A 109,026-nucleotide genomic window follows, 5' to 3' on the forward strand; every position below is an offset into this window, starting at 1 on the left:
GCAGCAGGACCCCGAGTCGCCATGGCCCACAATAACAAACGAGACCGAATTAACGACTCGGGACACTAGAACATGTTCGGCACGCCGGTGTCGAGCCACCCGGGTAGCGTCAGCCTCGTGACGGATCCCGCCCAGACCGAACCGTATTACCGGCTCGGGACCTATCACCGGCCGACGGACACCCCTTCGCCACCGGCCCAGGTCTGGTTCGACCGCGGCATGGTCTGGTCGTACGCCTTCAACCACGAAGAGGCGATCCGGTGCTTCGAGCGTGCCCTGCAACTCGACCCCGAGTTCGCCCTCGCCCGGTGGGGTATCGCCTACGCCGTCGGCCCCAACTACAACAAGGCCTGGGACGCATTCGACCCCGCCGATCTGAGCACATCGCTGACCCGGGCCCGGGCCGAACTCGAGCGCGCTGCGACCGGCCGGGCATCGACGCTGGAACGCGACCTGATCTCCGCGCTGCAGAAGCGATTTCCGACCGCCGACCCCGATGACGATGAAGCCCTGGCGGCCGGGCACGCCGACTACGCCGATGCGATGGCAGCCATGGCCGTGGCCCATCCCGACGACATCGATGTGCAGACCCTGGCCGCCGATGCCCTACTGAACGTGACCGCATGGGCATTGTGGGACGGCCGCACCGGTGAGCCCGCCCCGGGATCTCGTGTGGTGGAGGCCAAACGGATCCTCGACGTCGCGCTGGCGACCGCGGCCGGGCGGCAACACCCAGGGGTGCTGCACCTCTACATCCACGCGATGGAGATGTCGACGACACCACAGGCCGCGCTGCCGGCCGCCGATCTGTTGCGTGGATTGGTGCCCGATGCCGGACACCTGCAACACATGGCCAGCCACATCGACGTGCTGTGCGGCGACTACCGCAGTTCGGTGACGGCCAACCTCGCCGCGGTACACGCCGACCGCAAGTTCGTCGAACGCGAAGGTGCACTCAACTTCTATTCGCTCTACCGTGCCCACGACCTGCATTTCGTGGTGTATTCGGCCATGTTCGAGGGCAGTTCGCAGATCGCGCTGGACGCGGCGGAGGAACTGGCCGCCCAACTGACCCCCGCGGTGCTCTCGGTCGCCTCACCTCCGATGGCCGACTGGCTGGAGGCGTTCGTCCCCTTGCGGGTGCACGTGCTGGTGCGGTTCGGCCGCTGGAACGATCTGATCGCCGAACCTCTTCCCGCCGATCCCGAGCTGTACTGCACCACCACCGCGACGATCCACTACGGCCGGGGCGTCGCCTACGCAGCGACCGGGCAGGTGGAGCAGGCCCGCGCGGAACGGGACAGCTTCGTGGCGGCTTACGCGCGCATTCCCGACTCGCGCTACCTGTTCAACAACACCAGCCTGGACATCCTCGCCATCGCCGAACAGATGCTCAACGGCGAAATCGCCTATCGCGACGGCGATTACGACACTGCCTTCGGCTATCTGCGCCGGGCCATCGAACTCGACGACGCGCTGCCCTACGACGAACCGTGGGGCTGGATGCAACCGACAAGGCACGCCTACGGCGCACTGCTGCTCGAGCAGGGCCACGTCGAGGAGGCCGCCGGAGTCTATGCCGCCGACCTGGGCCTCGATCCGACGCTCAGCCGGTCCAGCCACCATCCGAACAACGTGTGGAGCCTGCACGGCTACCACGAGTGTCTCCGTCGGCTCGGCCGCGACGCCGAGGCCGCCATCATCGGCCAACAACTGGAGTTGGCGCGGGCACGGGCCGACGTTGCCGTGCGCGCCTCCTGCGCCTGCCGCCTCGACGTGGCAGATCCCTGCTGTGGCGGCGCGTGAGCTGCCCGAGGTCGGCACCGGCGTAAACTCGCCTCGTGGCCATCAGCGAGAACGACCTCGGTCAGCTGCGCAAATGTGTCGATTTGGCCCGTGAAGCACTCGAGGACGGCGACGAGCCCTTCGGCTCGATCCTGGTCGACGAGGCGGGGACGACGGTGTTCGCCGACCGCAACCGGGTCAAGGACGGGGATGCCACCCAGCACCCTGAGTTCGCCATCGCCCGCTGGGCCGTCGAGCATCTGAAACCCGAGGACCGGGCCCGCGCCACGGTGTACACCTCCGGCGAACACTGCCCGATGTGCTCGGCGGCGCACGCCTGGGTCGGTCTCGGCCGCATCGTCTACGCCACGTCCTCGGCCCAGCTGAGCGGCTGGCTCGCCGAATGGGGCGTCCCGGCCGGACCGGTGGCACCACTGCCCATCACCACCGTGGCTCCTGGTGTAGACGTGGACGGGCCGGCCACCGAACTGGCCGAGACCATGAAAGACCTGTACGCGGCGAAGTTTCGTGACTGAGCCCGCGTGGATCGCACATGCCATCTGGTGGCAGATCTATCCCCTGGGTTTCGTCGGTGCGTTCCCCGCGGACCCGCCGCCGTCGGCCGACGAGCACCGGTTACGCCGGATCGTCGGCTGGCTGGATCACGCCGTGCAACTCGGCGCCTCGGGCGTCGCGCTCGGACCGATCTTCTCCTCGCGCACCCACGGCTACGACACCACCGATCATTTCCGCATCGATCCGCGCCTGGGTGACGACGAGGACTTCGATCACCTGGTTGCCGAGGCCCGAGGGCGCGGGCTGCGCATCCTGCTCGACGGGGTGTTCAACCATGTCGGCACCGAATTCGCCCAGTACCGGCAGGCGCTCGACGGCGGACCCGACCACCCCGCGTCCCGTTGGTTTCGCCGCCGTGGCAACGGTTTTGACACGTTCGAAGGACACGGCGAGCTGATCGCGCTCAACCACGACGAGCCCGCGGTGGTCGACCACACCGCCTCGGTGTTGCGGCACTGGCTGAGCCGAGGCGCCGACGGTTGGCGCCTCGACGCGGCGTACGCGGTACCCGACCGGTTCTGGGCGCAGGTGCTGCCGTCGGTGCGCCGCGAGTTCCCCGACGCCTGGTTCGTCGGTGAGGTGATCCACGGTGACTATGCCGCGACCGTCGACGCCTCCACCTTCGACTCGGTGACCCAGTACGAACTGTGGAAGGCGATCTGGAGCAGCCTGAACGACGGCAACTTCCACGAACTGGACTGGGGACTCAAGCGGCACAACGACTTTCTCGGCACGTTCGTACCGCTGACCTTCGTGGGCAATCATGACGTGACCCGGATCGCCAGCCAGTTGCAGAATGCCACGCACCTAGAACATGCCCTGGTGTTGCTGCTGACGGTCGGAGGAACCCCGAGCATCTATGCCGGCGACGAGTCGGCCTACCGCGGCGTCAAGGAGGAGCGGCGCGGCGGCGACGATGCCGTGCGGCCGGAATTCACCACGGCACCAGAGGATTCCGATGCGCTGCGACTGCATCAGTATCTGATCGGGCTGCGGCGACGGCATCCGTGGCTGCACACCGCGACCACGTCACCGTTGCTACTGACCAACACGCAGTACGTCTACCGGACCGCCGCCGGTCCCGAATCGCTGATCGTCGCGCTCAACATCGGCGATGCACCGCTGCTCTTGTCGCTGCCCGACCTCGGAGTGGCATCGGGTCGGGTGATCGCGGGGTCGGGTGCACCACCCCAGGACGACCTGAGCCAGACGGAAGTTCCTCCGCACGGTTGGCTGATCATTCAGCCGCACTGAGCATTTCGAGAGTCCTCGGATCACCGAGTCCGTCGTAGAACTTGTCGAGCACGGCCTGGAAATCTGCGCGGTCGGCCGGATCGGCAACAGCGGCGAACAGCGTCATGGAGGAGCGGACCTTCAGGCAGTCCGGCCGGCCGAAGATCTGCTCGGCTGTGCGCCCCTCGACCTGCGCCACCAGCCGAGCGCATTCCCGAAGCCTCGAACCCAGAGTCGAGTGGGCCAGGTACGCACGTGCCTCCTCGGCCGACGCGATGCCGTAGTGGGCAGCCGTCGAGCTCCGGCCGAGCCCGCGCAGCTGGGGGAAGACGAACCAGATCCAGTGACTGCGCTTGCGGCCGTCCCGCAACTCGGCGCAAACGTCGGCATAGACGCCGGCCTGGGCGTCGACGAATCTCTGCAAGTCCAACTGATCAGTCATGACCAAGTTTGTCGCGCAGCCTCACGCAATACATCGTGACAAGCTAATCTTCGGGATTCAATGACTACAACAGCCCCCGCCGAGCGCGTCGCTCCCACCAGGACTGTGCGTCGACGCGTCATGTCCCGGATCAGCATTCAGTCAAAGCTGCTGGTGATGCTGCTGGCGACCAGCATCCTGTCCGCCGCCGTCGTCGGCGCCATCGGCTACCAGTCCGGTAGGTCATCGCTTCGTCAGTCGGTGTTCGACCGGTTGACCGAGGTCCGGGAATCGCAAACACGTCAGCTGGAGTCGAAGTTCGCCGACCTCGAGGATTCCCTGATCGTCTACACCCGGGGAACGACGACGGTCGAGGCCGTCGAGGCATTCTCCAGCGCATTCGGTCAGCTCGGCAACTCGACGATCAACCCACAGCAATGGCAGTCGATCGTCGACTACTACAACGACCAGTTCAAGCCGGTGGAACAGAAGCAGACCGGTGACACCGTGGATGTGGCCCGGCTACTGCCCACCTCCAACGCACAGAAATATCTGCAGGCGAACTACACGGCACCGGTCGCCGACCCGGAGAAGTCGATCAGGGTCGACGACGCCCGTGACGGCAGTGCCTGGTCCGCGGCGAACGCCCGGTTCAACGACTACTTCCGCGAGATCGTCGAACGCTTCCAGTTCGAGGATGCTCTGCTGCTCGACACCGCCGGCAACGTGGTCTACACCGCGTACAAGGGCATCGACCTGGGCACCAACATCGTCACCGGGCCGTACCGGCAGAGCCTGCTGCGCGACGCCTACGAGAAGACCCTGGCGTCCAACACCGTCGACTATGTCGGGGTGACCGATTTCGGTGACTACCAACCGGCCGATGAGCCCACGGCCTGGATGATGGCGCCGGTGGGCCCACCCGGTCGGGTCGAGGGAGTGCTGGCCCTGCAATTCCCGATTTCCAAGATCAACCGGCTCATGACGGCCGACAAGCAGTGGGAAACCGCCGGGATGGGCACCACCGGCGAGACCTTCGTGGTTGGTCCCGATGGTCTCATGAGGTCGGATTCACGTCTGTTCCTGGAGAATCCGCAAAAGTTCGAACGCGACGTCATCGACGCCGGAACACCGCCGGCGGTGGCGCAGAAATCGCTCAGTCAGCACGGAACCACGCTGGTGCAGCCGGTCGAGACGGAGGCCACGCGATCCGCCCTGCGCGGTCAGACCGGGACCGTGATCGAGGACGACTACCTGGGCAACGAGACGCTGCAGGCCTACGCACCGGTGACGCTGCACGGATTGAACTGGTCGATCATCGCCAAGATCGACACGGCGGAGGCCTTCGCGCCCGTGGCGACGTTCACCCGCACCCTGGTGTTGTCGACCGTCGTCATCACCTTCATCGTGTGCCTGGCGGCGATGATGCTGGCCCGGTTGTTCGTCCGGCCACTGCGCAGGCTGGAGGCCGGCGCCCAACAGATCGGCGCAGGCGACTACGACGTGTCGCTTCCCGTGCAATCCAGGGACGAGTTCGGTGATCTGACAACAGCATTCAACGACATGAGCCGCAACCTGGCGATCAAGGAAGATCTGCTCGCCGAGCAGCGCCGGGAGAACGACCGGCTGCTGCGCACGCTCATGCCGGAGTCGGTCGTGCAGCGCTACCGCGACGGCGAGGAGACCATCGCGCAGGACCACCACAACGTGACGGTCCTGTTCGCCGACACGATCGGGTTGGATGAGCTGACCTCCGAGATGCCATCGGAGGAAGCGCTGGCCATCGTCAACCGCCTGGTGCACCAATTCGATGCCGCCGCAGATGATCTCGGCGTAGAACGGGTGCGCACCCTACGCAACGGCTATTGGGCCAGCTCCGGGTTGAGCGTGCCGCGGCTCGACAATGTGCGGCGGACGGTCGACTTCGCCCTCGAAATGCAGCGCATCATCGAACGGTTCAACACCGAGGCCGGGACCGAGCTGGAGCTGCGTGCGGGCATCGATACCGGCGCGGTGAGCAGCGGCCTGGTCGGACGCTCCAACCTGGCTTACGACATGTGGGGTTCGGCGGTCAACCTCGCCTACCGGGTTCAACGCGGCTCACCGCAGCCGGGCGTGTACGTGACCGAGCGGGTGTTCGAGGTGATGGGCGATACCCGCGATCTCGAGCCGGCGGGCACTGTTCAGGTCGACGGGGCAGACGAGCCGATCTGGCAGCTGCGGGACCGACGATGAGCGGCGTGCTCGACGCTCCGTGGTTCTACTGGGCCGTCGGTGTGGCGGTCGGCTTTCCGGTCTGCCTGGTTCTGCTCACCGAACTGCAAAACGCACTGCGCCGGCGCGGCAGCTTCCTGGCCGGTCCGGTTCACCTGGTCCGCACCTACATCCTGCCGCTGGGTGCGCTGCTGATCCTGCTGATCCAGGCGATGCAGATCTCCGGAGAAGCCACGCCGGTGCGGATCGTCTCGACGGTGTTCGGGTTCGTCGTGCTGGTGCTGTTGCTGTCCGGACTCAACGCGACGCTGTTCCAGAGTGCACCGGAAGGCAGCTGGCGCAAACGAATTCCGTCGATCTTCCTCGACGTCGCCCGGTTCGCACTGATCGCCATCGGTATCGGCTTGATCTTCGCCTACATCTGGGGCGCCAACATCGGTGGGCTTTTCACCGCCCTCGGTGTTTCCTCTATCGTGCTGGGCCTGGCCCTGCAGAACTCGGTCGGCCAGATCATCTCCGGGCTTCTCGTGCTGTTCGAGCAGCCGTTCCAACTCGGCGACTGGGTCGATGCGCCGTCGGCGCGCGGACGCGTCGTCGAGGTCAACTGGCGCGCAACACATATCGACACCGGCAGCGGCCTGCAGGTGATCCCGAACTCCGTGCTGGCCGGAGCATCATTCACCAACCTGAGCCGCCCGCTCGGTGCGCACACCATCACGGTGATCACGGTGTTCGCCGTCGATGACGCCCCCGACGAAGTCTGCCGCGTGCTCAACGAGGTGGCCCGCCGACTGCCCCAGCTACGTACCGACGGCACGGTGTCCACGGTCCCGGCCGGCGCATTGCAGTACAAGACCCAGATCCCGCTGCATTCCCCCGCCGACGATTTCTCCGCCAGATCCACCTTCCTTCGCTGGACCTGGTACGCCTCGCGGCGGGCCGGTCTGCACCTGGACGAGGCCGAGGACGAGTTCGCGACCACCGAACGCGTCGAACAAACGCTGCGTCTCATCGCACCGACGCTGCGCCTGAGCCCGGAGGACCAGGGCGAGTTGCTCCCGCACGCCCGGCTCACCCGTTACGGCAGGGACGAGGTCATCCAGGTCGTCGGGCAGGTTCCCAAGCGCATGACTTTCATCGTCGCAGGCACGGTGCAGTTGGCCGTGGCCGGTGCGGACGACCTGTTCGTCCCGGTGCTGTCCCTGGAACAGGGCGACTTTCTCGGGCAGACCGCTCTGACCAGAGAACCGGTCACCACCACGGCATACGCGCTGACCGAGGTCACCGTTGCGCAATTCGACCGCGACTGCATCGAGGATCTGGTGGCGCGAAAGCCGGTGCTGCTTCAGGACATCGGCCGGGCGATCGAGGAGCGCCGGGCCACCGTCAAGCAGGCGCTCACCACGGCCGGACGCTGAGCCTCCAGGCAAAGGGTCTCGGCGCCGAGTTCCAACCGTTAGTAAACCGCGATCTGCGCGACCGGTGTTGTTACGCGTGTGACTGATGTGGCACATGTTTCACTACCGGAGACAAGCGGCAAACTGCTTGAGATACGTGCAGAAAGGACGGTTGGTTGCCGTTATGAAGTTCCTCAACAAGATTCGCGGAGCGTGGACGCGTCGACTGGCGGCCGGGGCAATGGCCGCAGCCACACTTCCCGCGCTGATCGGTATCGCAGGAGGTTCGGCGACCGCTGGCGCATTCTCCCGTCCGGGGCTGCCGGTCGAGTACCTCGATGTGTTCTCGGCGTCGATGAACCGCAACATCCGGGTGCAGTTCCAGGGCGGCGGACCGCATGCGGTCTATCTGCTCGACGGCCTGCGCGCCCAGGACGACTTCAACGGCTGGGACATCAACACCCCGGCGTTCGAGTGGTACAACGACTCGGGCCTGTCGGTGATCATGCCGGTCGGCGGGCAATCCAGCTTCTACACCGACTGGTACCAGCCCTCGAAGGGCAACGGTCAGGACTACACCTACAAGTGGGAGACCTTCCTGACGCAGGAACTCCCCACCTGGCTGGCCGCCAACCGCGGCGTGTCGCAGACCGGCAACGCTGTCGTCGGCATCTCGATGGCGGGCAGCGCGGCGCTGACCTACGCGATCCATCACCCGCAGCAGTTCATCTATGCCGGAACGCTTTCGGGCTTCCTGAACCCGTCCGAGGGCTGGTGGCCGATGCTGATCGGTCTGGCGATGAACGACGCCGGCGGCTACAACGCCGAGAGCATGTGGGGCCCGTCGACCGACGCGGCCTGGAAGCGCAATGACCCGATGGTCAACATCAACCAGCTGGTCGCCAACAACACCCGCCTCTGGATCTACTGCGGCACCGGCACCCCGTCGGACCTCGACGCCGGGACCAACGGCGGCAACCTGATGGCGGCCCAGTTCCTCGAAGGGCTGACACTGCGGACCAACGTCACCTTCCGGGACAACTACATCGCGGCCGGCGGCACCAACGGGGTGTTCAACTTCCCGGCCAACGGAACCCATGCCTGGGGCTACTGGGGACAGCAGCTGCAGCAGATGAAGCCCGACATCCAGCGGGTGCTCGGCGCACAGTCCGCCACCTAGAGATCCACCCACCCGGGGAGCCTGTCGTCACCACTAACGGCAGGCTCCCTGCCTGGTGTCCGGAGTAGGTTGGGTGACGATGACTCAGTCCTCGTCGTCCTCGTCGGGCCCCTCGTCCGAGCCCTCGCCGAACGCGCGCATGCTCGGCGGAGTTGCCGCCGCCGCGGTCGCGCTCGGCGTCGCCACGCTGGCGGGCATTCCGTTTGGGGCACCGGCCGATCCACGCAACGCGGTCGGCTCGGCGGTCGTGGACCTGACCCCGGGTCCGGTCAAGGAATGGGTGATTCAAACCCTGGGCAGCCTGGACAAGCTGTTTCTCGCCGTCGTCGTGCTGGCGGTCATCGCCACCGTCGCCGCCCTCGCCGCGACGTACGAGACCAGGCACCGTCCGATCGGCAGCGCGATCTTCGTCGTCGCCGGACTGATCGCCTGCGCGGCCGTCCTCTCCCGGCCCGGCGCAGCAGTGCTCGACATCGTGCCCACGGTGGTGGGCACCGCATGTGGGGTGGCGGCGCTGCGACTGCTCGTGCAGCGGGTCTGGACCACCCCCGACGCCGATGCCGCTGCCGCTGCCGCTGCCGCTGCCGACGCCGACGCCGACGCCGATACTGAAGCCGAGCACGTCGACACCTCCAGAAGGACATGGTTGGCCACCGCCGGTCTACTCGGATTCGCCGCGGCGACCGGGCTTCTCGGTTTCGTCGTCACCCGGGTGACGAGTTCGGTCGCGGCAGAACGCGAAATCTCGGTACTGCCCCGGCCCCGCGTGCCGGCTCCCCCGGTTCCGCCTGACGTCCAACCGAAAAACGTTGCCCTGCCGAGTTTCATCACGGACAGCGCCGACTTCTACCGTGTCGACACCGCGCTCAGCGTTCCCCAGCTGAGCCGCGACGCGTGGCGGCTACGCATTCACGGCATGGTCGCCCAAGAGATCACCTACAGCTTCGACGATCTTGCCCGGTTCGAAGCCGTCGAGAAGGCCGTCACACTCACGTGCGTGTCCAATCAAGTTGGTGGCGACCTGATCTCGAACGGGATGTGGACCGGCTACCGACTCGCCGACCTGCTGCGGGCGGCGGGTGTGGACCCGGGCGCGGACATGTTGCTGTCGACCTCGGTCGACGGATTCACCGTGGGCACACCGGTCGAAGCCCTGAACGATGGCCGCGACGCGCTGTTGGCCGTCGGCCTCAACGGACAGCCGCTACCCGTCGAGCACGGCTACCCGGCTCGGCTGGTGATCGCCGGACTCTACGGCTACGTGTCGGCCACCAAATGGGTCACCGATCTGGAATTGACCCGCTTCGACCGGGCCGAGGCCTATTGGACCAGACAGGGCTGGGCGCCGCGCGCCCCGATCAAGACCGAGTCACGCATCGACGTCCCGAAGCGGGGCCAGCAGGTGCCGGCGGGGCCGACGATATTCGGCGGTGTGGCCTGGGCGCAGAACCGGGGCGTCCGCGGCGTCGAGGTCCGAATCGACGACGGCCCATGGCAACCCGCCCAACTGGGGGCCGCCTATTCCGACCAGACCTGGCGGTTGTGGAGCCTGCCCTGGGAGGCGAGCGGCCCAGGCGACCACACCATCACGGTGCGGGCCACCGACAACACCGGGGCGGTTCAGACGTCAGACCAAGCCTCGACCGTGCCCGACGGCGCCACCGGCTGGCATACGGTGTACTTCACCGTGGCGTGACGCTATTTCGACGAGAGCTTGCGCCAGCTGAAAGCCGCGATCACGATGCCGATCACCGCGGTGATCGGACCGATGACCGACCAGGTGACGGTGTTGCTCATCGGGCTGCCCTGCAGCACCCCGAATCCCTGTAGCGCCCAGATGAGACCGAACAGCGCCACGAGCACACCGACCGCGAACGCCACGACATATCCCCTGTTCATGATTGGGATGCTACGTCGCGCAGGCACCGTCGGTCACGGCTGCAGCACCAATTTCCCTCTGGTATGGCGCTTTTCCAGCTCGGTGTAAGCAGCCCGGACATCGTCGAGGGCGAACACTCCGGCAATCGGCACGTCGAGTTCCCCGTCGGCTGCGAGATTCGCCAACTCCGCGATGATCGCGATGTCAGCGCCCTCGGCATTTCCGGCACTCTGGACACCGAACTCCTCGATGGCCGGGAAATCAATGATGGTGTCGACGCGTTCGGGAGTCACGCCCAGCTCGTCGATGGCCAGCTTCACGTATCCGCCGCCGAAGAAATCGAGGAAAGCGTCGATGCGCCCCGACGGGGACGCGGCGCGGATCCGGGCGGCCAGAGCGTCGCCGTAGTTGACCGGGATGGCGCCGTGCGCCCGCAGCCAGTCATCGTTCGCGGACCCGGCGATGCCGAGCACTGTGGCGCCGGCGCGCTTGGCGAGCTGCACCGCGATGGTGCCGACACCGCCGGCGGCACCCGCGATCGCCACCGTGTCCCCGGGCTGCAGTCGCACGGCGCGTACCGCGGCGTAGGCCGTGGCCCCCACGACATACAGCGATCCGGCTACCTCCCACGGCAGGGCGGGCGGCTTGGGAGCCAACTGGGTGACGGGCACGGCCACGTATTCGGCGTGGCTGGCGCGCGCGTCGGTGAACCCGAGAACCTCGTCCCCGACCTCGAACCCGGTCACCTCCGGCCCGAGCTCCGCCACCACACCCGCGAGGTCGCTGCCCTGCCCCGAGGGAAAAGTGGCCGGAAACCGGTCGTGCAGCGCACCACGACGGATCATGGCCTCACCGGGATTGATCCCGGCGGCGCGGACCTTCACGAGCACCTCGCCGACAGCCGGCACGGGCCGCGGCACATCACGGACCTGCAGGACGTCGATCCCGCCGTATTCATCGAACTGAACTGCCTTGCTCATACGGCCTACGACGAATCGGCAGCCGAAAACATTCCGGACTGCCCGCATCTGTCCGACCCCGGGCGTAATATCGCACACATGTTCGAATCGATCGCGAAGGTTGATCCCACCGCCGACGAGGCGGCGCTGCAGGACCGAATCGCCGAACTCGAACGCCTCAAATGCGCCGCCGCAGCCGGACAAGCCCGCGCCACCGTCGCCCTGGAGTCCGCCCGACACGCCGCCGAAGCCGCCACCAGGGTCCCCGTCACACGACGTGGCCGCGGGCTGGGTTCAGAGATCGGACTGGCCCGCATGGATTCACCGGCCAACGGCCGCCAACACCTCTCCGAGGCCCGCATCCTCGTCCACGACCTGCCCCACACCCTCGCTGCCCTGGAATGCGGGGTACTCACCGAAGCCCGCGCCCGTCTGATCGTCCGCGAAGCTGCCTGCCTGTCCCCCGCCGACCGGAACCGCCTCGACCATCAACTCTGCGCCGACCACACCAGCCTGATCGGCCTCGGCGACACCCGCATCCGCAACGACGCCAAAACCATTGCCTACCAACTCGACCCGATAGCCGTCATCGACCGCGCCGCCCGCGCACCCGAAGACCGCAATGTCACCTTCCGCCCCGCTCCCGACGCCATGGCCTTTGTCACCGCACTGCTGCCCGCCACCGACGCGGCATCCGTGCGCTCCGCACTCACCGATGCAGCCGACCGCTGTGCCGACGGCCGCAACCGCGGCCAAGCCATGGCCGACACCCTGGTAGCCCGCGTCACCGGCCGCGACGTCACCACACCGGTCCCGGTCGCGGTCGACCTCGTGCTCTCCGACGACACCCTGTTCGCCGGCGGGACCCAACCCGCATACCTGCAGGGCCACGGGCCCATCCCCGCCGCAACGGCACGACACATGATCGGCAACGCACTCGCCCATGACGACTCCTGGGCCACCCTGCGACGGCTCTATGCAGCCCCCGACACCGGTGCCCTCGTCGCCATGGAGTCCCGATCGCGACGCTTCCCGAAAGGCCTCGCCCGGTTCATCACGCTCCGCGATCAAACCTGCCGCACCCCGTACTGCGATGCCCGGATCCGCCACATCGACCACATCGACCCCCACCACAACCACGGGCCGACCTCCGCGGCCAATGGCCAAGGGCTCTGCGAACACTGCAACTACGCCAAAGAAGCACCCGGGTGGCAGGTCGTGGCCGGAGTCGACGAGTGCGGCCGCCACACCACCGACCACATCACCCCCACCGGCGCCACCTACCGATCCACCGCGCCGCCACTGGCCGGCGGCCTGCGGATACTCACCCGCGAAATCCACGTCGTGATCAACAAACGCGCCGCTTAGCTTCCGTTCACTCACGGCGAACTCGGACACCCGGACGCGCAGGGAACAAACCTGGCCCCACCAAGGTTGAGCGCATCAGACTGAACTTTGGAGGTATTGATGCCTGAACAAATCGCAGTGCCCGTCCTGTTCTTGAGTGAGCCGATCGTGCTGCCCGGAATGGTGGTGCCCGTCGAACTCGACGACGCCGCCCGCGCGGCCGTCGACGCCGCTCAGGCCAGCGAATCGGGCAAGCTGCTGATCGCGCCCCGCCTGGACGACCGCTACCCCACACACGGGGTGATCGCGTCGATCGTGCAGGTCGGGCGCATGCCCGGCGGGGCAGAAGCCGCCGTCGTGCGCGGTGAACGCCGTGCGCACATCGGCTCCGGAACCACCGGGCCGGGCGCGGCCCTGTGGGTCGAGGTGGAAGAAGCCGCCGAACCCGAATCGGTGACCGACGACACCAAGGCGCTGGCCGCCGAGTACAAGAAGCTGCTGCTGGCCATGCTGCAGCGGCGCGAGGCCTGGCAGATCGTCGACGTGGTCAACAAGATCACCGACCCGTCGGCCCTGGCCGACACGGCCGGCTACGCCTCGTACCTGACCGATGTGCAGAAGCGTCAGCTCCTGGAGACCGAGGACGCGGCCGAGCGGCTGCGTGTGCTCATCGACTGGACCGGCGAGCACCTGGCCGAGGTCGAGGTCAACGACAAGATCGCCGAGGACGTCCGGTCCGGGATGGACAAGCAGCAGAAGGAATTCCTGCTGCGCCAGCAGCTGGCGGCCATCCGTAAGGAGCTGGGCGAAGGCGAACCCGAGGGCTCAGACGACTACCGGGCCCGCGTCGAGGCCGCCGACCTTCCGGAAAAGGTGCGGGAGGCGGCGCTGCGCGAGGTCGGCAAGCTGGAACGCTCCAGCGACCAGAGCCCCGAGGGCGGCTGGATCCGAACCTGGCTGGACACCGTGCTGGATCTGCCGTGGAACGAGCGCACCGAGGATTCGACCGACCTCAAGGGTGCCCGCGAGATCCTGGACGCCGACCACCACGGACTGGACGACGTCAAAGACCGCATCGTCGAATACCTGGCCGTCCGGGCCCGTCGGGCCCAGCGCGGCATGGCCGTCGTCGGCGGACGTGGTTCGGGTGCCGTGATGGTGCTGGCCGGTCCGCCCGGGGTCGGCAAGACCTCGCTGGGAGAGTCCGTGGCCCGCGCGCTGGGTCGCAAGTTCGTGCGCGTCGCCCTGGGCGGCGTCCGTGACGAGGCCGAGATCCGTGGCCACCGGCGCACCTACGTCGGGGCGCTACCCGGCCGCGTCGTTCGGGCCATCGGCGAAGCGGGCTCGATGAATCCTGTTGTGCTGCTGGACGAGATCGACAAGGTGGGCTCCGACTACCGAGGCGATCCGTCGGCCGCGCTGCTGGAGGTGCTCGACCCGGCGCAGAACCACACGTTCCGCGACCACTACCTGGAGCTGGATCTGGATCTGTCCGACGTGGTGTTCCTGGCGACAGCCAACGTCATCGAGAACATCCCGTCCGCGCTGCTGGACCGCATGGAGCTGATCCAGCTCGACGGCTACACCGAGGACGACAAGGTCGCCATCGCCCGTGACTACCTGCTCCCCCGGCAGGCCGAGCGGGCGGCGCTGACCGATGCCGAGGTGACGGTGACGGACGCGGCACTGCGCAAGATCGCCGCGGACTACACCCGCGAGCCGGGCGTCCGGCAGTTCGAGCGGTTGCTGGCCAAGGCGCTGCGCAAGGTGACCACGAAGTTGGACTCGACAGAATCCCCCATCACGATTGATGAGCCGAATCTGGTTGAGTACCTGGGCCGTCCGCGGTTCACGCCGGAATCCACCGAACGCACCGCGGTGCCGGGTGTGGCGACCGGTCTGGCCGTGACCGGCCTGGGCGGCGACGTGCTCTACATCGAGGCCAACTCGAACGAGGGCGAGTCCGGGTTGAAGCTGACCGGTCAGCTGGGCGACGTCATGAAGGAGTCGGCGCAGATCGCGCTGTCCTACGTGCGGGCCCACGCCGAACAGCTGGGCGTCGATCCCAAGGCACTGGACCGCCAGATCCACGTTCACGTGCCCGCGGGCGCGGTGCCCAAGGACGGGCCGTCGGCCGGCGTCACCATGGTGACCGCGCTGGTGTCGATGGCCACCGGGCGGCAGGTGCGCGGCGATGTCGGCATGACCGGTGAGGTCACGCTGAACGGCCGGGTGCTGCCCATCGGTGGCGTTAAGCAGAAGCTGCTGGCGGCGCAGCGGGCCGGGTTGAAGACCGTGTTCATCCCGGCGCGCAACGAGCCCGATCTGGATGAGGTTCCGGCCGAGGTGCTGGAGGCTTTGGAGGTCAAGCCGATGACCGACGTGGCCGACATCATCGCCCTGGCGCTGGAACCCGTCCGCGAGTCGACGTCGGCCGCCGCGTAAAGCAGCCGACGGCTTCCCGTCAAAACCGCCGTCCGCCGTTGTGACCGAAAGTCGCAACGGCGGACGGTTTATTTATTCGGTATTTGGGTCAATCTGGCGGCGATGGACGAAAGCGAGCTCGACCAGTGGGACCCCGCCGTCACCCGACAGATGAGGTCGTTGGCGGGACCAATCGCGAAGTGGTGGTTCCGCTCCGAGGTCCGCGGTCTGGAGAACATCCCGGGACACGGCGGTGCGCTCGTGGTCGCGAATCACTCCGGCGGCATGCTGACGCCCGACGTCCTGGTCTTCGCGCCGGAGTTCTACCGCCACTTCGGATACGACCGTCCGCTGTACACGCTCGCCCATTACGGCGTACTGCTCGGTCCGACCGGGGATCTGTTCCGGCGGCTCGGGGTGATCCACGCCAGCCGGGAGAACGCTGCGGCTGCCCTGCAGTCCCGCGCGGTGGTGCTGGTGTTTCCCGGCGGCGACTACGACGCCTACCGGCCCACCTCCGAGTCGAACACCATCGACTTCAACGGGCGAACCGGATACGTCCGCACCGCGCTCGCCGCCGGTGTCCCGATCGTGCCGACCGTCTCGATCGGCGCCCAGGAAAGCCAGCTGTTCCTGACCCGGGGCAACTGGCTGGCCAAGCGCCTCGGGCTGCCCCGCATCCGCCTGGACATCCTGCCGGTGAGCATCGGGCTTCCGTTCGGCCTCAGCGTCCTCGTGCCACCCAACCTGCCCCTGCCGACCAAGATCGTCACCGAGGTCGTGCCCCCGATCGACATCACAGCCCGCTTCGGCGCCGACCCTGATGTCGACGCCGTCGACGCGCACATCCGGGAAGTCATGCAGACGGCACTGAACCGGCTCGCCTCACAGCGCCGGTTCCCGATACTGGGCTAGCCGCCGAGGAAATGCCGGGCTGGCTGCAGCCGTCATCTCCTCGCCTGCAATCCTTCACGGTGTGACGTCAGATACATCCACGGACGAACGGCACCTTTCCCGTCAGCTGTCGAACCGGCACATCCAGCTGATCGCCATCGGTGGCGCGATCGGAACGGGCCTGTTCATGGGCTCCGGAAAAACCATCTCGCTGGCCGGCCCGTCGGTGCTCTTCGTCTACATGATCATCGGCTTCATGCTGTTCTTCGTCATGCGGGCCATGGGCGAACTGCTGCTGTCCAACCTGCATTACAAGTCGTTCGCCGATTTCGCCGCGGACCTGCTCGGCCCGTGGGCGGGGTTCTTCACCGGCTGGACGTACTGGTTCTGCTGGATCGTCACGGGCGTGGCCGACGTGGTGGTGATCGCCGGCTACGTGGCCTTCTGGTGGCCGGACCTGCCGCTGTGGATACCAGCGCTCGCCACGGTCGTGGTGCTCATCGGACTGAACCTTCCGACCGTGCGGGCGTTCGGTGAGACCGAGTTCTGGTTCGCCTTGATCAAGATCATCGCGATCGTGACGTTGATCGTGATCGGCCTGGTCATGATCTTCACTAGCTTCACCGCCCCCACCGGCGCCCAGGCGTCCTTCGCGAATCTGTGGAACGACGGCGGCTTCTTCCCCACCGGTCCAATGGGATTCGTGGCCGGATTCCAGATCGCGACCTTCGCGTTCGTCGGGATCGAACTGGTGGGCACCACCGCCGCCGAGGCCAAGGACCCCGAGCGCAACCTGCCCAAGGCGATCAACTCGATCCCGGTGCGCGTCATGCTCTTCTATGTCGCCGCGCTGACCATCATCATCGCGGTCACGCCGTGGCGCGAGATCGATCCCAAGCTCAGCCCTTTCGTCGCCATGTTCAGCCTCGCGGGCCTGGGGATCGCGGCGTCGGTGGTCAACTTCGTGGTGCTCACCTCGGCGACGTCGTCGGCCAACTCCGGTATCTACTCGACGTCCCGAATGGTCTACGGCCTGGCCGCCGAAGGTGACGCACCCGGACTGTTCGGTCGGCTGACCTCGCGACGCGTGCCCGCCAATGCGTTGTTCCTGTCCGGCGTGTTCCTGCTGTCGGGTGTGGTGATGGTGGCCGCCGGCGACTCGATCGTCGCCGCGTTCACGTTGGTCACGACGATCTCGTCGCTGTGCTTCATCTTCGTCTGGACGATCATCCTGGTGAGCTACCTCGTCTACCGGAAGCGTCGGCCGGAACTGCACGAGGCATCGAAGTTCAAGATGCCCGGCGGCGTCGTGATGTGTTACGTCGTCCTGGCCTTCTTCGCGTTCCTGCTGTGGGCGTTCACTCAGAAGGAAGACACCCTGCAGGCCGAACTGGTGACACCCGCGTGGTTCCTGGTTCTGGGTATCGCCTGGATGGTGTTGCGGCGTCGCCCAGGACATCTGGCCCGCGAAGCCAAGTTCCACGCCGACCTCGAGTCCGCCGAGTCGAAGGATTCCGACTGATCCTCGGTAGGGTTGCGCCATGGTGGACCTTCGTGATCTGAAGCGACGCGTCATCCACGGCGCCCAACGCCGCATCGTCAACCCGGTCGGGCGCCAACTCCCCCTGACCATGCTCGAGACCGTCGGCCGCAAAACCGGCCAACCGCGGCACACCGCCGTGGGCGGCCGGGTCATCGGAAAGTCCTTCTGGATGGTGTCCGAGCACGGCGACCGATCGCACTATGTGCTGAACATCAAGGCCGATCCTGCGGTACGCGTCCGGATCAACGGGACCTGGCGGACCGGAACGGCGCATCTGCTGCCCGACGACGACCCGGTGGCCCGGCTCAAAGAGCTACCGACGCTCAACAGCGCGGTGGTCCGCACCGTGGGCAGCGACCTGCTCACCGTTCGCATCGATCTCGACTGACATGGCCTTCGACCCCGACCTGGCCAACCGCATCCGCGAGCTGACCGCCTCCGAGGGCGGTCTCGACGAGAAGCGCATGTTCGGGGGGTTGGCGTTCCTGGTCAACGGCAACATGGCGGTGGCCGCGACCCGGGAAGGCGGCCTGATGGTGCGGGTCGCGCGGGACGACGGCGAGAAACTGCTGCAACGCGAGCACGTCGAGCCCATGGTGATGGGTGGCCGGGAGATGCGCGGCTGGCTGCGGGTCGCCGGCCCCGGCGTGAAGACCAAGCGGCAGCTCCAATCGTGGGTCGCCCGGGGTATCGACTACGCCAAGAGCCTGCCGCCCAAGTAGTTTTCGGGACGCCGACCAGAATCGCCATTAACATAGAGCCCGCCTGACAACGACGGGGGCGCACTTCTCATGTTGACCGCAGTACGCAAGATTCTCGGCTTTCAAATGACCATCGCCGAGTGGATCGGGACCGCCATCATCCTCGCGGTCCCCTATCTGCTCATCGGCCTGATCTGGTCGCTCACCCACACCAGCCACCTGGCCGGCATGCACGGGGCCGACGCCGTGGTGTCCTTTCTGGGCTCCATCGTGTCCTGGCCGGTGCTGCTGTTCACCAACGTGTGCATGGCCTGACGGGGAGAGTGCGCATGACCTCCACCTCTGCGAACCGGATCTCGATCACCCGGCGAACGTCGCGCTGGTCCGACGACGACGTCACCATCGCCGATGCGATGGACCTCTGGGGCTTCGCCGCAGGCGCGGCCAACGTGATCATGCAACTGTCCGCGCCCGGCGTCGGCTACGGCGTCGTGGAGAGCACCGTGGATTCGGGCAATCTGCTCAAACATCCGTGGAAACGGGCCCGCACCACCCTGAGCTATCTGGCGGTGGCCATCCTGGGCAACGCCGAGGACCGGGCGGCGTTCCGCGATGCCGTCGACACCGCGCACCGGCAGGTCCGTTCCGGGCCGGCAAGCCCAGTGCAGTACAACGCCTTCGACCGTGACCTGCAGATGTGGGTGGCAGCCTGCCTGTTCGTCGGGCTCGAGGATGTCTACCAACTGCTGCGTGGCGAGATGACCGAAGCGCAGGCCGAGCAGTTCTACCACTCCGCCGCCACACTGGGCACCACCCTGCAGGTCGACGAGCAGCAGTGGCCGCCGACACGGGCCGATTTCGACACCTACTGGGATACCGCCTGCGCGCAGGTGCAGATGGACGATATGGTCCGGCAATACCTGCATGACCTCGTGGATCTGCGGATGATAAACCCGTTGCTGCGCATACCGTTCCGGCCGCTGCTGAAGTTCCTGACCGCCGGATTTCTCGCGCCGGTGTTCCGGGACGCCGTCGGCTTCGGTTGGGGCCGCGGACGGCAACGGTTGTTCGAATGGCTGTTTCTGGCCGTGGCGTTCGGCAATCGGTTCCTGCCCGTGTTCATCCGGCAGGGCGGCAGCTATCTGCTGCTCGCCGATGTGCGCCGGCGGGTGGCGGCCGACAAGGCGCTGATCTGATGCACCGGATTCACCGGATCCTGGGCCACAAGCTCAGCGTCGAACAGGTGCTGGAGACCTTGATGTGGCTGGCCCTGCCCTACCTGGTGATCGGGCTGGTCTGGACGTTCTTCCATCCAGAACAGGTGCAGCTGATCGAGTCGAGTCTGCTGACCAGATTCCCGGCCGGGGCCGACCTGGTGGCCTTCGGCCAGGTGACACTGCTCTGGCCGGTGCTGTTATTGGGCGCCGACGTGTGCGTCGCGATGTGAGCGCAGCAGTCGCGCGCCCACGGCAGCGATGAACAGCCACAGCATTGCTCCGACAACCCAGACCGGCACGTAGTTGAACGTCTCGGGGTGCGCGGCGGCGCCGGCGCCCATGTAGGCGAGGACCGCCAGGATCGCGACCCCGGTCGCCGCCGACACCACCGCCCACACCCGATCGCCGATGCTCGCGAAATACCTTGCCAACACGAAACATCCGCACGTCATGGCCAGGAAGCCCAGCCCGCCGGCCACGCCGTGGATCTTTGCCGAGGTGCTCATCACATCGACCCCGGGATAGCCTTGCGGCGCGTCCGGCGGAAACCCGAACGCCGGATCAGTGGGGTTCAACCCCGCCACTACACCGGCAAAAAGTCCGTAGAGCATCACGCATACCGCCGCGACCCGGCCAGACAGCACACCCGGGGAGGCGCGCCAGATCCCCGCTCCGAAGGCCATCAGCAGCAGGCCGGAGACGATGAAGTTCGTCGTTTGAACCCAACCCCAATCACCCAGGGCCAGAGTAGAATTGGCGTGCCGCGTCAGATCGAAGCCGGGACGGGTGAACGCCACGATGAGCGACACCGTCGAGATCAGCAATCCAGCGGCCACTCCGGCGGCGAGCAACGACGTGGTGAATCGGGGCGCCGCCGGGCGCGCGTCGGGAGTCACGGAAAGTCGACGCTACCGTTCCGGCCTCGACGACAGTTGGCTAGGGTCTTGCGTCGTGAAGGCTTGCCTCGTCCGCTGTGCAATCTTTGGAGTCGCCGCCGCCGCGCTCACCGGATGCACGTCGGGAACCGTCGTAAACACCGACGATGCCGCCGCGCCCCCACCGGCCAGCACCACCGCATCACCGCCACAGTTCGGCACCGCAAACCTGGTCAACGCCGCCGAGTACGCCATCGAGGTCGACGGCCGCAAGGGCTATTACTTCAGCACCCCGAGCGGGCGCTGGCAGTGCGCGATCCTGCCCCGCGACCGCGCCGGGTGCCAACCGGCCGGTGGCACCTCGACGATGAGCGTGACGGGTGCCCCCGACACGGTGCCCGATGCCACGGGCGCTACCGCGGCACCGAATGCCCTTGTCCTCGACCGGGACACCGACGCGCATTTCGCCAACCTCGCGCAGCCCGATTTCGCGCAGTCGGCCGCGGTCGTACTGCCGTTCGGCAAGGTGCTCGCGGTGGCGGGATTTCGCTGCAACGTCCAGGAGCAGTCCGGGGTGTCCTGCGTGCGGGAAGTGACAGGCCGAGGTTTCACGTTCTCTGCCGAGGGCTACACCCTGCACTACACAGACGTCCCCTAGAGATGACAGATGATCAGGATCGGCACCTCTGGCTGGTCGTACGACCACTGGAACGGGGTGCTCTATCCACGCGGCACCCCGGCCAAGTCCCGGCTCGCCCACTACGTTGACGAGTTCGACACCGTCGAACTCAACGGCAGCTTCTACCGCTGGCCCGCGGATGCGACGTTCACCGGGTGGCGCGACCAGATGCCCGAAGGTTTCACCATGTCGGTCAAGGCGCAGCGCGGCCTGACGCATTACCGGAGACTGCGGTCGCCCGAGAGCTGGACGCCGCGGTTCGAGAAGTACTGGCAGCTGCTCGAACCGCACAACGAAGCACTGCTGGTCCAGCTTCATCCGGCGATCGAGCGGGACGACGAGCTACTCAGCGGTTTCCTTGCCCAACTCCCGCGCCCGATCCGGGTGGCGATGGAGTTGCGGCATCCCTCCTGGCACGAGCCTGCGGTGTATGGGCTGTTGGAGAAATACGGCGCCGCGTATGTCGTGATGAGCGGTCCCGGCTTGACCTGCCGGGCCGTGACCACCAGCGACCTGGTGTACGTCCGCATGCACGGCCCGGCAGACGACGGCCTGTACGCCGGCTGCTACTCCGACGACCAGCTGTCGGAGTGGGCCCAACAGATCCAGCAATGGGACCGCGACGACCACCGCGTCGTCGTGTATTTCAACAACGATCTCGGTGGCCACGCGGTGCGCAACGCCCGAAAGCTGAGGCTGCTGGTCGCCGGCGAGTAGGCTGGACCGATATGACAACGTCGTCCACAATTGCGATCGTCGGCGGTGGCCTGGCCGGAGCCAAGGCCGCTGAAGCACTGCGGGACAACGACTTTGATGGTCATGTTGTGCTGTTCGCCGCTGAGGACCACCTGCCCTACGAGCGTCCGCCGCTGTCCAAGGAGTACCTGGCCGGCAAGAAGACGCTCGACGATTTCACCGCCGATCCGGCGGCGTGGTACCGCGACCACAACGTCGAACTACGGCTGGGAACCGAGGTCGCCGCCGTCAACGCGGCCGAGCACACGCTTGCACTACCTGACGGCACCACCGTCGGCTACGACAAGCTGCTGCTGGCCACCGGGTCCGCCTCACGGCGACCACCGATCCCCGGAGCCGACGCCGCGGGCGTGCACTATCTGCGCACCATCGACGACGCCGCAGCCCTGAGCGCGGCCCTGACCCCGGGTTCGTCCCTGGCCATCGTGGGGGCCGGATGGATCGGACTGGAGGTCGCCGCCAGTGCGCGCGGCCGCGACGTGAAGGTCACCGTGGTCGAGGCCGCACACCTGCCGCTGCTGGCGGCGCTGGGCGCCGAGGCCGGTGAGGTGTTCGCGAAACTGCACCGTGAACACGGAGTCGACCTACGCCTGGACCAATCGGTGCAGGAGATCACCACGGACAACGGCACCGCCACGGGACTGCGGCTCGGGGACGGCTCGACCGTCGCCGCGGACGCGGTCCTGATCGCCGTCGGCGCGGCACCCAACATCGCACTGGCCGAACAAGCGGGGCTGGCCATCGCCGACGGCGGGGTGCTCGTCGACGCGTCGCTGCGCAGCAGCGATCCCGACATCTACGCCGTCGGCGACATCGCGGCCGCGCAACATCCGTTCTTCGGGGTGCGAATCCGTACCGAGCACTGGGCAAACGCGCTCAAGCAACCCGCGGTGGCTGCCGCGGGGATGCTGGGCAAAAGCGCCGAATACGACGAACTGCCCTATTTCTTCACCGATCAGTACGACCTCGGCATGGAATATGTCGGCCATGCACCCGAATATCAGCGCGTCGTTTTCCGCGGCGACGTTGCTGGGCGCGAATTCGTGGCTTTCTGGCTCGACGCCGACAACCATGTTCTGGCGGGGATGAACGTCAACGTGTGGGATGTCCTTGACGACGTCAAGGCGCTGATCCGATCGGCCGAGCCGGTCGATCCCGACCGCATCGCCGACCCGGCGCAGCCGCTGTCGATCCGGTAGCTGCGGGCACTTCGCCCACTGGGTGGGCGAAAGCCCTGCGGCGCAACAAGTTTCTCGCGCGGTCAGGGGTACGCGCTAACGTGCATGGAACACGTGCCCGGCATCAACCCGTCCGCGTGCAAAAAGCGACGACGGCAGGAAGGTGAGCAACCGGTGAATGTCACGCCCGACGACCTGACCGGCACCGAGCAGGCGGTCCTGCTGGTACTGATGGCCGAGTCCCGTCCGGTGGCCAACGCCGAGCTGGAGCGGCTCGGGCCCAAACTCGACAAACCGAAACGCGACCGGCTCAACCGGTTGGGCCTGATCGAGTCCACCGGAGCCCGGCCGCTCGTCCATGAGCTGACCGACACCGGATGGGCGCTGTGCCGATCCCTGTTCGGCACCGACGCGCCGGCCAGGTCCACCGGACAGGGCAAGGCCCTGTACACGCTTCTTGGTGCGCTGCACCGCTACTTCGAACACGCCGACCTCGTTCCCGCCGACGTGTTCCTGCCTGCCGAGGTGCCCGCCACGGCAGCCGCGCCTGCGCCCGCGGCCGGTCCCGAAATCCAGCTGCGTACCGCCTATGCCGGGCTGACCACCCGGCCCGGCGGCTGGGTGAGTCTGCTGCGGCTCCGTCAGGCCGTGCCCGGGCTGCCCCGACCCACCGTCGACGCCGCGCTGATCAGCCTCTACCAGCAGCCTGGCGTCAGCCTGATCCCCGAGGAGAACCAGAAGGTGCTCACCCCCGCCGACCGCGAAGCCGCGGTGGAGATAGGCAACCAGGACAAACACCTGATCGCGATCGAGTCCTGATGGAGTTACAGCATCGCGAAGCGCTCAGCGCGCTTCGCCTGACCTGGGCACCGACCGCCGACGATCTGTGGCATTCGCAGGGCGCGCTCCACGTGCGCGGGCTGCACGACCGGCCGATGGCCGACGTGATGGCCGCCTTCGGCGATGCCGAACGCGAAACCGACTCCAGCCCGCTGGGTGTGGTGGTGCGGGGCCCGGCCGGATCCGGCAAGACCCATCTTCTCGGCCAGGTGCGCGAACAGGTGCAAACCGGCGGCGGCTTCTTCTTCCTGGTCGAACTGCTGGATGCCGCCAGCTTCTGGCAGTCCGCCCGCTCAGGGATCCTGGAGAGCCTTGGCCGGCCGGGCAGCGAGCGCGAGACCCAACTCAAAGACCTGCTGTGGGAGCTGTCTTCGGTGGCCCACATCTCCCGGGCCAGCCGGCGGGCCGTGATCGGCGACGACGACCTGACGCCCGAGATCCTGAACGACTTCGTCAACGCGCTGCACAAGGTCCACCGCCACACTGTCAAACGCGCCCACCACACCCTGCGCGCCCTCGTGCTGCTCGGTGCCGGTGACCTCGAGCTGCAGGACATCGGCGAGGCCTTCCTGACCGGCAGCGGCGAAAGGGAGTCCTGGGGGCTGCCCGCACCGACGCTCACCGCGCAGGAATCGGTCCGCGACATCTCACGGCTGATCGCCCTGGCCGGGCCGTCGGTCCTGGCGCTCGACCAGATCGACACGCTGCTGGCCCAGTCCACCGAGCGCACCGACACTGCCGACGCGGGCCCCGACAGAACTGCGGGCAACACCGATCTCGAGCACATCGCACACGGCCTCATGTCGATCCGGCAGACCATGCGTCGCACCGTCGGCGTGGTGGCCTGCCTACCGGCTGCGTGGGAAGCCATCCAGGATCGCGCCACTGCCACCGTTCAGGACAGGTTCCGCACCACCGCGCTGCTGCAGGGGCTGCCAACACCAGACGTCGGTCGCGCCATCCTGGAACGCCGGTTCACCGCCAGCTACGCCTCGATCGGGTTCACCGCGCCCTACCCGAGTTGGCCGATCCTGCCGGCAGCATTCGACGAAGCCACCCAGTACACGCCGCGTCAACTGCTCAAACGTGCCGACACGCATGTCCGCCGGTGCCTGGACCGCGACACGATCGAGGAGCTCTCCAGTCTCACCGCTGAGGCTGCCGGCACGCCCGAAACCGGCTCGGGCGGCGCTGCCCAGGGCGACACCGGCGAACTGGACCGCCGCTTCGCCGACTACCGGCGCCGCGCCGTGACGGTCGCTGCGCTCGACCCCGACGGCGAGGACACCACCATGCCCGGCCTGCTGTCGGCGGCGCTCGACGCCTGGATCACCGAACTCGGTGAGGCCGGGCAGGCGTTCCGTCCCGACCCGCTCCCGGGTCAACGGGTGGTGCTGCACGGGCGGCTTCGCCAGACTCTCGACGCGACCACCGACGACGAACGGCACTGGGCATTCCGCGCCATCTCGTCCGGCAACGCTGTCGCGGTGCAGAACAGGATCCGGAAAGCTTGGGAGGCAACCGGTTTCAATCCAGACCGGCGCCAGCTGTTCCTGCTGCGCAACACCGCGTGGCCCAAGGGCGCCAAAACCACGGTGATGATCGCCGAGTTCGAGGCGGCCGGTGGACGGGTGCTGCCCATGAGCGAGGACGACGTGCGCACCATGACCGCGCTGCGTGACCTCATCGACGACAACCACCCCGACCTACCCGATTGGCTGCGCCGCCGCCGTCCGGCCCACGGGATCGGCTGGCTGCGGGCCGCCCTCGGAGACATCGCGGGTGATCCTCCGCCACCGGCCCAGATCGATGTGGACGCCGAGCTCGCGACCGGACCCATACGTGTGCAGCCGCCCGCGCCGGCGATCGAACACTCGCCTACCGCGGTGACCCTCGGCCTGGACAGCCCAGGCGGGTGTCCGGTGTCGGTCGACCTGGCCGCGCTGCGCAAGCACACCGCCATCTTCGCGGGCTCCGGGTCGGGGAAGACCGTGCTGATCCGCCGGCTGGTCGAGGAGTGCGCGCTGCGGGGCGTCTCGTCGATCGTGCTCGACCCCAACAACGACCTGTCCCGGCTGGGTGCCCGCTGGCCCGAGAACCCGCCGGGGTGGACGCCGGCGGACGACGAGCGCGCCGACGCGTATTTCGACAATGCCGAGGTCGTGGTGTGGACTCCGCGCCGCTCGACGGGACGCCCGTTGTCGTTCCAGCCGCTACCGGACTTCGCCAGTGTCATCGACGACGACGACGAGTTCGCCGACGCCGTCGAATCTGCCGTCGCCGCCCTCGAACCCCGCGCCCTGATCGTCGGGAGCACGGCCAAGGCCGAGCGGTCCCGCGCGGTGCTGCGGGAGGCGCTGCGCTACTACGGGGCGAGGCCCTCGACCAGCCTGGACGGCTTCATCGACCTGCTCGCCGACCTGCCCACCGAGGTCAGCGCCCTGGGCGGGGCGAACAAGCTGGCCGCCGAGTTGGCCCAGAACCTGCGCGCGGCGACGGTCAACGATCCGTTGTTCGGCGGCGCCGGCGCCACAGCCGACCCGGGGGTGTTGTTGACACCGTCGCCGGGCTACCGGGCTCGGGTGTCGGTCATCAACATGGCCGGCCTGACCAGCGACCAGCAACGCGAAGGATTCGTCAACCAGTTGCAGATGGCGCTGTTCGCCTGGATCAAACGCAACCCGGCCGGTGACCGGCCGTTGGGCGGATTGCTGGTGATGGACGAGGCGCAGAACTTCGCCCCGTCCAGCCATACGACCGCGGCGACACACAGCACCCTGGCGCTGTCGTCGCAGGCCCGGAAGTACGGGCTCGGGTTGGTGTTCGCCACGCAATCCCCGCGCGGTCTGCACAACCACATCCCTGGCAATGCGACCACGCAGTTCTATGGTCTGCTGAACTCCCCCGCCCAGATCGCGGTGGCCCGGGAGATGGCCCGGGTGAAGGGCGGCCACGTGCCCGACATCAGCAAGCTGCGTTCAGGCCAGTTCTATCTGGCGTTGGAAGGCAATGCCTTTCACAAGATCCAGACTCCCTGGTGCCTGTCCTACCACCCGCCCAGCCCACCGACCACCGACGAGGTGCTGGCGCTGGCCGCTCAGAGCAGGGTCGCGCTGCCGTCGGCGTGAACCCGCACCGTCGCCCCGGCGATGTCGGATGTCATGGTCGCCGCTGCCTGTGACTCGTCGACGATCCGGGCCAGCGTACGTCCGTCATCGGGGGTACGCACCGCCAGGAAGGCGCGCTCCGCGGTGCCGTCGCGACCGACCGGCGTGGTCCACGATTCCACCGTGCCGGTGCCCGTGAACTCCACCTGCAGTGCCCGGGTGGGCTCGGCGTCGACCTCGGACTGCACGTCCTGCCAACGGAATTCATGAGTCGGTGGCTCTGTGCCGTACACCCCGAAACTGTGTTTGGTGAGGTAGCCACCATTGGCGGTGATCAGCCCCCGGGCCCCGGGATTCGCCACGAGTTTCTCGGCCATCGTGGCGATCGAATGGGACACGTAGTTGTTCCACGGCCCACCGGCGAAAGTCAGCCCGCCGGTGACCGTCAGCGGCCGGGCCGGATCGGCCAGCGGCAGACCGATTTCGGCCGCCGCCACCTGCACCGCCGACGGGAAGCAGGAGTACACGTCGACGAAGTCGACCTCGTCGACGCCCACTCCGGCCAGTTCGAGAACGCGCCGTCCGGCGATCCGGATCGCCGGCGACTTGTAGAGCTCGGCCCGCTCGCCGATCGCGTAGGTATCGTGCGAATCCGTTCCGGCATACGGGAAAACCCAACGGTCGGTGGGGATCTGAAGATACGTTGCCTTCTCGACGGTAGTCAGGATCAGCACCGCACCCTGGTTGACCATGTTGTTCGAGTTCATCAACTTGGTGTAGGGCCAGCTGATCATCCGGTTGTCCGGGCCCGGCTGCCAGATCTGCTCGGCAGGCACCGTCTCCCGGCTCCAGGCGTGCGGGTTGTCGGCCGCCACCGCACTGAACCGAGACCACAACTCGCCGATCCGCCTGCGGTGCTCATCGCTGGTCTCACCGGCCGCGATCCGCAGTGCCTGCTCGAACATCGGATACACGTAGGCCGGACGGTCCAGATTGATCCGGAGCTCGGCCTCACCGGCCATCGACACGCCCTCGTGCGCACCCGGCGCCTCCGGCACCGATTCGTCCTGACGGGTCCAGTCCGGCTTGGTCCCGAGTTTGCGCAGCCGGCTTCGGGTGCGCCAGGTCTCGGCTCCCGCGATCAACACCACCTCGGCCCGTCCGCCCTGCAGGTCCAGACAGGCCTCGTTCACCAACGACTGCGGGACGTTGCCGCCCACCCCCGTATAGCGTGTCGCCGCCTTGCCGGCCCGGATGCGTTGCGCCAACAGCAAACCCGGATCCCGGTAGTGCCAGGACAGCAGGTTCACGATCCGCACCGAGTCGACAACCTCCAGCACCCGCGGATCTGCGGCCTCCCGGGCGGCCGCGACCATCAGATCGACCGGCTCGACATCCGGATTCTCCGCCCGGTGGTTGACCTGGCCGTAACCGACGAGGACCGGAGTGCGTGGGTCGACCGTGCTGCGGACGGGCATGCTGTCGAACCTAACCGACGCGAACGCGACTGCGTCGACGGTGCGCTTCGCGCGGCGTTGGTTGAGCGGTACGAATTCGGGTACCCGGAACGCGCGCACCATTCACCGACAACCGCCACTATGGGGACATGAGCGACGCGACTGGATCACCGGCACTCACCGACACAGAACTCGAGCAGCTCAACGCTTACTGGCGGGCGGCGAACTACCTGTCCGTCGGCCAGATCTACCTCCTGGACAACCCGCTGCTCGACGAACCGTTGACCGCCGAACACGTCAAGCCGCGACTGCTGGGCCACTGGGGCACCACCCCGGGGCTGAACCTGCTGTACGCCCATCTCAATCGGATCATCCGGGAACGCGACGCGAACATCATCTACGTCACCGGACCCGGTCACGGTGGCCCGGGGCTGGTGGCCAACGCCTACCTGGAAGGCACCTACAGCGAGGTCTACTCCGCCATCGGGCAGAACACCGACGGACTGCGGAAACTGTTCCGCCAGTTCTCGTTTCCCGGTGGGATACCGAGTCACGTGGCCGCGGAGACACCCGGCTCCATCCACGAGGGTGGCGAACTCGGATACGCCCTGGTGCACGCCTATGGGGCCGCGTTCGACAATCCGGACCTCGTGGTGGCCTGCGTAATCGGCGACGGCGAAGCCGAGACCGGACCGCTGGCTGCCAGCTGGCATTCGAACAAGTTCCTCAACCCGGTCGTCGACGGCGCGGTGTTGCCCATCCTGCATCTCAACGGCTACAAGATCGCCAACCCCACAGTGCTGTCCCGGATTCCGCAAGAGGAACTCGAATCACTGTTGTACGGCTACGGCTACCGGCCCATCACCGTCGCCGGGGACGACCCGGCCAACGTGCACCAGCAGCTGGCCGCGGCCATGGACGAGGCGTTCGATCAGATCGCCGCGATCCAACGTGCGGCCCGTCTCGACGGGGAGGCGGGCCGTCCACTGTGGCCGATGATCATCCTGCGCACCCCCAAAGGCTGGACGGGTCCGCATGAGGTGGACGGCAAACTGGTCGAGGGCACCTGGCGCTCGCATCAGGTGCCGTTGTCGGAAACACGGACCAACCCGTCGCACATGGCTCAGCTCGAGACATGGCTGCGCAGCTACCGACCCGACGAACTGTTCGACGCCGACGGCGCGCTGCGGCTCGATCTCCGGGCCCTCGCCCCGTCGGGCACCCGGCGGATGAGCGCCAACCCGCACGCCAACGGCGGCCTGCTGCTGCGTGACCTCGACCTGCCCGACTTCGCCGACTACGCGGTCACCGTGGAGAGCCCCGCCACGGGCACCGCGGAGGCCACCCGCGTGCTCGGCACATTCCTGCGGGATGTCATCGCGAACAATCCGGACCGCTTCCGGCTGATGGGTCCCGACGAGACCGCCTCCAACCGCCTGGCCGCCGTGTTCGAGAAGACCGACAAGACATGGCAGGCCGAGACACTGCCCGTCGACGAGAACCTGGCCCCCGACGGCCGGGTGATGGAGGTGCTGTCCGAACACCTCTGCCAGGGCTGGCTGGAGGGCTACCTCCTCACCGGACGGCACGGGCTGTTCAACTGCTACGAGGCCTTCGTCCACATCGTCGACTCGATGATGAACCAGCACGCCAAATGGCTGTTCAGCAGCTCGCACCTGACGTGGCGCCGGCCGATCGCGTCACTCAACTACCTGCTGACCTCGCACGTCTGGCGTCAAGACCACAACGGCGCGTCGCATCAGGATCCTGGCTTCATCGACCACGTCGCCAACAAGCGCCCCGAGGTGGTGCGGGTGTACCTGCCGCCGGACGCCAACACGCTGCTGTCGGTGGCCGACCACTGCCTGCGCAGCCGCCAGTACGTGAACGTGATCGTGGCGGGCAAACAACCGGCCCTGACGTATCTGACGATGGACGAGGCCATCGCACACTGCACCCGCGGGTTGGGGATCTGGGAGTGGGCCAGCAACACCACCGGCGAACCCGACGTCGTGCTCGCCTGCGCCGGTGACATCCCGACCCTGGAGACGCTGGCGGCGGCCGACATCCTGCGTCGCCGGCTCCCCGAGGTGAAAGTCCGGGTGGTCAACGTCGTCGACATCATGCGCCTGCAACCCGAGTCCGAACACCCGCACGGCCTTTCCGAGAGCGAATTCGATTCGATCTTCACCACGGACAAACCGGTCATCTTCGCCTATCACGGCTACCCGTGGCTGATCCACCGGCTGGCCTACCGCCACACCAACCACGACCAGCTGCACGTGCGCGGGTTCAAAGAGCGGGGCACGACGACCACACCGTTCGACATGGTGATGCTGAACGACCTCGACCGCTTCCATCTGGTCATGGACGTGATCGACCGGGTCGACGGGCTGGCGGTCAGGGCCGCCGGGCTGCGCCAGGAGATGGTCGACGCCCGGCTGGCGGCCCGCAGCTACACGCGCGAGCACGGCGAGGACGATCCGGCGATCTCGGACTGGACCTGGACTGCGGGGTGATCACCCGTTGTGACCTGGGTAATTGCGCCGCACCGGTACGATTGCGACGTTATGTCTGATCAGAGCGCCGTGGCCGCGCACCCACATCCGCTGGTGGCCCAGCTCTCTGCGTTGCATCACTTCCGCATCTATGCCGACATCGGCATCGTCGTCGTCATCCTCACGGTGACCAACCTGATCGCGCACTTCACCACCCCGTGGGCCAGCATCGCCACGGTTCCGGCCGCCGCGGTCGGCCTGTTGATCCTGGTGCGCGCCCGAGGCCTGGGCTGGGCCGAACTAGGGCTCGGCCGCGAGCACTGGCGCGCGGGTGTGGGCTATGCGCTGGGCGCCGTCGCACTCGTGGTGTCGGTGATCGCAATCGGGGCGGCGCTGCCGTGGACCCGACCGATGTTCATGAACGACAACTACGCCACCGTCTCCGGCGCACTTCTGGCGTCGATGGTGATCATCCCGCTGCAGACCGTGATCCCCGAGGAACTGGCGTTCCGCGGTGTCCTGCACGGAGCCCTCAACCGGGCCTGGGGTTTTCGCGGTGTGGCCGCCGGCGGTTCGCTGCTGTTCGGTCTGTGGCACATCGCCAGTTCGCTCGGGCTGACGAGCGAGAACGTCGGCTTCACCCGACTGTTCGGCGGCGGCGTGTTCGGCATGATCGCCGGTGTCGTACTCGCCGTGATCGCCACCGGCGTCGCCGGCTTCGTGTTCACCTGGCTGCGCCGGCGCAGCGGCAGCCTGATCGCGCCGATCGCCCTGCACTGGTCGCTCAACGGCGTCGGTGCACTGGCCGCCGCCCTCGTGTGGCACCTGTCGACCTAACTGCCTGCGCGTCTGCGCGCTCTGAACTCCCGGTTCTTCAGCATGTTCCCGCAGCTGGACATGTCGCACCAGGTACCGCCGTGGTTGCGGGACCGGTCATAGAACGCCCACGTGCATTCGTCGTTCGCACATGCCTTCAGGCGGGCCCAGGTACCGTCCCGCTGCGCGTCGCGCATCACCAGCAGCAGCTCGAGCAGGCGCTCACCCACATTCTCGCCTGCGGCTGACAACTCCACCTGCCCGTCGGGGGCCAGGTCGACCTTTGCGGTCGAGGTATCGGTGAGCGCCTTCAGTACCGCAAGGTGATCGGCCTGCGGTGCCGGGCCGCCGCTGTGGTGGATCAGCAGCGCACGCAGCGCCTCGCGCACCTTTCGCACCAGGTCGAGCTCGGCTTCCGTCGGGCTGGCACCGGCAGCGAGCAACCCGTTGGCGACCAGCCACGGTGTTGCGTCGTCGGGATGGGCGAGGCGATCTGTTCCGGCAGGCAGTTCGATCGTGTTGACCAAGGCCTGGATCCGGGCCAGCGGCCCGGGCGCGGGTTTGGTCTCGGTGTCGCCGATCCACCTCGTCGTCATGACACCAGCGTACCGCCGTGACCGCTAAATTGGTTTGACTAGTCACTCGTGACCGGCGTACGGTCTTAGATAGTCATGATCAACGGACTCGGGCACCACGGAAACTACGAGGTATCGCCATGAACGACAACCGAATTTCTGCGACATCGGCGCTCACACCCCGTCGTGCACCCGTCCCCCGCCGCCCGTCCATCCGGGCCCGCCTGACCGCACGGATCCGATCCGGCCGCCTCGATGCCATGCTGGCCGTCGGCACCCCGACACCTCCGGGAAGCGCCATCGCGGCCCGCGCCGCACGACTCACGTCGATCACCGAGCGCGTAGCCATCGCCCGGGTGTTACGCCGCTGCGTACACGAGAGCGCCAACGACACCATCGTCTGGTCGTCACGAATACCGTTGCACCGAAAGAACATTGCTGCAGCCGAGACGACGATCGATGCCATCACCCTTCGGCTGCATGCGCCGCTGCCGGTCAATGCGCGCGGGATGGCCCGACTCAACAGGGTGATCAACGACGGGCTCGGCCCTCTGTACGCCTACGGCCACGGCGATCTCGACGGTCGGCTGGGCGCCGCGCTCGCGGCGCTCTGAAGGTCTCCGCTACCCGCGGAGCACCGCCGCGCCCGCGATGCGGCCGGCACTCAGGTCGGCCAGCGCCTCATCGGCGCGATCCAGGGCGTACTCGGGTGTACTGACCGCCATCCGGTGCGCACCGGCGAACGCCAGGAAATCGCGGGCATCGGTGCGGGTATTGGCGGTCACCGAGCGGATCTCCCGCTCCTGGAACAGGTGCCGTTGATAGTTCAAGGCCGGGATGTCGGTGAGGTGGATGCCCGCGATCGCCAGGACGCCGCCGCGATCCAGGGCCGCCAGCGCAGGCAACACCAGATCCCCGACCGGGGCGAAGAGGATTGCGGCATCCAACGGCTCTGGCGGCATGTCGGCGCTGCCCTGCACCGACGACGCGCCCAGCGCCAGGGCGAGTTCGCGAGCCCGCTCGCCACGGGTCATCACATGCACGCGGGCCCCCTGCGCCAACGCCACCTGCGCCGTCAGGTGCGCGCTGCCGCCGAAACCGTAGAGCCCCAACCGCCCAGCCGACGGTAGGTCGGTGCGCAGCAGGGCGCGATAGCCGATGATCCCGGCGCACAGCAGCGGCGCCAGCTCGACGTCGGAATATCCGGTCGGTAACCGCAAGGCGAATGCCGCCGGGACGGTGGTGAAGTCGGCATAACCGCCGTCGGCATCCCAGCCGGTGTAAAGCGAAGACGGACAGAGATTCTCCCGTCCGCGCAGGCAGTAGACACACTGCCCGCAGGTGTGCCGCAGCCACGCCACACCAACCCGATCACCGACGGCGAACCCGCCACCCGCATCGGCACCGACCGCGACGACCTCTCCGACGACCTCATGCCCGGGGATCACCCGTGGCCGATGCACGGCCAAATCCCCTTCGGCCACATGCAGATCGGTACGACACACCCCGCAGGCCAGGACCTTGACGAGCAGTTCGTCAGGCCCGGGCTGCGGGGTAGACACGGTAACCCGTTGCAGCGGATGGGAACTCATCGGACCGGGGACCACGACCTGCCAGGCCGTCATGGTCCCCGTGTCCATCATCGACGCCGGATCAGTTGCCTCTGCGCACCAGTCCGACGAGCCAGAGCAGGATCACCGACCCGAGGATGGCGGTGAAGAGGGTGAACCACCAGCCGCCGCCTCCTGTGTTGAGGAAGAAGCTGAGCAGGAATCCACCGATGAGCGCACCGATCACGCCGATGACGATGTTCATCAGAATGCCGGAGCCACCGCCCTTGACGATCTTGCCGGCGATCCAGCCGGCGATCGCACCGATGATGATGTAGCCGATCCAGCCGACGCTGGTCAGCGTGGAGGAACGAGCCAGGATTTCGGTTGCTGCCATTACATCCATTACAGGTCTCCTACCTGTCACTGGCTATGCCCAGCGGGCTCGCTGAGCCACACCCCAGATGTACCTCCCGAACGTAACAATTCGGTTGGCCAAATGGGAACGATCAGCGCTCGCCTGCGAGATTCTGGCGTTCCGCGTACCCCGGCGTCAGGCTGGGGGCTGCATCTCCGGCGGAGCGTTGGTGACCGGGACCGGCACGCCGACACCCGGGTGCGCCGGGTCGGCCGGCGGTGGCGGCGCGTTGGGGTCGGGAGCGGCCGACGCCGGCGGCGTCCACGGCCGGATCGAGTTGGCCAGGGTCGCGGCGGCCGCCTTGTCCACCGGATGGCTCGCCGAACCCAGCCAGACCACGAACCAGCGTTCCGGAGCCCGCTGTCCGCGCGGGGTGCCCGGGGCCGGCGGTGCACCGACCACGCCGGCCCAGATCTGGCCGTTGGGCTTGTTGGTGTCGGTGAACTTCACCTCGTAGTACGAGGCGACGCCGGACAGCCCGTTGGCGTCGAGCGGCACGGTCTCCTGATTCACCCGGGTTCCGGGGAACGGCATGAAGAACTCACCCATGTCGGAGGCCAACCGGACAGCTGCCTTCGCATTGTCGGCCTCGGCGCCCGCGAACAGCTTCAGGTCCAGGCGGCCCAGCAGCACGCTGGTGTCGTTCGGCGGCTCGGGTGTGCCCTCGGGCGGAAGCTTGGTCAACAACGCCTGCCCGTAGGACAACTGGGTCGCGTCGGACACCTTCCACCCGCCGGGTACGACATAGCTGAAGCCGCCGGCGGCGTTGTCCACACGGCCGGGTTCCGGCGCGGGGGCCGGGGCGGGAGCGTTCGGGTCGACCGGCGCAGGCGCGGGCGCGGGTGCGTTGGGATCGACAGGCGGAGCCGGAACCGGAGCTCCGGGGGCGGGCGCCGGGGCCGGAGCCGGCGCGCCAGGTGCAGGTGCAGGTGCAGGAGCGCCAGGTGCAGGCATGGGGGCTCCGGGAGCCGGAGCGGGCGCAGGAGCAGCCGGTGCCGGGGCGGGAGCCCCGGGCACAGCCGGGGCGGGCGCCGGGGCCGGGGGCACCGGCTCGGGATCCGCATATGCCACCGCCGGCAGCGCAACAGCCGCGGCGGTCGCGCCGGTCATCGCAACCAGCGCCAGCTTCTTCGACAGACCTCTGCGCCGATGTGACATCGCATCCGACTCGTCCATGGGGAAGAAACTACCGTGTTACGGCCGTGACGCAAGTGTGAGTTGCTCTTAGAGTGCTCAAAATCGAGATTGCTACGCACAGTGAATAACCAGGTAAACAAGCCAACGATTGATTGCTGACGCGCGGGTGTGCCGGGCGCCACGCCGGAGCTGGCAACCCGCCTCAGGACACTCCCCGCGCCGGACCCTCAACAGGTGATTCGGACCTGCGTATGCCCGCGTTACGCCGCGAACCGCGAGTCACTTCCGGTGCCCCGCCGGGTGGACGGCAACCTCCTGCGCCTTCACGGAGAAATACACCGTGTCGCCCGGCACCAGCCGCAGCTCGGCCGCCGACTCCGCGGTGATGTCGGCCGCCAGGCCGGGTGCACCGTCAGGCTGCTCATCGGCCCGCACCCGGATGCCTGGACCCCGGCTGTCGAGCTCGGCGACCGTAACCGGCACGGTATTGCGCGGACTTCCGTGCGGTTCGTCGCGGTACACCGAGACCGACGCCGGCGAGAACAGGGCGACGGCCGGTTCGCCGCGCTGCACGTCGGTTGCCGGCGTGCCGTACCAGTTCGCCTGCGATGCGGTGGTGAGCACGCCATCGGCGCCTGCCGTGCCCCCGATCAGGTTGACGCCGGCGAACCTCGCCGCGAAATGACTCTTTGGTGTCGCCAATACCTCTGCGACAGAACCACTTTCAACGATGCGCCCATCCTCCAGCACGACCACCCGGTCAGCCAGCGTCAGGACATCGAGCAGCTCGTGGGTGATCAGCACCGCGCACCTGCCGCCAACGGCCAGAACCCGGCGCAGCACCTTGCGCGTCGACGCTGCCACCGCCACGTCCAATCCGGTCAGCGGTTCGTCGAGCAGCAGGACCTCGGGATCGGCGGCCAGTGCCCGGGCCAGTGCCACCCGCTGCGCCTGGCCGCCCGACAGCCTGCGAGGTCGCCGGTCGGCCAGATCGACAGCGTCGACCTCGGCCAGCCACCGGCGGGCGGTGTCGGAGGCGGCCCGGCGGCCGACCCGGCGTCTACTACGGGCACCGAATGCCACGTTGGCCAGCACGCTCAGGTGCGGAAACAGCAGCGGGTCCTGCAACAGCAAGCCGACCCGGCGGTCGTGCGTCGGCACCTGCACGCCGGCCGCGGTATCGGTCAGCACCCGGTCCCCCACCCGCACAGTCCCGGCGTCGAGGCCGACCAGTCCGGCAATCGCGTGCAATGTCGTCGACTTTCCCGCGCCGTTGGGGCCGAGTACCGCCAGCACCTCACCTGCCGCCACATCGAATTCCAGGTCCAGGCCACGGTTTTCGACGACAGCACGCACATGAAGCGTCATGTCCATCCGCCCGCCCGCAGCCGGCGACTGCCCAGCCCGACGACGACCACCGCCGCCACCGCCACCAACAGCACCGACAACGCCACGGCGGCATCGGCGTCGCTCTCGCGCTGTAGATAGATCTCCAGCGGCAAGGTGCGGGTCACCCCCTGGCGCGACCCCGCGAACGTCAACGTGGCACCGAACTCGCCCAGGGACCGCGCGAAGGCCAGGACAGCCCCTGAGACCAGGCCAGGCCCCAGCAGCGGCAGCGTCACCCGCCACCACACGGTCCCCGGCGACGCGCCAAGCGTCGCCGCCACGACCTCGAAATCGGTGCCCGCGGTGCGCGCAGCGCCCTCCAGCGAGATGACCAGGAACGGCAGCGAGACGAAGGTCTGCGCGAGCACCACCGCCACCGTCGTGAACGCGATGTGCACCCCGGCGGCCTCCAGGTAGCGGCCCACCAGCCCGAGCCGCCCGAATGCGTACAGCAGCGCGATGCCACCGACCACCGGCGGCAGCACCAGCGGCAACAGGATCAACGGTCGCACGATCCGGGTGACCGAACCTGAGCTGCGGGCCAGCACCAGGGCCAACGGGACCCCGAACAGCACGCACAATGCCGTGCTGGCCAGCGACGTCTTCAGGCTGAGCGTCAACGCCGCCGTGGACGACGGACTGGAGATCAGCGACCCGAACTGCGGCCAGTCCACCTTTGCCACCATCGCCACCAGGGGCAGCACGACAAAGATCGTGCCCACCGCGGCAGGGACATAAATCCAGCGCGGAAGACGTGGTGAATTCGTCACGATGCGGCCCCACCGACCACGTCGACGCAGGTCGCAGCGCTGGGTCGGATCATCTCGGCAACCTTATGCGAGCCGTCCCTGGGCGCGCCGAGTTTCCTGACCTAGCTACTGTCCAGTAACATTGGCCGATGGTCGCCCCCGTCCGGTGCGGTGACCCCCAGGTACATGGAGGTACATCATGGCGGAGGTGCTGGTCACCGGCGGCGACACCGAACTCGGCCGCGCGATTGCGGCAGGTTTCCTCGATGCCGGCCACAACGTGATCATCGCCGGCGCCCGCCGCGAGGATCTCGAGTTGACGGCCAAGCAGCTCGACATCGCCTCGATCGTGTTCGACAACACCGATCCCGCCAGCGTCGAGACCGTCCGCACGCAGTTCCCCCACCACCTCGACACCCTGGTCAACGTCCCCGCCCCGCAGTTCGAGGCCAAGGACCCCCGCACCTTCACGCTGGCCGATCAGGCCACCGCCTGGCGCCACGCCCTGGATGCCACCGTGATCTCGGCCGTGCTGACCGTGCAGATCGTGGGTGACCAGTTGCGCTCGGGCGGTTCGATCGTCAACGTCGTGCCCGCCAGCCCGCGCGAAGGCAGCATCGAGGCCGCCGTCAAGGCAGCCCTCGGCGACTGGACCGCCGGTCAGGCCGCGTACTTCGGCACCCGCGGTATCACCGTCAACGCCATCGCTCCCGGCCTCTCGGCCGAGCCCGGCTACGACGGCCTCGGCGCCACGCCGCCTTCGGTCGCCGACGAGTTCGCCCGTCTCGCAGTATTTTTGAGCACGCCGGCAGCTCGCCACATCACCGGGCAGACGATGCACGTCAGCCGGGGTTCCATGGCAACCCTGGGATAGCGCGCTAGGGTCGGAGAAGTGACAATCCGACTCGGACTCCAGATCCCCAACTTCTCCTACGGCACCGGCGTTTCCGAACTCTTCCCGACCGTCATCGCCCAGGCACAGGAAGGCGAGGCCGCCGGCTTCGACTCCGTCTTCGTGATGGATCACTTCTACCAGCTCCCCGGTCTGGGCACCCCGGACCAGCCGATGCTGGAGGCCTACACCGCGCTCGGTGCGCTGGCGACCGCGACGCAGAATGTGCAGCTCGGCACCCTGGTCACCGGCAACACGTACCGCAACCCGACCTTGCTGGCCAAGGCGATCACCACGCTCGACGTGATCAGCCAGGGCCGCGCAATCCTCGGCATCGGCACCGGCTGGTTCGAACTCGAACACGACAGCCTGGGTTTCGAATTCGGCACGTTCACCGAGCGGTTCAAGAAGCTCGATGAGGCGCTGCAGATCATCGTGCCGATGCTCGAGGGCAAGCGCGCGACGTTCAGCGGCACCTACTACCGGACCGAGGAGGCATTCGCCGAACCTCGCTTCCGCGACCACATTCCGCTGATGATCGGCGGCAGCGGCGAGAAGAAGACGATCCCGTTGGCGGCCCGGCACTTCGACCACCTCAACATCATCGCGAACTTCGACGAGCTACCCCGCAAGCTCGATGTGATCCGGCAGCAGTGCGAGCAGATCGACCGGGACCCGGCGACGCTGGAGACCAGCATGCTGGTGATTGCGTTGATCGGCGAGCACTTCACCGCCGATGCCATCCCACCCGACTTCCAGCAACGTGCCGTGTTCGGCAGCGCCGAGCAGATCGCCGAACAGCTGAAGACCAAGCTCTTCGACACCGGGGTCGACGGGGTCATCCTCAGTCCGGTGACCATGGGCGGTTACGTGCCCGGCGGCATCACCGAGGTCGCCGACGCATTGAAACCCCTGATATCCGGGTAAACATTCGGTTCGGTTGCCCATCTCACCGCACAGGTCGGAATGGCGCCGACTAACCTAACGGTTATTACGAGTGGCAAACACGTTCGCGAGGAGCAGCAATGAGCCATCCCGGAGCTACGGCATCGGATCGGCATAAGGTAGTCATCATCGGATCGGGTTTCGGCGGTCTGACCGCCGCCAAGACCCTCAAACGTGCCGACGTAGACGTCAAGCTGATCGCCCGCACCACGCACCACCTGTTCCAGCCGCTGCTGTACCAGGTGGCCACCGGCATCATCTCCGAGGGCGAGATCGCCCCCGCCACCCGCGTGATCCTGCGTAAGCAGAAGAACGCCCAGGTGCTGTTGGGCGACGTGACCCACATCGATCTGGAGAACCAGACGGTGGATTCAGTGCTGTTGGGGCACACGTACTCCACCCCGTACGACAGCCTCATCATCGCCGCAGGCGCCGGACAGTCCTACTTCGGCAACGACCATTTCGCCGAGTTCGCGCCCGGCATGAAGTCCATCGACGATGCGCTGGAGCTGCGCGGCCGCATTCTCGGTGCGTTCGAGCAGGCCGAGCGCTCCAGCGACCCGGTTCGCCGGGCCAAGCTACTCACCTTCACGGTGGTGGGCGCGGGCCCGACGGGCGTGGAGATGGCCGGCCAGATCGCCGAATTGGCTGATCAGACCCTGCGCGGCAGCTTCCGCCACATCGATCCGACCGAGGCCCGGGTGATCCTGCTCGACGCCGCACCGGCGGTGCTGCCGCCGATGGGACCGAAGCTCGGCAAGCGGGCCCAGGAACGGCTCGAGAAGATGGGCGTCGAGGTTCAGCTCGGTGCCATGGTGACCGACGTCGACCGCAACGGCCTGACAGTCAAGGACTCTGACGGCACGCTGCGGCGTATCGAATCGGCCTGCAAGGTGTGGTCGGCCGGTGTGTCGGCCAGCCCGCTCGGTAAGGACCTGGCCGAACAGTCCGGAGTCGAGCTGGACCGGGCCGGTCGGGTCAAGGTAGAGCCGGACCTGACACTCCCGGGCCATTCCAATGTCTTCGTTGTCGGCGACATGGCCGCGATGGAGGGTGTGCCCGGCGTCGCCCAGGGCGCGATCCAGGGCGGCCGCTACGCCGCCAAGCTGATCAAGCGCGAGGTCGCAGGCACCAGCCCGAAGATCCGGGCCCCGTTCGAGTACTTCGACAAGGGCTCGATGGCGACCGTGTCCCGGTTCTCGGCAGTGGCCAAGGTCGGCCCGGTCGAGTTCTCCGGGTTCTTCGCCTGGGTGTGCTGGCTGGTGCTGCACCTGGTGTACATCGTCGGATTCAAGAGCCGTCTGGTGACTGTGCTGTCGTGGGGCGTGACGTTCCTGAGCACCAAGCGGGGGCAGCTCACCATCACCGAACAGCAGGCCTACGCCCGCACCAGGATCGAGGAACTCGAAGAGATCGCTGCCTCGGTCCAGGAGACCGAGCGGGCCGCGTCCTAGAGCCCTGGGACCTCAGGGGGCAGCCGGTCACCTTGCCAGGTGGCCAGGCTGCCTCCGGCGGCCAGCGCCAACAAGGTGCCTTGCGCCTCGAACACGGGTTCCGGGTAACGCAATTCGCTGATGCAGGCCCGAGGGGCGGCCAACACGTCGTCACCCACCGCGCCGCGGCCCAGTTCGATCCGATGCCGCAACAACGGCGTCGAGCCGACGTCGGCATGCATCGCCGACGACCAGTTACCCTCCTGCTCACCGGATCTGCCGATCTGAACCCGTTCGCGAATCCGCACCTGCGCAGCCTGGGACAGCCGTAGTCGCGTGGTGGTGCGGTGCGCCGAACCTCCCGCAACGACGGTCGGCTGCGGATCGAGGTCCAACTGCCCGGCGATCTCAAGCTCCCAGTGCGCAGCCGACCGCAACGTGGCGGCGCCGGGCAGCACCATGGTTGCCGCGGCGGTGCGAATCCGCAGCCGGGCACCGGCTTCCACCACCACCCGCACCGTGACGGTGTCGCCGCCGAGTGGGGTGGCGGCCGTCGAGACCAGGTGCACCGTGCCCGTTTCGGTGCACCGTCCGGCCAGCCCGCCGCGGGCCTCGATCCGCGGCAGCCGACCCGGCGAGGCCGTGATGGCGACTTCGGAGTGCATCACGACGACGGTGCCTGCACGGCCTTCAACTGTTCACGCACCCAGGTCAGCACCGGCCCCGCGGACGGATCCTCGGTCAGTGAGATCAGCGCCGTCGGGCGGTCTGCTCGCACCTTGGCCGCATCGCGGCGCATCACGTCCAGATCAGCACCCACCATCGGGGCCAGGTCGGTCTTGTTGACCACCAACAGGTCTGAGAACGTCACGCCCGGGCCGCCCTTCCGCGGCACCTTGTCTCCCCCGGCCACGTCGATCACGAAGATCTGCACGTCGACCAGACCCGACGAGAACGTCGCGGTGAGGTTGTCGCCACCGGATTCGACGAGAATGAGATCCAGCGCGGAGTTGGCGTCGATCAGATCGTCGATCGCATCCAGGTTGGCGGTGATGTCATCGCGGATCGCGGTGTGCGGACATCCCCCGGTCTGCACCGCGGCGATCCGCTCGTCGGGCAGCACCGCATGCCGGCGCAAGAAGTCGGCGTCTTCAGTGGTGTAGATGTCGTTGGTCAGCACCGCGAGCGACAACTCATCGCGCAACTGCCGGCACAACGCCGCCACCAGAGCGGTCTTTCCCGATCCCACCGGACCGCCGACACCGATGCGCAACGGCTCACCGGGCTGACGGGCCCGCTTGGGCCGGTCTACGTGCGTGTGGGGTTCGCCGTCGAGGAAATGCGGTGGCATGGTGGACCTTTCGAGATTGCAGAGCAGAATTACGAGACGAACAGCGGTCGGTCCCGTTCGGTGTGGCGTTGGGCCAGCACGTCGAGCAACGGGTCAGAGAGGTCGGCCAAACCGGTGACCGCCTCGGCCGCCACCTCGTCGCACAACCCGGACAGCTCGAAGGTCAGGGCCGCGACATCGGCAGGATCCAAGGCGAGCAACCGCTGCGCGGCCGTCGCCGAACCGGTCATGGTGGTGTACACCACCGACAGGGCGGTCTGGTCCGGCGCCAGCGCCGCGGCTGCGCCGACCGCACCGGCGGCCACCGGCAGATGTGGCCGGGTTCCGAGCGTGTCCCACGACTGCTGCGGCCAGACCCGCCGGGCCAGCCGGACCAGTCCGCGCCCCTGCGCGCGCGAGGCCTCCCGCGCCGCCGGAGCCGGGGTACGGGCGTCGGTTTCGGCGTCGGCCGCCCCGGCGTCCAGAGCACCGGTGTGCACCGCCACCGCCAGCGAGGCAGCGACCACTCCGTTGGTGCGGATGCGCCGGATCAGGTAGGCGCGCAACGTTGCGACGTCGGTGAGCAGACCACTGGTGACCGCCTCCTCGACGCCGCCGGAATGCACGTGCCCACCGGTCGGCAACCGTGAATCGGCCAGGGTCAGAAGCGTTGCCAGGCTGCTCATCTATCGGCCACTCATCTAGAACAGGAAATATCGTTGAGCCATGGGCAGTTCGACCGCGGGCTGCTCCTGCCACACCTGTCCGTCGATCCGCACGGTGAAGGTATCGGGCTCGACCTCGATGCGGGGCATCGCATCGTTGTGCGGCATCTGGGCCTTACCGACTTGCCGAACATTCTTGACCGCGGCCAATTTTCGACGAATGTCGAGGCGGTCCGCCAGACCGTCCTCGATCGCCTGCGGTGCGACGAAGTGCACCGAGGTGGCGGCCGCCGCGGCGGGAGCCGCCCCGAACATCGGCCGCGGCAGTACCGGTTGCGGCGTCGGGATCGAGGCATTGGCGTCGCCCATCGCGGCCCACGCGATCATGCCGCCCTTGAGCACGGCGTGCGGACGCACGCCGAAGAATGCGGGTTCCCACAGCACCAGGTCGGCCAGCTTGCCGACCTCGACCGATCCGATCTCCCCGTCGAGACCGTGGGCGATGGCCGGGCAGATGGTGTATTTCGCGACATAACGGCGCGCGCGGTTGTTGTCGGCCGGCCCGTCTCCCGCCAGGGCGCCGCGCCTGCGTTTCATCACGTGTGCGGTCTGCCAGGTCCGCAACACCACCTCGCCGATCCGGCCCATCGCCTGCGAGTCGCTGCCGATCATCGAGATGGCCCCGATGTCGTGCAACAGGTCCTCGGCGGCGATCGTCGACGGCCGGATCCGGCTCTCGGCGAACGCCAGATCCTCGGGCACACTCGGGTTGAGGTGGTGGCACACCATCAACATGTCGAGGTGCTCGTCGAGGGTGTTGACCGTGTGCGGCCGCGTCGGATTCGTCGAACTGGGCAGCACATTGGGGTGGGCGGCGACGGTGATGATGTCGGGCGCATGCCCGCCACCGGCACCTTCGGTGTGATACGCGTGGATGCTGCGGCCCTTGATGGCGGCCAGGGTGTCCTCGACGAAGCCGGCCTCATTCAGGGTGTCCGTGTGGACATTGACCTGCACCCCCGCGGCTTCGGCGACGGTGAGACAGGCGTCGATGGCCGCCGGGGTGGTCCCCCAGTCCTCGTGCAGCTTGAAACCTGCTGCGCCACCGCGCAACTGCTCCCACATCGCCTGGGAGCTGACGGTGTTGCCCTTGCCGAGAAGGGCGACGTTGAGCGGCCAGGAATCCAGCGCTTCGAGCATCCGGGCCAGATGCCACGCTCCCGGCGTGACCGTGGTGGCCTTACTGCCCTCGGCCGGACCGGTGCCGCCGGCCACGATGGTGGTGATGCCGCCGCCGAGGGCCTCCTCCATGAGCTGCGGACAGATCAGATGAACGTGACAGTCGATCGCGCCGGCGGTCAGGATGCGACCGTTGCCCGCGATGATCTCGGTGGATGGGCCGACAACCAGGGCCGGATGCACTCCCGTCATGATGTCGGGGTTGCCGGCCTTGCCGATCCCCACGATGCGCCCATCGCGGATCCCGATGTCTGCCTTGATGATTCCCCAGTGGTCGATGATCACCGCGCCGGTGATGACGGTGTCGGGTGCGCCGTCTGCGCGGGTCGCCCTCGACTGCCCCATCGACTCGCGCAGCACCTTGCCGCCGCCGAACACCGCCTCGTCGCCGGCGCGCTCGGGCCCGCCGCTGCGGTCCTCGGTGATCTCGACGAACAGGTCGGTGTCGGCCAGCCGGATCCGGTCACCCGCGGTGGGGCCGAACAGCGCGGCGTAGCGCGCCCGGGTCAGTTCGCTCATGGGATGTCCAATCGGCCGGGCGCGTCGAAGCTGATGCCGTGCACCTCGCGGGCGCCGCCCAACGGGACCAATGAAATCCGCTGGGCCACACCGGGTTCGAAACGAACGGCAGTACCGGCCGGGATGTCGAGGCGGTGTCCGCGGGCGGCAGACCGGTCGAAGTCCAACGCGCCGTTGGCCTGCGGCAGGTGTACATGGCTACCGACCTGCACCGGACGGTCACCCGTATTGACCACATCGAGGATCAGCCGTGGTGCACCGGGATTGAGCGCGATGTCGCCGTCGCCGAACACGATCTCGCCGGGGATCATCACGCGATCGGGTGGTGGACGGTGACCAGCTTGGTGCCGTCGGGGAAAGTGGCCTCGACCTGGACGTCGTGCAGCATCTCGGGCACCCCCTCCATGACCTCCCCGCGGGTCAGCACATCGCGTCCGCTCACCATCAACTCGGCGACCGTGCGGCCGTCACGCGCGCCCTCCAGCAGGTGATCGGTGATCACCGCGACGGCCTCGGGATGGTTGAGCAGTAAGCCACGAGCCTGTCTGCGCCGAGCCAGGTCTGCGGCATACGAGATGAGCAGGCGGTCCTGCTCATGCGGGGTCAAACGCATAGTGCGCGATATTGCCATGGCGAGCGGGTTTCGGCAGCGCTCGCTCGGCCCGCACGACGGGCGCCGGAAGACCTACTCGGCGATGTTCTGCAGTCGTACCTGGCCGCGCGCCACGAGCTTGTCGTTCTCGTCGGTGATGGTGATCAGCCACAGCTGCTGCCGGCGACCCCGGTGGATTGGCGTGGAAACTGCTGTGACAGTGCCCGATCCGATGGCGCGCAGGAAATCGGTGTTGTTGTTGACCCCGACAACGGTGCCGCCGCCGTTCTCCGACAGCCAGATGTGGCCGGACACGCTGGCCAGGCTCTCGACGATCGAGCAGTACACGCCGCCGTGGACGATGCCCCAGGGCTGCAGCAGCTTGTCGTGGATCTCCAGCTGTGCGCGGCCGCCGTCGGGGGTGAGCTCGAGATAGGTCAGGCCCAGTTCGGTGTCGAAACCTTTGCCCAAACCTTCAGGGGTATCAGTGGTCACAGCCCTCGTGTCTACACGCCGTATCTCCATAAAGATGCGGGCGGGTCCCGCGTATCAAACGCGGGACCCACCCTCGAGCGGACCGGGGGTCTCTGCAGCCCTCAGGACTCCGGCGCGGTCCGTTAGTCTCGTATCTACATACTAGGCAAGGCTATCCTAATTAAGCAAGACCTTCCCCGCCCGGCCACTGCCACGAACCGGCAGACCAAAGCCGACCAGGGCATCGAGGACCGCCTGACCGCGCCGCATGCTCACGACCTCACTCGAGCCGGCGAGCAGTGGGACCTGCGTGGCGGCACCGACCACCGCCGCGCCCACCATGTGCCACATCGCTGCGATCGACATCGCGCCGTCACTGATGTCCACCAGGCGGCTGAACAAGGGTTCGAGCGCGCGATGACTGCGATGAGCCACCCAGGTGGTCAGCGCCGCCTCACTGGGCAACGCGACGATCCCGTCACGGCAGGCACTGGTGAAGCGCGCGACCCGGCCGCAGTAGTGAGGATCCTCCGGCAGACCGCGCAGGGTCGGGTCGACCACGCCGACCCAGTCGATCGCACCCTCGGAGTCGACATGGACCCACAGGTTCTCCAGGCCGGTGTCCCAGGCGCGGCCCTCCAACACCAGCAGCGGCACGACCCGGCCGATCACGACATGAATGAACGTGGCGGCCAGCTGCTGGGCGACCGCGGCGCGATTGCCCGTCTCCTCCATCGCGGCGTCGAACATCCCCTGCAACCGGTCGGCGGACAGCGCCTCGGCCAACGGCCACCACCGCCTACGTGAGAGGTCACCCACCACGGCCACGCCGTAGACCCGCGGACACTCCGGATACAGCTCACGTAAACGCCGACTCGACTCGTGCAGCGGCAGCGTCCGCTCGATGGCCATACCCGCGATCAGCGGATCTTCGATCAAGACCGTCATGTCACCTCCGAAGGCTCCTGTTTGAGTTAGGTTAGCCTTACTATAGTCACGTGAAGGATGAGAGCTACCCCCTGTGACTCGATTCACAGCAGGCCCCAGATATGGCGCTGACCTTGCCCTAACCCGATGGAGAAGGCGGTCCGGAGCGCGACCTCAGATGCATACGACGCGCGGTAGTAAACCCGTAGTACGCTGGCTTTACTGCTCAGGAGAGTGAACGGAACATGGCCAAAATGACGCGTCTCGGGGAGCTTGAGCGCGAGGTGATGGACCACTTGTGGTCTGCACCCGAACCCCAAACCGTGCGCCAAGTCCATGAGGCGCTGGCCGCCCGCCGCGACTTGGCCTACACCACGATCATGACCGTGCTGCAACGACTTGCGAAGAAGAACCTGGTCGTACAGCACCGCGATGACCGTGCGCACCGCTATGCGCCCACAAATGGGCGCGACGAGCTGGTCGCCGGCCTCATGGTCGACGCGCTCGACCAGGCCGCAGACTCGGGTAGCCGGCAGGCCGCGCTGGTCCATTTCGTCGAAAGAGTCGGCGTCGACGAGGCTCAGGCCTTGCGTCGCGCATTGGCCGAACTGGAGAGCAAGCACCAGCTGCGCCCACCGGCTGGCAATTCGGGCCCTGCCTGAGAGAGACTTACGGCGTGTCCGCGCTGGCCTTCACTCTCGTCGCGCTGGCCCTCGTGGGGCCGGTACCGGCGGTGCTGGCGCGTGCGGCGTGGCCACTACGCGCCCCGCGTGCGGCAATCGTGCTGTGGCAGTCGGTCGCACTGGCCGCAGTGCTGTCCGCTTTCTCGGCCGGTATCGCGATCGCCAGCCGCCTGTTCGTTCCCGGTCCGGACGGTCGGCCGACCGCGACCATCATCAGTGAGATCAGGGCCCTCGGTTGGCCGTTATGGCTGCTCTACGTCGTGGTGTTCACGCTGACGCTGTTCATCGGCGGCCGGCTCTGTGTAGCCGTGATCCAGGTGGCGGTGGCCACCCGGCGCCGGCGCGCCCATCACCGCATGATGGTCGACCTGCTCAGCAAGTCCCGCGATGCGGTGCCCGCCCATCTCTGTACGGCACACCGGCCGTTCGCCGGTGACGGACTGCGCATCCTCGATGTCGCGCAGCCACTCGCCTACTGCCTACCCGGCGTCCGCAGTCGCGTCGTGGTGAGCGAGGGAACGCTCACCACGTTGTCCGACAACGAGGTTGCCGCGATCCTCACCCATGAACGGGCCCACCTGCGCGCCCGGCATGATTTGGTCCTGGAGATGTTCACCGCCGTCCACGCCGCCTTCCCGCGGTTCGTCCGCAGCGCCAACGCGCTGGACGCGGTCCGGTTGCTGATCGAGCTGCTGGCCGACGATGCCGCGGTCCGCACGGCAGGCCCCACTCCCCTGGCCCGGGCGCTGGTCGCCTGCGCGAGCGGCCGCACCCCCTCAGGCGCACTGGCTGCCGGCGGGCCCACCACCGTGATCCGCGTGCGACGCCTCGGCGGCAAGCCCAACAGCGTCGCCATGGCCGTCACCGCGTATCTCGCCGCGGCCGCAGTCCTGGTGGTCCCCACCGTCGCCGTCGCCGTTCCCTGGCTCACCGAGCTTCACCGCCTGTTCGCCGGGCTGGGATAAACCCCTGTCCAACAGGCGTTCTGACACAACAAAACAACGAAAGGCTGCGGCATGACGTCGTCAAGCACACCGTCCAGCACCACCGGTACCGCGCAGATCGGAGTCACCGGCCTGGCCGTGATGGGCTCCAATCTCGCCCGCAACTTCGCCCACCACGGCTATACCGTCGCGCTGCACAACCGGTCGATCGCCAAAACCGATGCGCTGCTGGCCGAGCACGGCTCCGAGGGCAAGTTCGTGCGCAGCGAGACGATCGCGGAATTCCTTGACGCCCTGGAGAAGCCACGCCGGGTGATCATCATGGTCAAGGCAGGCGACCCGACCGATGCGGTGATCAACGAGCTGGCCGACGCCATGGAGCCCGGCGACATCATCATCGACGGCGGCAACGCCCTCTACACCGACACCATCCGCCGGGAGAAGGCGATCCGCGAGCGCGGGCTGCACTTCGTCGGCGCAGGTATCTCCGGCGGTGAGGAAGGCGCGCTCAACGGCCCGTCGATCATGCCCGGCGGCCCCGCCGAGTCCTACAAGTCGCTCGGCCCTCTGCTGGAAGAGATCTCCGCACACGTCGACGGTGTGCCGTGCTGCACCCACATCGGCCCGGACGGCGCCGGACACTTCGTCAAGATGGTGCACAACGGCATCGAGTACTCCGACATGCAGCTGATCGGCGAGGCCTACCAGCTGCTGCGCGACGGGCTCGGCCTTGAGGCCGCACAGATCGCCGACGTGTTCACCGAGTGGAACAAGGGCGACCTTGACAGCTACCTGGTGGAGATCACCGCCGAGGTGCTGCGTCAGGTGGACGCCAAGACGGGCAAGCCGCTGGTGGACGTGATCGTCGACGAGGCCGAGCAGAAGGGCACCGGGCGCTGGACCGTGAAGTCCGCCCTCGACCTCGGCGTTCCCGTCACCGGCATCGCCGAGGCCGTGTTCGCCCGGGCGCTGTCGGGTTCGGTGCCCCAGCGCAAGGCCACCACCGGTCTGGCCTCCGGCGAGCTCGGCGACAAGCCTTCTGAATCAGCGCAATTCATCGACGATGTCAGAAAGGCGCTGTACGCCTCGAAGATCATCGCCTACGCCCAGGGCTTCAATCAGATCCAGGCCGGGTCGGCCGAGTACGGGTGGGGCATCACCCTGGGCGATATGGCCACCATCTGGCGCGGCGGCTGCATCATCCGGGCGAAGTTCCTCAACCGGATCAAGGAGGCATACGACGACGATGCCGACCTGGCCACCCTGATCGCCGCGCCGTACTTCCGTGACGCAGTCGAGGCGGGTATCGACAGTTGGCGCCGGGTCGTGATCAAGGCCACCGAGTTGGGAATTCCCGTCCCTGGCTTCGCCTCGTCGCTGTCCTACTACGACGCGTTGCGCACCGAGCGGCTGCCCGCGGCACTGACTCAAGGCCTGCGCGATTTCTTCGGCGCGCATACCTACGGGCGTACCGACGCCGAGCCCGGTCAGAAGTTCCACACGCTGTGGAGCGGCGACCGCAGCGAGGTTCAGGCCTAGATTCAGCGGCCCTGACGGGGAAGCCCGCGCCACTAGACTCAAGGGCGTGAGGTTTCTCAACGGACACATCCCGCCGTACGACCTGACCTACAACGACGTCTTCGTCATCCCCGGCCGGTCGGATGTGGCGTCGCGGTTCGACGTCGACCTGTCCACCAACGACGGATCCGGCACCACCATCCCGGTGGTGGTGGCGAACATGACGGCGGTGGCGGGTCGGCGCATGGCCGAGACCATCGCGCGGCGCGGCGGCATCGTGGTGCTGCCACAGGATCTGCCGAGCACCGTGGTGGCCGACACCGTGCAGTTCGTCAAGAGCCGCGATCTCGTGGTGGACACGCCCGTGACGCTGGGCCCCGACGACTCGGTGTCCGACGCCGCGGCGCTGCTGCACAAGCGTGCCCACGGGGCGGCGGTGGTGGTGTTCGAGGGGCGTCCGATCGGGCTGGTCACCGAGGCCAGCTGTGCCGGCGTTGACCGGTTCGCCCGCATCCGTGATGTCGCGGTGCCGGACTTCGTCACCGCTCCGGTGGGCACCGATCCGCGAAAGGTGTTCGACCTCCTCGAGCACGCACCCATCGACCTCGCGGTGCTCACCGAGGCGGACGGCTCCCTGGCCGGCGTGCTGACCCGCACCGCGGCGGTGCGGGCGGGTATCTACACACCCGCCGTCGACGCGGCCGGGAAACTGCGCATCGCCGCAGCCGTCGGGATCAACGGCGATGTCGGCGCCAAGGCCCGCGCCCTGGCCGATGCCGGGGTAGACCTGCTGGTCATCGACACGGCACACGGCCATCAACTCAAGATGCTCGACGCCATCAAGTCGGTGGCATCGTTGAACCTCGGCCTGCCGCTGGCGGCGGGCAACGTGGTCTCCGCCGACGGCACCCGCGACCTCATCGAGGCCGGCGCCTCGATCGTCAAGGTAGGGGTGGGCCCCGGCGCCATGTGCACCACCCGGATGATGACCGGCGTGGGACGCCCGCAGTTCTCAGCTGTCGTCGAATGTGCAGCTGCGGCAAAGGAACTCGGTGCGCACGTGTGGGCCGACGGCGGGGTCCGGCACCCGCGCGACGTGGCGCTGGCGCTGGCCGCCGGTGCCGCCAACGTGATGATCGGCTCCTGGTTCGCCGGAACCTATGAATCCCCGGGCGACCTGCTGCACGATCGGGAGGAACGGCCGTACAAGGAGAGTTACGGCATGGCTTCCAAACGTGCGGTGGCCGCCCGTACCGCCGGGGACAGCCAGTTCGACCGCGCCCGCAAGGCCCTGTTCGAGGAGGGCATCTCGTCCTCGCGGATGAGCCTCGACCCGGGGCGCGGCGGAGTCGAGGACCTGCTCGACCACATCACCTCGGGGGTGCGCAGCACCTGCACCTATGTCGGCGCAGGCACTCTCGCCGAACTGCACGAGAAAGTGGTGCTGGGCGTTCAGTCGGCCGCCGGTTTCGCCGAGGGGCATCCGCTGCCGACCGGATGGTGACCGCGATACTATTGAGGCTCGGAGTAAGGCGTCGACGGCTGCATATTGCCCGGTCGTCCGCCGCGACAGATCGAACGAAAGGGTTCACGTGCCGCAGGCACCCACCGAGGCCTCCGGTTCTGAACCGGCCTTCCGGGTGGAACACCAGTCACTTCTGAGCGCCGAAGCCGACGACCCCTCTCCTAGTCGGCCGGGCCCCCGGCCCGGCGTTCCCCTGGAGAGCTGATGGGCAGCTCAACGGACGTAATTTTCTCGTTGCTGTCGATCCTGGCGATCGTCCTCCTCACTCTCGGCACCGCGGTGTTCGTGGCCGCCGAGTTCTCCCTGACCGCACTGGAGCGCAGCACGGTCGAGGCCAACGCCCGCACCGGCGACCGCCGCGACCAACTGGTCCGCCGCGCGCACCGCACCTTGTCGTTCCAGCTCTCCGGCGCCCAGGTGGGCATCTCGATCACCACCCTGGCGACCGGTTACCTCGCCGAACCCGTGGTCGGCGAACTCATCCGCCCCGGCCTGGACGCCCTCGGTGTACCACCCAACGTGGCGTCCGGTCTGGCGCTGTTCCTGGCCATCCTCATCGCGACCTCGCTGTCCATGGTGTTCGGCGAACTCGTGCCAAAGAACCTGGCCGTGGCCCGCCCGGTCCCGACGGCACGTGCCGCAGCACCGCTCCAGCTGTTGTTCTCGATGCTGTTCACGCCGGTCATCCGGCTGACCAACGGCACGGCCAACTGGATCGTGCGCCGCCTCGGCGTCGAGCCGGCCGAGGAACTGCGCTCGGCACGTTCGGCCCAGGAACTGGCGTCGCTGGTCCGGAACTCGGCCCGCAGCGGGTCTCTCGATCCCACCACCGCGCTGCTGGTCCACCGCTCGCTGCAGTTCGGTGAGCGCACCGCCGAGGAACTGATGACCCCACGCTCCAAGATCGAGGTGCTCGACGCAGGCGATTCGGTGTCCGACCTGTTGGCCGTCGCGATCCGCACCGGGTACTCACGGTTCCCGATCGTCGAGGGCGACCTGGACGAGACCATCGGCGTCGTCCACGTCAAGCAGGTGTTCTCGGTTCCGCGCGAAGACCGGGACCGGACCCGGCTGGCCGGGCTGGCACTGCCCGTGGCCACGGTGCCGTCCACCCTCGACGGCGATGCCGTGATGACCCAGATCCGGGCCAACGGGTTGCAGACCGCACTGGTGGTCGACGAATACGGCGGCACCGCGGGCATGGTGACAGTCGAAGACCTGATCGAGGAGATCGTCGGCGACGTGCGTGACGAGCATGACGACGCCACCCCCGACGTGGTGCCTGCCGGCGCCGGCTGGCAGGTGTCCGGGCTGCTGCGCATCGACGAGGTCGCGACCGGCACCGGATTCCGTGCTCCCGAGGGCGAATACGAAACCATCGGCGGGCTGGTGCTGCAGGAACTCGGACACATACCCGAGACCGGCGAAGCCGTGGAGCTCATCGCGTTCGACCCGGACGGCGACCCGGACAAGCCGACTCGATGGCTGGCCACGGTGGTGCGGATGGACGGCCGCCGGATCGATCTGCTCGAACTGACCAGTCTCGGAGCGCGGGAGAACGGGCATGGGTGACATCCTCGGTGTGCTGCTGACGGTGCTGCTGCTGGCCGCCAACGCGTTCTTCGTGGCCGCGGAGTTCGCGCTGATCTCGGCCCGCCGGGACCGGCTGCAGGCACTCGCCGAGCAGGGCAAGCGCAGTGCGGTGACCGTCATCAGGGCGGGCGAGCACCTGTCGCTCATGCTGGCCGGCTCCCAACTGGGCATCACGATCTGCTCGATCCTGCTGGGGCGGGTCGGCGAACCCGCCGTCGCTCATCTGCTGGAGAAACCCTTCGCGCTGATCGGCGTGCCCGACGCGGTTCTGCACACCGTCTCGTTCTTCATCGCCCTGGCCGTCGTGGTGACCCTGCACGTGCTGCTCGGCGAGATGGTGCCGAAGAACATCGCCATCGCGGGGCCCGAGACCGCCGCGATGCTGCTGGTCCCGCCGTACCTGGTGTACATCCGGGCGGCCCGGCCGTTCATCGCCTTCTACAACTGGTGCGCCAACGCCACACTGCGCGCGTTCCGGGTCGAACCGGTCGACGAGCTCGAATCGGCCGTCTCGACCGTCGAACTGTCGGAGATGATCGCCGAATCGGTGTCCGAAGGCCTGCTCGACACCGAGGAGCACGGTCGTTTGACGCGGGCCCTGCAAACACGCACCCGTACGGTCAGTGATGTCGCGATGCCGTTGGACGAGATCCACGCCATCCGGGTCGCCGCCCCGGGTTCGGGGCCCACCGTCGGGGATGTGGAGCGGGCACTGGCCGACACCGGCTACTCGCGCTTCCCTGTTGCCGATTCCTTCGGCGAATTCATCGGGTACCTGCACATCAAGGATGTGTTGCCGCACATCAACGACCCCGATGCGGTGCTGGATCTGTCCATGGTGCGTCCGTTGCCGCGCGTCCCGGCCTCGTTGCCGCTGCCCGATGCGCTGTCCCGGATGCGACGCAGCAACAGTCACCTCGCGCTGGTCGTCAACGAGGAGAACCGCGAGGAGCAGGACGGTCCTGACGGTGCGAGCGATGCGCCCGCCGGTCCGGACGGGACCGTCACCGCGATGGTCGCGCTCGAGGACCTCGTCGAGGATCTGGTGGGCACTGTGCGAGACGGCACCCACCGCATCTGACCCGTCTGATCCTCCCTCGAATGCATCGGTAGGCTCGAGCCGCACGGCGGCGGCGGGCCACCCAGTGGAGGAGACATGGAAGGACGCGTTGGATCGGACGCGGCCGGACTGACCCTGCCGGATGCCGACGAGGTCCTGGCGGGCCCGGATTGGGCGGCACGCGCCGAGTCACATCGGCGCCGCGCCGACGACTTCCTCACACCACACGTGCGTCGCCGACACGCCGGTGAGCCGCACCCGGTATGGGATTTCCTGTTCACCTACTACAGCCTGCGACCCCGTCAGCTACGCCTGTGGCATCCCGGCTTCGGGGTGGTGCTGGCCGGCGGAGAGGCAGAGCCGTATCTGCGGCGCACAGGTTACGGTCCGCATCCGCACGGTGTCACGGTGCGGACCGACTACCTGCTTTCCCGCATCGAGACGGTCCGCTTCGTGGCTCGGTTGATGCGTGCCACCGCAGCGCGGGCGCCCCGGATGAACTGCTTCGGACTACACGAGTGGGCCATGGTCTACCGGACTCCCCAGCTACGTCACGACAGGGTTCCACTGCGCCTCGGCGCCACCGGAACCGATGCCGTCGTCGAGTCGATGCCGTTGCGGTGCAGCCACTTCGATGCCTTCCGTTTCTTCACCGACTCCGCCGCGCCCCGCAACGACCGGCAACTGAGCCGCGAGCAACAGCTCGACACCGAGCAGCCCGGCTGCATCCACGCCGCCATGGACACCTACAAATGGTCGTACAAGCTGGGCCCTCTGGTGTCGTCGGAACTCGTGATGGACGCACTCGAACTGGCCGCCGACGCGCGGGCGGTCGATATGTGTGCCAGCCCATACGACTTGAGGCGCTATGGTTTCGAGCCGATCGCCATCGAAACACCGGCCGGGCGCGCCGAATACGTCAGGGCCCAGCAGCGCATCGCCGAACGGGCAGCGCCGTTGCGGATCACTCTGGCAAACCGGTGTGAGCTGTTGCTCACCAGGCTGGACGGCTGAAAGGCCGACGTTACCAATGGGTAAGCTGGATAAACGGCAGGCACCGCACGGTGCCTGGAGCCGAGGGAGGAAACGCGCATGACCAATCGCGTGACTGTCGGAAACCTGCGCGTGGCACAGGTGCTGCACGACTTCATCACCAACGAGGCACTGCCGGGCACCGGCGTCGACCCGGACAGCTTCTGGTCCGGTGTGGACAAGGTCGTCGCTGACCTCACCCCGAAGAATCAGGACCTGCTGGCCCGTCGCGACGATCTGCAGGCGCAGATCGACAAGTGGCACCGCGCTCATGTGCTCGAGCCGGTCGACCCCGAGGCCTACAAGCAGTTCCTCACCGATATCGGCTACCTGTTGCCGGAGCCCGCCGACTTCACCATCACCACCTCAGGTGTCGACGACGAGATCACCTCGACGGCCGGTCCGCAGCTCGTGGTGCCGATCCTCAACGCCCGCTTCGCGCTCAACGCCGCGAATGCCCGCTGGGGCTCGCTGTACGACGCGCTGTACGGCACTGACGTCATCAGTGAAGAGGACGGCGCCGAGAAGGGGTCGGGCTACAACAAGGTCCGTGGCGACAAGGTGATCGCCTACGCCCGCAACTTCCTGGACGAGGTCGTGCCGCTGGCCGCGGGAACCTGGGCCGAGGCCACCGGCCTGAAGATCGACGAAGGCCAGTTGCTGGTGGAGTACGGCGACGGCCTGTCCTCCGGCCTGGGCACCCCCGAGCAGTTCGTCGGCTACACCGGTGAGCTCGGGCAGCCGCAGTGGTCGGTGCTGCTGGCCAACCACGGCCTGCACATCGAGATCCTGGTCGACCCGGACTCCCCCATCGGCTCCACCGACGCCGCAGGCATCAAGGACGTCGTGCTGGAATCCGCGATCACCACGATCATGGACTTCGAGGACTCGGTGGCCGCCGTCGACGCCGACGACAAGGTGCTCGGCTACCGCAACTGGCTGGGCCTGAACCGGGGCGACCTGGCCGAAGAGGTCGCCAAGGGCGGCAAGACGTTCACCCGCGTGCTCAACCCGGACCGCACCTTCACCACGCCGGACGGCGAGGGTGAGCTCACCCTGCCCGGTCGCAGCCTGCTGTTCGTGCGCAACGTCGGGCACCTGATGACCAACGACGCGATCGTGGATGTTGATGGGAACGAGATCCCCGAGGGCATCCAGGACGCGCTGTTCACCGGCCTGATCGCCATGCACGGGCTCAAGGACGACGAGGCGAATGGCCCGCTGAAGAACAGCCGCACCGGCTCGGTCTACATCGTCAAGCCCAAGATGCACGGACCCGACGAGGTCGCCTTCACCTGTGAGCTGTTCGGTCGTGTCGAGGACGTGCTCGGCTTGCCCGGCGGCACCCTCAAGGTCGGCATCATGGACGAGGAACGCCGCACCACCGTCAACCTGAAGGCCAGCATCAAGGCCGCCGCCGATCGAGTGGTGTTCATCAACACCGGCTTCCTCGACCGCACCGGCGACGAGATCCACACCTCGATGGAGGCCGGCCCGATGATCCGCAAGGGCGCCATGAAGGCCCAGCCGTGGATCAAGGCGTACGAAGACAACAACGTCGACGTGGGCCTGGCCACCGGCCTGGCCGGCAAGGCCCAGATCGGCAAGGGCATGTGGGCCATGACCGATCTGATGGCCGACATGGTCGAGCAGAAGATCGGCCAGCCCAAGGCCGGTGCCACCACCGCATGGGTGCCCTCACCGACGGCGGCCACCCTGCACGCGATGCACTACCACCAGGTGGACGTCGAGGCCGTGCAGAAGGAACTGACCGGCAAGAAGCGCGCCACCATCGAAGAGCTGCTGACCATCCCGCTGGCGGACTCCTCACTGACCTGGTCGCCCGAGGAGATCCACGAAGAGGTCGACAACAACTGCCAGTCGATCCTGGGCTACGTGGTCCGCTGGATCGATGCCGGCGTCGGCTGCTCGAAGGTGCCCGACATCCACAACGTCGCGCTGATGGAAGACCGCGCGACCCTGCGGATCTCGAGCCAGCTGCTGGCCAACTGGCTGCGTCACGGCGTCATCACCGAAGAGGACGTCAAGGCCAGCCTGCGCCGGATGGCCGCAGTCGTCGACGAGCAGAACGCCGGTGATCCCGACTACCTGCCGATGGCGCCCAACCCGGATGCCAGCATCGCGTTCGGCGCGGCGCAGGAGCTGATCCTGTCCGGGGCAGCGCAGCCCAACGGCTACACCGAGCCGATCCTGCACCGGCGCCGCCGCGAGTTCAAAGCGAGCACCGCGGGGAAGTGATTAGACTTCGGCGGGTCCGGATGACTAGTCGGCGCGAGACGTACAGGGGTTAGGAATGGGCAGGCACAGCATTCCCGACCCTGAGGATGCACCCGACGAGCCCGATCACGGGCACGTCGGGGACTCCGATTACCGGGACGATTACGACCGTCCCCGCGGCGAGCAGTCCCGGTACGCCGAAGACGACTTCGACACGCCCGGGCGTCAGCCCGATCGCGGGTACCGGGACGAGCCGGGCTACCGGGACGACCGCGGCTACCGCGCCGAACCCGAACCCGCGTACCGCGCACCGCAGTACGCCGACGGGGACGACGACTACGAATCGGACTATCACGACTCGGAGTACGCCGATTACGACGAAGCCGAGTACGTAGAGGAAGACGGGTACGAGGACGAGTACGTCGACGGCTACCGCGACCAGTACGCCGCCGACGACTACGACGCGGAGTATGCCGACGATCAGCCGACCGCCCAGTTCGGTGCGGTCGGCGGTGTCGGTGATCCGCCGCCGCCGACCGGCCCGACCAGCCGCCAGCGTGGCGAGTGGGACGGTGAGTGGACCGGCAGCCACCGCGCAGTCGAGTCCGGGCGCCGAGGTGTCAGCGTCGGTGTGATCGTCGCACTGGTCACCGTGGTGGCCGTGGTCGGCGCGATGATCCTGTGGAAGTTCTTCGGTGACATGCTCGCCGGCCGCAGCGACGCTGCAGCCGCGCGCTGTGTCGACGGCGAACTCGGGGTCGCCGTGATCGCCGACCCGACCATCTCCTCCCGCATCGAGGGACTGGCCAACACGTACAACGAGTCGGTCAGCCCGGTGGGTGACCGCTGCGTCAAGGTGCGCGTGCAGTCCGCCGATTCCGACCGCGTGGTCAGTGGCTTCGCCAACGCGTGGCCCAGCGAGCTCGGCGACCGTCCGGCACTGTGGATTCCGGCCAGCAGTATCGCCGAGGCACGGCTGGAGGCGACCGCGGGCGCCAAGACTGTCAGCGACAGCCGGTCCCTGGTCACCTCGCCGGTGCTACTTGCGGTCCGTCCGCAGCTCAAAGACGCCCTGGCACAACAGACCTGGGCCACCCTTCCTCAGCTGCAAAGCAGTCCGGCGGCGATGAACGCGCTTAAGCTGCCCGGTTGGGGCACGCTCAAACTTGCCCTGCCGACCCATAGCAACGGCGATGCCGCGTTGCTCGCTGCCGAGGCCGTCGCCGCGGCGACGGCTCCTTCGGGTGCGCCGGCCACCTCCGGTATGAGCGGCGTGAACAGCCTGTTCCACGGGCAGCCCAAACTCGACGACTCCGAGCTGGGCACCGCCTTCGACGCGTTGCTCAACGCCCCTGATGCGGCGACCGCGCCGGTGCACGCGGTGGCCACCACTGAGCAGCAACTGTTCCAGCGGGCCACCTCGGTCGACAACGTCAAGTCCTCGTTGGCCGGCTGGCTGCCGCCGGGTCCTACCGCCACCGCCGACTATCCGACGGTGCTGCTGTCCGGGGACTGGCTCGAGAAGGAACAGGTCACTGCGGCCAGCGAGTTCGCCCGCTACCTGCGTAAGCCTGAGCAGCTCGCCGAACTCGCCAAGGCCGGGTTCCGCGCCGAGGGCACGTCGCCGCCATCCAGCGATGTCACCAGTTTCAGCCAGCTCGCGGCACCGCTGTCGGTGGGCGACAACTCGATGCGGGTGACGCTGGCCAACGCCACTGCCACGCCGTCGGGGAACCCCGCGGTCACGATCATGCTCGACCAGTCGATGCCGACCGAAGAGGGTGGCAAGTCGCGCCTGGCCAACGTCGTGGCCGCGCTCGACGGCCGGCTCAAGGCCCTGCCCGATACCGCCGCAGTCGGCCTCTGGACTTTTGACGGCACCGAGGGACGGTCGGAGATTTCAACCGGCCCGCTGGCCGAGCCGGTCAACGGACAGCGGCGCTCCGATGCACTGATCTCGACGCTCGATGAGCAGTCCGCCTCTGGCGGCGGCGCGGTGTCGTTCACCACGCTCCGCATGCTCTATACCGAAGCGCTGTCGAAATACCGTGAGGGCCAGAGCAACTCAATCCTGTTGATCACCACCGGACCACACACCGATCAGAGTCTGGATGGGCCCGGGCTGCAGGACTACATCCGCGGCGCATTCGACCCGGCCCGACCGATCGCAGTCAACGTGATCGACTTCGGCACAGGCTCGGACCGGGCCACGTGGGAGGCCGTCGCGCAGGCCACCAGCGGCACCTACCAGCATCTGGCCAGCTCGACCTCACCCGAGCTGGCCAGCGCGGTCAACACCATGCTGGGTTGATCCGCAGTACCGCACCCGTGACGCCCCGTTTTCCACATCAGGGACGCGCGATTCTCTACATCAGGGTTGTGCGGAGCGACCGGGCACAACCCTGATGTAGAAACCGACGTGTCAGGCGAACGCCTCGACCGGCGGGCAGGAGCACACCAGGTTCCGGTCGCCGTAGGCACCGTCGATCCGACGCACCGGCGGCCAGACCTTGGGGCGGAATCCCTTGCCCAACGGGTAGGCGGCCTGCTCGCGGGTGTACGGGTGATCCCAGTCCGTCACCAGCAGGCACTCGGCGGTGTGCGGGGCGCCGCGCAACGGGTTGTCCTCGGCTGACCACTCCCCCGAGCCGACCCGGTCGATCTCGGCGCGGATGGCGATCATCGCGTCGCAGAACGCGTCGACCTCGGTCAGGCTCTCGCTCTCGGTCGGCTCGACCATCAACGTGCCTGCCACCGGGAAGCTCATGGTGGGTGCGTGGAAACCGTAGTCCGCCAGGCGCTTTGCCACGTCATCGACGGTCACGCCGGTGTCCTTGGTGATCCCGCGCAGGTCCAGGATGCACTCGTGGGCGACCATCCCGTTCTCCCCGGTGTAGAGCACCGGGTAGTACTCGTCGAGGCGACGGGCCACGTAGTTGGCCGACGCGATCGCGGTCAGCGTTGCTGCGCGCAGACCCGTGGCCCCCATCATCCGGATGTAGGCCCAGGTGATCGGCAGGATCGAGGCCGACCCGTAGGGCGCTGCGGAGACGGTGTGCTCATCGGGCAGCTCGTCGGCCAGCGGATGGCCCGGCAGGAACGGCGCCAGATGTGAGCGCACCGCGACCGGCCCGACACCGGGGCCGCCACCACCGTGCGGGATGCAGAAGGTCTTGTGCAGATTCAGATGACTGACGTCGCCACCGAAGCGGCCCGGCCGGGCCAACCCGACGAGCGCGTTGAGGTTTGCGCCGTCCACGTAGACCTGGCCGCCCACGTCGTGCACCGCCGCGCAGATGTCGGCGACGTCGTGCTCGTACACCCCGTGCGTCGACGGATAGGTGATCATCAGCGCCGCAACACGATCCGCATGTTCGGCGATCTTCGCCCGGAGGTCGTCGAGGTCGACGTCACCGTTCTCACGGCAGGCCACCACCACGACGCGCATGCCGGCCAGCGCAGCCGAGGCGGCGTTGGTGCCGTGCGCGCTCGACGGGATCAGGCAGAGGTCGCGCTCGGTATCGCCGCGCGAGTCGTGGTACGCCTTGATCGCCAGCAAACCGGCGTACTCCCCCTGGGAACCGGCGTTGGGCTGCAACGAAATCTGGTCGTAGCCGGTGATCCCGGTGAGCCAGTCCTGCAGATCGGCAATCACCTTGCGCAGGCCCGGGTTGTCCGATGCCGGCGCGAACGGGTGCTGACGGCCGAACTCGGGCCAGGTGATCGGCTCCATCTCGGCCGCCGCGTTGAGTTTCATCGTGCAGGAACCCAACGGAATCATGCTGCGGTCCAAGGCAATATCCTTGTCCGCCAGCATCCGCAGGTACCGCATCATCTCGGTCTCGGTGCGGTAGGAGTTGAACGCCGGATGCGTGAGGAACTCCGAGGTCCGCGTCGCCACAGCCCCACTTGCGTTGGCAGCGGCATCGGCGGGTGCCACCTCGAAAGCCTCCAGGACCGCGGCCACATGCTCGTCGGTCGTCGCCTCGTCGCACGACACCGACACGTGGTCGGCGTCGACGCGCCACAGGTTGATGCCCTTGGCCTTGGCCGCCGCGACCACCGCGTCAGCGCGTCCGGGAACCCGGGCCAGCACGGTGTCGAAGTACTTGTCGTGCACCAGCGCATCGCCGAGTGCGGCCGCGATCGCGGCGGCATGGCCCTGCACGCGGCGGGCGATCGCCGTCAACCCTTCGGCACCGTGGTAGCTGGCGTACATCGCGGCCATCACGGCCAACAGCACCTGCGCGGTGCAGATGTTGCTGGTGGCCTTGTCCCGGCGGATGTGCTGCTCACGGGTCTGCAGCGCCAGTCGGTAGGCCGGCGACCCATCCGCGTCGACGGAGACACCGACCAAACGGCCCGGGAGCTGCCGGGCATGCTTGGCGTGCACCGCCAGATAGCCGGCGTGCGGGCCGCCGAATCCCATTGGCACACCGAACCGTTGGCTGGTCCCGAAGGCGACGTCGGCCCCGATCTCGCCCGGCGGGGTGATCACCGTCATCGCGAGCAGGTCCGCGCCAACCGCCACCAGTGCGCCACGCTCATGCGCCTCGCCGATCAGCCCCGTCCAGTCGTCCACCCGGCCACTCGCTCCCGGCAGCTGCACGACGACGCCGAAGAACTCACCCTCGGGCAATCCCTGGCGCAGGTCCGTGGTGACGATCTCGATGCCGAGCGGCTGCGCGCGCGTGGCCAGCACCGCCGCGGTCTGCGCGTACACATCGGTGTCGACCAGCAGTCGGTTCGTCTTGGATTTGGTCGCGCGGTGCATGAGGGTCATGGCTTCGGCCGCGGCGGTGCCTTCGTCGAGCATCGAGGCGTTGGCCACCTCGAGTCCGGTCAGGTCGCTCACCATGGTCTGGAAGTTCAGCAGCACCTCGAGCCGGCCCTGGCTGATCTCGGGCTGATACGGGGTGTAGGCGGTGTACCACGCCGGGTTCTCAAGAATGTTGCGCCGCAGCACGGCGGGCGTGAACGTGTCGAAGTAGCCCTGACCGATCATCGACACCGCGGTCGTGTTGGAGTCGGCCAACGCCCGGAGCTCGGCCAGGGACTGCTCCTCGGTGGCCGGCGCGGGCAGAGCTTCGAGGCCCGGGGCGACCCCGTCGGACGCCAGCGCGTCGAGAATGCCTGCGGGCAGCGCCTTGGCGGCGAGCTCGTCGAGCGATGCCACGCCGATCACGTCGAGCATGGTGGCAACGGCAGTGGCGTCCGGGCCGATGTGACGATCGGCGAAACGCGATTGAAGCTGGTCGGACACGACACTCTCCTGAGGCGCAGACGTGATGAAACGTCGTAGGCGTCCCTCTCCCTCTGTCGTCGACCCGGTCCGGGCGCCTGAGAGATTCAGCCCCGGCTACAGGACCTTTCCCCATGGGCGGGTGCCCATGGGCACCACTTTCCAGAGGCATCGGGGCCTGACGCGGTCCTGGGGGCCTGAGAGGTTGACGGAGAGGTATTGCTCCTTCGGCGTCCGTGGCTGGCTGTCACGAAACTCTCCCGCGCGAGGGCGATGCGTCGGCAATTCTACCGGCAGCGCACCGGTGCTCGCGAACAGTTCCCCCGCAAGCGGGACGGCTCCCAGCAAAAGTTCCCCTCAACGACGGTCGAGGGGAACCTAGGTGTCTGTACGCGGCGGAGGATCAGCCGATCTTGCGGTCGCGGCTTTTTCGCCGCGACGCCAGCTCGTCCTCGGGCGATGCGATGGATTCGCCGCCGTCGGCACGTTCGCCCGGGAAGTCTGCGATGGTGCCGGTCAGCTCGCGCATGGCGCCGGATACCGCGATGCCGAACACGCCCTGGCCGCCCTGCAGCAGATCCACGACCTCTTCGGCCGAGGTGCATTCGTAGACCGTGGTGCCATCGGAGAACAGGGTGATGTTGGCCAGATCCTGGACGCCACGCTGGCGCAGGTGATCGACCGCAACCCGGATGTTGTGCAGCGAGATGCCGGTGTCCAGCAACCGCTTGACGATCTTGAGGACCAGGACGTCCTTGAACGAGTACAGACGCTGGCTGCCTGAGCCGGCGGCGCCCCGGATGGACGGGACCACCAGGGAGGTACGCGCCCAGTAATCCAACTGCCGATAGGTGATACCGGCGATCTGGCAGGCGCTGGGACCGCGGTAGCCCACCAGCTCGTCCGGCACCGAGTCATCGGGGAACAGCCCACCCTGCACGGGTTCGCCAGCTGGCCTGACAGGCGGCTCCGCGCCGCTCCCGGTGGTCAGATCCAGCTCTTCCTGCCGTGGCGTGTCACCCACTGTGAATCCTCTCGCCGATCGAACTCGCCCGCACCGTAGTGCCATGTCCTGCAGCGCAGCCATCTCTTCCGCGACGGTTTGCTGCGAGCTCGAATGTGTCGAGCATACGCTTCCCGCCGAGCCGTGATTGCCCGCTGCGATGAAAGTATGGCGCCCGAATTCCCGCCCGATTGTCTCCCGCGCCGCGTGTCGACACCGGTATACCCACTTGAGATGTACCCGTGACCTGCAAGGCGCGGGCGACAGTCATGTCGCCTTGAAGTCGTCCGGCGAAACGCTGTCGAGGAACTCCTTGAACTTTTCGACCTCGTCCTCACGGACGGTGCCCGTAGCCTCTTCGTCGTTCTCGTCGGGAATCAGCAGGCCGGCCTCGGCCAGCACCGCCTCCTCCACGTAGATCGGCACGCCGACGCGCAGAGCGATCGCCACCGAGTCCGAAGGCCGGGCCGACACCGTGATGTCGCGGTCGAAGATCAGGTCGGCGTAGAACGTGCCTTCCTGCAGGTCGACGATCCGCACCTCTTTGAGTGAATGTCCAAGGGCGGCAATGACATCTCGGATCAGGTCGTGAGTGAGCGGCCGGGCGGGCTCGACGCCCTGCTGTTCCAGCGCGATCGCGGCGGCCTCCGACTGCCCGATCCAGATCGGGAGATAGCGGTCACCGTTGGATTCCCGCAACAGCAACACGGGCTGGTTCTGCGGCTGTTCCACTCGAATGCCGACCACGCGAACCTCAGCCATCTGTGCCTGCCCTCCGCACCGCCGTGCCGTTTCGTCGAATCTTTCGTCCTTCGCCAGTTCGCCTCAGGGGTCCCGACTTAGACGAACTGGCCGTCGAAACGAGTCTAGTCCTCAGCGATCCAGAACGTCGCGTACGGCGGACTTGATCAGCGACGTGTGCAGAGTGATCGCTAGGGCGGCCACCTCACGGGCCAGGTCATCGGCCCGGTCCCGCGCGCCGGCCTTGCCCGCCTTGCCCACCGGACCGGCGATCTGGGCGATCAGGTCGGATTGCCGGTCTGCCGCGGAGCGAAATGCCCGCAGGTGCCTGGGCTCGACGCCGTAGTCGCCCAGGGCACGTGCGCACTGTGCGATCACCACGGAATGCTCGTCGAAGAACCCGGCGGGCCCGGCGGTGATGATGCCGTTGCGAACCAACGCCCCCAGCATCTCCTCGTCGATGCCCGACCGGGTCAACAGGTCTTCACGGGAGAGCCGGACCTGTGTCGGCGCCACCGCCGACAAGCCGGCGGCGCCGTCCACTCCCTCGCCCCCACTCTCGGACACCCCGACCAGTCGGGGCACCGCGTAGGCCGATCCGGCCTCCGGCAATTCACCGTCGGGCTGGGCGTCCAACTGCGCCTTGATCACCTTCAACGGCAGATACTGGTCACGCTGAGCAGTCAGGATGAACCGCAACCGCGCACAGTCGTATGCAGTGAACCGCCGGTACCCCGACGCGGTGCGCTGCGGCGTGATCAGTCCCTCGGCCTCGAGGAACCTGATCTTGGAGATGCTGACGTCCGGAAAGTCGCCCCGCAGCAGGTCCAGCACTGCGCCGATCGACATCCCGGCCAGCGCAGGTCTGTCGGGGGCAGTCATCGGCTAGCTGGTCGGGCCGCTGTCGTCGTCAGACCGGGGACCGGTGAGGAACACCAGGCGGAACTTCCCGATCTGCACTTCGTCGCCGTTGGCGAGTACGGCCGAATCAACCGGCTCGCGGTTGACGTACGTGCCGTTGAGGCTGCCGACATCGACGACCTGGAACTCACCGCTCTCCAACCGGAACTCGGCGTGTCGACGACTCACCGTGACGTCATCGAGAAAAATGTCGCTGTCCGGGTGCCGCCCGGCCGACGTGGTCGGCTGATCGAGCAGGAAACGCGATCCGGCGTTCGGTCCACGCTTGACGACCAGCAATGCCGAACCCGCGGGCAGGCCCTCGACGCCGGAGACGGCGCCTTCGGTACCTGCCGTTGCGGGCGCATCCAGTTCGTTCAAAAAGTCCGCGCGGAAAACCGATGTGGTTTCCACCGTCACGTCTTCCGACTGGTCGGCCCCCAAATTGCTGTCCTTGTCCGTCACCCGCTGCTCCTCACTGGCTGCTGTGGCGTTGGCCGGCGCGGCCCCAGCCCATCGTCGGTCTCACGTCGACCGTACCGCGCATCAGGCATCGTTGTGTCCACCACCGCCGGATCCGATGGGGAAGATATCTGCGCGCCGGGTACGGCCGAACCGGTCTCGGCGACCGGCCTTCGAAACCCTAACAATTACTCACTCGGTCACGGCGGCGCGGTAGCCGTCCGCGTCGAGCAAACCGGCCAGGGCGTCCTCGAGCGTGCCCTCCTCGAGCCGCAGATCGACCAGCCAGCCTTCGCCGTAGGGGTCGGAGTTCACGAGCTGAGGACTGCCGTCCAGATCACCGTTGACCGCAACGACTTTCGCCGCGACCGGAGCGTAGAGATCCGACACGGACTTCGTGGATTCGACCTCGCCGAACGCATCGCCGGCGGCCAGCTGGGCGCCGACGTCGGGCAGCTGGACGAACACCACATCGCCGAGGGCGGACTGTGCGTAGTCGGTGATGCCGACGCGCACCGTGTCGTCACCGGTGCGCTGTACCCACTCGTGCTCCGAGGTGTAGTAGAGGTCGGCTGGGATGTCGCTCACGGCGCTCCTTATTGTCGGGCGGTTGGTGTTGCTGTGCTCACTTGACGGGCTGAGCGTATTGGCGTGGTTTCGGTTGCCGCAAGGCGGTGACGTCGACACGCTCGGCTTGTTGTATCACCATCGTGCCGCCGACACGCTTGACGCTGTCCATTGCCCCGCCGGGAATGTTCATCGCGGCGGCCAGGGTCGGCGGGTCCCCAATGGCCAGAACCGAATACGGCGGCCGCAGGGTCACCTCGTCGACGGTGAGCGCCCCGGGGGTGCCGACGATCCAGGTGTCGATGCCGACCCGTACGGCGGCCTGCTGATCGCCGCCGCGGATCTCAAGGGCCTCGGCGCCCGCGGCGCGCAACTCGTTGATCACATCGAGCATGGTCTCGGCGGGAACACCGGGCGCGTTGTCTTCTATGGTGAGCGTCACGCCGGGGCCGGTCGCGGCCACCGTGCCGATCTGGATGGCCAGGGCCTCCAGCCGGGACTGGGCATTCTCGATCGCGGCCTGGTCGCTGCTGCCCGAGGCCTGCAGCTGCTGCAGCGTCCGCTGCAGGTCGGCCACCTCGGTGTTGAGCGACCCCTCACGTTGCTGCAGGGAGTCGAGCAGCACCAGCAGATCCGCCGGGCGCGCGGTCTCCAGCGAATCTCCTGACTCGTTCTGGCGGACCTGGGTGACGATCGCCATGCCCAGCAGGATGCACAACAACACCCCGAGCGCGCCGAACACCAGCTGCGAACGGCTGCGGCGCACGATCCGCAGATTCCGGAACCGGCGTGGCGAGACGTCGGCGGGCATCTCGTGGCGGCCGTGGTGTTCGGCAGCGTGCTCTGCGTGATGGTTCGGCTCTGGCTCTGGCTCGGACTCCGTTTCGGGCCCGTCCGGCTCTGTCGGCTCGGCCGGCTCGGCCGGATGGTCCGGCTCGGCCGGATGGTCCTTGGGTGGGGGCTCGGCGTCGCTCATGTCAGGCGCCGAACAACCTGCGCCGCAGTGCGGCGGCGTTGCCGAAGATCCGGATGCCGAGGACCACGATGATGGCCGTCGACAGCTGGGTGCCGACGCCGAGCTGATCACCGACGTACACGATCAACGCGGCCACCAACACGTTGAACACGAACGAGACCACGAACACCTTGGCGTCGAATATGCGCTCCAGGTAGGCGCGCAACCCACCGAACACCGCATCCAACGCCGCCACGACGGCGATGGGCAGGTATGGCTCGACGAAGTCGGGAACGCTGGGGTGGAACACCAACCCGAGCACGATCCCGACGACCAGTGCGACGATCCCGATCATCTAACGGTCCATCCTGTGCACCTCAGGCCTATCCAATCTGTTTGGCGAAGTTGACATCTCGCACCGACACCGCGGGCACGGTCAGGCCGTCACCCGCACTCACGTTCACCCCTACCCCGTAGGAAGTCTCCAACAACCGGAGCCGCTGCAGGCCCGGGGTCCGGTCGAAAGCGTCGGCCATCCCCTTCGGCGGTCCGATGGCCACAATGGCATACGGACTGGTGATCGGCTGGTTGTCGACCAGAATCCCGCCTCCCGCCTGACGGATCGTCACCCCGGCGCCGACCCGCACACCGCCTACCGAAACCGCCTCTGCGCCACTGGCCCACAGCGAATTCACCACCAGCTGCAGGTCCCGGTCCAGGATGATCTGCTGTCCACCGGCAACCCGCTGTTTCGACACGTCGCTGAGGTCCTTGGACAGACCGGGATCGGTGACCGTGACGGTCAGCCCGGGACCGATCATCGGGATGGCGGCCGCTTCGATGTTGGCGGTGTCCAGACTGCCGAGCAGATGCTGGCCGTTCTCGTCCATGCCGAGTCTGCTGCGTCGCTCGGCGTCCACCTGATCGACGAGTGCCTCGCGTTCGGAGCTGGCCTCGTCGGCACCGATCTGCGCCGCCCGCACCCGCCCGGCCAGGGTGTGCTGGGCTTCGCGGGCCGCGGGCGCCGCGGTCTGGGCCTGGCCGGCGGCCACCGCGAACACTGTCGCGATCGCCCCCGCACCCACCACCAACCACGCGAAATCCCGGATGCGCCGATGCGGTCGATCACCGGTCTCACGGGCCGCTGCGGCCGCGGCGTAACCCGGGTCGAGGTGCTCCGAGAGCAACGACCGAAGCAGCGAGGGCAGTGGGATCCGCTTGGGCGCGTGGGCCTCATGGTCGTTGAGTCCTGCCCCCGACTCGTAGCCGCCCAGCGTGCTCATGATCTGACGGGAAGTTGTCGCATCACCATGCCCACCTGCACCAGGTACAGCACGGCCGACCACAGGTACAGCGCCACGCCCCACAGCAGGAAGGCCCATCCGCAGGCCAGCGCCACCCGGCTCCACGTCGCGTCCCACTGCCCGAGCAGAATCCACGGGAACCCGGACATCAGCGCGAAGGTGGCGGCCTTGCCCAGATACGTCACCGGCAGTGCGGTCAGTCCGCGTCGACGCAGAAGCGGCAGCGTGGCGGCGAGCACTATGTCGCGCCCGAGCAGGGTCAGCACCACCCACCACGGCACCACGCCGTACAGCGCGAGGGCGACCGGCACGGTGACCATGTAGATCCGGTCGACGAGGGGGTCGAGCAGTTCACCGAGCCGCGACGACTGATTGTCGACGAGGCGCGCGATCTTGCCGTCGGCCCAGTCGGAGAAGCCGCTGAACATCAGGATCGCCACGGCCCAGCCGTTGGCGTGTGCGCCGAACAGCAGCCACAGGAATACCGGCACCAATACGAGGCGCAGCGCACTGAGCGCGTTGGGCACCGTCAGCACCCGATCCGACCCCGGTGGTGCGGCCCGACTCGTTGCGCTCCTGCCCTCAGGAGCAGGTGCGTGATCCATGTCTAAAAACTTAGCGGAACACGCCCGGCAGGCTCAGCGCCGACATGGTGTCGTCGTTGAGCGGATTGTCGTGGACCATGTACGTCCACGTCGATGTCGGCCGCGCCAGCTTCGACAGATCGATGCCCGGCTCGTCCTCGATGTCGTCGGCCGTGTCGAAGGTCTGCTGGGCTGCCTCGATGGCGTCGGCGGCCAGCGAGGCGAACGCGTCGACGGCCATCCGGTGGAACTCGTCGAGCGGGTTCTGCCGGCCCAGCGCCCGCAGATGGATGCTCTCGCGGATGTCGGCGAGGAATGCCAGGTGATCACACCAACCGCGGTCGAGGTGGTAGAGCATGATCAACCGGCAGATCTTGGTGAGCTTCTCCTCGGCGTCCTCACCCAGGCCTTCGGCCAGTTTGGCGTAGCGCTCGGGTGAGCGGGCCTCGAGTTCCTGGCGGGCGGTATCGGTGCGCAGCAGGGTTTCGCGACGCTCCACGATGATCGCGCGCTGCTGGGCGATGAGTTGGTTGTAGCGCCAGGTGTTGGCGTGCACGTCGAGCAGCCGGCCCTCGGCGACCCGCTGTGCGTGGTCGAGCAGACCAGCCGCCTTGGGTGCGCTGACACGGCCGTCCTCGTCTGTTTCGGTCGGCAACTTGGTTTCGTCGAGGTGAGCTGCCACTACCTCGTCCTCCCAACTGGAGAAGAACACCGTCGACCCGGGATCGCCCTGACGTCCGGCGCGGCCACGCAACTGGTTGTCCAGGCGCTCGGTGTGGTGCCGGCCAGTGCCGACCACGTGCAGCCCGCCGAGGTCGGCCACCTTCTCCTTCTCGGCCGAGTCGTCCGCCACATCGGACCCACCCAGGCGGATGTCCGTGCCGCGGCCGGCCATCTGGGTGGACACCGTGACCGAACCGAGCTTGCCTGCCTCGGCGATCACGGAGGCTTCTTCGGCGTCGTTCTTGGCGTTGAGCACGACGGCGGGAACGCCCGCCTTGACCAGCCTGCGGTGCAGGTCTTCGGACTCGGCCACGTCGTGCGTGCCGACGAGGATCGGTTGACCGGTCTCGTGCACCTCGGCGATGTGCTCCACGATGGCGTGATTCTTGGCGGCCTCGGTCAGGTACACCCGGTCCGTCTCGTCCTCACGGATGTTGGGCTTGTTCGGCGGGATCGGCGACACCCCGAGCTTGTAGAACTGGCGCAACTGCTCGCCGGCGGCCAGCGCGGTACCGGTCATGCCGCACACCGTCGGATAACGGTTTACCAGCGCCTGCACCGTGATGGTGTCGAGCACTTCACCGGTCTCGGTGGTCTCGATGCCTTCCTTGGCCTCGACGGCGGCCTGCAGACCGTCCGGCCAGCGCTGCAGCGAGGCGATCCGGCCGCGGGACGCGTTGATCAGGTGCACCGCCCCGTCCCGGACGATGTAGTGCACATCGCGTTGGAGCAGCACGTGCGCGTGCAGCGCGACGTTGACCTCGGTGAGAGTGGTCGCGACGTGCTCCTCCGAGTACAGGTCGATGTTGCCCAGGCGGGCCTCCAGCTTGCGGGCGCCGGCCTCGGTGAGGTGCACGTTCCGGTTGTCGTCGTCCGTGTCGAAATCTGTTCCGGCGGTGAGGTCTCCGACCATCCGGATGACCTCGACGCGCGGCTGCTCCCGGTGACTGGTCCCTGCCAGCACCAGCGGCACCAGCGCCTCGTCGACCAGCACCGAGTCGGCCTCGTCGATCAGCGCGACGTCGGGATTGGGTGACACCAGATCGTCGACATCGGTGACCAGCTGGTCCCGCAGGACGTCGAACCCGATCTCGTTGACCGACGCATAGGTGACGTTGCACTCGTAAGCGGCACGCCGCTCTTCGGCTGTCGAGTCCTCGGTGATCCAGCCGACCGTCAGCCCCAGCGCCTCCAGCAGCGGACCCATCCACTCCGCGTCGCGCTTGGCCAGATAGTCGTTGATGGTGATGACATGCACGTGCCGGCCGCCGATGGCGTAGCCGGCCGCGGCGATCGCCCCGGACAGGGTCTTGCCCTCACCGGTGGCCATCTCGACGACGTCACCGGCGAGCATGCGCAACGCGCCGAGAAGCTGTACGTCGAAAGGCCGGAGGCCCGTCGTCCGGTCGGCGGCCTCGCGCGCCAGCGCCAGGAACTGTGGCATGTCGGCGGAGGCGGCCAGGTCCTCCAGCTCGAGCAGTTTGGCAGCCTTGGTGAGCTGCTCGTCGTCGAGCTTGGCAGCCTTCTCTTCGAACGCGGCTGCACCCTTGACCTCTGAGAGCGACCGGGCCTCGTTCCGCTCGGTACTGGCCCCCAGTAGCTTCCAGAACTTGCTGCTCAAGCGGCCCGGTTTGGCGCTGGACGTCTTCGGCACATGTTCACGGTACGCGGACGCGGCAGATGCCTTTGAGCGTGACCCCGAACCGGATCGGCGCGGCCACGCCTGGAGCCGTCCGGCCGGGCTTGTGCCAGCTGATGCGGGTACTTTGCCCGCATGGAGATGTTCACCCCGACATTGGACTGGGGCAACGAGCTCGGGACCTCGCTGGTGTGGATCGCCAAGGGCTGGTTCATCGCGGCGGTGTCCACGCTGGTGATCCTGGTCGTGCTCGCCCAGTTCACCTCGTGGGGCCGCCAGTACTGGCGGATCACCCGCGACTACTTCACCGGTCGGGACAGCGTGATCGTGTGGGCCTGGCTGGCCGCCTTGCTGCTCTCGGTGATCACCAGCGTGCGCCTGACCGTGCTCTTCAGCTATTACGGCAACGACCTGATGACCAGTTTCCAGGTCATCGCCGGTGGTATCTCCAGCGGCAACGAGGCCGTGAAGCAGTCGGGTAAAGACGGCTTCTGGATGGCGATGACCGTCTTCGCCATCCTGGCGACCCTCAACGTCGCCCGGATTATGCTGGACCTCTATATGACCCAGCGGTTCATGCTCCGGTGGCGCGCCTGGCTCACCGACCGCCTCACCGCCGACTGGCTCAACGGCAAGGCCTACTACCGGGCCCGCTTCATCGACGCCACGATCGATAACCCCGACCAGCGCATCCAGACCGACATCGACACCTTCACTGGCAGCGCCGACTCCCTGCCGAACCGGCCGAACAATACGTCCACGGCGACGCTTTTGTTCGGTGCGATCAACGCGATCGCCTCGATGATTTCGTTCACCGCGATTCTCTGGAACCTGTCCGGCGCGATCACGCTGCCGTTCGTCGGCATCGAGCTGCCGCGCGCGATCTTCTGGATCGGCATCATCTACGTCCTGTTCGCCACCGTCGTGGCGTTCTGGATCGGCCGCCCGATCATCACGTTGTCGTTCAACAACGAGAAGTTCAACGCGGCTTTCCGGTACGCCCTGGTGCGGCTGCGCGACGCCTCCGAAGCCGTGGCGTTCTACCGTGGCGAGATCGCCGAGCGCACCGGCCTGCGGCATCTGTTCGCACCGGTCGTGACCAACTACAAGCACTACGTCAACCGGATGACCAAGTTCCTCGGCTGGAACTTGACGATCGACCAGGCCCAGGAGCTCATCCCCTACGTCGTGCAGTTCCCGCGGTTCTACAGCGGCGAGATCACCCTCGGCGCGCTGTCCCAGACCGCGAGTGCGTTCCGCAGCCTGCTGGACGGCCTGTCGTTCTTCCGCGGCGCCTACGACAACTTCGCCGGCTACCGCGCCGCGATCATCCGCCTCCACGGCCTGGTCGTCTCGAACGAACAGGCCAGGGATCTGCCCGAGGTGGCGACCCTGCCGTGTGTGGACGGCACGGTGAAGCTCACCGACATCGAGGTCCGCACCCCCGACGGCAGGCAACTCGTCAATCCGCTCGACCTGCACCTGCAGGTCGGTGACACGTTGGTGATCACCGGGCCCTCCGGCAGCGGCAAGACCACGCTGCTGCGCAGCCTCGCCGAACTGTGGCCCTTCACGTCGGGCACGCTGACCCGCCCGTGCGGGCCCAACGAAACCATGTTCCTCTCGCAGTTGCCGTACGTCCCGCTCGGTGACCTGCGCGCCGTGGTGACCTACCCGGGCGAGGAAGGCGCCGTCGACGACGAGACGCTCAAGCGAACCCTCGACGAGGTGGCCCTCGCGCATCTGGTCAGCCGGCTCGACGAGGTCCAGGACTGGGCCAAGGTGCTGTCTCCCGGTGAGCAACAACGGATTGCGTTCGCCCGGATCCTGCTCGTCAAGCCCAAGGTGGTGTTCCTCGACGAGTCGACATCCGCGCTCGACGAGGGCCTGGAGTTCATGCTCTACCAGCGGGTGCGCACCGACCTGCCGGACACCATCCTGGTCAGCGTCAGCCACCGCACCACGGTCGAGCAGCACCACACCCACGAACTCGAGCTGCTCGGTGACGGTGAATGGCGACTCGGCCGGATCGAAGACGACGCGGCCGGCCTGGTCAAGCAACCCTGATCGGGCGGTAGTTCCCGGTAACTTCCCGGGGTATGGAGATGTTCACCCAGTCTCTGGACTGGGGCAACGAGATCCTGGGATCCCTGGTCTGGGTCCTCAAGGCGTGGGCGATCGGCTCGGTGGCGCTGGTCGCGGTCGCGGCCCTGCTGGCTCGCTTCACCACATGGGGTCGTCAGTTCTGGCGGGTCACCGGCGGCTATTTCATTGGGCGCGAGAGCTTTCCGGTGTGGGCGCTGCTGGGTGTCCTGCTGTTCTCGGTGATGCTCTCGGTGCGGATGGACGTGTTGTTCAGCTACTACGTGAACGACCAGACGACTGCGCTGCAGGTGGCGTTCTCCGGTGCCGGTTCAGGTGACGAGGCGGTGCGCCGTTCGGGAATCGACGGGTTCTGGCACTCGATCCTGATCTTCGCGTTGTTGGTGACAGCCGATATCACCCGCACCCTGCTCGACCTGTATCTCATGCAGTACTTCATCATCCGCTGGCGGGTCTGGCTCACCAACCGGCTGACCGGCGACTGGCTCGACGAGCGCGCCTACTATCGCGGCCGGTTCATCGGCGGTTTCGGCGGTACCCCGATCGACAACCCGGATCAGCGGATCCAGCAGGACATCGACGTCTTCACCACCGGCACCGGTCCGGAGACCAACACGCCGACAGTCGCCACCGCGCAGACTCTGGTGTTCGGCTCGGTGTACTCGATCGTCTCGGTCGTCGCATTCACCCCGATCCTGTGGAACCTCGCCGGCCCGTTGACCCTTTTCGGCGTCACCGTGCCGAAGGCATTGTTCTGGATCGCCCTGCTGTGGGTGGCGATCACGACGGTCGTGGCGATCTGGATCGGCAGACCGATGATCCGGCTGACGTTCCGCAACTCGCTGACCAACGCGGCGTTCCGCTATGCACTCGTGCGTATCCGTGACGGGGCCGAGGCAGTCGGTTTCTATCACGGTGAACGCACGGAACGCGGCACGCTGTCCGATCGATTCGCCAACGTGATCACCAACTATCGCAGGCTCGTGCGCCGGGGCGTCGCGTTCCTCGGCTGGAATCGGTCCATCAACCAGATCATCGATCCCCTGCCGCTGATCATTCAGGCACCTCGGTTGTTCGCGGGTCAGCTCACGTACGGCGACGTCTTGCAGTCGGCCAGCGCGTTCAACAACGTGCAGAGCTCATTGAGCTTCTTCCGCTCGGTATACGACGCATTCGCCGGATACCGGGCCGCGATCATCCGTCTCGACGGACTCGTCAGTGCGAACGAACAGGCAAGGGCGCTACCACGTTTGGACACCGGGATGAGTGCCACCGGCGGGGTGGAACTCGAGGATGTCGAGGTGCGGTCACCTCAGGGCGACCTGCTGCTGCACAACCTCGACCTGCAACTCGCACCCGGCGATTCTCTGGTCATCACCGGGCCGTCCGGTACCGGTAAGACGACGCTGCTGCGTAGCTTGGCGCGGCTGTGGCCGTACGGGTCGGGCACCGTGCGTTATCCCGAGCAGGGTGAGGTCATGTTCCTGTCACAGCTCCCCTATGCCCCGCTGGGCGATCTGCGGACGGTGACCTCCTATCCCTCACCCACCGGTACCTACACCGACGACGAGATCCGGGCCGCTCTCGACAAGGTCGCCCTCGGTAATCTGACCTCTCGTCTGGGCGAGGACGCCGATTGGGGAAAGGTGTTGTCCCCCGGCGAGCAGCAGCGGATCGCGTTCGCCCGGATTCTGCTGGCGAGGCCGTCTGCGGTGTTCCTGGACGAGGCCACCTCGGCGCTCGATGCCGGTCAGCAGTACGCGTTGTACTCGACCCTGCGCACCGAGCTGCCCGATTGCATCGTGGTCAGCATCAGCCACCGGGACAGCGTGAACCGGCTCCACGACCGTCGGCTGGAACTGCTCGGCGACGGTCGGTGGCAGCTCGCGTCCGTCGGCTCGCCGACTTAACCGGCCTGGCGCGCCGCTGCGTGCGTGCCGGCGCGGCGCCCGAAGAACGACCCTTCGCCGAGCTGCACTCCGCTGGCGTAGCCCTCGCCGTCCTGGGCGATGTTGGACGCGCAGGCGCCCGCCGCGTACAGGCCCGTGATAACGCTGCCGTCCTCACGCAGCACCTCGCCGTCGATGGAGACCGTCAACCCGCCCATCGTGAATCCCGAATACATGGCGATCCCGAGGGACAGGTCGAACGCCGCGTACGGCCCGGTGTCCTGCACCGCGATGTAGTCGGGTTGCTTGTGGAAGTCGGGATCTTCACCGTTGGCCGCGTTCTTGTTGTAGCGATCGAGGGTGGCGGCCAGGTTGCCGGCCGGGATGCCCAGTGCCTCTTCGACTTCGGCGATCGTCTCGTAGCCGTCGATGAACTTGATGAGCGGCATGGCCGGCATCTCCATGTGTTGCTCATCCACGATGAGGTACGCCTGCTGGTCAGGCTGTCGCAGAACGAATGCCGAGGTACGCGAGTGGTAGGAGTCCTCGGTGACGAAGCGTTGGCCCTGGTTGTTGACGATCACGCCGGTCAGCAGGATCTCCGGCGGGTAGGCCGCGGCGGTGATGAACAACTGGTCCATGCCGTTGGCCACGCCGCCTGCCGCGACACCCATCCGGATACCCAGGCCGTCGTCGTTGGGGTTGCCCAGGATGTAGGGCTCCACCTCACCGTGGTGCTTGGTGCGTCGTTTCTTGCCGAGCGCCGGGGTGTACTCGGCGACCATCTCGGGGTTCATCGCGAATCCGCCGGCCGTGATGATGACCGATTTCGCTTTCACACAACCGGTTTCGCCGAAGTGCTTCCACTTCACCCCGACCACTGGGCGGTCATCCGCACTGCCGTCGACGATCAGGTTGGTGGCACCCACCTCATAGCGGATCGTGACGCCCAGCGTCTCAGCGCGTTTCAGCAGGAGATCGATCACCATCGCCGCGCCGCCCAACTCGCCGGGCACGGGAACCGAGTGCCCGCGGGGCGCCGGCTCGGCCTTCTCGGTGAATGGCCAGACCTTCTCGTTGCCGGTGTAGGACAGCCCCTCGGTACCCGGCGGGACCACCACCTTGCCCGGGTAGAAGCTGCGCTCGAACTGAAAGCCCAGTGCCTCAAGCCAATTGAAATGCTCGACACTGCCGTCGCTGTAGGCACGGATCTTGGGCAGATCGGGTTCGCGCGAGACGGCGACCAGATACTTGTACATCTCCTCGGCGGTGTCGGGATGCCCGGTGGCCTCCTGCACCGCGGTGCCGCCGCCGAGATAGAAGTGCCCGCCCGCCATCGCGGTGGTGCCGCCGGCCGCCGCGGCCTTCTCCAACACCAGGACCCGGGCGCCCTCGGCGGCAGCACTGACCGCTGCACAACCTCCGGCGATGCCGAATCCGATCACCACGACATCGAACTCGTCGGACCAGGATCCGACGGCGTCGACCTCGGAGGCCTCTAGGACCGCGGGGATTTCCTTCACTGCTGCTCCTGTTTCACATACTCGAAGAACGCCCGGATCTCGGGCGGGATGTAAGCGACCTCCAGATACGGCACCCCGGCTCCGGCGGCCGACAGGTAGGCGAATTTCATTCCCCCGGGCATCTCGCCCTGACACACCGCCGGGGTCCCGTCGTCTTCGGCGTCGCGCACACGTGCGTCGAACGCCGCCGGGTCGGCTGCCTCGACACAGATGTGGTGCAGGCCGGACCCGTGTGCTTCGAGGAACTCCGTGTAGACACTCTCACCGCTCACCGGTGCGATCAGTTCCAGTTGGGTGTCACCGGCGTAGCTCAGCGAGATGTCGGCCACGAAATCGGCGGGCTTGCCGCGGTATTGACACGTCTCAGGGCCGAAATGCACCGCAGGCATGCGCACCCACCGTCGCGCGCCCAGCAGGGTGGACAGGGCCTGTTCGGTGGCAGCCAGGTCAGCGGTGACCCAGGCGATCTGGACAGGTGTCTGATTAAGCATCGCGATGAGAATATCGCCCACCCGCCTGGATGGCTAGAACGTGTTCTAGTTAGGGGAACGGCGAGTCACGGCTGCCCGACGAGATTCGACACCTCGCCGGCGAGCGGTGCGCCGTCACCGCGGGCCTGGACGCTGGCGTTCTGCCAGGAGACCGCGGCCGGATAGTTACCCCACGTGCTGTTGAACATTCCCACGATGGCAGCACGACCATCGGGGGTGACGATGTATACCGGACCACCGGAATCGCCTTTTTGACTCACCACGCCGTTGGCCATCGTGAACCAGCCGTTGTTCACGGCCTCGACAGTGCCGCAGGTCTCTCCGGTCACCACCCCGAAGTGACAGACCGGGGCGCCGGGCGTCGGCACCACGGCGGGATCCTCGACCAGCATCCGCCCACCCGGCAGGATGTTGTTCACCACGACATCGCCGGCCAGTTGGATGGTCTCCCAATCGGAGATCATGTGATTGGTGTCGACCGTGGCCCCGTCGGGCGTGTTGTCCCGGTAAGAACCCATGTGCCCGATGAAATTGCCGTCCCGGTCGTTCACCGGCCCACCGCCGCGGCAGTGCCCGGCGGTGAATCCGACCCGGCTCCCCGGGTCCACGAAGCCGAGGGTGCACAGATTGGTGCCTTGGCGAATCTCCATCCCGGGGTACACCAGCGAACCCGCCGCAGCCGCCGTCGGCACCGGACATGCCAGCAGCCCCGCCGCCGGCACCACCGCCATCGCCCGTATCGCCCCACCAAGCCAACTGTTCACGGCCGGCCTCCCTCGTTTTCGGACGTGGTGAAAGTCACCCTACCGACTTCAATATCGGTCAGGCGGCAACTTCGTTACCGGGGGTACCCACGACGCGCGAGATCCAATGCCAGAAACGACGACGGCCCGGACCAAGTGGTCCGGGCCGCGCGTCCGTTCAGGTCTTCCGTTCAGGTCACGGAATCGTCAAGACCTGGCCGGGGTGAATCAGATCGGGATTGGCGATACCGCTGGCATCGGCGATCTGCTGGTAGCGGTTGCCATCGCCGTAGAAGCGCTCGGCGATCGCCCACAGGGTGTCGCCGGACACCACGGTGTAGGTGCGCGGCTCGGGAGCCGGCGGGGGTGGCGGCGGCGCTGCCGGCTCGGGTGCGGCCACGGGCTCCTCGACAGCGGCCGGGGCAACCTCAACCTCGGGCGCGGCGGCCTCGGGCGCCGGTGGCGGCGGCTCGGAAGTCTCGGTCTTGGACGACCATGCGGGACCGTCCGCGGCGTACAGCACCAGGTTGCGGTCGTCCTGGAGAACCAGCTTGACGTCCTTCTTGCCCTTGGTGTCGGTGTGCCACACCGGCTTCTCCGAGGTGTACAGCACGAAGTTGCCGTCGGTCTGTACCTCGGCGCGCACCACGTCCTGGCCGTTGGTGGAAGTAGACCAGACCGCTTGGCCACGTGCCTCCAACACGAGGTTGCCGTCATCCTGCAACGTCAGCGTGTACGCGCCGTTGTTGGAGGTGAGCGAACCACCCTTCTCCAGCTTCTGTCCTTCGGTCAGTGTGTCTCCCACGCATTGCCCCTTTCGTGACCGTGATCCGGGTTGTCGCACCCGGGTTCTGTCGACCTTACTGACTTCGAGTTTGCTTTGGTGCTATTCGGCTCGGCTCGAATTCAAACGTCCAACCAACACTGGGAAACGCCGGGTATCTGGACGGCAGACGGCGCAAATCGGCGGCGCCCGGCGTGTCGCACATCGAGCCGCGGCTACCGATCAGCCCGAGTCAGTCGGAATCGTAGGTTGCGTCAATTCCCATGCCGGCCAATGATTCTGGCCGCACGTTCGAGAACTGGGCCGACCCGTGTCAACCGACCGGCTGCGTTTCGGAAGATTCGGCTGGCTGCCAGCCGGGTGGGCCGAATACGAAGCCCAACCGGTCACGCAGACGGCGGGCCCGCCGCACGTCGCGGGCGATCGCCACGTACTCGTGGGTCTGCAGTTTCCAGATGTTGAAGGTGTTGACCGGCTTGGTCAGCCCGTAGTGCGGACGGAACACCTCCGGCTGGAACGTTCCGAACATCCGGTCCCAGATGATGAGGATGCCGCCGTAGTTGCGGTCCAGGTACAACTGGTCGCGCCCGTGGTGCACCCGGTGATGTGAGGGGGTGTTGAAGATGAATTCGATTGGCCGCCACAACTTTCCGACCCGCTCAGTGTGCACCCAGAACTGGTAGACCAGGTTCAGCGAAAAGCTGGCGAACACCAGCCACGGCGGAATCCCGAGCAGGGGCAACGGAATCCAGGCCAGGATCTCACCGCTGTTGTTCCATTTCTGGCGCAGCGCGGTTGCGAAGTTGTAGTACTCACTGGAGTGATGGGCCTGATGCGTCGCCCAGATCAACCGCACCCGGTGCGCAATGCGGTGGTAGGTGTAAAACAGCAGGTCCACCCCGACGATCGCGACCACCCAGGTGTACCACCGGTCCCCCGGCAGGTGCCACGGTGCCAGGTAGGCGTAGATGGCGGCATAGCCCAGCAGCGCCAGCAGTTTCCATCCGGCAGTGGTGAGGATCGACACCAGACCCATCGAGATGCTCGCCCAGGCATCGTGGGTGTCGAACGCGCCTGCAGGCCGTCGTTGGGATTCGATGTGCTCCAGGCGACGGGCGGCGAGCCATTCCACGGTCAACAACACCAGGAAGAACGGAATCGCGAAGAACACCGGATCCCGCATCGGCGGGGGCAGGAAGTCCAGGACGGACCCGATCATGTGGACTCCTCGTTGAGCTGGGCGAACTCTCCTACGGTACTCACCCACCGAAGCGGGCTCCGATAGGTTTGTCCGGTGCAGAAGTGGGCGTTGCTGATCGCGGCCGTCATCACCGAAGTCACCGCCACGCTGTCGCTGCGCGCGGCCCAGGACCATTCGGGATGGCTGGCGCTGGTGGTGTCCGGCTACCTGGCCGCGTTCGTGTTGCTGACCCTGGTGCTGCGGGCGGGCATGCCCGTCGGCGTCGCCTACGGAATCTGGGGTGCGCTGGGTACCGCGGCGACGGCCGTGCTGGCCGCGGCGTTGTTCGGCGACCCGTTCACCTGGCCGATCGTGGCGGGTATCGGTCTGATCATCGCCGGCGTGCTTCTGGTCGAACTCGGGTCGCACCCACGTCAGGCCGAATCATGATGTGGCTGGCCCTCACCGGAGCGATCCTGGTCGAGGTGTTCGCCACGCTCGGGCTGCGCGCCTCGGACGGATTCCGGCGCAAGGCGTGGATCGTGCCGGTGATCGCCGGCTACGTACTGTCGTTCTACCTGCTGTGGCTGGCCCTGTCGTTGGGGGTGCCCGTGGGCATCGCCTACGGCATCTGGACCGCGTGCGGGGTCGCGCTGGTCGCGATAATCGCCCGGTTCTTGTTCCGGGAACCGCTGACCCCGGTGATGCTGCTCGGTATCGCGCTAATCGTGTCGGGTGTGTTCACGATCGAGCTGGCCGGCATCGGCCCCGGGACGGTGCCCTGACTCGGTTACTGCCGACGGCCGCCCCGGCAGCACCCCGGCCAGCAGCGCGGCCACCAACCCGGCCAGCGGTACGACCAGGAGACCGACCCGCAACCCTGCCGCATCGGCGACGAGCCCCACCAGTAGTGGCGCACCGAAGAAACCCACCCGCATGAGCCAGGTGACCACGGTCAGACCGGTCCCCGGTCGCAACCCCGGCAGCTGATCGGCGCCGTGCATCGCAGCCGGCACCAGGGTGGCCACTCCCAGACCAGCCAGCGCGAAACCGGCGATCGTCGTGGCGATGTTCGGGACGGCCAGCGCGGTCCCCATCCCGGCGGCGGCGATCACGCCGCCCGCCCGTGCCACCGTCGCCTCGCCGAAGCGGTCGACCAGCCGGTCGCCGATCACCCGTCCCACGAACATGAAGCCGACCAGCGCGATGTATCCGAAGACGGCGACGGCAGGCGGCGTGTGCAGGTAATCGCGCAGATACAGCGTGGCCCAGGAACTCCCGGAATCCTCGACGGCGGCGCCCGCGATCGCGATCAGCACCAGGGCCAGCAGGATCAGGTACACCCGCGGCCCCGCCCTCGTTCCGGCCGGTGCATGCGCTGCCGGATGATCGTCATGGTCGGGTCCGGGCAGCAGGTAGCGGTAGGCGACCACCGCCACCGCGCTCAACAACACGGCGGCCACCGAGAGATGGATGGCCCGCGGGATTCCCAGGGCGATCGCTCCGGCACCGGTGAGACCACCGAGGATCGCGCCTGCGGCCCATACCGCATGCAGTGAGTTGATGATCGACCGGCCGTGTTCGCGCTGCAGCCGCAGTCCGTGTGCGTTCTGCGCGACATCCACCACCGAATCGCAGGCCCCGGCCAAAAACAACGCGGCGGCCAGCAGCAGTGGGGTGCTCGCCATGCCGGCTGCGACGACGAAGGCGGCCAGCGCCACGGTGCCGATGACCGCCACCCGCGCGCTGCGGAACCGTCGGATCAGGGTCGCCGCGGTCAATCCCGCCACCAGCGCGCCGCCCGAGAACGAGGCGACGGCCGCGCCGTACACGGCATTGCTCAGGTGAAGGTCGCTCTTGATCTCCGGATAGCGCGGCAGCAGATTGGCGAAGATCGCGCCGTTGGTCAGGAACAGCGCCCCGACCGCGATCCGGGCCCGGCGCAATGCGGATGCCACTGAGCCGACACTACTGCGCGTCCCCGGGTCAGTGGACCGCCGGCACCAACCGTTCGCTGACCTGCCACAGGTCTGCCGCCTTGGCCTCGTCGTAGGAATCTCGTGAGGAACGGATCCGGCGGGTGCCTTCGAAGTACGCGCCGGTGACGCCGTCTAGGACTGGATCGGCGACCAGCGCGGCGAGATTGGCGCCGGAGCGTCGGATGCTGTTGACGTTGGGCAGTACCCGCAGGGCCGGCATGAGCAGGCGCCAGGCCAGCCGCTGGATGCCCGAATAGTCCCTGGCGAGCCCCGAACCCGGCATCAGGCCGGGGTCGAACGCGTTGACCGTGATTCCGCCGGACCCGTGGCCCAGCCGCCGGTCCAACTCGTAGCTGAACAGCATGTTGCACAGTTTGGAGGTGGTGTAGCGACGCCGACCTTCTTCGCCGGTCAGCCCGCCGGGTGGCGGACGAAGAAGTTCCTCGGCCGAGTTAAATTGCGGCGCAGGCATACCCGTGAACCGATCCGGATCGTGGGTGCCGCTGCTGACCACCACGATTCGCGCCGGGGCAGTGAGCGCGGCGAGCAGCTGCTGCACCAGGGCGAAATGACCGAGATGGTTGACGCCGAAGGTCATCTCGTAGCCGTCCACCGTCGTCTGGGCGCCTGCGACCAACTGGAGTCCGGCGTTGCACACCAGCGCGTGCAGCGGCGGTAGGTCGCGGTGCGGCAAACCGGCGGCGAAGTTCCGCACCGACTGCAGCGATGCCAGGTCGAGCTCACCCACCGTGGTACGTCCGGGACAGTCCAGGCGAGCCGCCGCCTCGGCGCCACGTTCGGCGTCGCGCACCGCGAGCACCACATGCCAACCCGGATCGGATTCCAGGAGAGTCCGGGCGCATTCGAAGCCCAGCCCCGTGTTCGCGCCGGTGATGATCACGGTCTTGTCGGTCACTGTTCCTCCAGGAGTATCGGGATGAGCACCGTGACCGCCTGCCACAGCCGCCGGTACATGCGGGCCACGTCGGTGGTGGCCGGATCGAGGTGCGCGGCGAAGAACACCCCGTCGGACTGGGCCACGGCGAATGCGGTGAGTTCGGCCACCACCTGCTCGATGCGACGTGGCGGTAGGCCGGCGGGCAGCTGGCTGCGCACGGCGGCAGAGAACCGTGCGATCGCGGTGTCACGCACGCGGCGCACCACCGCCGTCACCGTCGGATCATCGCCGCGTTCCAGCGACAGCAGGTACAGGATGCGGAGGAATTCCGGGCGCTGTGCCTGCAGATCCGCCAGAACCGCCAACTGCTCGTCGATGCTGCCGCTGCTCGGTATCGCCGCGAAGAAGCGGTCGGCTCCGCGTTCCATCACCGCCGCGAGGACACCGTCCTTGGATCCGAAATGCCAGTAGATGGAGCTGGCCGGGAGGCCGCAGGCCTTGCGGATGTCGCTGATCGAGGTGGCGGCGTAGCCACGGGTGGCCATGAGTTGTTCCGTGGCGTCGAGAATCTGCCCTCGGGAATCCGCACCCTGCTGTTGTCGCCGCGTGGTTGGAGTGGCCACTTGAAACCTCGTCTGTAAGGATCGTTACAGACAGCGTAGAGCGTGGGCAGCCACCACGCCAGTGGCCCGCACGATCGGCGTCTGGGCAGCAAGATTGACACCATGACTTCTTCGTCACCAGCGCTGCTGGAGCTGGCCCGCCGCTACGGCGTCGCCCCGGAGTTCGACGACTGGACCGGCCGCCGCACCGCCGTCGCAGAGTCCACCCTGGTCGCGGTGTTGGAAGCGTTGGGCGTGCCGGCCGGCACCGAACAGGAGCGGGTGGACGCCCTGGCCGCCCACGACCGGCAGTACTGGCAGCGCCGCCTGCCGAGGATCGTGCTGGGCCGCGCAGGACTGCCGGCGAGCTTCTGGGTCCACGTCACGCACGGGGATCCGGTGCACCTCACGCTGTTGCTCGAAGATGGCACCGAGCGCGGCGGCCTGCGGCAACTCGAGAACAACCGGCCTCCATACGATCTCGGGAACCGGTTGATCGGTGAGGCCACGTTCGAACTGCCGGCGGACCTGCCACTGGGTTATCACCGGCTGCGATTGGACGGGACCGATATCGAGACGCCGGTGGTGATCTCCCCCGCCACCGTGGGCCTGCCCACCCGACTCGGCGAGCGGCGCGCCTGGGGACTGACCGTTCAGCTCTACAGTGTTCGCTCCAAAAACTCTTGGGGCACAGGCGATCTCACCGACCTGGCAGATCTGGCGGTGTGGTCGGCGGCCGAGCACGGTGCCGGGTTCGTCCTGGTCAATCCGCTGCACGCGGCCGCTCCCACTGCCCCGATGGAGCCCTCGCCGTATCTGCCCACGTCGCGGAGGTTCGGCAATCCGCTCTACCTGCGGGTCGAGGCCGTCCCGGAGTTCGCCTCGGTCCGGCACCGCAGCCGTATCCGGGCGCTGCGCGCCGCGCTCAACAAGCGTGCGGACCGCAACCCGACCATCGACCGCGACGCGGCCTGGCAGGCCAAACGCACCGCACTGCAGCAGGTGTACCGGGTTGAGCGTTCGGCGGGCCGGGAGCTGGCGTACGCCGCCTACCGGGCCCGGCAGGGCCGCAGCCTGGAGGAATTCGCAACCTGGTGCGCGCTGGCCGAACAGTACGGTGCCGATTGGCACGCCTGGCCGCACGCACTGCAGCATCCGGCGAATCCGGAGGTCGCCGCGTTCGCGGCGGCCCATCCCGATGCCGTGGACTTCCATCGCTGGCTGCAGTGGGTTCTCGACGACCAACTCACCGCGGTACAGGCCACGGCGGTGCAGGCCGGGATGGAGTTGGGCGTCATGAGCGACCTCGCGGTCGGCGTGGATCCCGACGGCGCCGACGCCTGGGCCCTGCAGGACGTGCTGGCTCAGGGGGTGACCGCCGGCGCCCCGCCGGATGAGTTCAACCAACTCGGCCAGGATTGGTCGCAGCCCCCGTGGCGGCCGGACCGACTGGCCGAGCAGGCCTACGAGCCGTTCCGGGCGTTGGTCGAGATGGCACTGCGGCATGCCGGCGGGGTGCGTATCGACCACATCATCGGAATGTTCCGGCTGTGGTGGATCCCGAAGGGTGCCGCACCGACCGAAGGCACCTACGTGCGCTACGACCACGACGCGATGATCGGCATCATCGCGCTCGAAGCGCACCGGGCCGGTGCGCTCGTGGTCGGCGAGGATCTGGGCACGGTCGAACCGTGGGTGCGTGACCACCTGCACGAGCGGGGCCTGTTCGGCACCTCGATCCTGTGGTTCGAGTCCGACGGGTCCGGGCGGCCCCTCCCGGCCGAACGCTGGCGCGAATACTGCCTGTCCTCGGTGACCACCCACGATCTGCCGCCGACAGCGGGGTATCTCGCGGGCGAACATGTGCGGTTGCGGGACGAACTCGGACTGCTCACGCGGCCCGCCGACGAGGAGTTGACCTCGGACCGTGCCGCGCAGGCCGCCTGGCTGGACGAATTGCGCCGGGTCGGCCTGCTCGGACCCGATCCGGACACCGATCAGATCGTGGCAGCGCTGTATCGGTATCTGGCCCGTACCCCGTCGAAGCTGCTGACCCTGGCGCTGGCCGACGCGGTAGGTGAGTTGCGTACCCAGAATCAGCCGGGAACGACCGACGAGTACCCGAACTGGCGGATCCCGCTGGCCGGCCCGGACGGCCGTCGACTGCTGCTCGAAGACGTGTTCGCCGATCCGCGGGCAGCGGTGTTGAGCGAGGTGATGGCCGAGATCACCGGACAATCCGGCCGGGCCGGGATGTAACACCCGGGGCGTCTTCTCCGGTTTCACATTCGTCACCGCTGCGATATGTTCGCAACCGCACCCGACTGACGGAGTTCACGTGAAGAAGCTTGTTGCGCTCGGTGGCGGTCTGCTCGCCGCCGGTTCGATCGCCCTGATGGCGGCAGGTGCCGCCACCTCACAGCCGAGCTCCGCTTCGGTCAACGTCGTCGGTGAGCCCTATATGAAGGCACTGGCGATCCTGAAGAGCCAGGGAGTCAAGGCCACCTTCGGCGGCTCGTTCGGCAGCGCCCTTCCGCAGGCCGAGTGCCTGGTCGATTCCCAGAAGGTCAACTCCAGCGGCAAGATGATCCTGATGCTGGACTGCAGCGAGGCCGCGGCCGAGCAGGGTGCCGAATCGGCCGTCCCGGGCGGCCCGAGGGTCGGCAGTAACGGCGTGACCACGGTGACGCCGACGCCAGTGGTCCCGATCGCCGGCGCCCCAGGCGCGGGCACGCCGCCACCGGCCTGACCCGCACCCGGTACCGCTGTTCCCACCTAAATCCGTACACTGCTGAGAGTCCACTCATCCCAGGGAGGCTCTCGATGTTGCGTCCGTTGCGGTTCGACAATGAGATCGACCCGGGCCCGGTACAGATCCAGGCCCGTAAAGTGCACTTCGATCTCGACGGCATACCGTTGCACTGGATTCCCGGCCACCCCGTGGCCGCGACGATGGTCAACCTGTTCAACGTGGTGCTGCCGATGGCCGAACACTGGTTCGTCGCGACGTTCAACGAAGCACTGCCCTATGTGCGCGATCCCAAGCTCGCTGATGACATGCGCGGCTTCATCGGTCAGGAGGCGACCCACGCCGAGACCCATGATCAGGTGCTCGACGAGTTCCTCACCGCCCACGGCGTGGATTACCAGCCGCTGATGGCCATGGTCGAGCACGTGTTCACCAAGATGCTGGGCCCGACCGATTCGACCGACCCGCGGCGCCGGCTGTCCAACCTGTGCGACCGACTGTGGCTCATCGCCGCCATCGAGCACTACACGGCGGTACTCGGTGACTTTGTGCTGAACTGCACGTGGGAGGACTTCGATGCCGACCCGACGATGACGGATCTGTTCCGCTGGCATGGCAGCGAGGAGGTCGAGCACCGCAGCGTCGCCCACGACGTCGCGGTCTACTTCCAGGACAGCTACTTCAGCCGGGTACGGGCCATGTCGATCGCCGCGACCGCGGTCTATATGTTCTTCCAGCGCGGTTGCTGGGCCATGGTCAAGAGCGATCCGACCCTCGACATCGGCTGGTGGCGGATGAATCGGTTGCGGATGCGCGATTCCAAGCTGGGGCTGCTGCCGAAGTTCTCCCGGATGTTCGGTTCCAACACCCTGGCCTACTGCCGACCCGGTTTTTCGCCGGAGGAGATGGGCTCGACCGCCCAGGCAGTGGCTTACCTGGCGAGCTCCCCCGCGGCGCGGGCCGCCCACCTGTGACGGGCGCAGCCATGCCGACGCTGTCACTGATATCCCGGTACCGTCGGCTGCCACCGAGTGCGTCGGGGCGGTTCCGGCACGATCCCATGCTCGGTCTGGCCGAGGTGTCGATCGCCACCATGTGGGGTGTGAACCGCTTGCTGCGGCGTCCCTCGCCTCCACCTGAACTGGACCGCACGATCACGTTGACCGTGGTCGGCCGGGAAGTGGTGGCTCACGACCAGGACGTCATCGCGCTGACCCTGGCCGCGGCTGACGGCGGCACGCTGCCGCAGTGGTATCCGGGTGCGCACATTGACCTGCACCTGGCCAGCGGCCGGGTACGGCAGTACTCACTGTGCGGTGATCCCGCAGTCCGCGACCGCTATCGAATTGCGGTGCGGCGCATACCCGATGGCGGTGGCGGTTCGGTCGAGGTGCACGAGAGTCTGCAGGTCGGGAGCCGGGTGAGCACCCACGGCCCGCGCAATGCGTTCGCGTTGACGGTGCCCGGCTACGGGTCCCCCACCCAGCGGTTCCGCTTCATCGCGGGCGGAATCGGCATCACCCCGATCCTGCCGATGCTCGGGTTGGCGGCGCGGTTGGGTGTCGACTGGTCGATGGTGTACGCCGGGCGCAGCAGCGACAGCCTGCCGTTCCTCGACGAGCTCGCCCGGTTCGGAGACCGCATCGAGATCCGCACCGACGATGTCCACGGCCTGCCCGGTGCCGGCGATCTTCTCGGCGACTGCCCCGACGGCACCACGGTGTACGCCTGCGGCCCGGCGCCGATGTTGACCGGAATCCGCGCCGCACTCGCCGGCCGTGATGACGTGGAGTTGCATTTCGAAAGGTTCGCGGCGCCACCGGTTGTCGACGGTGCCGAGTTCTCGGTGAGGATCGCCTCGACCGGCGCCGAGGTGACGGTCGGAGCCGACGAGACCATGCTCGCCGCACTGAGCCGGTCCGGGGTGAACGCTCCGTACTCGTGCCAGCAGGGTTTCTGCGGCACCTGCCGCATTCGGACCGTGCCCGGAACCGACGGGACTGTGCAGCACCGCGATACGTTGTTGACCGACCCGGAGCGCGACGCCGGCTATCTGCTGACCTGCGTGTCACGGGCGGAGGCCGGCCACCCGCTGACCCTCGACCTCTGAGCCGCTACCCGTCGTCGGCGAGGCCTTCGCCATAGCCTGCGAGTTCGGGTGCGGCCATCAGCTGGTCCAACAGCGGGCGTTGCCCCGTCAGCAGCTTGATGCGCGCAGTTGCGACGGAAACCCAAGCAACACGGTCGATTTCGGGAAACTCGACCAGTCGTCCCGACCCCTTCGGCAACTCGATACTGAACGTGTTGCTCACGGCGGTGGCGGGGTCGAAATCCCCGCCCACCGCGAATGCGGTGACCACCTTGCCGCCGGCCTGCCGCACCGGGTCCAGCTCGATGCGCGGACCTGCCGGCGGTGGCGACCCGAGTTCCTCGGCGAACTCGCGTTGCGCCGCCGCCCACGGGTCCTCGTCGTCGGCGTACTCCCCCTTTGGCACCGACCACGCCCCGGCGTCCTTTCGCGCCCAGAACGGCCCGCCCGGGTGAACGATCAGCACTTCCACGTCCGCCCCGGCGAGGCGGTACAGCAGGACACCCGCGCTCAGCTTCGCCACGCGCTGCACGCTACTCGACGAGCTGAGCGCGACGACTTCACCGCAGCACAACGGTGAGGTGCACCACTTTGCCGGCGGGACGTAGTTCGCCTCACTCCAGTGGAGGTTCCGAAGTGTGACGCAGCCCTCGTCAATGGGTTTCGGTCAGCCGGAATTTAAATTGTGAACTGCCGGTTAACTCTTGTGTAACACCTAAATCGAGGTGACGACGGCGCTTGGGTGGGCAGCCGGCGTCGGCATCACGCGCGAAACAACAGAAGAGTGAAAGAAGGCACCAAAGATGATGAGGATCGGATTTGCCACTGCACTTGCAGGAGCGGCTGCCGCAGCGGTGATCGGCCTGGCCGGACCTGCCCAGGCGGCACCGACCGGCCCGGGCAACGCCCAGCAGACGATCAGCGAACTGCAGGCGCAGGGCTACAAGGTGATCGTCAACCACGTCGGTTCGACCCCGTTGGACAAGGCTTCGGTAGTGTCCGTACGCCCGGGCCAGACCTACAGCCGGACGGATTCCAGCAGCCCCGGTGGCGATTTGCAGACCACCGTACTGAACAAGACAGTTTACGTAGATGTGAAGTAAGCCCAAACATCGCGAAACATCAAGGAGGGGCGCCCTTTTCGGGCGCCCCTCCTTGGTGTCCACGCGAAGCGGACGGGCGGGTCCGCGCTAGAGTCGCCAGCGTGCGACGTTTTACCCGATATGTCGCCCTCGGCGACAGCCAGACCGAAGGGTTGTGGGATGGCGACGACGCAGTCGGCCTGATGGGCTTTGCCGATCGTCTCGCGGTCCGTCTCGACGGGCTCTATCCGGGATTGGGTTACGCCAATCTCGCCATTCGCGGTCACCGCATCGGCGATGTCCTGAACACCCAGCTCCCCACCGCGTTGTCGATGCGACCAGACCTGGTCACCGTCTGCATCGGCATGAACGACGTGACCCGCCCCGGGCGCGCCTTCACCCGTGCTTTGGGTGACCTCGACGCCGTCTACCGCACGCTCGCGGCCACCGGTGCGACCGTCGTCACCACCACGTTCCCTGACATCACCCAGATCCTGCCGGTGGGCCGGCTGCTGGGAAAGCGGGTGGTCCGGATCAACGACGCGATCAACGATGCCGCCGATCGGTACGGGTTCCACCTCGTCGATCTGTACTCGGTCCCCTCGATGCGCGACCCGGCGACCTGGAGCCCGGACCGGGTCCACGGCTCGGCGAAGGGACACGTCCTGTTCGCGGCGGCGGCCGCCGAAGCGCTCGGATTGCCTGACAGCAACCATGATTGGGCGCTGGCCACGGGCCCGGACCAAATCCAGTCTTTTCGGTCCAGGGCCTACTCACAACTGCTGTGGACGCAGAACATGCTCATGCCGTGGCTGTGGCGTCACCTTCGCGGCCGGTCGGGAGGTGCGGGCCGCTCAGCCCGGCGGCCGGCCCTGATGTGCCTGAGCGCCTGACCGAAGCCTCGGACGTCGGTCAGATCCCGCCCCAGGTGGAGTCGAGCTCCTTGGCGACGTCGATCACCTTCGCCTGCTCCGACGCCGGACTGTCGATCTCACCGGCCACGTGCGCGGCGATGAAACGTTTGATCTCCGCGTCGACGCCGGCCAGGATCCGCAGCACCTCGGCACGCAGCGACGTGGAGGTGACGTGGATCGAGATGTCGGACGGCCGCGGCTTCTTGACATCGAGGATCAGCAAGAGCGGCTCGGCGGCCAACGCCGTGGCTCGCAGGGCGATCTCACCGAACACCATGAACTTGGGCCGGTCGATGCGCAGGTCGATCACCATGTCGATCTCCAGCGGGATCCGGATGGAGAACGTGATGGTTTCGCCCACAATGCGGCTCACGCGGGGCTTTTGGATCTTGACCCGGGCGGTGACCTTGGCGATCTTGCCGGGCCCCTGCGCGATCGGACCCATCTCGAACGCGTCGCCGGCGATCGAGCCGATGGCGTCGCCGACCCGTTCCTCGGATACCGCCACCTCGAAGAACCGGCGCCCGAATTCCTCGTAGGTGATGTAAGCGTGATCAGCCATGATCCTTCTACGGTCTCACGACGGTGTGCGGCGACGGTGAAGCCGGGCCGAAATACCGCAACCGGGCGACGCCCAGCGGTCCGTTGCTGAGATCGACGATCAGTACAGCCCGGCGGCCGTCGAGGTCGAGCCCGGCCACCAGGTGATGCCCGGACGCGATGAGCTTGCGCCAGGAGGCACCCGAGGCACGTTCCACCAACCCGGACGTGCTCAATGGGGTGTCGTCACCGGTGTAGATGTCGGTGTCGGCGGTCAACCGGCGCTGCACCGCCACCGTGTCGCCGGCGCACAGGTCGTCGAGCAGCCCCGAGACCAGCCGCCTGCCTGCCCGCCCGACGCCTGCCATCCCCTTGGCGAAGCCCACGGCACCCGCGGGTCCCTGGTTACGCAGCAACGCCACGGCCAGGCGCAGCCCGACCGGCACGGCGCCCAGTCCGGCGCGGGCGAACTGCCCGATCATCGCGGGCAGCTGCCAGTACGCCTGCAGTTGACCGATCCTCGGCCCGTCCGGACCAGGAGCGACGACGTAGCGCAGGTAGGCAGGAATCCGCATCGAGACAGATGGGCTCATCACGACCTCGAGCTCGAGATCGCGGATCACCGTGGACCCGGCGACGAGGTCGACATCGCGGTGGAAGGTGATGTCGCGCGGGGCGATGAAGGTGTCGTAGAACCGCTCGATCTCGGCGGCCCCGCGGTGTGGCCGGGAGCCCACCGGGTCCTCGACCTGTCCGCCCGCAGCGAACAACCCCACCCATCCTCGGCGGTCGTGTGCGCCCGCTGCCTGCGGTGACAATTCGACGGTGGCTAGCAGGTCGTCCCGTGTGAAGGCCATATGGTTCGTTTACCATCCCGCCCGCCGCCGCGTGCGCGCACACTGGTGTTTGACACCTTGAGATTGCCCACAACCACCGAGGAGAGCGCCATGAGTGGCAGTGGACCGTTCGGATTCGACCCTGAGGACTTCGACCGCGTGGCCCGGGAGGCCGGCGAGGGGCTGCGCGACGCCCTGGACGGGTTGAGCAAGTTCATCGCGAGGCCCGGCCAGGCCGGCGGCTGGGCGGGGCTGCTCGATGAGTTCGCCCGGTTCTCCCAGCCCAGAACGGAGCCGGAGACCACCGGCGAGAAGGGCGACGGGGTGTGGGCCATCTACACCGTCGACGACGCCGGCGGCGCCCATATCGAGCAGGTATACCCCAGTGAGCTCGAAGCGCTGCGGGCCAATGCCGGCAACACCGATCCGGGCCGCCGCGTCCGGTTCCTGCCCTACGGCATCGCCGTCAGCGTGCTCGACACGGATACCGGCGAGTAACAACGGCCCGAAATGTCGTCTGCCGATCTTCCCGACCGGCTAGGATTCTGGCCCAAAGTCAACGAACTGCCCGGCCCGGCTCGACCGGCGGCCGGCAATGCTGAGGGTGGGACATGATTCGCGAACTCTTCGCCACTACGGCGGTCGCCGCGGCGGCACTGGCTACAGCCATTTCGGCGGCGCCGGGTGCTCTCGCCGACGACAACAGCAACATGTACCCGGACAATCCCGGGCGCTATCCCACCGACGTTCCCGGCATGAGCTACGAGGCCTCCAACGGTGCGCCCTGTTTCAGCTGGGAACGGAACGTCTTCGGCCGCGGCCCGGGCGGCACCGCCATGCAGTGCAAGTGGATTCCCAACCAGTGGCCTCCGGTGTACACCGGCTTCTGGACCTACGCCTACCCGTTGAACGGCGTGCAGGAGATCGGGTCTCCGTGCCCGGGGCCGCAGGAAGCCGCTCAGTCGCCTGACGGCCGACCGATGCTGTGCCTGGGCGAGCAGGGGTGGCAGCCCGGCATTTTGACCGGAGACGGTTTCTTCCCGGTCTGAGGCGCGGGTCACATCCCACCGGCCATACAGCCGAGCGGTGCATGTATGGTCGTGGGGCCCGAATCCGTGACCAGGAGTGCCATGAGCGACGTCAAGTTCGACCTGTCCACAGTGTTCTCCACGGTGGCCAAAGCCGTCCCCGATCAGACCTTCCTGGTGTGGCGGGATCGCCGGTTGAGTTACGCCGAGTTCGACGCGCGCGTCGACGGCTTCGCCCATTACCTGGTGTCGGCCGGTCTCGGCACCCACACCGAGCGCGACGGGCTGGCCGGGCACGAATCGGGCCAGGACCACCTGGGCATCTACCTGCGCAACGGCAACGAGTACCTCGAGTCGATGATCGGCAGCTACCGCGCCCGGGTGGCACCGTTCAACGTCAGCTACCGGTACGTGGAGGAGGAACTCCTCTATCTGCTGAAGGATTCGAACGCCCGCGCGGTGATCTACAACGCCGAGTTCGCGCCGCGGGTGGCCGCGATCCGCGACCAGCTGCCGAATCTGCAGGTGCTCATCCAGGTCGCCGACGAATCGGGCAACGAGCTCCTGCCGGGTGCCGTCGATTACGAGACGATCCTCAAAACCGCTGCGCCGCAAGCCGGCATGCCGTCCCCGTCGGGGGATGACCTGTATGTCCTGTACACCGGCGGCACCACCGGTATGCCCAAGGGTGTGCTGTGGCGTCAGCACGACATCTTCCTGTCGTCGATGGGTGGCCGGCCGTTCGGCAGCGACACCTTCATCGCGTCGTACGAGGAGCTCGCCGAGCGGGCCGCCACCGCGGGTGGCGGGCTGTCGCTGCTGATGATCCCGCCGTTCATGCACGGTGCCGCGCAGTGGGCCGCCTACAACGCCATCACCATGGGCGGAAAGCTCGTCATCCCCGACGATGTGGTGAAGATGCGCCCGGGCAACGTGTTGGAGCTGGCGGCCCGCGAACGGGTACTGAGCATCCCGGTGGTCGGCGACGCGATCGCGCGACCGCTGATCGACGAGATCGAGAAGGGCGACTACGACCTGTCGGGTCTGTTCACGATCACCAACGGCGGAGCGCCGCTGTCCCCCACCGTGCGTGAGCGCATCCTGGCCGCGCTTCCGCACCTGATGTTGCTCGATGCCGTGGGTTCCTCGGAGTCGGGCACCCAGATGAGCACCGCGTCCACCGCGGGCACCGATTCCGAGGCGGCCACCTTCAACGCCCAGTCCGACACCGCGGTGGTGGCCGAGGATCTTTCCCGGGTGCTCGGCCCCGGCGAGAGCGGCGGCTGGCTGGCGCGGCGCGACCTGATCCCGCTGGGCTACCTGGGCGACGAGGCCAAGACCGCACGCACGTTCCCCACCATCGACGGTGTCCGTTGGGCCGTTCCGGGCGACCGGGCAAATGTCTTGGAAGACGGGCGCATTCAGCTGCTGGGCCGGGATTCGGTCACCATCAATTCCGGCGGCGAGAAGATCTTCGTCGAGGAGGTCGAGCGGGCCGTCGCCGCGCACCCCGCCGTTTACGACGTGGTCGTCGTCGGTCGCCCGTCGGAGCGTTGGGGTAACGAGGTCGTGGCGGTCGTGCAGTTCGCCGAGGGCGCCTCGGCCACCGACGAGGAGCTCGCGACGGTGTGTGAGCGCGCGATCGCGCGCTACAAGATCCCGAAGGCGTTCGTCCGCTCCCCCCAGATCGTGCGCTCCCCCGCGGGCAAGGCGGATTACCGGTGGGCCAAGTCGGTGGCCGCCGAGCACGCCGAGGCCGTCAGCACCTCGTAGCTTCGAAGCCTGCCCCGTTCTTCCTTGCGCGAGCAGACGCTGAGGTACCCCGGAACCGCGATTTCCTGGTACCTAAGTGTCTGCTCGCCGGAAAAGGTTCCCGATGGCCGCGAGCATCGTGGTGTGGGCAGCGACGGCCTGCCCCACGGTGAGCGCCAACAGCGGCCTGGGCGCGGCGATGGTCAGCTCTTCGATGATCCGGGTTCCGGCCTCGGTCGGAGCGAAATCCACCTGGCTGTCCAGCTTTACCTGCGGGAACTGCCGGGCCTGCGCGGTTATCGGGCCCGCGGTGGGGACGACGAGTCGGGCCCGGTAGGTGATCGGAAGCGCGAACGGCCCCATCGGGATTCGATCGCGCACCTGATAGTCCTGCTGGTACCCGTCGGCCAGATCGACCCGCGAGGTGCTGCGCACCCACTGCACGAGCGGGTGCACCTGCGAGATGTGGTCCAGGTCGACGTAGAACGCCCGCACCTGCTCGGGCGGCGCGGGCACCTCACCGCTGACACTGCGCCGGGCCTGCCCGATCCAGATGCTCACCGGCTCAGTTCACCACAGCCGGTCAAACCACGAGGCGCAGTTGCTCCCAACCACGCACGGTGGAGGTCGGTGCCAGTTGCGCGCTGTCGTAGTCGATCTCCCATTCGGGGAATCGGTTGAGCAGTTCATCGAGTGCGACGCGGCCCTCCAGCCGGGCCAGGTTGGCGCCCAGGCAGTAGTGCAGTCCCTTGCCGAAGGTCAGGTGGCTGATGTTGTCACGATGGATGTCGAAGGTGTCGGGGTTGCGATAGCGACGCGGGTCGCGGTTGGCCGCACCGAACAACAGCAGCATCGCGCTGCCCGCCGGCACCGTGGTGCCGTCGTACTCGAAATCCCGTGCCACCCAACGCGCCACATGCGGACCGGTCGGTTCGAAGCGCAGCGTCTCGTCGACCGCGCGGGTCAGCAGTGAGCGGTCCCGCTCCACTTCCCGACGCTGGTCGGGGTGTTCGGCAAGCACTTTCGCCAACCAGCCGATCAGCCGGCCGGTGGTCTCGTTTCCGGCGCCGGCCACCACCTGGGTGTAGTGCAGCACCTCCTTGCGCTCCAGCTTGCGGGTGACGCCGAACTCGTCGGTGAACTCGACGTTCAGCAGGGCCGTCATCAGGTCGTCGGACGGATTGTTCGCCCGCCACTCCACGTAGTCGGCGTAGATCCGGCCGTCGGCGATGCGGTCGGCCTGCACCACCTTCATCGGCGCACCCGGCTTGGTCCGCAGATTGGCGTCGTTGGCGTCACGCACCCCGATCTGCTCGGATTCCGGTATGCCGAGCAGCATTCCGATCACCCGCATCGGCATCATCGAGGCCAGTTCGGCGATGATGTCGAATCCGCCCGAGCCGACCAACGGATCCATGCACCGCACACAGAACTCCCGGATCTGATCCTCGATCTCGGCCATCCGCCGCGGAGTGAACACCCGCGACATCAGTCCACGCAGCAGGGAGTGCATGGGCGGGTCCTCGAACATCATCACGCCCGGCGGCATGTCGAAGTCGGACTGGATCAACTCGAGGATGTCACTTCGGCTGTTGGAGAACGTTTCCCAGTCCGACAAGGATTTTTCGACGTCGGCGTGCCGCGACAGGGCCCAGAAGTCGTAGCGCTCGTTGTAGTACAGCGGCGCTTCGTCGCGTAGCCGGGCGTAGACCGGATACGGGTCGGCGACGATCCCGACGTCATAAGGGTCGTAGTACACGGTCATTTCAGGCAGCTGCCGGCGTCGACGGGCAGGGTGACCCCGGTGATGTAGCGGGCCTCGTCCGAGGCCAGGAACAGCACTGCGTTGCTGATGTCCTCGGGTGTGACCCAGGGGATCGGCAGCATGTGGAACGTCTGGCAGATCGGGGCCAGATCGTCGGGTCCCGGGTTCTCCAGGTCCGGCCGGAACATCCGGTAGGTCTTGTCGTTCATCAGCATCGGGCTGTTGACGTGGGTGGGGTGCACAGAGTTGACCCGGATCGAATGTTGGCCCAGTTCAACGGCAAAGCTGCGCATCAAGCCGACCACACCGTGTTTGGCGGCGACGTAGTGCCCGGTGAACGGGTAAGCCTTCGTCCCGGCCACCGAGCTGGTCAGGATGATCGATCCGCCCCTCCCACCGTCGAGGATATGGGGCACACCGGCTTTCACCGTCTTCCAGACCCCGCTGAGATTGACGTCGATCATCTCCTGCCAGAGGTCTTCGTCCATCCGGTCCAGCTTCACTCCGGTGGTTCCGATGCCCGCGTTGGCCGCGATGATGTCGAGCCGCCCCAGCTGCTCGACGCCGCTGTCGACGGCGGCCTTGAGTGCGCCGAAATCGCGCACGTCGACCTCGGCGGTGACGATGCGCCGGCCCAGGTTCTTCACCAGATCGGCGGTCTCGGCCAGGTCCTCGGCCGTCGCCCCCGATGCCGGCGACCGGTCGAAGGTGGCGCAGATATCCACCGCGATGATGTCGGCGCCCTCGGCCGCCAACCGCATCGCATGGCTGCGGCCCTGACCCCGCGCCGCTCCGGTGATCAGCGCGACCTTGCCGTCGACCCGTCCTGTCATCGCCCACCTTCCGACTTTGGGCGATCGCCCAATAATTACACTCAGGCCATGTCTAGCAGCCGTCGCCGCGCGTGGTCAAGGGTGCGATGAGCCCGCCGAGCACCACCCGCCGAGCACTGATCCGGGCCACCGCCCAGGTCATGCTCGAGGAGGGCTACGCCGCGGCGACCTCACGGCGGGTGGCCGCGCAGGCCGGGGTCAAACCCGCACTCGTGCACTACTACTTCCCCAGCATGGACGACCTGTTCATCGCGGTCCTGGCGGCCGGCGCCGAGACGAACCTCAGCGCTCAGCAGGAGGCCTTCGCCCAGGACGCTCCGCTGCATGCGCTGTGGGAGCTCAACAACACCCAGGGCGCGGCCCTGTGGATGGAGTTCATGGCCCTGGCCAACCACCGCAAGGCCATCCGCAGCGAGATCGCGGGTTACGCCGACCGGTTCCGTGATCTCGAGGAGGCCGCGATGGCCTCGGCACTGCAGGCCCACGGCATCGACACCGACGAGTTCCCGCCCGTCGTGATGTCGATGATCGTGGCGAGCCTGGCCCGCATCCTCGTGCTCGAGCAGGGTCTGGGCATCAGCCGTGGGCATGCCGAGGCGCAGGTTTTCGTGCGGCGCTATCTGGACCGGTTCGATCAGCCCGAGGAGGATCCGGCATGAGCCTGCTGCACGAATTGGTTTCGGCCGCTGCTGCCGGCGCGCCCGAGCGCCCGGCCGTGGTGACCGATGACGACAGCACCGCGACGTTCGCCGAGTTCGATCGCCAGATCCGTGGCGTCGCGGGCTGGGTGGCGGACCGGACCGCTCCTGGTGACCGGGTGGCCGTGGTCGCCGACAACAGCGCCGCCTACGCCCAGTTGTACTACGGCGTGCCGCGCAGCGGACGGGTGCTGACCCTGATCAACCAACGTCTCAGCCCGACCGAACAGACGGCCCAGTTGGCCACCGCCCGGCCCACCCTGCTGCTGGGCGACGAGCGGTACCTGTCGGCTCTCGCACCCACGGTCACGCCGGCCGTCGCATTCGAATCCGACGAATGGCGGGCCGCACCCGGGTCCGATCTCCTACTGCCCGGTGTAACCAGGCCCGACGATCCGGCCTGGCTGCTGTTCACCAGCGGATCCACCGGAGTTCCGAAAGCTGTTGTGCACAGCCATCGTTCGGTTCTCACCGCGGTGTGGGGTTCAGTGGCGGGCCGCTCGGTGCGGCCGGGCGGGGTGTACCTGTTGCCGTTTCCGATGTGCCACGTCGCCGGTTACAACATGCTGGTCCAGCACGCGGTGGCCGCGACAGTCCTCCTGTGTGCCCAGTACCGCCCGGAAAGTTTCGCGCAGCTGGTACGCAGCCACGGCGTCACCTCATGTTCGTTGGCGCCGACCATGCTGCACTCGCTGCTCGGCCATCTCGAACACACTGGGACCGGTCTGCCCACCCTCGACGCGATCGCCTATGGGTCGGCGGCGATGCCGCTGGACCTGCTGCGTCGGGCGATCGACACCCTCGGCGTCGACTTCCACCAGGGCTATGGGATGACCGAAACCGGCGGCAACATCACGTTTCTCGGCCCCGAGGACCACCGGGCCGGGGCTGCGGGCCGCCCCGAGTTGCTCACCAGTGCCGGCTATCCGCACGACGATGTCCAGATCGGCATCGCCGACGCGGACGGCGGTCTGCTGCCGCCCGGCCAGGTGGGCGAGATCATGGTTCGCGGCGCGCAGGTGACACCTGGCTACTGGCCTGAAGGGGCAAGCACCGAGGACGGTTGGCTGCGCACCGGCGACATGGGTCGCACCGACCCCGACGGACGACTGTTCGTGGTCGACCGGCTCAAGGACATCATCGTCACCGGTGGTGAGAACGTGTCCTCCCGCGAGGTCGAGGATGCCCTGTCCGGACATCCCGGGGTGGACCAGGTAGCGGTGGTCGCGGTCCCCGATGACTACTGGGGCGAAGCCGTGTGCGCGGTGGTCGTGCCGAAACCGGCGCACCGTCCGACCGCCGACGAGCTGATCAGCCATGTGCGCAGCGCGATCGCGGGTTTCAAGCGGCCGCGGGTGGTGTTGTTCACCGAGGCGCTGCCGCTGACCGGTAACGGCAAGGTCGCCAAGGACCGGGTTCGCGCCTTCGCTCGCAGTGCTGTTCTGGACGGGGCCGGGCACTCGTAGTTCCTGGCCCCGGGGTGGTCGTGGCCAACCCCTCGACGGCCCCGACACAGCGGACAATACGCCGCGCACGCACGTTTTCCGGGGTTTCTATGAAACACCCCGGCAAATTTCACGGCGCGTCAATGCAATCCACGTGTCAAGCGGCCCGACGGTGCTAGCGTTCGGCGTTACCTGAGCGCACCTGGGGGTTCTGAATGACTACCGATCAGCCTGACTGGACCAAGCCCGCAGCGATGGCCATCCCGCCGGAGGGCTATTTCGAACTCAAGGAGGGCCGATACGGCCCGACGTATCCGAGAACGCCCGCCTGCCATGGGTTTTCCATCATCGCAAAGGTGAAGGAAGGCCGTGAGGAGGCGGTGCGCGCGTACGGCAAGCAAATTGAGGAAGCCGTCGCCGCGAGCCCTGAAGTCCTTGCGCCACTGCGGCTGCACTACTTGCGCTGGCAACTGTTCGACGTCGGTTCGGGCCTGCATTTCCAGTACCAGGGCATCTTCGACACCGACTTCGACAAGTACACCGAGGACGCAGTGCAATTGTTCAGCGCCACCGGCATCACCACGGTGTTCACCAACCTGGAGGGCTTCCCCGAGGACTGGAAGGAGAACCCGCAGGCGTTCATCGAATTCGTCCGGGCCCACCAGGTGCCGAGCTTCCTCGAATACGGTGAGTACCCCTACGTCACTGCCGACGAGATCAAAAAGGCCCTGCGCCTGAAGTCCGCCTTCTCCACCATGCTCGACCAGATGCAATAACAGCCGTGCTCGAGTTCGACGACATCCAGCACATCCTGCTGACCCGCACACCGGCCATCACCGGGCGCTACGAGTTTTTGACCTTCGACACCCCTGCGGGCGGACGGGCCTGGCTCACCGAACTGCTCGACAAGGTGTCCTCGGCCGCGGACGCCAAGGCCACCATGGACGAATCCGACCGCTGGGTCACGCTGGCCTTCACCTGGACCGGACTGCGGGCACTCGGCGTCGACGAGGAGTCGCTGGCCACCTTCCCGGATGCGTTCCGGGAAGGTATGGCACGGCGCGCCCCGATCCTCGGCGACACCGGCGCGGCCGCCCCCGAGCACTGGTTGGGCGGCCTGGCCGGCGACGATCTGCATGCGATCGCAATCCTGTTCTCCCGCACCGACGAGCAGTCCCGTCGCTCCATCGCCGAGCACGACAAGCTGCTCGACCGAACCCCCGGGGTACGCAGCCTGTCCTACCTAGACCTGAATGCGACTCCGCCGTTCAACTACGCCCATGACCACTTCGGATACCGCGATCGGTTGTCGCAACCGGTGATGAAGGGCTCCGGCGAGGAGCCCACACCGGGTTCCGGCGACCCACTCGAGCCCGGAGAGTTCATCCTGGGCTACCCCGATGAGGACGGACCGGTCGCGAACCTACCCAAGCCGGATGTGTTGTCCCGCAACAGCAGCTATATGGCTTACCGCCGACTCGAGGAACACGTCGCGCTGTTCCGCGACTACCTCCGCGAGCGGTCCGATTCGCCGGAAGCCGAGGAACTGCTGGCCGCGAAGTTCATGGGCCGGTGGCGCAGTGGCGCGCCCCTGGTGCTGGCACCCGAGCAGGACGATCCCGAATTGGGCGCGGACCCCATGCGTAACAACGACTTCAACTACAAGGAAATGGATCCCTTCGGCTATGCGTGCCCGCTCGGGTCGCATGCGCGCCGGCTCAACCCACGCGACACCGCACACTACATGAACCGCCGCCGCATGATCCGGCGCGGCGCCACCTATGGCCCCGCACTCCCCGACGGCGCAGCCGATGACGGGGTGGATCGCGGCATCGCGGCGTTCATCATCTGCGCCGACCTGGTGCGCCAGTTCGAGTTCGCGCAGAACGTGTGGATCAACGACAAGTCGTTCCACGAGCTGGGCAACGAGCACGACCCGATCTGCGGCACCCAGGACGGCACTCTGGATTTCACTGTGCCAAAACGCCCGATACGTAAGGTGCACAAGGGAATTCCGGCGTTCACCACACTTCGGGGTGGTGCGTACTTCTTCCTGCCGGGCATGTCGGGGCTGCGGTATCTGGCGAGTCTGCCGTAATTCAGGACCTACGGCATCGCGCCGAGGAACCACAAGCCTGCCGGCGCCGGGCTCGGTGGCGGCGCCAGGCTCAGCTGGGCGGCCGGAAGGGCCGCGGAAAACGCGGGGCCGGGCGACGGGTCGGCCGCGATGTGCGGTTCGGCAGCGGGTAGCGCAGCGGACATGGGTAGGTGTGGCTGTGCGGCCGGAAGGTGCGGGAGGGCTGCCGGGACAACGTGGGACACAGCTGTTTCGGCCGCTGCGACCGATTCGGCGGCCGGTTCGGTGATCGGTGCCCGCGCGGCCCGTTCGGCCGCCTGAATAGCGACTTCCGGCTCCACAGGTGACTCCGCTACCGGCCGGGGGACGTCCCGCGGGGTGAGGACGGTGACGAGTTGCGGCTGCGCACCCGCAGTGACGCCGGCTTCGTCGGCGGCCGGGTCCGGCACCGGCTCGACGAACTGCGAGCCGACGGTGAGCAGTCCCACCGCGACCGCCGCGGCAGTCGCGGCCACTGCCCGCACGGCGTTGTACCTGCGTGGGGCTGGGGCCCGCGGCGCGGCGAGCCTCGGCGTCCCGGCGACCGCATCGGTCGCGACCGCCAGCGCGGCGTCGCGGGCGGCGGTGCCGGATTGTCCCGGGACCAGCCGCACATCGTCGAACCCGGCGGCGGCGAGCAGGTCGAAGAGTTCGGCCACCGGATCGCCGTCGCCGTGATCGGAGGCGACGCCGGCCGCACATACGCCGATCGCCACCACCTTCTGACCACTGGCGGCCGCGATGGCCTGCGCACTACGGGCTGCGGCCGCCGCTCGGCCGGGCAGGTCACCGGCGGCGTCGACATGGAAGGCGTCGTCATCGAGGGGGGTGAGATCTGCGGTGGGGCTGTCGCCGTCGACGAGTGTCCAGGCGATGCCGTGCGAAGTCACCGACAGCCCCAGCACTGTCTTCACCCTGCGCCCTCGATTCTTCTCGCGTGACCGGCTCCCGGCCGCGACGAGCGTATGACGCATCAAGGGCATCGGCATCCGGGAGAAGAGGTCGGTAACCGGCTGGGCACCGAGAATTCACCCGGATGCTATTTTGGCCGCCGAACCAGCCCGAATCCGGGCGGCAAGGAGGCGATCATCGGCACATACGCGGTCACCGGGTCCGCATCCGGCATGGGCTTACAGGCGGCCCGACGGCTCCGCGATCTCGGGCACACCGTGATCGGTGTGGACCTCAATGAAGGCGATGTGGTTGCCGACCTGTCCACTGCGCAGGGACGTCGGGCGGCTGCCGACGGCGTGCTGGCGGCGTGCGGCGGAATGCTTGACGGGGCGGTGCTGGCTGCCGGGCTCGGCCCGGGTCCCGGCTCTGACCGCAACCGGTTGATCGCCGAGGTCAACTTCCTCGGCGTGGTCGAACTACTCGAGGCCTGGCAGCCCGCGCTGGCCAAGGCAAACCGCGCCAAAGTCGTGGTGATTTCCAGTAATTCGACGACAACGGTGCCGGTGGTCCCACGCCGGACCATTCGGGCGTTGTCGGCGCGCGACACCGACCGGGCGGTCCGCTCGCTGCGTCTGCTGGGCCGCAGCGGGTCGGCCATCATGTACGCGGCGTCGAAGATCGCGGTGAGCCGCTGGCTGCGGATCAATGCCGTCTCCGCAGAGTGGGCCGGTGCGGGTATTCGTCTGAACGCGTTGGCTCCCGGCGCCATCCTGACTCCACTTCTGCAGGCCCAACTCGCCGATCCGCGCGAGGGTGCCGCCGTGCGGAAGTTCCCGGTACCGATCGGCGGATACGGTGACGCGGGCCATCTCGCCGACTGGATGTGTTTCATGTTGTCGGACTCGGCCGATTTCCTCTGCGGCAGTGTAATTTTCGTTGACGGCGGCTCCGACGCCTTCTTCCGCCCGCGGGAGTGGCCCACCGCGGTGCCGCTGCGCCGTCTGCCGCGGTATCTGTGGCGGTTCGCCCGCGGCGTACGACATGGCTGACACTGGCCCTTCCCACGGGCGGCAGCGCGCGTGGGCTGCGGTCGCGCTGCTCACCCTGGTCGGAACCCTCAACTACGTCGACCGGTTCCTGCCCTCGGTACTGGCCGAGCCGATCAAACACGAACTCGCCCTGTCGGACACCGCGATCGGGGTGATCAACGGATTCGGCTTCCTGATCGTGTACGCGGTCCTCGGCGTCGCGGTGGCCAGGGTTGCCGACCGCGGAGCGTTCGGCGCGGTGATCGCCGGCTGTCTGACGCTGTGGGGCACCATGACCATGCTCGGCGGTGCCGTGCAGTCCGGGTTTCAGCTCGCGCTCACCCGGGTGGGCGTCGCGGTCGGCGAGGCGGGCAGCACCCCGGCCGCCCATGCCTATGTGGCCCGTAACTTCCCTCCGGAGCGTCGCGCGGCACCGCTGGCAGTCATCACGTTCTCGATCCCGCTGGCCAGCGGCGCCAGCCTGATCGGCGGCGGCCTGTTGGCCGAAAACCTGGGGTGGCGAACGGCTTTCGTTGCGATCGGTGCATTCAGCGTGGTATTCGCCCCACTGGTGCTGTTGATCGTAGGGGCCCGCCAGTCGCTGCCCGTTGCGGTACACCGGGAACAGGACGTGACCGTCAAGTGGTGGGGTCTGCTGCGCAAGCGCAGCTTCCTGGCCGTCATCGGTGGGACAGCATTCGTCTCGGCCGCCGGTTACTCGCTGACCACGTTCTCGCCGGCCTTCCTGATGCGGACGCGTTCCATGTCACTCAGTGAGGTCGGGTGGGAGTACGGCCTGGCCACCGGGCTGTCCGGGGTGCTCGGACTGCTGATCGTGGGCCGGCTGGCCGATCGGCTGGCGGTGCGCGACCCGCGCTGGTTGCTGTGGATCGTGGTGGCGACGACGGCGTTGCTACTGCCGGCCTCCGTGTTGGCGTTCACCGTCGAAAGCCGCCTGGCGTGCGTGTGGTTCCTGGCGCTCAGCTACGTCATCGGCACGGCGTACCTGGCACCGTCCATCGCCGCCATCCACCGCCTGGTGCTGCCGGCGCAACGAGCTACCGCCTCGGCGATCTTCCTGTTCTTCAACGCCATTCTCGGGTCCATCGGCCCGTTCGTCACCGGCCTGATCAGTGACGCACTGACCGCCGATCTCGGCGTGCACGCACTGGGCCGGGCCCTGCTGATCCTGGTTCCGGTACTGCAACTGCTGGCGATGGGCTGTTATCTCGTCGCCGCCCGCTGGTACCGCAGCGACATCATCGAGACGAACGGCTAGCCCGTCGGGGTGCCCTCGGCACGCGCCCGGCAGCGGGTGGCACCCCACAGCCCGACGGCGATGCCGACCACCGCTCCCCCGAGGCCAACGATCTTCTGTGACCGTGGCAGCTGGTCGTGTACCGCCATCCCACCGAGCAGGTCTGCGGCGTCGGCGCCGCCGGAGGCCAGGAACCACCCGCGGGTGTCCTTGCCGCGCAGTCCCGCCGTCAACAGCAGTCCGCCGATCAGCGCGTCGCGATAGCCCATCGACCGCCACATCAGCTGCGCGGTTGCGTCTGGTGTTTCCCGGGCGCCCCACCACCGGTCGGCCCGCTTCGGGTCGACGAGAAACGAGACTCCCGACGCGAATCGGATGGCACCGGCGGCCAGCGCGGCCCGGTCGATCGACATGCCGTGCAGCCTAGCGGCCCGGTGTCAGGCCTTCCGGTGCTTCTTCGGATCGATGACCGTCGGCGGTCCGTCGGGATGCAGCGCACCGCCCTCGTTGAGCCAGTCGGCAATCTCCGCGGCATCTTCGCGCGTGACTGGCCGACGCCTACTGAACAGCGATTTCACCTTCTTGGTCAGCTTCGGCATACCCCCGATGGTAAGGGCGAATCGAGGCGACGACCGAGGCTTGGCGAAGGCTGTGAAACCGCTTGTCAAACTGGCTGGAATACAGAGCTTTTCGACGATGCCCGGCGATGGGTGGCGCCGGGCACTGCGACGATTTTTCCGCAACCGGTCCCTCGAATCGTCTCCGCCGCGATAATCGAGGTAGCCGAGCTCGAAGAGGAGCAAACCCATGGCCACCATCGAAGCCAACGCAGAGACATCACCGTTCCGGGAGGATGTCGAGGCCACCCAGGCCTACATCGACAGTCCCCGGTTCGCGGGCATCACCCGGCTGTACTCGGCGCGTCAGGTCGCCGAGCAGCGTGGCACCATCCCGTCGGATTATCCGGTGGCCCGTGAGGCCGCCACGGCGTTCTTTCCCTACCTGCGCGATCTGTTCGCCCAGAAGCTGAGCATCACCACCTTCGGACCGTATTCGCCGGGTCAGGCGGTCGTGATGAAACGGATGGGGATCAGAGGGATCTACCTGGGTGGATGGGCCACCTCGGCCAAGGGGTCCATCAGCGAGGATCCAGGGCCGGACCTGGCCAGCTACCCGCTCAGCCAGGTGCCCGACGAGGCGGCCGGGCTGGTCCGGGCCCTGCTGACCGCCGACCGCAATCAGCAGTATCTGCGGCTGCGGATGACCCCCGAACAGCGCGCAGCCACCCCGGCCGTCGACTACCGGCCGTTCATCATCGCCGACGCCGACACCGGTCACGGCGGCGATCCGCATGTGCGCAACCTGATCCGCCGCTTCGTCGAGTCCGGGGTGCCGGGTTACCACATCGAGGATCAGCGTCCTGGTACCAAGAAGTGCGGCCACCAGGGTGGCAAGGTGCTGGTGCCCTCGGATGAGCAGATCAAACGGCTCAACACCGCACGGTTCCAGCTGGACATCATGCGAGTGCCCGGCATCATCGTCGCCCGCACCGATGCCGAGGCCGCCAACCTGATCGACAGCCGCGCCGACGAGCGCGACCAGCCGTTCCTGCTGGGGGCGACGAACCTGTCGGTGCCGACGTACAAGTCGTGTTTCCTGGCGATGGTGCGCCGGTTCTACGATCTCGGCGTCACCGAACTCAACGGGCATCTTCTCTATGCGCTGCCCGCCGGCGAGTATGCGACCGCCGAGGCCTGGCTGGAACGCGAGGGCCTCACGAACACGATCGCCGAGGCCGTCAAGGCCCACGTGGCCGGCGATTCGGTGGACGCCATGTTCGACAAGGTCGAGTCGGCGTTCGTCGAGGCGTGGCAGGCCGACGCCGGCCTGAACACGTACGGCGAGGCGGTCGCCGAACTGCTGGAGTTCCGGGAACGGGAGGGTGAGCCGGCCGCGATGAGCGCCGCGGACTGGCGTGACTTCGCCGCGCGGGCGTCGTTGTACACGGCGCAGGAGAAGGCGCGCGAGCTGGGCGCGGACGTGGCCTGGGACTGTGAGCGGGTCAAGACCCCCGAGGGCTACTACCAGGTGCGCGGCGGCATTCCGTACGCCATCGCGAAGTCGCTGGCGGCCGCGCCGTTCGCCGACATTCTGTGGATGGAGACCAAGACCGCCGACCTCGCGGACGCCAAGCAGTTCGCCGACGCCATCCACGCCGAGTTCCCCGATCAGATGCTGGCCTACAACCTGTCACCGTCATTCAACTGGGACACCACCGGCATGACCGATGACGAGATGCGGGCGTTCCCTGCCGAACTCGGCAAGATGGGGTTCGTCTTCAACTTCATCACCTACGGCGGCCATCAGGTCGACGGCGTGGCGTGTGAGGAGTTCGCGACCTCCCTGCAGCAGGAGGGCATGCTGGCGCTGGCGCGGCTGCAACGCAAGATGCGGCTGGTCGAATCCCCTTACCGCACACCGCAGACACTCGTCGGTGGTCCGCGCAGCGACGCGGCGCTGGCTGCCTCCTCGGGCCGTACCGCCACCACCAAGGCGATGGGCGCCGGCTCCACGCAGCACCAACATCTGGTGCAGACCGAGGTGCCCAAGAAGCTCCTCGAGGAGTGGCTGGCGATGTGGGGCGATTACTACAAGATCGGCGAGAACCTGCGGGTGCAGCTGCGGCCCCGCCGCGCTGGATCGGACGTCCTCGACCTCGGCATCTACGGTGACGGTGACGAGCCGCTCGCCAACGTCGTCGTCGACCCCATCAAGGATCGGCATGGCCGCAACATCCTGACGGTGCGCGATCAGAACACCTTCGCCGAGAAGCTGCGCAAGAAGCGTCTGATGGACCTCATTCACGTGTGGCTGATCCACCGGTTCAAGCCGGAGATCGTCTACTACGTGACGCCGACGGAGGACAACGTCTATCAGACCGAGAAGATGAAGGCGCACGGCATCTTCAGCGATGTGTACCAGGAGGTCGGCGAGATCATCGTGGCCGACGTGAACCAGGCCCGCATCGATGAACTGCTGGCACCCGATCGTGAGGCGCTGGGACGGTTGATCCGCAAGGAGGACTAGGGCTTCGGTGGTTCAGCTCACTGCCGCATGTGTGACGCGCCGCCGATGTACCAGGTCTGTCCGTTGATCCATTCGGCCTCGTCGGACAGCAGGAACGCGGTGACAGCGGCCAGGTCGGCGGGCCTGCCCAGACGGGTGACCTTGGCGGCCATCAGAAACATCTGCTGTATCTGTTGATCGTTCTGCCGTTCCTGGGTCTCCCCCATGACCAGGCCCGGCATCACAGCGTCGGGTTCGGCGATGAAGAATGTGATCGAGGCGGGTTTGACCTACGGAGTGCTGCCGCTGTCCGCGTGCCATCGCGAAATCGACGATGGGCGTTTGCGATTCGCCCCGATCGAGGATGCGACGCTCACTCAACGGCTCATCTGAGATGGCCACCCGGCCGTGGAATCCGATGGAGGGATGATCCCCACTCCAGCTGTTCAGAAGGGTGGTGGGGGTCCGTATTGTTCGGCGAGCCAGGCTTGGTAGTCGCGTTCGTAGGCGAGGTCGTTGTTGAGTTCGGCGCGCAGGCGTCGTTCTTCGGCGATGCGATCTTGGCGGTCTTGTTCGCGGGTCCGGCTGCGTTTGGGCATTTTGGCGGCCCGGTTCAGGTTCGGGTCCAGGCCGGGCGCGCCAGGTTCGGGGTCGGGGAGGTTGAGGTCCCCGGTCGGTTGGGCCAGAGTCGGGAACAGGGCGGCACCGTGGGGTTCGGTCACATGGGTGTGTCCGGTGGGGGTGGTGAACTCGATGGTGCCGTCGGGGAGTTGACGATCGGTCCAGCCGGGGCAGAACGTTTTCACCAAATGGTGTGCCCGGCAAAATAGTTTGGTGTTCGACGGATGCGTCGGCCCGGCGGGCCAGGGCGCGGTGTGATCGACATCGCAGCGTTCAGCCGGGGCGTCACAGCCGGGGAACCGGCACGTCAGATCGCGCCACCGGATGAACTCCGACAAGGCCACCGAGGGGCGGTACTGCGGCTCGCCGGCCGCAGCGGGCATGCGCACCGGTTTGACCTTCGCGGTGGCGGCCAGGTCCCGCACGGACTCGGCGGGCAGGATGCCATGGCCGACCAGATACCCCGGATCATCACAGGTCCCGTTCACGGTGGATTGGTCGGCCAGCACATGCACCACCGCCGCATCGGCGGCCGCCCGCTGCTGTGCGGCCGGGCAGTCCTCGCGCCGACACAGACACGACATGCGGGATTCGAGT

At 67.3% G+C, this 109,026-nt stretch carries 105 protein-coding genes, 1 pseudogene and 1 riboswitch; of the genes and pseudogenes, 57 read left to right on the forward strand and 49 right to left on the reverse strand.

Annotated features, from left to right (window positions below; all coding sequences use genetic code 11):
• Positions 1 to 72: 72 nt before the first annotated feature.
• The 3 genes from AC4ELH_RS29485 to AC4ELH_RS29495 are packed head-to-tail and all read left to right on the forward strand — an operon-like array spanning position 73 to position 3,615.
• On the forward strand, positions 73 to 1,806 hold the full coding sequence (locus tag AC4ELH_RS29485) for a tetratricopeptide repeat protein (RefSeq protein WP_498888376.1): 1,734 nt from the start codon (positions 73 to 75) through the stop codon (positions 1,804 to 1,806).
• 35 nt (positions 1,807 to 1,841) lie between these two features.
• On the forward strand, positions 1,842 to 2,321 hold the full coding sequence (locus tag AC4ELH_RS29490; RefSeq protein ID WP_448447173.1) for a nucleoside deaminase: 480 nt from the start codon (positions 1,842 to 1,844) through the stop codon (positions 2,319 to 2,321).
• The gene (locus tag AC4ELH_RS29495) at positions 2,314 to 3,615 is read left to right on the forward strand and encodes an alpha-amylase family protein (RefSeq protein WP_448447171.1); all 1,302 of its coding nucleotides are present in this window, start codon (positions 2,314 to 2,316) and stop codon (positions 3,613 to 3,615) included. Before AC4ELH_RS29490 ends, AC4ELH_RS29495 begins: the two co-directional genes overlap by 8 nt.
• Here the strand turns inward: AC4ELH_RS29495 and AC4ELH_RS29500 are convergent.
• A complete protein-coding gene (locus AC4ELH_RS29500) occupies positions 3,599 to 4,036 on the reverse strand; it encodes a DUF1810 domain-containing protein (protein ID WP_448447169.1) in 438 nt (145 codons plus the stop codon). The genes AC4ELH_RS29495 and AC4ELH_RS29500 overlap by 17 nt on opposite strands.
• Positions 4,037 to 4,096: 60 nt before the next feature.
• Here AC4ELH_RS29500 and AC4ELH_RS29505 point away from each other — a divergent pair, with 60 nt between their 5' ends.
• The 4 genes from AC4ELH_RS29505 (at position 4,097) to AC4ELH_RS29520 (ending at position 10,502) form a co-directional block, all read left to right on the forward strand.
• Complete coding sequence (locus AC4ELH_RS29505; RefSeq protein ID WP_448447167.1) at positions 4,097 to 6,250, forward strand: adenylate/guanylate cyclase domain-containing protein; 2,154 nt, start codon at positions 4,097 to 4,099, stop codon at positions 6,248 to 6,250.
• Positions 6,247 to 7,647, forward strand: a complete 1,401-nt coding sequence (locus AC4ELH_RS29510; RefSeq protein ID WP_064879892.1) for a mechanosensitive ion channel family protein — start codon at positions 6,247 to 6,249, stop codon at positions 7,645 to 7,647. The genes AC4ELH_RS29505 and AC4ELH_RS29510 overlap by 4 nt, the downstream gene beginning before the upstream one ends.
• Positions 7,648 to 7,810: 163 nt before the next feature.
• Complete coding sequence (locus AC4ELH_RS29515; protein ID WP_064879890.1) at positions 7,811 to 8,806, forward strand: esterase family protein; 996 nt, start codon at positions 7,811 to 7,813, stop codon at positions 8,804 to 8,806.
• Positions 8,807 to 8,885: 79 nt separating this feature from the next.
• Complete coding sequence (locus tag AC4ELH_RS29520) at positions 8,886 to 10,502, forward strand: molybdopterin-dependent oxidoreductase (protein ID WP_498888438.1); 1,617 nt, start codon at positions 8,886 to 8,888, stop codon at positions 10,500 to 10,502.
• Between the two features lie 2 nt (positions 10,503 to 10,504).
• On the opposite strand, the gene AC4ELH_RS29525 is transcribed toward AC4ELH_RS29520, so the two are convergent.
• Together AC4ELH_RS29525 and AC4ELH_RS29530 are read right to left on the reverse strand one after the other, a co-directional pair.
• Positions 10,505 to 10,705, reverse strand: a complete 201-nt coding sequence (locus tag AC4ELH_RS29525) for a hypothetical protein (protein WP_064879886.1) — start codon at positions 10,703 to 10,705, stop codon at positions 10,505 to 10,507.
• Between the two features lie 33 nt (positions 10,706 to 10,738).
• Positions 10,739 to 11,665 carry an NADP-dependent oxidoreductase gene (locus AC4ELH_RS29530; protein ID WP_498888380.1) on the reverse strand — a complete coding sequence of 309 codons (927 nt, stop codon included), beginning with the start codon at positions 11,663 to 11,665 and terminating at the stop codon, positions 10,739 to 10,741.
• A 78-nt stretch (positions 11,666 to 11,743) separates the two neighbouring features.
• On the opposite strand from AC4ELH_RS29530, the gene AC4ELH_RS29535 reads away from it, so the two are divergent.
• The 9 genes from AC4ELH_RS29535 (at position 11,744) to AC4ELH_RS29575 (ending at position 20,000) form a co-directional block, all read left to right on the forward strand.
• Positions 11,744 to 13,012 (forward strand): HNH endonuclease, encoded by a 1,269-nt coding sequence (locus AC4ELH_RS29535; RefSeq protein WP_498888382.1) that lies wholly within the window; start codon positions 11,744 to 11,746, stop codon positions 13,010 to 13,012.
• 99 nt (positions 13,013 to 13,111) lie between these two features.
• Complete coding sequence (gene lon, locus AC4ELH_RS29540; protein ID WP_448447162.1) at positions 13,112 to 15,436, forward strand: endopeptidase La; 2,325 nt, start codon at positions 13,112 to 13,114, stop codon at positions 15,434 to 15,436.
• A 102-nt stretch (positions 15,437 to 15,538) separates the two neighbouring features.
• Positions 15,539 to 16,330 (forward strand): lysophospholipid acyltransferase family protein, encoded by a 792-nt coding sequence (locus tag AC4ELH_RS29545; protein ID WP_448447160.1) that lies wholly within the window; start codon positions 15,539 to 15,541, stop codon positions 16,328 to 16,330.
• A gap of 61 nt (positions 16,331 to 16,391) precedes the next feature.
• A complete protein-coding gene (gene cycA, locus AC4ELH_RS29550; RefSeq protein ID WP_064959155.1) occupies positions 16,392 to 17,831 on the forward strand; it encodes a D-serine/D-alanine/glycine transporter in 1,440 nt (479 codons plus the stop codon).
• A 19-nt stretch (positions 17,832 to 17,850) separates the two neighbouring features.
• Positions 17,851 to 18,240 carry a nitroreductase/quinone reductase family protein gene (locus AC4ELH_RS29555; RefSeq protein ID WP_064879874.1) on the forward strand — a complete coding sequence of 130 codons (390 nt, stop codon included), beginning with the start codon at positions 17,851 to 17,853 and terminating at the stop codon, positions 18,238 to 18,240.
• Between the two features lies 1 nt (position 18,241).
• The gene (locus AC4ELH_RS29560; protein WP_448447157.1) at positions 18,242 to 18,574 is read left to right on the forward strand and encodes a TfoX/Sxy family protein; all 333 of its coding nucleotides are present in this window, start codon (positions 18,242 to 18,244) and stop codon (positions 18,572 to 18,574) included.
• A 69-nt stretch (positions 18,575 to 18,643) separates the two neighbouring features.
• Positions 18,644 to 18,868, forward strand: coding sequence for a hypothetical protein (locus AC4ELH_RS29565; protein WP_003881986.1), 225 nt, complete (start codon positions 18,644 to 18,646; stop codon positions 18,866 to 18,868).
• A gap of 14 nt (positions 18,869 to 18,882) precedes the next feature.
• A complete protein-coding gene (locus AC4ELH_RS29570; RefSeq protein ID WP_498888387.1) occupies positions 18,883 to 19,749 on the forward strand; it encodes an oxygenase MpaB family protein in 867 nt (288 codons plus the stop codon).
• Positions 19,749 to 20,000 carry a hypothetical protein gene (locus AC4ELH_RS29575; RefSeq protein WP_448447153.1) on the forward strand — a complete coding sequence of 84 codons (252 nt, stop codon included), beginning with the start codon at positions 19,749 to 19,751 and terminating at the stop codon, positions 19,998 to 20,000. The genes AC4ELH_RS29570 and AC4ELH_RS29575 overlap by 1 nt, the downstream gene beginning before the upstream one ends.
• Here AC4ELH_RS29575 and AC4ELH_RS29580 read toward each other — a convergent pair.
• Positions 19,968 to 20,666 (reverse strand): DUF998 domain-containing protein, encoded by a 699-nt coding sequence (locus AC4ELH_RS29580; RefSeq protein ID WP_448447151.1) that lies wholly within the window; start codon positions 20,664 to 20,666, stop codon positions 19,968 to 19,970. The two genes, AC4ELH_RS29575 and AC4ELH_RS29580, sit on opposite strands and share 33 nt — an antisense overlap.
• A 55-nt stretch (positions 20,667 to 20,721) precedes the next feature.
• Between AC4ELH_RS29580 and AC4ELH_RS29585 the strand changes: the two genes are divergently transcribed.
• From AC4ELH_RS29585 to AC4ELH_RS29605, 5 genes are all read left to right on the forward strand, one after another.
• Positions 20,722 to 21,303 carry a hypothetical protein gene (locus AC4ELH_RS29585; protein ID WP_498888390.1) on the forward strand — a complete coding sequence of 194 codons (582 nt, stop codon included), beginning with the start codon at positions 20,722 to 20,724 and terminating at the stop codon, positions 21,301 to 21,303.
• 9 nt (positions 21,304 to 21,312) lie between these two features.
• Entirely contained in the window at positions 21,313 to 22,041 is a 729-nt protein-coding gene (locus tag AC4ELH_RS29590) for a DUF72 domain-containing protein (protein ID WP_448447147.1), read from the forward strand.
• A gap of 11 nt (positions 22,042 to 22,052) precedes the next feature.
• Positions 22,053 to 23,279: an NAD(P)/FAD-dependent oxidoreductase gene (locus tag AC4ELH_RS29595; protein ID WP_448447145.1), complete on the forward strand. Its 1,227-nt coding sequence runs from the start codon at positions 22,053 to 22,055 to the stop codon at positions 23,277 to 23,279.
• A gap of 153 nt (positions 23,280 to 23,432) precedes the next feature.
• Positions 23,433 to 24,077, forward strand: coding sequence for a hypothetical protein (locus tag AC4ELH_RS29600; protein WP_448447143.1), 645 nt, complete (start codon positions 23,433 to 23,435; stop codon positions 24,075 to 24,077).
• Complete coding sequence (locus tag AC4ELH_RS29605; RefSeq protein ID WP_448447141.1) at positions 24,077 to 27,226, forward strand: helicase HerA domain-containing protein; 3,150 nt, start codon at positions 24,077 to 24,079, stop codon at positions 27,224 to 27,226. The genes AC4ELH_RS29600 and AC4ELH_RS29605 overlap by 1 nt, the downstream gene beginning before the upstream one ends.
• On the opposite strand, the gene AC4ELH_RS29610 is transcribed toward AC4ELH_RS29605, so the two are convergent.
• Positions 27,196 to 28,683: an acetyl-CoA acetyltransferase gene (locus tag AC4ELH_RS29610; RefSeq protein WP_448447139.1), complete on the reverse strand. Its 1,488-nt coding sequence runs from the start codon at positions 28,681 to 28,683 to the stop codon at positions 27,196 to 27,198. The genes AC4ELH_RS29605 and AC4ELH_RS29610 overlap by 31 nt on opposite strands.
• 128 nt (positions 28,684 to 28,811) lie before the next feature.
• Here AC4ELH_RS29610 and AC4ELH_RS29615 point away from each other — a divergent pair, with 128 nt between their 5' ends.
• Positions 28,812 to 31,181, forward strand: a complete 2,370-nt coding sequence (locus AC4ELH_RS29615) for a phosphoketolase family protein (RefSeq protein WP_448447137.1) — start codon at positions 28,812 to 28,814, stop codon at positions 31,179 to 31,181.
• Positions 31,182 to 31,232: 51 nt separating this feature from the next.
• Complete coding sequence (locus AC4ELH_RS29620) at positions 31,233 to 31,997, forward strand: CPBP family intramembrane glutamic endopeptidase (RefSeq protein WP_064879854.1); 765 nt, start codon at positions 31,233 to 31,235, stop codon at positions 31,995 to 31,997.
• On the opposite strand, the gene AC4ELH_RS29625 is transcribed toward AC4ELH_RS29620, so the two are convergent.
• Positions 31,994 to 32,572, reverse strand: a complete 579-nt coding sequence (locus tag AC4ELH_RS29625) for a CGNR zinc finger domain-containing protein (protein ID WP_448447134.1) — start codon at positions 32,570 to 32,572, stop codon at positions 31,994 to 31,996. The two genes, AC4ELH_RS29620 and AC4ELH_RS29625, sit on opposite strands and share 4 nt — an antisense overlap.
• 119 nt (positions 32,573 to 32,691) lie before the next feature.
• Between AC4ELH_RS29625 and AC4ELH_RS29630 the strand changes: the two genes are divergently transcribed.
• Positions 32,692 to 33,165 carry a hypothetical protein gene (locus AC4ELH_RS29630; protein ID WP_110916926.1) on the forward strand — a complete coding sequence of 158 codons (474 nt, stop codon included), beginning with the start codon at positions 32,692 to 32,694 and terminating at the stop codon, positions 33,163 to 33,165.
• Positions 33,166 to 33,174: 9 nt separating this feature from the next.
• Here the strand turns inward: AC4ELH_RS29630 and AC4ELH_RS29635 are convergent, their stop codons facing one another.
• The 5 genes from AC4ELH_RS29635 to AC4ELH_RS29655 all read right to left on the reverse strand — a co-directional run bounded on the left by AC4ELH_RS29635 (position 33,175) and on the right by AC4ELH_RS29655 (position 37,815).
• Positions 33,175 to 34,191: a zinc-binding alcohol dehydrogenase family protein gene (locus tag AC4ELH_RS29635; protein WP_498888395.1), complete on the reverse strand. Its 1,017-nt coding sequence runs from the start codon at positions 34,189 to 34,191 to the stop codon at positions 33,175 to 33,177.
• A 13-nt stretch (positions 34,192 to 34,204) separates the two neighbouring features.
• Positions 34,205 to 34,507: a GlsB/YeaQ/YmgE family stress response membrane protein gene (locus AC4ELH_RS29640; RefSeq protein WP_055114503.1), complete on the reverse strand. Its 303-nt coding sequence runs from the start codon at positions 34,505 to 34,507 to the stop codon at positions 34,205 to 34,207.
• A gap of 147 nt (positions 34,508 to 34,654) precedes the next feature.
• Positions 34,655 to 35,695, reverse strand: a complete 1,041-nt coding sequence (locus AC4ELH_RS29645; RefSeq protein ID WP_448447130.1) for an alanine and proline-rich secreted protein Apa — start codon at positions 35,693 to 35,695, stop codon at positions 34,655 to 34,657.
• Between the two features lie 240 nt (positions 35,696 to 35,935).
• On the reverse strand, positions 35,936 to 37,030 hold the full coding sequence (locus AC4ELH_RS29650) for a sulfate/molybdate ABC transporter ATP-binding protein (RefSeq protein WP_498888398.1): 1,095 nt from the start codon (positions 37,028 to 37,030) through the stop codon (positions 35,936 to 35,938).
• Complete coding sequence (locus AC4ELH_RS29655; RefSeq protein ID WP_448447126.1) at positions 37,021 to 37,815, reverse strand: ABC transporter permease; 795 nt, start codon at positions 37,813 to 37,815, stop codon at positions 37,021 to 37,023. Before AC4ELH_RS29655 ends, AC4ELH_RS29650 begins: the two co-directional genes overlap by 10 nt.
• A 178-nt stretch (positions 37,816 to 37,993) precedes the next feature.
• Here AC4ELH_RS29655 and AC4ELH_RS29660 point away from each other — a divergent pair, with 178 nt between their 5' ends.
• The 3 genes from AC4ELH_RS29660 (at position 37,994) to AC4ELH_RS29670 (ending at position 41,085) form a co-directional block, all read left to right on the forward strand.
• Positions 37,994 to 38,668, forward strand: a complete 675-nt coding sequence (locus AC4ELH_RS29660) for an SDR family oxidoreductase (RefSeq protein WP_064885613.1) — start codon at positions 37,994 to 37,996, stop codon at positions 38,666 to 38,668.
• A gap of 18 nt (positions 38,669 to 38,686) precedes the next feature.
• Positions 38,687 to 39,613 (forward strand): LLM class F420-dependent oxidoreductase, encoded by a 927-nt coding sequence (locus AC4ELH_RS29665; protein WP_064959392.1) that lies wholly within the window; start codon positions 38,687 to 38,689, stop codon positions 39,611 to 39,613.
• Positions 39,614 to 39,711: 98 nt separating this feature from the next.
• The gene (locus AC4ELH_RS29670; protein ID WP_448447123.1) at positions 39,712 to 41,085 is read left to right on the forward strand and encodes an NAD(P)/FAD-dependent oxidoreductase; all 1,374 of its coding nucleotides are present in this window, start codon (positions 39,712 to 39,714) and stop codon (positions 41,083 to 41,085) included.
• On the opposite strand, the gene AC4ELH_RS29675 is transcribed toward AC4ELH_RS29670, so the two are convergent.
• From AC4ELH_RS29675 to AC4ELH_RS29710, 8 genes are all read right to left on the reverse strand, one after another.
• Complete coding sequence (locus tag AC4ELH_RS29675; RefSeq protein WP_448447121.1) at positions 41,082 to 41,729, reverse strand: urease accessory protein UreD; 648 nt, start codon at positions 41,727 to 41,729, stop codon at positions 41,082 to 41,084. The genes AC4ELH_RS29670 and AC4ELH_RS29675 overlap by 4 nt on opposite strands.
• A complete protein-coding gene (gene ureG, locus AC4ELH_RS29680; RefSeq protein WP_448447119.1) occupies positions 41,729 to 42,415 on the reverse strand; it encodes an urease accessory protein UreG in 687 nt (228 codons plus the stop codon). The genes AC4ELH_RS29675 and ureG overlap by 1 nt, the downstream gene beginning before the upstream one ends.
• Positions 42,416 to 42,444: 29 nt before the next feature.
• Positions 42,445 to 43,080, reverse strand: a complete 636-nt coding sequence (locus AC4ELH_RS29685; RefSeq protein ID WP_448447117.1) for an urease accessory protein UreF — start codon at positions 43,078 to 43,080, stop codon at positions 42,445 to 42,447.
• Positions 43,081 to 43,095: 15 nt separating this feature from the next.
• The gene (locus AC4ELH_RS29690) at positions 43,096 to 44,817 is read right to left on the reverse strand and encodes an urease subunit alpha (RefSeq protein WP_448447116.1); all 1,722 of its coding nucleotides are present in this window, start codon (positions 44,815 to 44,817) and stop codon (positions 43,096 to 43,098) included.
• Complete coding sequence (locus AC4ELH_RS29695) at positions 44,814 to 45,128, reverse strand: urease subunit beta (protein WP_448447255.1); 315 nt, start codon at positions 45,126 to 45,128, stop codon at positions 44,814 to 44,816. Before AC4ELH_RS29695 ends, AC4ELH_RS29690 begins: the two co-directional genes overlap by 4 nt.
• Positions 45,128 to 45,430 carry an urease subunit gamma gene (locus AC4ELH_RS29700; protein ID WP_055114519.1) on the reverse strand — a complete coding sequence of 101 codons (303 nt, stop codon included), beginning with the start codon at positions 45,428 to 45,430 and terminating at the stop codon, positions 45,128 to 45,130. The genes AC4ELH_RS29695 and AC4ELH_RS29700 overlap by 1 nt, the downstream gene beginning before the upstream one ends.
• 72 nt (positions 45,431 to 45,502) lie before the next feature.
• The gene (locus tag AC4ELH_RS29705) at positions 45,503 to 45,904 is read right to left on the reverse strand and encodes a PaaI family thioesterase (RefSeq protein ID WP_082448985.1); all 402 of its coding nucleotides are present in this window, start codon (positions 45,902 to 45,904) and stop codon (positions 45,503 to 45,505) included.
• Positions 45,905 to 46,060: 156 nt separating this feature from the next.
• Positions 46,061 to 46,831: an iron reductase gene (locus AC4ELH_RS29710; RefSeq protein WP_448447113.1), complete on the reverse strand. Its 771-nt coding sequence runs from the start codon at positions 46,829 to 46,831 to the stop codon at positions 46,061 to 46,063.
• A 224-nt stretch (positions 46,832 to 47,055) separates the two neighbouring features.
• On the opposite strand from AC4ELH_RS29710, the gene AC4ELH_RS29715 reads away from it, so the two are divergent.
• The 9 genes from AC4ELH_RS29715 (at position 47,056) to AC4ELH_RS29755 (ending at position 59,714) form a co-directional block, all read left to right on the forward strand.
• A complete protein-coding gene (locus tag AC4ELH_RS29715) occupies positions 47,056 to 47,472 on the forward strand; it encodes a BlaI/MecI/CopY family transcriptional regulator (protein ID WP_064885632.1) in 417 nt (138 codons plus the stop codon).
• A gap of 14 nt (positions 47,473 to 47,486) precedes the next feature.
• Positions 47,487 to 48,458 (forward strand): M56 family metallopeptidase, encoded by a 972-nt coding sequence (locus AC4ELH_RS29720; RefSeq protein ID WP_448447111.1) that lies wholly within the window; start codon positions 47,487 to 47,489, stop codon positions 48,456 to 48,458.
• 51 nt (positions 48,459 to 48,509) lie between these two features.
• Positions 48,510 to 49,976 carry an NADP-dependent phosphogluconate dehydrogenase gene (gene gnd, locus AC4ELH_RS29725; RefSeq protein WP_064957230.1) on the forward strand — a complete coding sequence of 489 codons (1,467 nt, stop codon included), beginning with the start codon at positions 48,510 to 48,512 and terminating at the stop codon, positions 49,974 to 49,976.
• Positions 49,977 to 50,022: 46 nt separating this feature from the next.
• Complete coding sequence (locus AC4ELH_RS29730) at positions 50,023 to 51,459, forward strand: GuaB1 family IMP dehydrogenase-related protein (protein ID WP_448447108.1); 1,437 nt, start codon at positions 50,023 to 50,025, stop codon at positions 51,457 to 51,459.
• Between the two features lie 225 nt (positions 51,460 to 51,684).
• The gene (locus AC4ELH_RS29735) at positions 51,685 to 53,052 is read left to right on the forward strand and encodes a hemolysin family protein (RefSeq protein WP_448447106.1); all 1,368 of its coding nucleotides are present in this window, start codon (positions 51,685 to 51,687) and stop codon (positions 53,050 to 53,052) included.
• On the forward strand, positions 53,045 to 54,154 hold the full coding sequence (locus AC4ELH_RS29740; RefSeq protein WP_498888406.1) for a hemolysin family protein: 1,110 nt from the start codon (positions 53,045 to 53,047) through the stop codon (positions 54,152 to 54,154). The genes AC4ELH_RS29735 and AC4ELH_RS29740 overlap by 8 nt, the downstream gene beginning before the upstream one ends.
• Positions 54,155 to 54,229: 75 nt before the next feature.
• Positions 54,230 to 55,147: a 3-methyladenine DNA glycosylase gene (locus AC4ELH_RS29745; RefSeq protein ID WP_498888408.1), complete on the forward strand. Its 918-nt coding sequence runs from the start codon at positions 54,230 to 54,232 to the stop codon at positions 55,145 to 55,147.
• Positions 55,148 to 55,225: 78 nt separating this feature from the next.
• Complete coding sequence (locus tag AC4ELH_RS29750) at positions 55,226 to 57,424, forward strand: malate synthase G (protein WP_064885645.1); 2,199 nt, start codon at positions 55,226 to 55,228, stop codon at positions 57,422 to 57,424.
• 55 nt (positions 57,425 to 57,479) lie between these two features.
• The gene (locus AC4ELH_RS29755; protein WP_448447100.1) at positions 57,480 to 59,714 is read left to right on the forward strand and encodes a substrate-binding domain-containing protein; all 2,235 of its coding nucleotides are present in this window, start codon (positions 57,480 to 57,482) and stop codon (positions 59,712 to 59,714) included.
• 111 nt (positions 59,715 to 59,825) lie between these two features.
• On the opposite strand, the gene gcvP is transcribed toward AC4ELH_RS29755, so the two are convergent.
• From gcvP to secA2, 11 genes are all read right to left on the reverse strand, one after another.
• On the reverse strand, positions 59,826 to 62,666 hold the full coding sequence (gcvP, locus tag AC4ELH_RS29760; RefSeq protein ID WP_448447098.1) for an aminomethyl-transferring glycine dehydrogenase: 2,841 nt from the start codon (positions 62,664 to 62,666) through the stop codon (positions 59,826 to 59,828).
• Positions 62,667 to 62,819: 153 nt separating this feature from the next.
• Positions 62,820 to 62,918: riboswitch (glycine riboswitch) on the reverse strand.
• A 130-nt stretch (positions 62,919 to 63,048) separates the two neighbouring features.
• Positions 63,049 to 63,669, reverse strand: a complete 621-nt coding sequence (locus AC4ELH_RS29765; protein ID WP_036387126.1) for a MerR family transcriptional regulator — start codon at positions 63,667 to 63,669, stop codon at positions 63,049 to 63,051.
• Between the two features lie 246 nt (positions 63,670 to 63,915).
• A complete protein-coding gene (locus AC4ELH_RS29770; protein WP_064885652.1) occupies positions 63,916 to 64,410 on the reverse strand; it encodes a bifunctional nuclease family protein in 495 nt (164 codons plus the stop codon).
• A 111-nt stretch (positions 64,411 to 64,521) separates the two neighbouring features.
• Complete coding sequence (ftsR, locus tag AC4ELH_RS29775; RefSeq protein WP_064885654.1) at positions 64,522 to 65,271, reverse strand: transcriptional regulator FtsR; 750 nt, start codon at positions 65,269 to 65,271, stop codon at positions 64,522 to 64,524.
• Between the two features lie 3 nt (positions 65,272 to 65,274).
• The gene (gene garA / locus AC4ELH_RS29780; protein ID WP_055114548.1) at positions 65,275 to 65,754 is read right to left on the reverse strand and encodes a glycogen accumulation regulator GarA; all 480 of its coding nucleotides are present in this window, start codon (positions 65,752 to 65,754) and stop codon (positions 65,275 to 65,277) included.
• Positions 65,755 to 65,943: 189 nt separating this feature from the next.
• Positions 65,944 to 66,339, reverse strand: a complete 396-nt coding sequence (gcvH, locus tag AC4ELH_RS29785) for a glycine cleavage system protein GcvH (protein WP_055114551.1) — start codon at positions 66,337 to 66,339, stop codon at positions 65,944 to 65,946.
• A 37-nt stretch (positions 66,340 to 66,376) separates the two neighbouring features.
• A complete protein-coding gene (locus AC4ELH_RS29790; protein WP_064957236.1) occupies positions 66,377 to 67,129 on the reverse strand; it encodes a DUF881 domain-containing protein in 753 nt (250 codons plus the stop codon).
• Between the two features lie 166 nt (positions 67,130 to 67,295).
• Positions 67,296 to 67,628: a small basic family protein gene (locus tag AC4ELH_RS29795; RefSeq protein ID WP_036449743.1), complete on the reverse strand. Its 333-nt coding sequence runs from the start codon at positions 67,626 to 67,628 to the stop codon at positions 67,296 to 67,298.
• 28 nt (positions 67,629 to 67,656) lie between these two features.
• Positions 67,657 to 68,556 (reverse strand): DUF881 domain-containing protein, encoded by a 900-nt coding sequence (locus AC4ELH_RS29800; RefSeq protein ID WP_448447095.1) that lies wholly within the window; start codon positions 68,554 to 68,556, stop codon positions 67,657 to 67,659.
• Positions 68,553 to 69,182, reverse strand: coding sequence for a CDP-alcohol phosphatidyltransferase family protein (locus AC4ELH_RS29805; protein ID WP_236734935.1), 630 nt, complete (start codon positions 69,180 to 69,182; stop codon positions 68,553 to 68,555). The genes AC4ELH_RS29800 and AC4ELH_RS29805 overlap by 4 nt, the downstream gene beginning before the upstream one ends.
• A gap of 10 nt (positions 69,183 to 69,192) precedes the next feature.
• Positions 69,193 to 71,538 carry an accessory Sec system translocase SecA2 gene (gene secA2 / locus AC4ELH_RS29810; RefSeq protein WP_448447092.1) on the reverse strand — a complete coding sequence of 782 codons (2,346 nt, stop codon included), beginning with the start codon at positions 71,536 to 71,538 and terminating at the stop codon, positions 69,193 to 69,195.
• 120 nt (positions 71,539 to 71,658) lie between these two features.
• Here secA2 and AC4ELH_RS29815 point away from each other — a divergent pair, with 120 nt between their 5' ends.
• Both AC4ELH_RS29815 and AC4ELH_RS29820 read left to right on the forward strand, forming a co-directional pair.
• Positions 71,659 to 73,590: an ABC transporter ATP-binding protein/permease gene (locus AC4ELH_RS29815; RefSeq protein WP_448447090.1), complete on the forward strand. Its 1,932-nt coding sequence runs from the start codon at positions 71,659 to 71,661 to the stop codon at positions 73,588 to 73,590.
• Positions 73,591 to 73,622: 32 nt separating this feature from the next.
• Entirely contained in the window at positions 73,623 to 75,536 is a 1,914-nt protein-coding gene (locus AC4ELH_RS29820) for an ABC transporter ATP-binding protein/permease (protein WP_448447088.1), read from the forward strand.
• On the opposite strand, the gene AC4ELH_RS29825 is transcribed toward AC4ELH_RS29820, so the two are convergent.
• The 5 genes from AC4ELH_RS29825 to AC4ELH_RS29845 all read right to left on the reverse strand — a co-directional run bounded on the left by AC4ELH_RS29825 (position 75,533) and on the right by AC4ELH_RS29845 (position 80,275).
• On the reverse strand, positions 75,533 to 77,038 hold the full coding sequence (locus AC4ELH_RS29825; RefSeq protein WP_448447086.1) for an FAD-binding protein: 1,506 nt from the start codon (positions 77,036 to 77,038) through the stop codon (positions 75,533 to 75,535). The two genes, AC4ELH_RS29820 and AC4ELH_RS29825, sit on opposite strands and share 4 nt — an antisense overlap.
• On the reverse strand, positions 77,035 to 77,529 hold the full coding sequence (locus tag AC4ELH_RS29830; RefSeq protein WP_448447084.1) for a VOC family protein: 495 nt from the start codon (positions 77,527 to 77,529) through the stop codon (positions 77,035 to 77,037). The genes AC4ELH_RS29825 and AC4ELH_RS29830 overlap by 4 nt, the downstream gene beginning before the upstream one ends.
• Positions 77,530 to 77,594: 65 nt before the next feature.
• Positions 77,595 to 78,260, reverse strand: a complete 666-nt coding sequence (locus AC4ELH_RS29835) for an Rv1815 family serine proteinase (protein WP_448447253.1) — start codon at positions 78,258 to 78,260, stop codon at positions 77,595 to 77,597.
• Between the two features lie 208 nt (positions 78,261 to 78,468).
• Positions 78,469 to 79,077, reverse strand: coding sequence for a LysM peptidoglycan-binding domain-containing protein (locus AC4ELH_RS29840; protein ID WP_064887630.1), 609 nt, complete (start codon positions 79,075 to 79,077; stop codon positions 78,469 to 78,471).
• Positions 79,078 to 79,369: 292 nt separating this feature from the next.
• Positions 79,370 to 80,275, reverse strand: a complete 906-nt coding sequence (locus tag AC4ELH_RS29845) for a sterol desaturase family protein (RefSeq protein ID WP_448447081.1) — start codon at positions 80,273 to 80,275, stop codon at positions 79,370 to 79,372.
• 75 nt (positions 80,276 to 80,350) lie between these two features.
• Here AC4ELH_RS29845 and AC4ELH_RS29850 point away from each other — a divergent pair, with 75 nt between their 5' ends.
• The gene (locus tag AC4ELH_RS29850; RefSeq protein WP_064887634.1) at positions 80,351 to 80,686 is read left to right on the forward strand and encodes a DMT family transporter; all 336 of its coding nucleotides are present in this window, start codon (positions 80,351 to 80,353) and stop codon (positions 80,684 to 80,686) included.
• Positions 80,686 to 81,021 carry a DMT family transporter gene (locus AC4ELH_RS29855; protein ID WP_448447251.1) on the forward strand — a complete coding sequence of 112 codons (336 nt, stop codon included), beginning with the start codon at positions 80,686 to 80,688 and terminating at the stop codon, positions 81,019 to 81,021. The genes AC4ELH_RS29850 and AC4ELH_RS29855 overlap by 1 nt, the downstream gene beginning before the upstream one ends.
• Here AC4ELH_RS29855 and AC4ELH_RS29860 read toward each other — a convergent pair.
• From AC4ELH_RS29860 to AC4ELH_RS29870, 3 genes are read right to left on the reverse strand one after another with little or no spacing between them, the layout of a single operon-like run.
• Positions 80,959 to 82,194 carry an MFS transporter gene (locus AC4ELH_RS29860; protein ID WP_448447079.1) on the reverse strand — a complete coding sequence of 412 codons (1,236 nt, stop codon included), beginning with the start codon at positions 82,192 to 82,194 and terminating at the stop codon, positions 80,959 to 80,961. The two genes, AC4ELH_RS29855 and AC4ELH_RS29860, sit on opposite strands and share 63 nt — an antisense overlap.
• Positions 82,195 to 82,222: 28 nt before the next feature.
• Positions 82,223 to 83,131 (reverse strand): SDR family NAD(P)-dependent oxidoreductase, encoded by a 909-nt coding sequence (locus tag AC4ELH_RS29865; RefSeq protein WP_448447077.1) that lies wholly within the window; start codon positions 83,129 to 83,131, stop codon positions 82,223 to 82,225.
• On the reverse strand, positions 83,128 to 83,736 hold the full coding sequence (locus AC4ELH_RS29870; protein WP_064887641.1) for a TetR/AcrR family transcriptional regulator: 609 nt from the start codon (positions 83,734 to 83,736) through the stop codon (positions 83,128 to 83,130). The genes AC4ELH_RS29865 and AC4ELH_RS29870 overlap by 4 nt, the downstream gene beginning before the upstream one ends.
• 102 nt (positions 83,737 to 83,838) lie before the next feature.
• On the opposite strand from AC4ELH_RS29870, the gene malQ reads away from it, so the two are divergent.
• The 4 genes from malQ to AC4ELH_RS29890 all read left to right on the forward strand — a co-directional run bounded on the left by malQ (position 83,839) and on the right by AC4ELH_RS29890 (position 88,574).
• Positions 83,839 to 85,974, forward strand: coding sequence for a 4-alpha-glucanotransferase (malQ, locus tag AC4ELH_RS29875; protein WP_448447075.1), 2,136 nt, complete (start codon positions 83,839 to 83,841; stop codon positions 85,972 to 85,974).
• Positions 85,975 to 86,053: 79 nt separating this feature from the next.
• On the forward strand, positions 86,054 to 86,464 hold the full coding sequence (locus tag AC4ELH_RS29880) for a hypothetical protein (protein WP_064887645.1): 411 nt from the start codon (positions 86,054 to 86,056) through the stop codon (positions 86,462 to 86,464).
• A gap of 74 nt (positions 86,465 to 86,538) precedes the next feature.
• On the forward strand, positions 86,539 to 87,438 hold the full coding sequence (locus AC4ELH_RS29885; protein WP_064887647.1) for a metal-dependent hydrolase: 900 nt from the start codon (positions 86,539 to 86,541) through the stop codon (positions 87,436 to 87,438).
• 11 nt (positions 87,439 to 87,449) lie between these two features.
• Complete coding sequence (locus AC4ELH_RS29890; protein WP_498888419.1) at positions 87,450 to 88,574, forward strand: PDR/VanB family oxidoreductase; 1,125 nt, start codon at positions 87,450 to 87,452, stop codon at positions 88,572 to 88,574.
• A gap of 4 nt (positions 88,575 to 88,578) precedes the next feature.
• Here the strand turns inward: AC4ELH_RS29890 and AC4ELH_RS29895 are convergent, their stop codons facing one another.
• Positions 88,579 to 89,076: an NUDIX hydrolase gene (locus tag AC4ELH_RS29895; protein ID WP_498888421.1), complete on the reverse strand. Its 498-nt coding sequence runs from the start codon at positions 89,074 to 89,076 to the stop codon at positions 88,579 to 88,581.
• Between the two features lie 280 nt (positions 89,077 to 89,356).
• Between AC4ELH_RS29895 and AC4ELH_RS29900 the strand changes: the two genes are divergently transcribed.
• Together AC4ELH_RS29900 and AC4ELH_RS29905 are read left to right on the forward strand one after the other, a co-directional pair.
• A complete protein-coding gene (locus AC4ELH_RS29900; protein ID WP_064887651.1) occupies positions 89,357 to 89,656 on the forward strand; it encodes a hypothetical protein in 300 nt (99 codons plus the stop codon).
• A 101-nt stretch (positions 89,657 to 89,757) separates the two neighbouring features.
• Complete coding sequence (locus tag AC4ELH_RS29905; protein ID WP_498888424.1) at positions 89,758 to 90,528, forward strand: SGNH/GDSL hydrolase family protein; 771 nt, start codon at positions 89,758 to 89,760, stop codon at positions 90,526 to 90,528.
• A gap of 19 nt (positions 90,529 to 90,547) precedes the next feature.
• On the opposite strand, the gene AC4ELH_RS29910 is transcribed toward AC4ELH_RS29905, so the two are convergent.
• Positions 90,548 to 91,111 carry a hypothetical protein gene (locus tag AC4ELH_RS29910; RefSeq protein WP_064887654.1) on the reverse strand — a complete coding sequence of 188 codons (564 nt, stop codon included), beginning with the start codon at positions 91,109 to 91,111 and terminating at the stop codon, positions 90,548 to 90,550.
• Positions 91,112 to 91,118: 7 nt separating this feature from the next.
• Complete coding sequence (locus tag AC4ELH_RS29915; protein ID WP_498888426.1) at positions 91,119 to 91,946, reverse strand: ketosteroid isomerase family protein; 828 nt, start codon at positions 91,944 to 91,946, stop codon at positions 91,119 to 91,121.
• 90 nt (positions 91,947 to 92,036) lie between these two features.
• Between AC4ELH_RS29915 and AC4ELH_RS29920 the strand changes: the two genes are divergently transcribed.
• From AC4ELH_RS29920 to AC4ELH_RS29930, 3 genes are all read left to right on the forward strand, one after another.
• Complete coding sequence (locus AC4ELH_RS29920) at positions 92,037 to 92,423, forward strand: Rv0313 family protein (protein WP_064887658.1); 387 nt, start codon at positions 92,037 to 92,039, stop codon at positions 92,421 to 92,423.
• Between the two features lie 113 nt (positions 92,424 to 92,536).
• The gene (locus AC4ELH_RS29925) at positions 92,537 to 92,974 is read left to right on the forward strand and encodes a hypothetical protein (RefSeq protein ID WP_064887660.1); all 438 of its coding nucleotides are present in this window, start codon (positions 92,537 to 92,539) and stop codon (positions 92,972 to 92,974) included.
• Between the two features lie 81 nt (positions 92,975 to 93,055).
• Positions 93,056 to 94,726 carry an acyl-CoA synthetase gene (locus AC4ELH_RS29930; RefSeq protein WP_064887688.1) on the forward strand — a complete coding sequence of 557 codons (1,671 nt, stop codon included), beginning with the start codon at positions 93,056 to 93,058 and terminating at the stop codon, positions 94,724 to 94,726.
• A 72-nt stretch (positions 94,727 to 94,798) separates the two neighbouring features.
• On the opposite strand, the gene AC4ELH_RS29935 is transcribed toward AC4ELH_RS29930, so the two are convergent.
• The 3 genes from AC4ELH_RS29935 to AC4ELH_RS29945 are packed head-to-tail and all read right to left on the reverse strand — an operon-like array spanning position 94,799 to position 97,303.
• Entirely contained in the window at positions 94,799 to 95,266 is a 468-nt protein-coding gene (locus tag AC4ELH_RS29935; RefSeq protein ID WP_448447063.1) for an SRPBCC family protein, read from the reverse strand.
• A 22-nt stretch (positions 95,267 to 95,288) separates the two neighbouring features.
• Positions 95,289 to 96,470 carry a cytochrome P450 gene (locus tag AC4ELH_RS29940; RefSeq protein WP_448447061.1) on the reverse strand — a complete coding sequence of 394 codons (1,182 nt, stop codon included), beginning with the start codon at positions 96,468 to 96,470 and terminating at the stop codon, positions 95,289 to 95,291.
• Positions 96,467 to 97,303 carry a mycofactocin-coupled SDR family oxidoreductase gene (locus AC4ELH_RS29945; RefSeq protein WP_498888430.1) on the reverse strand — a complete coding sequence of 279 codons (837 nt, stop codon included), beginning with the start codon at positions 97,301 to 97,303 and terminating at the stop codon, positions 96,467 to 96,469. The genes AC4ELH_RS29940 and AC4ELH_RS29945 overlap by 4 nt, the downstream gene beginning before the upstream one ends.
• Positions 97,304 to 97,389: 86 nt before the next feature.
• Between AC4ELH_RS29945 and AC4ELH_RS29950 the strand changes: the two genes are divergently transcribed.
• The 4 genes from AC4ELH_RS29950 (at position 97,390) to AC4ELH_RS29965 (ending at position 101,544) form a co-directional block, all read left to right on the forward strand.
• Positions 97,390 to 97,962: a TetR/AcrR family transcriptional regulator gene (locus tag AC4ELH_RS29950; RefSeq protein WP_448447059.1), complete on the forward strand. Its 573-nt coding sequence runs from the start codon at positions 97,390 to 97,392 to the stop codon at positions 97,960 to 97,962.
• Positions 97,959 to 99,467 carry an AMP-binding protein gene (locus tag AC4ELH_RS29955; RefSeq protein ID WP_448447057.1) on the forward strand — a complete coding sequence of 503 codons (1,509 nt, stop codon included), beginning with the start codon at positions 97,959 to 97,961 and terminating at the stop codon, positions 99,465 to 99,467. Before AC4ELH_RS29950 ends, AC4ELH_RS29955 begins: the two co-directional genes overlap by 4 nt.
• 194 nt (positions 99,468 to 99,661) lie before the next feature.
• Positions 99,662 to 100,222: a hypothetical protein gene (locus tag AC4ELH_RS29960; protein ID WP_055114598.1), complete on the forward strand. Its 561-nt coding sequence runs from the start codon at positions 99,662 to 99,664 to the stop codon at positions 100,220 to 100,222.
• 5 nt (positions 100,223 to 100,227) lie between these two features.
• Positions 100,228 to 101,544 carry a Dyp-type peroxidase gene (locus AC4ELH_RS29965; RefSeq protein WP_448447054.1) on the forward strand — a complete coding sequence of 439 codons (1,317 nt, stop codon included), beginning with the start codon at positions 100,228 to 100,230 and terminating at the stop codon, positions 101,542 to 101,544.
• 8 nt (positions 101,545 to 101,552) lie between these two features.
• Here the strand turns inward: AC4ELH_RS29965 and AC4ELH_RS29970 are convergent, their stop codons facing one another.
• On the reverse strand, positions 101,553 to 102,476 hold the full coding sequence (locus AC4ELH_RS29970; protein WP_448447052.1) for a DUF7159 family protein: 924 nt from the start codon (positions 102,474 to 102,476) through the stop codon (positions 101,553 to 101,555).
• Between the two features lie 174 nt (positions 102,477 to 102,650).
• On the opposite strand from AC4ELH_RS29970, the gene AC4ELH_RS29975 reads away from it, so the two are divergent.
• Both AC4ELH_RS29975 and AC4ELH_RS29980 read left to right on the forward strand, forming a co-directional pair.
• On the forward strand, positions 102,651 to 103,505 hold the full coding sequence (locus tag AC4ELH_RS29975) for an SDR family oxidoreductase (protein WP_448447249.1): 855 nt from the start codon (positions 102,651 to 102,653) through the stop codon (positions 103,503 to 103,505).
• Positions 103,498 to 104,763, forward strand: coding sequence for a spinster family MFS transporter (locus AC4ELH_RS29980; protein ID WP_064957206.1), 1,266 nt, complete (start codon positions 103,498 to 103,500; stop codon positions 104,761 to 104,763). The genes AC4ELH_RS29975 and AC4ELH_RS29980 overlap by 8 nt, the downstream gene beginning before the upstream one ends.
• On the opposite strand, the gene AC4ELH_RS29985 is transcribed toward AC4ELH_RS29980, so the two are convergent.
• Together AC4ELH_RS29985 and AC4ELH_RS29990 are read right to left on the reverse strand one after the other, a co-directional pair.
• Positions 104,760 to 105,155: a DUF4267 domain-containing protein gene (locus AC4ELH_RS29985; protein WP_448447050.1), complete on the reverse strand. Its 396-nt coding sequence runs from the start codon at positions 105,153 to 105,155 to the stop codon at positions 104,760 to 104,762. The genes AC4ELH_RS29980 and AC4ELH_RS29985 overlap by 4 nt on opposite strands.
• 24 nt (positions 105,156 to 105,179) lie before the next feature.
• Positions 105,180 to 105,341, reverse strand: a complete 162-nt coding sequence (locus AC4ELH_RS29990; RefSeq protein WP_448447048.1) for a hypothetical protein — start codon at positions 105,339 to 105,341, stop codon at positions 105,180 to 105,182.
• Between the two features lie 208 nt (positions 105,342 to 105,549).
• Between AC4ELH_RS29990 and aceA the strand changes: the two genes are divergently transcribed.
• Positions 105,550 to 107,829: an isocitrate lyase ICL2 gene (gene aceA / locus AC4ELH_RS29995; protein WP_064957205.1), complete on the forward strand. Its 2,280-nt coding sequence runs from the start codon at positions 105,550 to 105,552 to the stop codon at positions 107,827 to 107,829.
• Between the two features lie 17 nt (positions 107,830 to 107,846).
• Here the strand turns inward: aceA and AC4ELH_RS30000 are convergent.
• A pseudogene (locus AC4ELH_RS30000) lies at positions 107,847 to 108,059 on the reverse strand (SDR family oxidoreductase); the annotation flags it as partial.
• A 10-nt stretch (positions 108,060 to 108,069) separates the two neighbouring features.
• On the opposite strand from AC4ELH_RS30000, the gene AC4ELH_RS30005 reads away from it, so the two are divergent.
• Positions 108,070 to 108,201 carry a type 2 periplasmic-binding domain-containing protein gene (locus AC4ELH_RS30005; RefSeq protein WP_448457060.1) on the forward strand — a complete coding sequence of 44 codons (132 nt, stop codon included), beginning with the start codon at positions 108,070 to 108,072 and terminating at the stop codon, positions 108,199 to 108,201.
• 53 nt (positions 108,202 to 108,254) lie between these two features.
• Here AC4ELH_RS30005 and AC4ELH_RS30010 read toward each other — a convergent pair.
• On the reverse strand, positions 108,255 to 109,026 hold a 772-nt coding region (locus tag AC4ELH_RS30010), incomplete at its 5' end, for an HNH endonuclease signature motif containing protein (protein WP_498888436.1).

The organism is Mycobacterium shunyiense (assembly GCF_058270075.1).

Excerpts from the sequence above, each read along its gene's own strand:
- AC4ELH_RS29485 (WP_498888376.1), top strand. The coding sequence starts at position 73 with ATGTTCGGCACGCCGGTGTCGAGCCACCCGGGTAGCGTCAGCCTCGTG.
- AC4ELH_RS29500 (WP_448447169.1), bottom strand. The coding sequence starts at position 4,036 with ATGACTGATCAGTTGGACTTGCAGAGATTCGTCGACGCCCAGGCCGGC.
- AC4ELH_RS29505 (WP_448447167.1), top strand. The coding sequence starts at position 4,097 with ATGACTACAACAGCCCCCGCCGAGCGCGTCGCTCCCACCAGGACTGTG.
- AC4ELH_RS29510 (WP_064879892.1), top strand. The coding sequence starts at position 6,247 with ATGAGCGGCGTGCTCGACGCTCCGTGGTTCTACTGGGCCGTCGGTGTG.
- AC4ELH_RS29515 (WP_064879890.1), top strand. The coding sequence starts at position 7,811 with ATGAAGTTCCTCAACAAGATTCGCGGAGCGTGGACGCGTCGACTGGCG.
- AC4ELH_RS29520 (WP_498888438.1), top strand. The coding sequence starts at position 8,886 with ATGACTCAGTCCTCGTCGTCCTCGTCGGGCCCCTCGTCCGAGCCCTCG.
- AC4ELH_RS29525 (WP_064879886.1), bottom strand. The coding sequence starts at position 10,705 with ATGAACAGGGGATATGTCGTGGCGTTCGCGGTCGGTGTGCTCGTGGCG.
- AC4ELH_RS29530 (WP_498888380.1), bottom strand. The coding sequence starts at position 11,665 with ATGAGCAAGGCAGTTCAGTTCGATGAATACGGCGGGATCGACGTCCTG.
- AC4ELH_RS29535 (WP_498888382.1), top strand. The coding sequence starts at position 11,744 with ATGTTCGAATCGATCGCGAAGGTTGATCCCACCGCCGACGAGGCGGCG.
- lon (WP_448447162.1), top strand. The coding sequence starts at position 13,112 with ATGCCTGAACAAATCGCAGTGCCCGTCCTGTTCTTGAGTGAGCCGATC.
- AC4ELH_RS29545 (WP_448447160.1), top strand. The coding sequence starts at position 15,539 with ATGGACGAAAGCGAGCTCGACCAGTGGGACCCCGCCGTCACCCGACAG.
- AC4ELH_RS29555 (WP_064879874.1), top strand. The coding sequence starts at position 17,851 with ATGGTGGACCTTCGTGATCTGAAGCGACGCGTCATCCACGGCGCCCAA.
- AC4ELH_RS29560 (WP_448447157.1), top strand. The coding sequence starts at position 18,242 with ATGGCCTTCGACCCCGACCTGGCCAACCGCATCCGCGAGCTGACCGCC.
- AC4ELH_RS29565 (WP_003881986.1), top strand. The coding sequence starts at position 18,644 with ATGTTGACCGCAGTACGCAAGATTCTCGGCTTTCAAATGACCATCGCC.
- AC4ELH_RS29570 (WP_498888387.1), top strand. The coding sequence starts at position 18,883 with ATGACCTCCACCTCTGCGAACCGGATCTCGATCACCCGGCGAACGTCG.
- AC4ELH_RS29575 (WP_448447153.1), top strand. The coding sequence starts at position 19,749 with ATGCACCGGATTCACCGGATCCTGGGCCACAAGCTCAGCGTCGAACAG.
- AC4ELH_RS29590 (WP_448447147.1), top strand. The coding sequence starts at position 21,313 with ATGATCAGGATCGGCACCTCTGGCTGGTCGTACGACCACTGGAACGGG.
- AC4ELH_RS29595 (WP_448447145.1), top strand. The coding sequence starts at position 22,053 with ATGACAACGTCGTCCACAATTGCGATCGTCGGCGGTGGCCTGGCCGGA.
- AC4ELH_RS29605 (WP_448447141.1), top strand. The coding sequence starts at position 24,077 with ATGGAGTTACAGCATCGCGAAGCGCTCAGCGCGCTTCGCCTGACCTGG.
- AC4ELH_RS29610 (WP_448447139.1), bottom strand. The coding sequence starts at position 28,683 with ATGCCCGTCCGCAGCACGGTCGACCCACGCACTCCGGTCCTCGTCGGT.
- AC4ELH_RS29615 (WP_448447137.1), top strand. The coding sequence starts at position 28,812 with ATGAGCGACGCGACTGGATCACCGGCACTCACCGACACAGAACTCGAG.
- AC4ELH_RS29620 (WP_064879854.1), top strand. The coding sequence starts at position 31,233 with ATGTCTGATCAGAGCGCCGTGGCCGCGCACCCACATCCGCTGGTGGCC.
- AC4ELH_RS29625 (WP_448447134.1), bottom strand. The coding sequence starts at position 32,572 with ATGACGACGAGGTGGATCGGCGACACCGAGACCAAACCCGCGCCCGGG.
- AC4ELH_RS29630 (WP_110916926.1), top strand. The coding sequence starts at position 32,692 with ATGAACGACAACCGAATTTCTGCGACATCGGCGCTCACACCCCGTCGT.
- AC4ELH_RS29635 (WP_498888395.1), bottom strand. The coding sequence starts at position 34,191 with ATGGACACGGGGACCATGACGGCCTGGCAGGTCGTGGTCCCCGGTCCG.
- AC4ELH_RS29640 (WP_055114503.1), bottom strand. The coding sequence starts at position 34,507 with ATGGATGTAATGGCAGCAACCGAAATCCTGGCTCGTTCCTCCACGCTG.
- AC4ELH_RS29645 (WP_448447130.1), bottom strand. The coding sequence starts at position 35,695 with ATGGACGAGTCGGATGCGATGTCACATCGGCGCAGAGGTCTGTCGAAG.
- AC4ELH_RS29650 (WP_498888398.1), bottom strand. The coding sequence starts at position 37,030 with ATGGACATGACGCTTCATGTGCGTGCTGTCGTCGAAAACCGTGGCCTG.
- AC4ELH_RS29660 (WP_064885613.1), top strand. The coding sequence starts at position 37,994 with ATGGCGGAGGTGCTGGTCACCGGCGGCGACACCGAACTCGGCCGCGCG.
- AC4ELH_RS29670 (WP_448447123.1), top strand. The coding sequence starts at position 39,712 with ATGAGCCATCCCGGAGCTACGGCATCGGATCGGCATAAGGTAGTCATC.
- AC4ELH_RS29675 (WP_448447121.1), bottom strand. The coding sequence starts at position 41,729 with ATGCACTCCGAAGTCGCCATCACGGCCTCGCCGGGTCGGCTGCCGCGG.
- ureG (WP_448447119.1), bottom strand. The coding sequence starts at position 42,415 with ATGCCACCGCATTTCCTCGACGGCGAACCCCACACGCACGTAGACCGG.
- AC4ELH_RS29685 (WP_448447117.1), bottom strand. The coding sequence starts at position 43,080 with ATGAGCAGCCTGGCAACGCTTCTGACCCTGGCCGATTCACGGTTGCCG.
- AC4ELH_RS29690 (WP_448447116.1), bottom strand. The coding sequence starts at position 44,817 with ATGAGCGAACTGACCCGGGCGCGCTACGCCGCGCTGTTCGGCCCCACC.
- AC4ELH_RS29695 (WP_448447255.1), bottom strand. The coding sequence starts at position 45,128 with ATGATCCCCGGCGAGATCGTGTTCGGCGACGGCGACATCGCGCTCAAT.
- AC4ELH_RS29700 (WP_055114519.1), bottom strand. The coding sequence starts at position 45,430 with ATGCGTTTGACCCCGCATGAGCAGGACCGCCTGCTCATCTCGTATGCC.
- AC4ELH_RS29710 (WP_448447113.1), bottom strand. The coding sequence starts at position 46,831 with ATGACGGTCTTGATCGAAGATCCGCTGATCGCGGGTATGGCCATCGAG.
- AC4ELH_RS29715 (WP_064885632.1), top strand. The coding sequence starts at position 47,056 with ATGGCCAAAATGACGCGTCTCGGGGAGCTTGAGCGCGAGGTGATGGAC.
- gnd (WP_064957230.1), top strand. The coding sequence starts at position 48,510 with ATGACGTCGTCAAGCACACCGTCCAGCACCACCGGTACCGCGCAGATC.
- AC4ELH_RS29735 (WP_448447106.1), top strand. The coding sequence starts at position 51,685 with ATGGGCAGCTCAACGGACGTAATTTTCTCGTTGCTGTCGATCCTGGCG.
- AC4ELH_RS29740 (WP_498888406.1), top strand. The coding sequence starts at position 53,045 with ATGGGTGACATCCTCGGTGTGCTGCTGACGGTGCTGCTGCTGGCCGCC.
- AC4ELH_RS29745 (WP_498888408.1), top strand. The coding sequence starts at position 54,230 with ATGGAAGGACGCGTTGGATCGGACGCGGCCGGACTGACCCTGCCGGAT.
- AC4ELH_RS29750 (WP_064885645.1), top strand. The coding sequence starts at position 55,226 with ATGACCAATCGCGTGACTGTCGGAAACCTGCGCGTGGCACAGGTGCTG.
- AC4ELH_RS29755 (WP_448447100.1), top strand. The coding sequence starts at position 57,480 with ATGGGCAGGCACAGCATTCCCGACCCTGAGGATGCACCCGACGAGCCC.
- AC4ELH_RS29770 (WP_064885652.1), bottom strand. The coding sequence starts at position 64,410 with ATGGCTGAGGTTCGCGTGGTCGGCATTCGAGTGGAACAGCCGCAGAAC.
- ftsR (WP_064885654.1), bottom strand. The coding sequence starts at position 65,271 with ATGACTGCCCCCGACAGACCTGCGCTGGCCGGGATGTCGATCGGCGCA.
- AC4ELH_RS29790 (WP_064957236.1), bottom strand. The coding sequence starts at position 67,129 with ATGCCCGCCGACGTCTCGCCACGCCGGTTCCGGAATCTGCGGATCGTG.
- AC4ELH_RS29795 (WP_036449743.1), bottom strand. The coding sequence starts at position 67,628 with ATGATCGGGATCGTCGCACTGGTCGTCGGGATCGTGCTCGGGTTGGTG.
- AC4ELH_RS29800 (WP_448447095.1), bottom strand. The coding sequence starts at position 68,556 with ATGAGCACGCTGGGCGGCTACGAGTCGGGGGCAGGACTCAACGACCAT.
- AC4ELH_RS29805 (WP_236734935.1), bottom strand. The coding sequence starts at position 69,182 with ATGGATCACGCACCTGCTCCTGAGGGCAGGAGCGCAACGAGTCGGGCC.
- AC4ELH_RS29815 (WP_448447090.1), top strand. The coding sequence starts at position 71,659 with ATGGAGATGTTCACCCCGACATTGGACTGGGGCAACGAGCTCGGGACC.
- AC4ELH_RS29820 (WP_448447088.1), top strand. The coding sequence starts at position 73,623 with ATGGAGATGTTCACCCAGTCTCTGGACTGGGGCAACGAGATCCTGGGA.
- AC4ELH_RS29830 (WP_448447084.1), bottom strand. The coding sequence starts at position 77,529 with ATGCTTAATCAGACACCTGTCCAGATCGCCTGGGTCACCGCTGACCTG.
- AC4ELH_RS29835 (WP_448447253.1), bottom strand. The coding sequence starts at position 78,260 with ATGGCGGTGGTGCCGGCGGCGGGGCTGCTGGCATGTCCGGTGCCGACG.
- AC4ELH_RS29845 (WP_448447081.1), bottom strand. The coding sequence starts at position 80,275 with ATGATCGGGTCCGTCCTGGACTTCCTGCCCCCGCCGATGCGGGATCCG.
- AC4ELH_RS29855 (WP_448447251.1), top strand. The coding sequence starts at position 80,686 with ATGTGGCTGGCCCTCACCGGAGCGATCCTGGTCGAGGTGTTCGCCACG.
- malQ (WP_448447075.1), top strand. The coding sequence starts at position 83,839 with ATGACTTCTTCGTCACCAGCGCTGCTGGAGCTGGCCCGCCGCTACGGC.
- AC4ELH_RS29885 (WP_064887647.1), top strand. The coding sequence starts at position 86,539 with ATGTTGCGTCCGTTGCGGTTCGACAATGAGATCGACCCGGGCCCGGTA.
- AC4ELH_RS29890 (WP_498888419.1), top strand. The coding sequence starts at position 87,450 with ATGCCGACGCTGTCACTGATATCCCGGTACCGTCGGCTGCCACCGAGT.
- AC4ELH_RS29900 (WP_064887651.1), top strand. The coding sequence starts at position 89,357 with ATGATGAGGATCGGATTTGCCACTGCACTTGCAGGAGCGGCTGCCGCA.
- AC4ELH_RS29910 (WP_064887654.1), bottom strand. The coding sequence starts at position 91,111 with ATGGCTGATCACGCTTACATCACCTACGAGGAATTCGGGCGCCGGTTC.
- AC4ELH_RS29915 (WP_498888426.1), bottom strand. The coding sequence starts at position 91,946 with ATGGCCTTCACACGGGACGACCTGCTAGCCACCGTCGAATTGTCACCG.
- AC4ELH_RS29920 (WP_064887658.1), top strand. The coding sequence starts at position 92,037 with ATGAGTGGCAGTGGACCGTTCGGATTCGACCCTGAGGACTTCGACCGC.
- AC4ELH_RS29925 (WP_064887660.1), top strand. The coding sequence starts at position 92,537 with ATGATTCGCGAACTCTTCGCCACTACGGCGGTCGCCGCGGCGGCACTG.
- AC4ELH_RS29930 (WP_064887688.1), top strand. The coding sequence starts at position 93,056 with ATGAGCGACGTCAAGTTCGACCTGTCCACAGTGTTCTCCACGGTGGCC.
- AC4ELH_RS29940 (WP_448447061.1), bottom strand. The coding sequence starts at position 96,470 with ATGACCGTGTACTACGACCCTTATGACGTCGGGATCGTCGCCGACCCG.
- AC4ELH_RS29945 (WP_498888430.1), bottom strand. The coding sequence starts at position 97,303 with ATGACAGGACGGGTCGACGGCAAGGTCGCGCTGATCACCGGAGCGGCG.
- AC4ELH_RS29950 (WP_448447059.1), top strand. The coding sequence starts at position 97,390 with ATGAGCCCGCCGAGCACCACCCGCCGAGCACTGATCCGGGCCACCGCC.
- AC4ELH_RS29955 (WP_448447057.1), top strand. The coding sequence starts at position 97,959 with ATGAGCCTGCTGCACGAATTGGTTTCGGCCGCTGCTGCCGGCGCGCCC.
- AC4ELH_RS29960 (WP_055114598.1), top strand. The coding sequence starts at position 99,662 with ATGACTACCGATCAGCCTGACTGGACCAAGCCCGCAGCGATGGCCATC.
- AC4ELH_RS29980 (WP_064957206.1), top strand. The coding sequence starts at position 103,498 with ATGGCTGACACTGGCCCTTCCCACGGGCGGCAGCGCGCGTGGGCTGCG.
- AC4ELH_RS29985 (WP_448447050.1), bottom strand. The coding sequence starts at position 105,155 with ATGTCGATCGACCGGGCCGCGCTGGCCGCCGGTGCCATCCGATTCGCG.
- AC4ELH_RS29990 (WP_448447048.1), bottom strand. The coding sequence starts at position 105,341 with ATGCCGAAGCTGACCAAGAAGGTGAAATCGCTGTTCAGTAGGCGTCGG.
- aceA (WP_064957205.1), top strand. The coding sequence starts at position 105,550 with ATGGCCACCATCGAAGCCAACGCAGAGACATCACCGTTCCGGGAGGAT.
- AC4ELH_RS30005 (WP_448457060.1), top strand. The coding sequence starts at position 108,070 with ATGAAGAATGTGATCGAGGCGGGTTTGACCTACGGAGTGCTGCCGCTG.